The organism is Tropicimonas aquimaris, assembly GCF_042676185.1.
GTDB lineage: Bacteria > Pseudomonadota > Alphaproteobacteria > Rhodobacterales > Rhodobacteraceae > Tropicimonas > Tropicimonas aquimaris.
This window is the reverse complement of sequence record NZ_JBHTJT010000007.1, coordinates 1-110310: the sequence shown is the minus strand read 5'-3', so window position 1 is coordinate 110310 and position 110310 is coordinate 1. Positions and strand designations below refer to the sequence as shown.

The window sequence follows — 110310 nt, the reverse complement described above, 5'->3', positions numbered from 1 at the left end:
GCAGATGTTCCCGGAGCTGTTCAGCAAGATCCGAGTGCGCCCGGTGCAAGATTATCCGACGCGCCTGTCGCGCTCGCTCTCGGCTTGCGCGCCGCCGGCGACGAGCGGACGGCCGGTGCTCGCCGTGCTTACGCCCGGCATCCACAACTCGGCCTATTTCGAGCATTCCTTCCTGGCCGACAACATGGGCGCCGAACTGGTCGACGGCACCGACCTGCGGGTCGTGGATGGCCGGATCGCCATGCGCACGACCGAAGGGTACAAGGCAATCGACGTGCTCTATCGCCGCGTCGACGACGATTTCCTCGATCCGCTGAACTTCCGTCCGGATTCGATGCTCGGCGTGCCTGGCATCATGGATGTCTATCGCGCCGGCGGCATCACCATCGCCAACGCTCCCGGCACCGGCATCGCCGACGACAAGGCGATCTATTCCTACATGCCGGACATCGTCGAGTTCTACACCGGCGAGAAGGCGCTGCTCGAGAACGTGCCCACCTGGCGCTGCTCGGACCCCGACAGCCTCGCCTACGTGCTCGACAACCTGAAGGAACTGGTGGTCAAGGAAGTGCACGGCTCGGGCGGCTACGGGATGCTGGTCGGCCCCGCTGCCAGCAAGAAGGAACTGGCCGCCTTCCGCGACAAGCTGGAAGCCCGGCCCGCGAACTACATCGCCCAGCCCACGCTGGCACTCTCCACCGTCCCGATCCTCACCAAGGCCGGCCTCGCGCCGCGCCACGTCGACCTGCGCCCCTTTGCGCTGGTCTCGCCGCAGGGAATCGACCTGACGCCCGGAGGGCTGACGCGGGTTGCATTGAAGAAGGGATCGCTGGTGGTGAACTCGAGCCAGGGCGGCGGCACCAAGGACACCTGGGTGCTGGAGGAATAGCGGAATGCTCGGCAAGACAGCAGGCGGTCTCTACTGGATGTACCGCTATCTCGAACGCAGCGAAAACACGTCGCGCCTCATCGAGGCCGGCTTGCGCAACGCGCTCACACGACCGGCGAGTTCGACTGACGAATGGTCGAGCATTCTCGACGCCACCGGCGTCCGCCAGACCTATCTCGAGAGCAACGAGTCCTTCGATCAGCAGAAGGTTGTCAACTTCCTGCTGCGCGACACCGCAAACAGCTCCAGCGTGCTGTCGATGATCGAGGCCGCGCGCAACAACGCCCGCATGGTCCGCACGGCGCTCTCCCGCGAGGTCTGGGAATCCGTGAACGAACTATGGATGAACATCCGCACCGCCCTGTCTCGGCAGGTGAGCGACCGCGATCTGCCGGCCGTTCTCAGCCTGATCCGTCAGCAGAACGCCCAGGTCCGCGGCGCCACCCATGGCACCATGCTGCGCAACGACGTGTTCAACTTCGCCCGCGCCGGCACCTTTCTGGAGCGCGCCGACAGCACGGCGCGGATCCTCGATGTGAAATACTACGTGCTGCTGCCATCGGTCAGCCACATCGGCTCCGTGCTCGACAACGTGCAATGGGAGAACATCCTGCGCGCCGTCGGAGGGCAGAGCTCCTATCGCTGGCTGAACGGGCCGGACATCAGCGCCATGGGCATCGCGGACTTCCTGATCCTCGACAGCCGGATGCCGCGGTCTCTGGCCTTCTGCGCCGCCAAGGCGCGTGCCAACCTGTCCTACATCGAGAAAGAATACGACACGCGCCACGCCTGCCACGAACAAGTGGAAGCGCTCGTCGGACGCCTCGCCTCGACCACGACCGAGGAGATCTTCGACGCCGGCCTGCACGAGTTCATCCAGGATTTCCTGTCCGACCTTGCGCGGCTGGGCTCCACCATCGAATCCGATTACCGCTTCTATGGATAAGCCATGCGCCTGACGATCCAGCACCGGACCACCTACACCTACTCCGAGCCCGTCCCCTTCGCGCTGCAGCAACTCCGGCTGACACCGAAACAGGGCATCGGCCAGAACGTCGTGACCTGGCAGACCCAGGTCTCGGGCGGCAAGAAGGAGCTGGAGTTCGTCGACCACAACGCCAACGACGTGATGCTCATGTCCTTTGGCGGCGAAGGGCACGAGATCGTGGTCACCAGCCAGGGCGAGGTGGAGACCTCCGACACCAACGGCGTGATCGGCCGGCACAGCGGCTACGCCCCGCTGTGGTATTTCCAGCGCCAGACGCCACTGACCAAGCAGGGCATGGCGATCCGCTCGCTGGTCAAGGGTTTGTCCGGGGACTATGACGACGACATCGCGCGCTGCCATGCGCTCTCGGCCCGCGTGATGGAAGCGGTCAAGTACGAGACCGGCACCACAACCACCGCGACCACCGCGGAAGAGGTGCTCCAGGCCGGTTCCGGTGTTTGCCAGGATCACGCCCATGTGTTCATCGCCGCGGCCCGGCAACTCGGCTTCCCGGCGCGTTACGTCTCCGGCTACCTGCTCCTGAACGATCAGGTGTCGCAGGAAGCGAGCCACGCCTGGGCCGAAGTCCACATCGACGCCCTCGGCTGGGTCGGTTTCGACGTGCCGAACGAAGTCTGCCCCGACGAGCGCTACGTGCGCGTCGCCACCGGGCTGGATTATTCCGAGGCCGCCCCGATCTCCGGCCTGCACTCCGGCCATGCCGGAAGCGAGACGTTGGGCGTTGACATACAGGTCCAACAATAGGCTCTTGCCATTGCGGCAACCCGGAGCACGCCCATGACCTATTGCGTCGGCCTGCGCATGAAGCGCGGCCTTGTTTTCATGTCCGACACGCGAACCAACGCGGGCGTGGACAACATCTCGACCTTCCGCAAGATGCACAGCTGGTGCGTGCCGGGTGAACGCCTCATCACCCTGATGACCGCGGGCAACCTCGCAACCACGCAGGCCGTCGTGAGCGTTCTGGAGGAACGCAGCAAGGCCATCGGCGAACGCAATCCCTCAATCCTCGAGCAGCCCTCGATGTTTCAGGTTGCCCGGCTGGTCGGCGCTACCCTGCGCGAGGTCATTTCCGAGCATTCCCAGCAGGGTCAGGCCGCCGATTCGGCTTTCGGGGCTACGATCATCGTCGGCGGGCAGATCGATCCGGGCCCACCGCGGCTCTTCATGATCTACTCCGAGGGAAATTTCATCGAGGCCTCGGAGGACACGCCCTTCTTCCAGATCGGCGAGACGAAATACGGCCGGCCGATGCTGCTGCGCGGCTTCTCCGAGGATCTCACCTTTCCGGACGCGATCAAGCTGCTGCTGGTAAGCTTCGATTCCACGCTCAAGGCGAACCTCTCGGTCGGCATGCCTTTCGACCTGCAAACCTATGTCGCGGACAGCTACCAGATCGGTCACGAAGACAGGATCACCCGGGACAACCCCTACTACAACGAGATCTCCGAAGGTTGGGGGCGCGCCCTGCGCGACGCACTCGGCCAACTCCCTCCTTACGACATGGACTGACGTCTCGGAGGAACAGGCATGCGCTGATTCCCGTCCGGTCTCCGGAGCGGGGCCCGTCCGCATGGGGAATGCTCGACGCCCATGCATTTCCGATTAAATTAATCGGAATTGACAAACCAAAGTGTTTTAGTAAGCTATCCGCATTCAAGGAGAGCCCGATGCCAGGTGCCACGCCCCACAGGTCCCAGACGGTCGCCCTGTCGCCGAACGCCCCGGGCCTTTGCCACGGGCTCGAGCTCCATGCCTCCCCCATCCAGACCAAGAGCGAGTCGCACCGATGACCATGATGAACACGATCAGCCTCACCGATTCCGCCGCCCTTCCCGGCCGCCCGACCTTCGACGCCCGCGCCATGACCGGCGAGAACGGCCTCGCCCAGATCGTCCTGAACGAAAAGGTCTACACGCTGCGCATCACCAAGGCCGGCAAGCTCATCCTGACCAAGTAGCGCCCGCTTCAGCTTCTTCTGTCCGAAAATATCCCGGGGGGCTCCGGGGGGCTGCCCCCCCGGCGCCGACCACGGTGTTCAGGCCGCCGGCAGAACCGGCGCCGCCGCCAGCAGCGTTCGCGTATACTCATGCTCCGGCGCGGAAAACACCGCCTCGGTGGGCCCCGCTTCCACGATCCTGCCCGCCCGCATCACCAGAACCCGGTCGGTGATCGCCCGCACCACCGTCAGGTCGTGCGAGATGAACAGGTAGCTCAGCCCAAAGCGCGCCTGCAGGTCGGCCAGCAGATCGAGGATCTGCGCCCGGATCGAAACATCGAGCGCCGAGACCGCCTCGTCCAGCACGATCAGCTCCGGCCGAGTGATCAGCGCCCGCGCTATCGCGATCCGCTGCCGCTGCCCACCGGAGAACTCGTGCGGAAACTTCTCCGAGTCTTCCACACGCAACCCTACGTCCCGCAGCACCTCGGCGATCCGCGCCTCCGCATCCTCCGGCCGCCCGGTCAGGTGAAACGGCTCCGACAGGATCCGCCCGACCCGGTGCCGCGGGTTGAAGCTGCCGTAGGGGTCCTGGAACACCACCTGCATCCGCCGCCGCAGCTCCGCCGGCATCCCCGGAGAGACCTCGGCCCCGTCGAGCCGGATCTCGCCCCCCTGCAGGGCCTCGAGCCCGAGGATCGCGCGGGTCAGAGTCGACTTCCCGCAACCGGATTCGCCCACCAGTCCCAGGCTCTCGCCCTGCGCAAGGGTGAAGTTCACCCCGTCCACCGCGCGAAAGGAAGGCCTCGGCCCGAAGAGTCGCGTCCGACTCAATGGATAGTCCCGCACCGCCTTTCGCACCTCGAGCAGCGGCGCGCCGGTATCCCGCACGGCCCGCTCCGGCCGGTGCCGCGAGGCCTCGAAGAGCGCGCGGGTGTAGGGATGGCGCATCTCGCGTAGCAGGCGTGCGGCGGCGCCGTGCTCCACCACTTCGCCCGCCTTCATCACCGCCACCTCGTCGGCCATCTCCGCGACCACGGCGAGGTCATGGGTGATGAACAGGCAGGCCATCCCCTCCTCGCGCACCAGTTCGCGTATCAGCGACAGGATCTGTGCCTGCGTGGTCACGTCGAGCGCGGTTGTCGGCTCGTCGGCGATCAGCAATTTCGGCCGGAGCGCGACGGCCAGCGCAATGCAGACCCGCTGCCTCTGCCCGCCGGACAATTCGTGCGGATATCGCCCGAGCGGGAACCTGTCCGGCGAGAGCCCGACGCGGGCCAGCCGCTCCCGGGCGATCGACGCCGCTTCCGACCGGCCGGCGGCGCCATGCACCAGCAGAGTCTCGGCCACCTGGTCGCCGATGCATTGCACCGGGTTCAGCGCCGTCATCGGCTCCTGGAAAATCATCCCGACCTCGGCGCCGCGCACCGCGCACATCTGCCGCTCCGAAAGCGCCGTCAGCTCGCGCCCGTCGAGCAGCACCCTGCCCCCGAGCGCGGCTCCCTGCGGCAGCAACCGCATCACCGAGAGTGCCGTCATCGACTTGCCCGAACCGCTCTCGCCGACCAGCCCGAGGATCCGCCCGGCCTCCAGAGCGAGCGAGACATCGCGCAGGATCGGCGCGCCGCCAATCCCGACAGAGACCCCCTCCAGTGCGATCACCGGACGTTCCTCCGAAGCCGCGGGTCGAGCAGGTCGCGCAGCCCGTCCCCCATCAGGTTCAGCCCCAGCACTGTCAGCACGATGCAGAGTCCCGGCAGGATCGCGAGCCGCGGGTAGCTGTAGAAAAAGGTCTGCGCATCGGCCAGCATCCGCCCCCAGGAGGGAGTCGGTGGCTGCGCGCCAAGACCGACATAGGAGAGCCCGGCCTCGGCGAGAACGCCCATCGAAAACTGGATCGTTCCCTGCACCACCAGCAGATTGGCGATGTTGGGCAGGATATGCTCGGCCGAGATCAGCGCCGCGCCCTTGCCCGCCACCCTTGCCGCCAGGATGAACTCCCGCGGCCAGACAGTCAGCGCCGCTCCCCGCGCCACGCGGGCGAAGACGGGGATGTTGAAGATCCCTATGGCCAAGATCGCGTTGAGCGCCGAGGGGCCGAAGACCGCGGTGATCAGGATCGCGATCACCAGCGAGGGAAAGGCGAAGATCAGGTCGTTGCCGCGCATGATCACCTCGTCGAGCAGCGAACCGCGCCGCGCCGCAGCCGCCAGCCCAAGCGGCACGCCGAGCAGGATGCCGATGCCGACGGCCACTAGCGCCACGGCGATCGAGGTGCGCGCGCCGGCCATCAGCATCGAGAGCATGTCGCGCCCGAGGTGATCGGTGCCGAGCAGGTGCCCGCCCCCCGGAGGAGCCAGCTTGGCCGCGATGTCGAGATCGGTCACCGGGAAGGGTGTCCAGACCAGCGACAGGAGCGCCGCGCCGAGGAACAGCGCGAAGAGCGTCGCCCCGAGAACCAGCTGCACCGGCACCCTCATCGCCCGTGCCTCAGCCGCGGGTCGACCGCCGCGTAGGCGAGATCGACGAGGAAGGTCACCACGATCACCGCGAAGACCAGCAGCATCACCACTGATTCCACCACCACCAGGTCACGCTGCGTGATCCCCTGGAAGATCAGCAGCCCGAGCCCGGGCAGGAAGAAGACCTTTTCGATGATGATCGCCCCGGCCAGCAGGAAGGAAAACTGCAGCCCGATGATCGTAAGAACGGGGATCAGCGCGTTGCGCACCCCGTGGTTGCGGATCGCCTGCCCTTCCGACAGCCCCTTGGCCCGCGCCGTCCGGATATAGTCCTGCCCCAGCGTGTCGATCAGCGCCGAGCGCATCACGCGGGCGAGGATCGAGGCCTGCGGCAGCGCCAGCGCCACCGCCGGCAGGGTGAGCGCCCGAAGCGCCGGCCCGACCCCGGCGTCCCAGCCGGGAAAGCCGCCGGCGGGAAAGACCTGCCATGTGATCGCCAGCAGCACGACCAGCAGCATCGCGAACCAGAAGTTCGGCACTGCGATGCCAAGCTGCGTCACCCCCATGATGCCGTAGTCGACAGCCCGCCCCCGCCGCGCTGCCGCCAGCATCCCGATTGGCAGGGCAATCAGGGTCGAGAGCGCGAGCGCGTAAAGCGCCAGCGGCAGCGAGACGCCGAGCCGCTGTACCACCAGTTCGGCCACCGGCACACGATAGGTGTAGGAGGTGCCGAAATCACCGCGCAGCATCCCCCCCGCCCAGGAGAGATAGCGCTCGACCAGCCCCCCGGTCAGCCCGAGATCCCGCCGAAGCGCCTCAACCGCCTCGGGCGAAGCATTGAGCCCCAGCATGTAGGCGGCGGGATCGCCGGGAATGACTTCCACCACCGCAAAGATCACCAGGCTCGCCGCGATCAGCGACAGGGCGAGCGAGACAAGACGCGTGGCGGCATAATGGACCATGCGGCGGAGCCTAAGGATTTCGGAGCATCATTCAAACGCCGCGTGAGCCGGCACGGTCGGATTTGGGTATTTTCGCCAAGAAGATAAAGCCGCGCCCTCTTCTTGGATCAAATACCCACACCCCGCGCCGCAAGCCCGCGCGGGCCACCCCGAACAGGCGCGACCGCCCCGCAGGCGCCTCATGCGCCCGCGTCCGGCAGGAGCAGTTCGGCCAGGGTCAGCGCCATCACCGTGGCGCTGTCCACCATGTCCTGCACGCCGACCCACTCGTCGGGCTGGTGCGCAAGGTCGAGAATTCCCGGGCCGTAGGCGATGCAGTTCTTGAGCCGGCCGATGCGGTCGATGTGTTTCTGGTCGTAGGTGCCGGGGCTGACAACGTATTCGGGGCGCGTCGCGAGCACCTTCTCGATCGCCCGGGCCACCGTTCGAACCACCGGGGCGTCCTCTGCGGTCATGCTGGGCTGGACCTCGAAGAGATCCCGGATCTCGTAGTCGAAACTCGGCCGTTCCGCCTTGACCCGTTCCAGCATTGCGCTCACCTCGGCCTTCACCTCGGCAATGTCCTCCTCGATCAGGAAGCGCCGGTCGATGGTGATCCGGCAGCGGTCGGGAACACAGGGCGCCGGCAGGCCCGTGTAATCAGGGTCCTGCTCCGGTTCGCCGCCATGGATGGCGTTGATGTTCAGCGTGGATTGTTTGGCCCCATCGGGCACGACCGGCATCGCCGTCCGCTTGCTGGCGAGCAGCGGGAAGAGCGTCGCCTCCATCTCGGCGAGGACCGCCCCCATGTGGCGCACGGCGCAGTCGCCGAGGAACGGCATCGAGCCGTGAGCGATCCGCCCCTTGGTCTCGATCTCCGCCCACCAGACACCGCGATGGCCGAGGCAGATCCGGTCCTTGTTGAGCGGCTCGGGGATGATGACGTGCTGCACGCGCGACGGGTGGAACCAGCCCTTCTCCGCCAGGTAGGCGACGCCGCCGTAGCCCCCGGATTCCTCGTCGGCGGTGGCGGAGATCTCCACTGCACCGGCGAAATCCGGGCAGGTCGAGATGAAGGCTTCGGCAGCTATGATTGACGCCGCCAGCCCCCCCTTCATGTCGCAGGCCCCGCGGCCATAGACGCGCCCGTCGATCAGGTCGCCGCCGAACGGGTCGACCGACCAGCCGTTGCCGACCTCCACCACGTCGTGGTGGGAGTTGAAATGGACCGTCTCGCCCGCCCGCCGACCCTCGCGCCGGGCGATGATGTTCCAGCGCGGATGCGCGTCGCTGTCGGCCAGCGCGCCCTCGGCCCGGATCAGTTCGACCGTGAACCCAGATCCCGAAAGTCGCCCGTCGAGATAGTCGCAGATTTCCCGGTAGTTACGCCCTGGCGGGTTGAGCGTCGGGATGCGGATCAGGTCCTGCGTTAGGGCGATCAGGGAGTCCCTGCGCGCGGCGATTGCAGCGACCAGTCTGGTTTCGATGTCTTGAGCCATGGGCGGAGGCTAGTCCCGGCCCGCGCCGTCGACAATGGGGCATGTGGGGCGACGCGCCCCTGCAGAGTCCCTGCCGCGGGGACAGCCCAGATCGCCGATGACCTTCCCCGGGGCGCAGGATATGGTGCCGGCCGGAACTGCCCCCTGCGAGGACAGATGAACTGGAAGCAGAAGGCCCTGAGCGGGCTCATGGCCGGGGGATTTGGCCTGCGCTGGCTCGCCGGGCACCATGTCGGCGCGGACGACCCGGCCCTCGCCGCGGCGCTCCATGCCGTCGACGTGGCCCTGGGCTGGATACTGGCGGTGAGCCTTGTGCTGGCGTTGCGCTGGCTCTTGCTCACGCTGCGACGGTTGCTCGCCCGCGGACGGCGTTCTGAAGGCTAAGACAGCCTGCCTTTTGGGAAATCCGGTATCGCGCAACGGCCACAAGCGCGGTATCAGGGAAGAAACGGGGCCCGATGCGCCCCCGGGATCGACCACGACGGGAAGGTGGGACAAGAACCGAATGGCTGCGCTGGCAAAACTCCTGCTGATCCTCTTCGTGGCGCTGACCGTGGTTTATGTCAGCCTTTCGCTCTACTCGCGCTCCGTCCGGCGCGAGAAGCTGGAGCGGGAATGGGACGAGGAGATCGGCGAGGGCGACCGGGAGGCCTTCGTGCGGGACGGGCTGGAGGCCTACGACTCGTCGCTGCGCCGCAAGCTCATTCTGGGCGTCTACATCGTGCCGATCCTGCTCATCGGCACCATCATCTACTTCACGAATTACAGATGAGGCTACCCCATGTGGTACTACATCAAATGGACCTTCTGGCTGGTGATCCTCGCCATTGTCGGCTCCTTCCTGCATTACACCCTGCCGCGCAATGACGTCGTGCGGATCGTCGATACCGAGGTGCGCCGGATCGACTACGGCGAGAACTCGATCTTCTGGGCGGATTCCAACACCGGCGACGCCACCGGCATTCCGAGCCGCGATGTCCATTTCATCAATGCAAAGAAGCCGAGCGGCAAGGACATGGTCTATCGCAACGAGGACACCGGCTGGGGCTGGCCGCCCTATTTCAAGTTCAACACCTCGAACCTGCACACAAGGGCAACCGACCTGCGCTCGACGCAGGAGACCCCGAAGTGGGTGGCGATCAAGCGATACGGCTGGCGCAACCAGTATTTCTCGATCTACCCCAACGCGATCAGCGTGAAGCCGGTCGAGGGGCCCGATGTCCGGATCATTCCCTGGGTGTCGATCTCCATCCTCGTCGTGCTGGGCTGCCTGTGGCTCGCGATCTGGTCGCGCTGGCGCAAGTTCAGGGCCAACCGGATCGACCCGCTGCTCGACGGCGAGTGACCCTTCCGGCCGGCGGCGAGAAATCGTGGCCGGCCTCCCAAGGATCGGCGTCCGGGCCGCGTCATACCTGGTGACATGCGCATGATGACCGATGACGAAGCCTTGGCCCGGGCCGCCGCAGGAGGCGACCGCGATGCCTTTTCCGCCCTGCTCGGGCGGTATTACGACCGGCTTTTCGCGTTTTCGATGCGCCTGACCGGGCATCGGGCCGAGGCCGAAGACCTGACCCAGGACATTTGCCTTGCGCTGCCCGCCAAGTTGCGCGGCTTTCGCGGCGAGGCTCGGTTCACCACCTGGCTCTACCGGGTCGCGGTGAACGCCGCCCACGACCGCCGCCGACGCTCCGCAAGCCACGCCCGCGCCGCCGACGGCTGGGGCGACTGGGAAGTCGCCCGCCGCGCTGCCGACAGCGAGAGCCGCGCCGCCACCGACTGGCTGGCCGAGGCCATGGCCACGTTGAAACCCGACCTGCGCGACACCGCCGTTCTGATCCTTGCCGAGGAGTTGACCCAGGCCGAGGCCGCCAGCGTGCTCGGCCTCTCCGAGGGCACTGTCGCCTGGCGCATGTCGGAGGTGAAGAAGGCTCTGCGCGCCCGCGCCGCGGAGGATATGGAATGACCGACGATCTCGACCGCCTGCGCAAGGCCCTCAAATCCACGCCCGCCCCCGAATCGGCCCGCAAGGCCGCCGATCTCGGTGCGGCGATGGCCCGTTTCGACGCGGAATTCGACACCGGGTTTGAAACCAGCCGCCAAGAAAACGCCGCCTCTGCCCGTCCCACCTCCGAGCGCGGATGGATCGCGCGACTGATCGACGGAGGTGAGACGATGTTCCATGCAATGACCACGCGCGCCGGGCTGGCCGCGACGACCGGACTGGTAACGGCCGGGCTCGCGCTGTTCCTCGTGCTGCCGCCGGAAACGCTCAGGCAGCCGGTGCAGCTCGGCCAGCCCGAACAGGAGAGCGAAGCCCTTGCGGAGAGCGACGCCCTCGCGCGCCGCGGCGCCGCACCCGAACCCGCGCCCCCTGCCGACACGATCGGGCTCGCCCCGCTCGCGGACGAGGCCATGCCCGCGCCGATGGCCGAAGTCGCCGCGCCGATGGCCGCGACCACCGCCTTGCGGGCGGAAGCCCCCGCCGCGGCCAAGATGGCGGCGGATATGGACGCAACCTTACGGCTCGCGCCGGCGACGGACACGGAAGCCTTCGCGAATGCCGAGGCGAACCCGGTCAAGGTCACGACGGAGGAGCCCGTCTCGACCTTCTCGGTCGACGTGGACACCGCCTCCTTGTCGATCGTTCGCTCCTCGCTGATGAACGGCCAGTTGCCACCGCCCGACGCCGTCCGGATCGAGGAGATGGTGAACTACTTCCCCTATGCCTACCCCGCCCCGTCGCCCGGCGGCGCTCCGTTCTCCGTCTCGACGTCGCTCAGCCCGACACCCTGGAACCCGGACACGCGGATCCTGCAGATCGGCCTGCAGGGCGTGATGCCCGAGACCGAGGCCCGGCCGCCGCTGAACCTGGTGTTCCTGATCGACACCTCCGGCTCGATGCAGGGCCCGGACCGGCTGGGGCTGCTCGCGCAATCCTTCCGGCTGATGCTGGGCCAGCTCCACCCCGAGGACCAGGTGGCGATCGTGACCTATGCCGGCAGCGCGGGCGAGGTGCTGGCGCCCACGCCAGCAAGCGACCGCGCCGCCATCCTCGGCGCGCTGGACCGGCTCGAGGCCGGCGGCTCGACCGCCGGGCAGGCTGGGCTCGACCAGGCCTACGAGGTCGCGCGCGGCATGGCGGGCGAGGGCGAGGTGACGCGGGTGATCCTTGCGACGGACGGCGACTTCAACGTTGGTCCCTCGGACCCGGAGTCGCTCAAGGCCGACGTGGCGCGCAAGCGTGAGGACGGAATCTACCTCTCCGTCCTCGGGTTCGGGCGCGGCAACCTGAACGACGCGCTGATGCAGGCGCTGGCGCAGAACGGCAACGGGCAGGCCGCCTATATCGACACCATCGCCGAAGCCCAGAAGGTGCTGGTGGACCAGCTGACGGGCCAGCTCTTCCCGATCGCCGAGGACGTCAAGATCCAGCTCGAGTTCAACCCCGCCGAGGTCGCCGAATACCGGCTGATCGGATACGAAACCCGCGCGCTGCGGCGCGAGGATTTCAACAACGACCGCGTCGATGCCGGAGAAATCGGTGCAGGTCACCAGGTAACCGCGCTCTACGAGGTCACACCCGTGGGGTCGCCTGCCGTGCTCAACGATCCGCTGCGCTATGGCGCGGAGACGCCAGTGGAGGCAGCCGACGGCGAGCTGGGCTTCCTGCGGCTACGCTACAAGGCCCCGGGCGAGGCCGCGAGCCAGCTCATCGAGACCCCGATTGCGGCAGAGGCGCAGGAGGCCGACGCCGAGGCCCGTTTCGCCATCGCCATCGCCGGCTTCGGCCAGCTCCTGCGCGACGGGCTCTATACCGGCGATTGGTCCTGGGGCGACGCCATCGCCCTGGCCGAGAGCGCCCGCGGCGAGGACCGGTTCGGCTACCGCAGCGAGGCGCTCCGGCTGATGCGGCTGGCCGAGACGCTGGACGCGGCGCGGTAGCCCCCAGCGGGCCGCTTGCATCCCCAGCGGCCCGCTCGTTTAAAGGAGCGACGCCGACACAGGATTCGCCGCCATGGTCATTCCCGCCCTGCTCCAGCAGAACTCTCTTCCGACGCGCCTGCGGCGCCAGCGCATCGAGGCGGCCGGCAAGGCGGCGAACGCCAAGCCCTGGCAGCGGCTCGCACGTTTGGAACTGCTGGCCGAGACCGACCCCGAGGCCGCGATAGCGGGGCTCGAGCGCGAGCTGGAGGACAGCCCCGCGAAGGCCGGCATCCTCCAGGCGCTGCTGCGCCTGCAGGTCGAGCGGGGCGATGCCGCCGGGATCGACGCCATCTGCGACCAACTCGAAGCGGCCGGTGTCGCCTCGAACGGGCCGATCTGGATCGAGCGCTTCCTGGAAGCCTGGAAGGGCGGCAGGATCGCCATGGATGGCGTGACCCTCGCCGTGCCGCGTGCGGCCGTCGAACCGCGGGTGCTGCGCGGACTGGCCGGCGGCAGCTACGAATCCCACGAGGTCGCGATGGCCCGCCACGCGCTGCGCCCGGGCGACCGAGTGCTGGAACTCGGTGCAGGGCTTGGCTACGTCGCCTGCGCGACGCTCTCGGGGCAACAGGGCATCCAGTGGCGCTCGGCAGAGGCAAACCCGCGCCTGATCCCGGTGATCGAGCAGAACCGCGCACTCAACGGTATCTCCTTCGAGCTCGAACATGCCGCCTACGGGGCAAGCGACGGGCCGGTGCGGCTCGCCCTCAGCCAGCGCGGTTTCTGGGCCGCCTCACTGCTAGACGAAGGCGACGCCGGCAGCGTCGAAGTGCCGGGGGTCGATGGCGCGCGGGCCATCGCCGCTTTTGCGCCGAGCTTCCTGATCATGGATATCGAAGGCGCGGAATACGACATCCTCGCCCGGCTCGACCTCGCGGGGATCGACCGGCTGCTGGTCGAGTTCCACCCGTCGTTGGTCGACAAGGCCACCCATACCGCGATCCTCGGGCGGCTGATCTCCGAAGGCTTCGTGATCGACACCGATTGCGGCATGGGCCAGGTGCTGCTCTTCGATCGCAGCGCCTGACAGGCCCGAACAGAAAGGGCGCGCCGCCCGCTGGCGACGCGCCCCGAAGGTCGTTCTGTCTGATTCGGAGGGATCAGACCTCGACGGTCTCGGCCTCGATGGCCTTCTTGCCGTTGGTGATCTCGATCCGGCGCGGTTTCAACGCCTCAGGCACTTCGCGCACCAGGTCAATGTGCAGCATGCCGTCCACATGGCTGGCACCAGAGACACGGACGTGGTCGGCCAGCTGGAAGCGGCGCTCGAAGGCGCGGGTGGCGATGCCGCGATGCAGGAACGTCCGCTCCTTGTCGTCCTCGGCCTTGCGGGCAGAGACGATCAGGGCGCCTTCCTTCACCTCGACGTTGAGTTCGGATTCAGCGAAGCCCGCCACGGCAACCGAGATGCGATAGGCATTCTCGTCGATCTTCTCGATGTTGTAGGGCGGATAGGTCGGGGCGGAAACCTCGGTTTCCATGACCCGGTCCATCATGTCGGCGATACGGTCGAAGCCGACGGTGGCACGGTAAAGCGGTGCAAAATCAAGTGTACGCATCTGGTCATCCTCTCTTGAGCGATGTCTGTGTGGTGCGCCCTCCGGTGTGTCGGACGGACGCCGATTGGAGTGTCCGGACCCGACGTCGGCATCCGGACGAGAGAAATGTGTGCACCCTCCCGCGGCATTTCAAGACCTCGGGCCGCCGGGAATTATCTCAGGGTTTCAGGAACCTGGCGCCGGTGTCGTGGTTGCGCTGGAGCGTCCCGCCGGTCGGCGCCGTGAGCCGGCGCGCCACGAAACCCGTCTCCGGCCAGACCCCGCGCCCCTCGCGCAGGGCCCGGCGCACTTCGGCCAGCGGCGCCGCGATCTCCGGACCGAAGACCCGGATCTCTCCGTTCTCCCGGGAGCCGCGCGAGACCACCGACACGATCCGCGCGCGTCCCGAGGAGGTCTCGAAGACCGGAGCTCCCGACGAGCCGAAATTCGCGTCGCAGGTGAAGAGCAGCGCGCCCTGCCCGCGCCCCAGAACCGCGCAGGCGCGCTGCCAGCTCAGCGCCTCCTCCCGCCCTGTGGCAAAGGAGACGAGGCTCACAGTACCGCCCGCGCCGACCGTGGAACCCGTCACGAAGGGCGCCGCGGTGGCGGCCGGGATCGGGCGTTCCAGCTCGAGCAGCGCCACGTCGGCAAGGAGCTGCCGCAGCCCGTCGCGATCCTGCGGATCGTATCCGGGATGCAGCACCGCGCGGGCCCCGGCCCGCACGGCGATGGCCTCGCCGTCGCGCAACCCGGCCCGAAAGGTCAGCTGCCGCGGATCGCGCCGCGCGCCGGTGGCCCCATCGACAAGGCAATGGGCCGCCGTCAGCACCAGATCGGTTTCGATCAGCACCCCGGTACAGAAGCCGCTGCCGCCGAGGTCGAGCCGGCCGACCGCCTCCCAGCCGAGGCTGTCCTGCCGCAGGGTGAGGCGCTTCAGCCCGGTATCGGCCACCGCGACACCGCCCGCGGCGGCCAGCGCGGCCGCCACCAGCAGGGTGCGGAGCCCGCCCCGCATCACGGCTTGACGAACTTCGCGCCGAGCCGCCCGTCATCGCGCCCCGTACCCAGCGCATTTCCGCGATTCATCACGTTGTCGGGCGAATCCTGCAGGGCCTCGCGCAGTTCCTGGATGGAGGGGCGCAGCTCGCCAGCCAGCGCCACCGGTTCGCCCTTGGCCTCGGCCTTGGACGAGACCACCGAGACGATCTGCGGTTCGCCGTCGACATCCGCGAAGATCGGCGCGCCGGAGGAGCCGAAATCGACCGAGCAGGACAGCATCACCACCCCGCCGAACCGTTCCAGCACGTGGCAGACCTGCTGCAGCGACGGCGCCTCGGAGCGGTGCTCCGCGTAGGAGACGATGCCGACCTCCGCGCCCTTCTCCAGTTCGAAACTGGTGGCAAAGGGTTTGATGCGCGCGCTGCGGATCGGCCGGTCGAGCTGCACCAGCGCCAGATCCCGAGCCACCCGCGCCACGTTGCGCGGCTCGCCGAAATCGTAGTCCGGATGCACCGCCGTCCGCCGCACCCCGCGATAGGCCTCCGCCCGGCCGTTGCGCCAGCCGGCAAGGAACTCGATGCGCTCCTCGGGAATGCGCCGGCCGGTGTCGGCGTCGAACAGGCAATGCGCGGCGGTGAGTACGAGGTCGGGCGAAATCAGCGCCCCGGTGCAGAAGGTCCCCGGCCCCATGTCGAGCCGCCCCACGGCCTCCCATCCGCGAGTCGCATCCGCGGTGGAAAGCTCGGTCAGCCGACTCGCGCGCTGAAAGGCGTCCTGCGCCTGCAATGGCGCGGAAAGGGTCAGGAATGTCAGGGCAATCAGGCAAAACAGCGAACGCAAAACCATCTCTCCAGTAACCTGCGGCGACGCTACCCATCGGGTCTGGCGAGAATATGGCACGGTTCGCGCCCGCGTTTCAGCCCCCGATCTGTGTCAATGCCGGAGGCCGCGGCCCGCCGGTTGCCCAGTCGAGCAGCTCGACCGTATGCACCACCGGAATCCCGGTGCCCGACCCGATCTGCATCATGCAGCCGATGTTCCCGGCCGCGATCACGTCCGGCGCCTTTGCCTCCAGCGTGCGGACCTTGCGCGCCTTGAGTTCTGCCGAGATCTCCGGTTGCAGCAGGTTGTAGGTGCCCGCCGAACCGCAGCAGAGATGCGAATCCGCGGGCTCCACCACCTCGAAGCCCGCCGCCTTCAGCAGCGTCTTGGGATGGGTCTTGATCTGCTGGCCATGCTGCAGCGAACAGGCGGCGTGATAGGCGACCCGCAGCGGCGCCGGCGGTTCGGCCTCGACCCCAAGCTCCACCAGCAGCTCCGATACGTCGCGCGCCAGCGCGCTCACCCTGGCAGCCGGCTCCGCCATCGGGTCGTTTCGGAACAAGTGGCCGTAGTCCTTGACCGTCGTGCCGCAGCCCGAGGTGTTGATGACGATCGCATCGAGCCCGCCGTGCTGGATCTCCGCCATCCAGGCGTCGATGTTCTTGGCCGCCGCATCCATCGCCGCGTCGGCCTTGCCCATGTGATGGGTCACCGCCCCGCAGCAGCCCTGCCCGCGCGCTACCACGACCTCGCAGCCCAGCCGCGTCAGCAGCCGGATCGTGGCGTCGTTGATGTCGGTGTTGAGCGCCCGCTGCGCACAGCCGGTCATCAGCGCCACCCGCTTGCGCCGCTCGCCCTTCGCCGCAAAGACCTGCGGATCGTCGTTGCGGCTCACCGGCGGGATGCGCTTCGGCGCCATCGCCAGCATCGCCTTGAGCCGGGCATCCGGCATCAGGAAGGAGAACGGCCGCCCGATCTTGGCTCCCAGCAGCGCCAGCCGGAACCGCCCCGGATATGGGATCACCCGCGCCAGCACCGCGCGCAGCATCCGGTCCATGAAGGGCCGGCGATAGGTCTTTTCGACATGCTCTCGCGCATGGTCGATCAGGTGCATGTAATGCACGCCCGAGGGACAAGTGGTCATGCAGGCAAGGCAGCTCAGGCAGCGGTCGAGATGCTTGACCGTATGCGCATCCGCGGGCCGGTCGTTCTCCAGCATGTCCTTGATCAGGTAGATCCGCCCCCGGGGCGAATCGAGCTCGTCGCCCAGCACCTGGTAGCTGGGGCAGGTCGCCGTGCAGAACCCGCAATGCACACAGGCGCGCAGGATCTCGTTAGCCCGGGCAATGCCGGGATCGCTCAGTTGCTCGGCCGTGAAGTTTGTCTGCATTCCGCCTGTCCTGTCCCGTCGCGCCCGCGCGCTGTCATCCCATCAAGCCGGGGTTGAGCACCCCGCGCGGATCGAACTTCGCGCGCAGCCCGGCCGCGAGCGCCGCCACCGGCGCGGACTCCGGATGAAACACTGTCAACCGCGCGCGGGTGTCCTCCGACGCCCGTACCAACGTGGCATGGCCGCCGATCCCGGCCAGTGCCGCCCGCGCGTCCGTTCCCTCCGGGGTCAGCGCCCAGACCAGCCCGCCGCCCCAGTCATAGATCACCTCGGCCCCGTCCAGCGCCTCGGCCACGGCCGGCCCGTCCGAGGGCTTAACCGAGACGCGCCAGACGTCCCCGGGCCGTTCGGCAAAGGCTTCCACATCCCGGATGGCGCGCCATGCGGCCGCCACGCTTTCCGCGTCCCTGTCGATCTCGCCGTCCCCGAACGACCCCAGCAGGGCCTGCAGCCCGCCCATCCGGTACGCAACCGACTCGGCGAACCCCTCCAGCCGCAGCATCGTCACTGGTCGCCCGTCCGCGCCCCTGGGCAGATGCGCGGCTCCCGATACCTCGCAGGGCGAGCCCAGCGCCGCTGACATCGCCGCGACCGCATGCCGATCGTCCAGACCATAAAGCCGCAACGTCCCGAACGCCTCAGACGCCGGCAGCACCTTGAAACTGACCTCGGTCAACACGCCGAGCGTGCCGTAGCTCCCAGCCATCAGCTTCACCAGGTCATAGCCGGTCACGTTCTTCATCACCCGTCCGCCGTTGCGCAGCACCCGCCCGGCGCCGTCGACGAACCGCACTCCCAGCAGGCTGTCCCGGCAGGCGCCGACCTGGATACGGCGCGGTCCGGAGACATTCGCCGCCACGACACCGCCGATGGTCGGCGTTCCCGTCGTGCCGAGCAGGCCACGATGATCCATCGGCTCGAAGGCCAGCCGCTGCCCTTCCGCCGCCAGAGCGGCCTCGATCTCGGCCACCGGCGTTCCGGCCTGCGCCACCAGCGTCAGCGCGCCCGGCTCGTGAAGCGTGATCCCGGAGATCTCCGCCACCGACAGGGTCTGCCCCGGCAGGGCCCGCCCGATCGGCCGCGTACCGCCGCCACGCACCGTCACCGGTGCGTCGGTCCCGGCGATTGCCTCTGCCAGTTCCTGCTCGCTTTTCGGGGTCATCATCCGCGCAGCACCTCGTGCGTCTTCTGTCCAGAAGTATCCTTGGGGGTGAATTTGCCGTCAGGCAAAGAGGGGGCAAACGGCCCCCTCACGCCGCGCGCCGCCCTTGCGACGCCTGCAGCGGAAAGACCTTGGCCGGGTTCAGCAGCCAGTGCGGGTCGAACACGTCCTTCACCGCCATCTGGATCTCCAGATCCTCGGCCCCGTACTGGTGAACCATCAGGTCCCGCTTCTCGATCCCCACGCCGTGCTCGCCGGTCAGGCAGCCGCCCACCTCGACGCAGAGCTTCAGGATCTCCGCCCCGAAACGCTCGCACAGCTCGAGGTCGCCGGGCTTGTTGGCATCGTAAAGGATCAGGGGGTGCATGTTGCCGTCGCCGGCATGGAACACGTTGCCCACGTCCAGCCCGAACTCGCGGCTCATCTCCCCGATCCGGCGCAGCACCATCGGCAGCGCGCTGACCGGGATCGTGCCATCGAGGCACATGTAGTCGTTGATCTGCCCCATCGCACCAAAGGCCGACTTCCGCCCCAGCCAGATCCGCGCGGACTCCTCCTCCGAGCCGCTCTCGCGCAGTTCCACCGGGTCGTGCTTGCGGGCGATCTGCGAGATCATCCCGAGCTGCGCGTCGATCTCGGCCTCCGATCCCTCGACCTCGACGATGAGCAGCGCCTCGCAATCCGGGTAGCCCGCATGGGCGAAGGCCTCGGTGGCGCGAATGCAGGGCCGGTCCATGAACTCGATCGCCACCGGCAGCACCCCGGCCTTGATGATGTCGGACACGCAATGGCCGGCCACCTCGTTGCTGTCGAAGCCGATCAGCACCGGCCGGGCGCCCTCCGGCTTGTGCAGGATCCGCAGCGTGGCCTCGGTCACGACGCCAAGCTGCCCCTCGGAGCCGCAGACCAGCCCGAGCAGGTCGTAGCCCGCCGCGTCGAGATGCGCCCCGCCCAGTTCGACCACCGTGCCGTCCATCAGCACCATGGTCACCCCGAGCAGGTTGTTGGTGGTCACCCCGTATTTCAGGCAATGCGCCCCGCCCGAGTTCATCGCGACGTTGCCGGCGATGGCGCAAGCGAGCTGGCTCGACGGGTCGGGCGCATAGAAAAATCCCTCCTCCTCGACCGCGCCCGACACGCTCAGGTTGGTGCGGCCGGTCTGCACCCGGATGAACCGGTTGGCATAGTCGGTCTCGAGCACCTCGGTCATCCGCGCCACGCCGAGAATCACGCAATCGGCCGTCGGCAGCGCCCCGCCTGCAAGCGAGGTCCCCGCGCCGCGCGGCACCACCGGAACTCCCTCCTCGTGACAGATCCGCAGCACCGCCGCGACTTCCTCGGTCGAGGCGGGCAGAACCGCTGCCAACGGCGGGCAGCGATAGGCCGTCAGCGCGTCGCACTCGTAGGCGCGGGTCTCTGCGGGGTCGTGAATGACTGCATCCGGCGGCAGGACCGCCTGCAGGCGGCGCACCACGGCATCCTTTCTGGACAGGATCCTCGGATCCGGCGCGGGCATTTCCATGATGCGTCCTCCCTGGCGCAATTGGTCAGTTTTTAGAACCAATTTTACCGTATTGCAAGCGCCCATCAGAACGCTAGGGTCCGCCTATGTTGCTCCAAGAAACCTTGAGCCTGTTTACCTGGCTCGACGCTGCGGCGCTGGCGCTGCTCTTCGTCGCCTGGATCGGTATTGGCTGGCGGATCGAGCATCCGATGCGCGATCGAGAGTCCATTTCCAACATGATGGGTTCCTACCGCGAGGACTGGATGCGCGAGATGGTGACCCGCCAGCCGCGGATCTTCGACAGCGCGATCCTCGACTCGCTGCGGCAGGGCACGATCTTCTTCGCCTCCTCCTCGATGATCGCCATCGGCGGCGGACTGGCGCTGATCGGCAACCCGGAGCCGCTGCGCGACGTCGCCACCGACCTGACCCTCGGCCAGGCCCCGGAACTGGTGTGGGAAATCAAGATCCTGCTGATCCTGTTCTTCCTCACGAGCGCCTTTCTCAAGTTCGTCTGGTCGCACCGGCAGTTCGGCTATTGCGCGGTGCTGATGGCCTCGGTTCCCAACGACCCCGAGGACCCGCGCACCTATCCGCGCGCTCAGAAGGCCGCCGAGATCAACATCCTCGCCTCCCGCAGCTTCAATCGCGGCATGCGCTCGATCTACTTCTCGCTGAGCGCGGTCGGCTGGCTGGCGGGTCCAATTGGCCTGATGATAGGCGCACTCGCCGTGCTGTTCGTGATCTGGCGCCGCGAGTTCGCCTCACACAGCCGTGACGTGATCCGCCGCGATGATCTCGACCCCGCCTCGCCCGAGCCGCGGGCAAAGCTCACGGAGTGACGTGATCGTGACCCGTCAAATGCCGCCGACATGGCAGGATGACCCAATGCATTCCATCCTCCCCCTCTCCCGCGCCGCCGCGCTCTTCCTCGGCCTAGCCGCCGGCCCCGCCCTCGCCGACCCCGCCGTGATCGAAGCCGTCGAAGCCCGCCGCTCCGGCCCCGCCTGGACCTTCTCGGTCACCCTCCGCCATGCCGATACCGGCTGGGACGATTATGCCGACGGCTGGCGCGTCCGGGCGCCGGACGGGCGCATCCTCGGCACCCGCGTCTTGGTCCACCCGCATGTGGAAGAGCAGCCCTTCACCCGCAGCCTGTCCAACGTCACGATCCCCGACGGCATCACCGAGGTCGCGATCGAGGCCAGCACCCTCACCGGAGGCTGGGAAGGCACGCTGTTTCCGGTGAGTCTCGCCGACTGAGCGACTGGCCCCTTCCCCGGACGGCACGCCACGGCTATATGCGCCAGCATGTCCAGCAACCCGCCCGACCTCCGCCCCGACCTGGCACGCGCCCAGGTGACCCAAACCGCCCGTCCGGGCCAGCCGACCATCGGCATGGTCTCGCTCGGCTGCCCGAAGGCGCTGGTCGACAGCGAGCGCATCCTGACGCGCCTGCGCGCCGAGGGCTACGGCATCTCGCCCGACTACGCGGGCGCCGACGCGGTGATCGTGAACACCTGCGGCTTCCTCGACAGCGCCAAGGCCGAAAGCCTCGAGGCGATCGGCGAGGCGCTGAAGGAGAACGGCAAGGTGCTGGTGACCGGCTGCCTCGGCGCGGAGCCCGAATACATCACCGGCGTGCATCCCAAGGTGCTCGCGGTGACCGGCCCGCATCAGTACGAACAGGTGCTGGACGCGGTGCATGCCGCCGTGCCGCCCGATCCGCACCCCTTCATCGACCTGATGCCGGCCAGCGGGGTGAAGCTGACGCCACGCCACTACAGTTACCTCAAGATCTCCGAGGGCTGTAACCACAAGTGCAAGTTCTGCATCATCCCCGACATGCGCGGCCGCCTTGCCAGCCGCCCCGCCCACGCGGTGCTGCGCGAAGCCGAGAAGCTGGTGGAGAACGGGGTCAAGGAGCTGCTGGTCATCAGCCAGGACACCTCCGCCTACGGCGTCGACCGCAAGCACGACAGCCATCCCTGGAAGGGCGGCGAGGTGCGCAGCCACATCACCGACCTCGCCCGCGAGCTGGGGCAGTTCGGCGCCTGGGTGCGGCTGCACTACGTCTACCCCTACCCCCATGTCCGTGACCTGATCCCGCTGATGGCCGACGGTCTCGTGCTGCCCTACCTGGACATCCCGTTCCAGCACGCCCACCCCGACACGCTGAAGCGCATGGCCCGGCCCGCCGCGGCGGCCAGGACGCTGGACGAGATCGCCGCCTGGCGCGCGATCTGCCCGGAGCTGACGCTGCGCTCCACCTTCATCGTGGGCTACCCAGGCGAGACGGAGGCCGAGTTCGAGACCCTGCTCGACTGGCTCGACGAGGCTCAGCTGGATCGCGTGGGCTGCTTCCAGTACGAGAATGTCGACGGCGCGCGCTCCAACGACCTGCCCGACCATGTGCCAGCAGAGCTCAAGCAGGAGCGGTGGGAGCGCTTCATGGAGAAATCGCAGGCGATCTCGGAAGCCAAGCTCGCCGCCAAGGTCGGACAGCGCATGGAGGTGATCGTCGACCTCGTGGAGGACGACGCTGCCACCTGCCGCACCCGGGCGGACGCGCCGGAGATCGACGGCAACCTCTTCATCGACGAAGACCATGCAGCGCTGTCTCCGGGCGACATCGTCACCGTCGAGGTCGACGAGGCCAGCGAATACGACCTCTGGGGCCGGCTGGTGCCGTAGCGCTCCGGAAGGGCGCGTGCTCTACCGCACCGGCACCGAATACAAGACATAGCCGCCCACCCGGTCGACCTCGACCCCACCGGTGTCTATGGCGAACACACCGAGGTTCTCCATGTCTTCCGGACAGGCGACCAGATCGGCCGCGTCATCGAGGAACTGGTTGGTGTAGGCGCTCTCCCCGACACGGCGGCATTGATCGCCGTCGGCGCGGTATCCATCGCCGAAGAGGGGAAGTTCGATGGTGGTCGTCTCGGGCTCGGATGTGCAGGCAAGAAGAAGCGGGCTCAGGGCGAGCAGCAGAATCGGTCGCATCGGGTCCTCCGGGTGGCTGATTCCGCCAGCCTAGCACGGAAAGCGCCGCTGTCCGCGCTCAGCCCCGATGTTCCAGGTAGTAGCGCACCGCGTCCTGCACCCGGCGGAACCTGTCGCCGCCGAGCTTCACCCCGCCGTACCAGCGCGTCACCACCACGATGTGCCGCTGCAATCCCTCGCGCTCGAGCATCCGCAGGATCACCATCCCCGCGCCGCTCTCGCCGTCGTCGTTCTTGAGCGGCCCGCTGTCGAGCAGCACACCCCAGCTGTTGTGGGTGGCCTTTGCGAACTTGCGGTTGCGGCAGAGCTCCGAGACAAAGGCCAGCGCGTCCTCCCGGCTCGCCACCGGTCCGCCGGAGACCGCGTATTTCGACCCGCGGTCGCTCAGGATTCCCACGAAGACCTCCAAACCGGCACTCCCGACTGACAGGCCGGCACCCCATCACATCCGGACAGCAGGCGCCACCCTTCGACAGTCCGGATCAATGCGGCCGCAGCGCCTCGAGATTCCGGGCGTTGCGGCAGAACGCCGGCGGTTTCGACCGCCCCTGGGCACCGCGCTGACAGCCCAGCCAGGTCTGGCAGTTCTCAACCTTGTCGCAGCCGCGGCAGGCGCGGACGAGCCCCATGTAGTCGTCGAGACTGAGGCGTCCCTCGTCCATCGCGGCACTGAAGTTGAGCCCGATACACCGACCGACGCTGCGTGTGAGCCAGAAGTGAAGGTCGGTGTCGCCCGGCATGCTCATCTCGCCCTCCGCTGGCTGGTGTCACTCGGCGCCGTCGAGGCGCCCTGCGTCCTCTTCCTGCGCGGCCTTGAGGGCGGCAAACAGGCGCGCGTTCACGCAGGCCTGCGGCGCCTCGTCGATCGTTCCATGCTCGCGCAGCCAGCTCGGGCAATCCTCGCCCCAGTCACAACCACGGCACTTCTGAACCGTGCTTGCCCATTTCTCCTGGCTAAAACGTCCGGCCTCGATGGCCGCCTGCAGGTCGACGCCTGCGGCCTTGGCCATGCCAAGCGCCATCCAGTAGTGATCGCGTTCCGGGCCCAGAGGTTTCATGGCATTGGTCCTGTTCTGACATACTGCCGTCAGGTTGCATGCCGTCGGGGCCGCGACATTGACCCATGTCAATCCGCACCGGCCTCGCCGGAGCTGCAAGGCGACCATTCCAGATCTGCAGCGATGTTGCCGTATTTTTGTGCAGATCGCGAACGCGCTCGCCGATGCGTCGTCCCCGCGGCCGGCGCGATTCCATCTTCGATCCGCGAGGGTTTCGGCTGACAGCGTGATCGGCAACCGCTACGCTCGCCCCATGTTTACCATCGAGCATGACTTCGACGCGACCGTGATCACCCTCGTTGACGAGGGCCCCGCCCCGCACAGCGAGGATATCACCATCAACGCCTTCGAGGATTGCGTGACCGTCGAACAACTCGACGCGCGCACCGACCAGGTCCAGAAGATCACCCTGTCGATCCAGCAGCTGATGGATCTGACAGCGGCCCTCGACCTGCCGGAAGGGATCTACCGGATCAGTCCGCAGGAGGGGTAACGCCGGTCCAGCCGCCCGCGATCGCCTGCGCAAGCGCATCCGACCACCGCATCTCGTGATCGAAGCGACCGGTCTCCAGGAACGTCAGCGTCTGCGCGATGACCAGCGGGTTGTTCATCATGAAGGTGTGAGAGGCCGTCACCACAACATGGTCCGCCATACCCGTCAACGCCGTCGCCGCGACCGAGACCTTGCCGTCATCCGTACCCGGGATGATCGAGGAATAGATCGGGTTGAGCGAGGCCTTGCCGGCGATCACGCCCACCTCGAATCCCACAGGCCCGAGCGCGCGCGGCACGCTCCCTGCCCCGGTGCCGAGCTGCGCCCCGGCGGGGCCGTTCACCCAGTCGAACGGAGCCAGCCCCGAAAGCGCATCGACCAGCTCGCTGCCCGCGTTCGGCGGCCCTAGCATCACCGCGCGCCCGATCCGCCCGGGATCGCCGGTCTCGCTCCAGGCCCGCAGCAAGATGCCGCCCATCGAATGGGTGACGAAATCGACCGGACCCTCCTCGGGGCAGAGCGCCAGCGCGGCGTCGACCTCGGGCAGCAGCGCCTCGATTTGGGCCTCGGTCGAAGGGTAACCGCGGTTGATCACGCGGTATCCGGCCTGTTCCAGCGCCAGTCCCATCAGCATCATCGAGGCCTCGCCCCGCGCCAGCCCGTGCAACAGCACAACGCAGCGCGCCTCGGCCGCGCCCGCGCCCGCCGCCAGGGCCAGAAGTGTCAGCAATGCCATGCGCATGGCCGACAGATAGGCGTTGCAGGCGCGAGTTGCGAGGCTCTTGTTGCACGCCGCCGCATCGCAGGTCAGGAATGACCCCATGACACTTCGCCCCGGTTCCTCCCCGCGCCTCGCCGTCCGCGCCGTCCTGCTACACGAGGACCGCCTGCTGCTGGTCAACGCCTGGCCAGGCGGGGTCAGCGACCTGTGGTGCGCACCGGGCGGAGGGGTCGAGCTCGGGCAATCGCTTCCCGACAACCTCGCCCGCGAGGTCCATGAGGAGACCGGCCTTGCGATCGAGGTCGGCCTGCCCTGCCTCGTCAACGAGTTCCACGAGCCCTCCCGCAGCTTTCACCAGGTGGAGATCTTCTTCCGCTGTCACCTCACTGGCGGCGCGTTGGACGACGGCTGGCAGGATCCGGAGGGCGTCGTCACCCGCCGCCGCTGGGTCGCCCGCGACGAGATTGGCGGCTTACGCCTGAAGCCTGGCAAGCTCGCCGAGATCGCCTGGGGCGGCGGGCCGGCCTACGATCCGCTCGAACTGCTGGTGCGCTGAGCCGCGCGCCGCGGCACCAGCACTCCGACGGCGATCCCGCCCAGCACCAGCGTCGCCGCCAGCACGAAACGCAGCGTCAGCGCCTCGCCGAGAAAGATCATGCCGCCCGCCATCGCGATCACCGGCACCGAGAGCTGCGCCAGCGCCGCCACCGTGGGGGCGAGGCGCGGCAACAGCATGTACCACAGCGCGTAACCCAGCCCCGAGGTGACCACGCCCGAAACCACGGCCAGCCCGACGCCGGCCGCGGTCAGCTCCACCGCCGGATCGCTCCCCGCTTCGAAGAGAGGGGCCGCCAGCATCAACGCCAGCGCAATCGGTGTGGCTAGCGCAAAATTCGCCGCCGTCGCGGGCAGCGGCGCGCCGGCCTTTGCGCCCGCCAGCGAATAGATCCCCCAGCCGAGCGCGGCCGCCAGCATCAGCGCCGCATGCACCGTTGACGGGGCCGCGCCGCCCGTGGGCCAGAGCAGCCAGCACAGCCCGCCAAAGGCGAGCGCCGCGCCCAGCCATTGCGCCGGGGGGATCGTCTTGCCCGCCAATATTGCGCCGCCGAACATCGTCACCTGCACGCCGCCGAACAGGATCAGCGCGCCGACACCGGCCTCGATCCCAACATAGGCCACCGAGAAGCCGGTCATGTAGAGCGTGAGCGACGCAACCCCGATCCAGCGCCTTTGCGCGCGGAACGGCACCTCCTTGCGCTGGAGCATCACCAGCGCACAAAGCACCACGGCGCCGGACGTCAGCCTCAGCGCCGAGAAAGGCAAGGCCCCGATCAGCCCGTCGGCCAGCGCCAGGCGGTTCAGGATCGAATTGGCAGCGAAGGCCACCATGGTCAGGACGACGAGAAGAAACATCTGCATCGGGCCTGACTACTCCGATCCGCGCCGGCCGTCAGCGGCAATTGCGCAGCATCAACCACGCGTGAGCGACCCGCCGGCGCGCTTCGCCGTCGCGCCGGGAGCGCCCGCAGCGCGCGCCCGCGCGCTGCCCGGCCCAAGCGGGGAGTCGGCATCTTTGATGCCGGCGCCCCGCGCGGGAGCCCCCCGCGCCCCGGACCCGCGCAAAAAGAAAGGGGCCGCGAGAGGCGACCCCTTCCCGATGTCTGCAGGCAGACGGCTGATTACATCATGCCGCCCATGCCGCCCATGCCGCCCATGTCGGGCATGCCGCCGGCCGCACCTTTCGGCTCCGGCTTGTCGGCAACCATGGCCTCGGTGGTGATCAGCAGCGAGGCAACCGAGGCGGCGTCTTCCAGCGCGGTGCGGACGACCTTCGCCGGGTCGATCACGCCGAACTTGAACATGTCGCCATATTCCTCGGTCTGGGCGTTGAAGCCGAAGTTCGGATCTTCGCTTTCGCGGATCTTTCCAGCGACGACCGAACCGTCAACGCCCGAGTTCTCGGCGATCTGACGGAGCGGAGCTTCCAGCGCCTTGCGGACGATGGCGATACCGGCGTTCTGGTCGGAGTTCGCACCTTCGAGACCGGCCAGCGATTTGGCGCCGTGCAGCAGGGCGACACCGCCACCAACGACGACACCTTCCTGAACCGCGGCGCGGGTCGCGTTCAGCGCGTCATCGACACGGTCCTTGCGCTCCTTCACTTCCACTTCGGTCATGCCGCCGACGCGGATGACGGCAACGCCGCCGGCCAGCTTGGCAACACGCTCCTGGAGCTTCTCACGGTCGTAGTCCGAGGTGGTTTCCTCGATCTGCTGACGGATCTGGGCAACGCGGGCCTCGATCTCGGCCTTCTCGCCATGACCATCGACGATGGTGGTTTCGTCCTTGGTGATGGAGATCTTCTTGGCCGAGCCGAGCATGTCGATGGTGACGTTCTCGAGCTTCATGCCGAGGTCTTCCGAGATCACCTGGCCGCCAGTCAGGATCGCGATGTCCTGCAGCATGGCCTTGCGGCGGTCGCCGAAGCCCGGAGCCTTGACGGCAGCGATCTTCAGGCCGCCACGCAGCTTGTTGACCACCAGCGTGGCCAGCGCTTCGCCTTCCACGTCCTCGGCGATGATGAGGAGCGGCTTGGACGACTGGATGACCGACTCGAGGAGCGGCACCATCGGCTGCAGCGAGGAAAGCTTCTTCTCGTGCAGCAGGACCATGCAGTCTTCCAGGTCCGCGATCATCTTGTCGGGGTTGGTGACGAAGTAGGGGCTCAGGTAGCCGCGGTCGAACTGCATACCTTCGACAACCTCGGTCTCGGTCTCCAGGCCCTTGTTCTCCTCGACGGTGATGACACCCTCGTTGCCGACCTTCTGCATCGCGTCGGCGATCTGACGGCCGATTTCGGCCTCGCCGTTGGCGGAGATGGTGCCGACCTGGGCGACTTCGTCGCTGTCGGTCACGTCACGGGCGGAGGCCTTGATCGACTCGATGACCTTGGAGACGGCGAGGTCGATGCCGCGCTTCAGATCCATCGGGTTCATGCCGGCGGCAACCGACTTGAGGCCTTCGCGGATGATCGCCTGGGCAAGCACGGTGGCGGTGGTGGTGCCGTCGCCGGCCTCGTCGTTGGTGCGGGAAGCAACTTCCTTCACCATCTGGGCGCCCATGTTCTCGAACTTGTCTTCCAGTTCGATTTCCTTGGCGACCGAAACACCGTCCTTGGTGATGCGCGGGGCACCGAACGACTTCTCGATGACCACGTTGCGGCCTTTCGGGCCGAGGGTCACCTTGACCGCGTCGGCCAGGATGTTGACGCCCTTGAGCATCTTGTTGCGGGCATCGGAATTGAACTTGACGTCCTTAGCAGCCATGTCTTGCTACTCCTGAATTTGTGTGTGTCGTGAACGGGAAGCGATGGGCGATCAGGAAATGATGCCCAGGATGTCGCTTTCCTTCATGATCAGCAGTTCCTTGCCGTCGAGCTTGATCTCGGTGCCCGACCACTTGCCAAAGAGGATCTTGTCGCCTTCCTTGACGTCCATCGCGATGCGATCGCCATCTTCGTCCTTGGCGCCGGCGCCGACAGCAACAACGAGACCTTCGGCAGGCTTTTCCTTGGCGCTGTCAGGGATGATCAGGCCGCCAGCGGTTTTCTCTTCGCTCTCGACTCGCTCGACCAGAACCCGGTCATGCAGCGGGGTAAATGCCATATCGGAACGCTCCTACGTTCTTGGTGTTTCGACTTTTATCACTCACGCTAGGCGAGTGCTAACGAACGGTGAGATAGGCAACAGCCCGAGTCGTGTCAACCGCTCTTGCGGCATGAAAGTCGCACCGGGCGGCATCAGGAAGATAAGGGCTGAAACCAGCGATTGAACGGCTGGTCATTTGGGGCGAACCGTGCTAGGTGCGCGCCACCGCGTGAACCCCATGTGGAGGATCCTGAATGATGAGCCACCTTACCCGCGCCTGCTGAACAGGCTCCAGCTCTCCGGCCATGCGCCCGTCGCAGGCTGACCTCCGCCCTTTTCATTCGCTTCATCGGTGAACTGCCTCCGCCATACCGCGGATCGCGTCCTGTGTGCCTCTGAAAATCCGTCGCGAGTCCGGCCCACCGGAGACCCATCCCCTTTCAACCGGCGTTCCGTTCGCGGCAGCGCCCCTTTCCTGCCGACCAAACCTTTCGAAAGGAGTCTTTCATGACTGCCAATTGCCTCTCGCTCCGAAGCGCATCGCTTCTGCCCATTGCCACCGGCGCCACCGCCGGCCCCAGACCCATTTCCATTCCATGCGAGGCCGACAATGCCCCATCCCTTCATCGACAGCGCCCACCTGCGCGACATCCACGCTGATCGTTTCCGGCAGGACGCCTTCCTGCTGCACGGCAGCGTCAACCTGCCCGACAACCCGGCCGTCCGCGCCGAGATCGCGGCGATGCTGCGCGAGATCGCCGCGGACCCTCCGCCTCAGCGCCCCCCGGCCCGACCGGTGATCGCGCGGCTGCAGAACTGGGGTCCACGCTGGTTCGGCTGGCTCCGCGCCATGCCGCTGCCGTGACCGGCGCAGGCGACAGAACGGAAAAGGCCCGGGCAGTCCTCTGCCCGGGCCGTGTTGGGAAAGCACCTGTTCCCTAAAAGAAGAAGCCGAAATCGTCGAAGCTCAGGCCGGTGAGCGGGCCGAGGTCGTTAGCGTCGAGATCCTCGACGAAATCGTCGCGGCTCAGGCTCTTCGGCGCGATGTTCTTCACCACGGCGATCTCCTGCGTCGCCGTCGAGATCAGCGTGTTCTTCCCCTGCTTGCTGAAAATCAGGTCGTCTACCCCGAAGGACGAGTCGAGCGGCGAGACCAGCCCGATGAAATCGGTGCCGTTCTTGAAGTCGGTGATGATCAAGGGCGCTTCCATGCCGGTCGGAAAGGCGAATGCCGGCGGAATCTCGATGGCGAACAGGTCCTTGCCGGACCCTCCGGTCAGCACGTCCGCCACCTGGCCGGAATAGCCATAGGCCGTGCCGGCGAACAGGATGTCGTTGCCTGCGCCGCCGACGACCTTGTCCTTGCCGGTCCCGCCGACAAGGATGTCGTGCCCATCGCCGCCAAGGACGGTGTCATTGCCCTCCCCTCCGTCGAGCATGTCATTGCCGCCACGCCCTCCGACGATGTCGTTGCCGCCGCCGGCATAGATGAAGCTGTCGCCGTTGCTCAGGCCCGGCTTCAGCTTGTCCGCCTTCTGGGTGCCGTAAATGCCGTCCACATTCGTCAGCGTGTCGGTGCCCAGGTCGCCTTTCTCGATCAGCACAGCCCCCTTGTTCCCCTTGGTCAGGGTCAGGCCGACCTTGATGTCGCTGTATTCCACCCAGTCGACCCCGCTCTTGCCGCGGATCTCGTCATCCCCGGAGGACGCCTTTACCCAACTGCCGCCCTTGTTGAGCACAAAGGTGTCATCATGGCGCGTCCCGGCGAAGTAGGAGCCGACATCGTTGGGCCAGGGATAGTCGGCCATGTCCTTGCCCACGAAGGTCGGCACGAAGGCATCGAGCGAGCGCGTCGCATCACCGGAGTCGCCGCTGGTCCGGTAATGCGCGTCGAAGCCGTTCTTGAGCGCCTTCAGCCCCGGCTTCGTGCTGTTGAACTCCACCGTCAGAACGTCGGCGTATTTGTGCGCGCCGTCGATGTTGGTCCAGGAGGACACGGTCAGCTTCGAGACCTTGCCGCCGCCGGCCGTGATCTCGACCTTGGCTTCCGACCATATGTCCTCGTAGGTCCAGTTCGACCCGTCCCTGGTGACCTTCACCGCGCCGCGCAGGATGTCGTTCACCACGTCGATCCAGGTTTCAAAGAAACTGTGGACCGCAAAATATCCCTTTTGCGCTGTCACCGTCATGGTTTTGGGCATTGAAATCGCTCCCTGCAAAATTCTTGAAAGGATGAGCTTGCGGCTCATCCGTTCCGGAAGCTTGTCGGCCAGCCTCTCGTAAGGTCAAGGATTCTGTTGCAGAGCTGCAGGCGTGCGTAATCGCCTCATGACAGCCCCGCCGCGGCCCCCTATAAGGGCCGCGATTTTCAGACTCTCAAGGACGGACCGCTTCCATGACCATCAAGGTTTTCGGCCACAAGGCCCCCGACACCGATTCCACCGGCTCGCCGATCATCTGGGCCTGGTACCTCTCGGAGATCAAAGGCACCCCGGCCGAGGCCAAGCTGCTGGGCGAGCCCAACACCGAGGCCGCCTTCGTGCTGGAGCGCTGGAACCTCGACAAGCCCGAGATCATCGCGCAAGCCGGCGCCGGTGCGCCCTGCGTCGTGGTCGACACCAACAACCCCGACGAGCTGCCGGCCGACATCAACGAGGCCGACCTGCTCCAGATCATCGACCACCACAAGCTCACCGGTGGCATCGAGACCAAGTCGCCGATCGACATTACCATGCGCCCGCTCGCCTGCACCGCCACCATCATGTACGACCTGATGGGAGACGACGCGGCCAGGATGCCCGAGGCGATCAAGGGCGCGATGCTGTCGTGCATCCTGTCCGACACGCTGGAATACCGCTCGCCGACCACGACCGAGACCGACAAGGCGCTGGCAGAGAAGCTGGCCGCCGAGCTGGGCCTGAACGTCGCCGACTATGCCGCCGATCTCTTCGCCGCCAAGTCCGACGTCTCGGCCTTCTCGGATGCCGACCTGATCCGGATGGACAGCAAGATCAACGAGGTCGACGGCGTGAAATTCCGCGTCTCCGTGCTCGAGACCACCGCGCCGCAGATCCCGCTCGACCGCAAGGCGAGCCTGATGGAGACCATGAAGACCGTCTGCGCCGAGGATGGCGTCGATCACGTGCTGCTCTTCGTCGTCGACATCCTCAAGGAAGAGGCGACGCTGCTGGTGCCGAACGACGTGGTCAAGGGCGTGGCCGAGAAGAGCTTCGGCGCCTCGGTCTCCGGCGACGCGGTCGTCCTGCCCGGCATCATGAGCCGAAAAAAGCAGATCATCCCGAACCTCAAGGTCTGATCCGGCCGCACGGCCCCGACCGTCGAAATGCCCGGCCATTCGCGCCGGGCATTTTGCGTTCTGCCCCCACGTCACACCGCGACCGGCGTTGACCGGTCCCATGCGGCTCTCCACCTTCTCGGGCAGGTTCAGACGGAGGAACGGACCATGCCCGACGGCGCTCCCAGCACCGATCCGACCGGCGGAGCGGCCGAGTTGCTGGCCCGCCAGCGCGACGCCTTTCTCGCCCACGGCACGCCCGACCTCGCCCACCGCCGCGATGCGCTCAAGCGCCTGCGCGACGCGATCGTGGCCAGCCGGGAGACCTTCGAACAGGCCGCGATGGCCGATTTCGGCAACCGCCCTGCCACCGAGACCGCGCTGATCGATCTCGGCCCCACCGTTCAGGCAATCGACCACATGCGGCGCCACCTGCGCGGATGGATGCGGCCCGAACGGCGGCGCGTCGGGCTTCTGATGCAGCCCGGCCGGGCGGAGCTGCGTTACCAGCCGCTCGGCGTGGTGGGAATCCTGTCGGCCTGGAACTACCCCGCGGGCCTCGCGCTGGTGCCGCTGGCCACCGCGCTCGCCGCCGGCAACCGGGCCATCGTCAAGGCCTCCGAACTTGCCCCCGCCACGGCCGAGGTGCTCAAGGCGATGCTGGGCGGGATCTTCGAACCGACCGAGGTCGCCGTGGTGATCGGGGACGCGGAGCTTGCCGCCGCCTTCACCGCCCTGCCCTTCGACCACCTGTTCTTCACCGGCTCCACCGCCGTCGGCCGCCACGTCATGCGCGCCGCCGCCGACACCCTCACCCCGGTGACGCTGGAGCTCGGTGGCAAGTCCCCGGTGATCCTGCAGGACGACGCGGATATCGACCTCGCCGCCGGTGACATCGCCTTCGGCAAGGCCGCGAACGCCGGCCAAACCTGCATTGCGCCGGATTACCTGCTCGCTCCCACGAAACTCATCCCGGCCTTCAGGGAGGCCTTCACCGGCGCCGTCCGCGCCTCCTATCCCGGCGGGCTGGCCGATCCGAACCTGACGACCATCGTCAGCGACCGCCACCATGCCCGCCTGCTCGGCCTGCTGGAGGACGCCCGCGCCCGCGGCGCCGAGATCGTCCCGGCGCTCACCGAGGGCGGCAACAGCGCCCATCCGCGCGCGGTCTCTCCGACGCTGGTGCTGAACGCCACGCCCGACATGGCGATCATGCAGGAAGAGATCTTCGGGCCCTACCTGCCGGTCGTCGCCGCCGAGACCCGGGCCGAGGCCATCCGCTTCGTCAACGTCCGCCCGCGGCCGCTGGCGCTCTATGTCTATGGGCGGGACCGCGACGGCATCGCCGAGGTGCTGGACCGCACCACCAGCGGCAATGTCACCGTGAACGGCATGATGCTGCATTACGCGATCGAGGGGCTGCCCTTCGGCGGCGTCGGCGACAGCGGGATCGGCGCCTATCACGGGGTCGAGGGCTTTCGCCGCCTCAGCCACGCCAAGGGCATCTACCGCGCTGGCCGCTGGCACGGATCGCGCCTGATCCGCGCGCCCTACAACCGCGTCGCCCGCCTCGCCGCCCGGCTGTTGCTGCGCTGAGCGCCCCCTGTTCGGCCCGCCCCCGCTGCGCTATAGCGCGGGGGACCGCGTAGAGGACGCGCATCCCCAGGCTCCGGAGACCCCATGACCCGCATCATCGAGCATTTCGCCGAGATTTCCGACATGTACGACGCAGCCTTCGTCGATCTCTGGGGCTGCATGCACAACGGGATCGCGGCCTTTCCCGACGCGGTCGAGGCCTGCCGGGCGTTCCGCGCCAGGGGCGGCAAGATCGTCATGCTGACCAATGCGCCGCGCCCGCGAGCGACCGTGGCCGAGCAGATGGCCCGGCTCGGCATCCCCGACGACGCCTGGGACACCATCGCCACCTCCGGCGATAGTGCCCGGCTGGCGATGTTCACCGGCGCGGTGGGCAGCAAGGTCTACCACATCGGCGAGCCCAAGGATGAGCCGTTCTTCGAACCGCTCAAGATGCTCGACGACCCGGTCGAGATCACCCGGGTGCCGCTGGAAGAGGCCGAGGGCATCGTCTGCACCGGCCCGTTCGATCCCCATGCCGACCCGGAGGTCAACCGCCCGGCCTTTCTCTACGCCAAGACCAAGGGGATGAAGCTGCTCTGCGCCAACCCCGACATCGTGGTCGACCTCGGCGAGACCCGGCAATGGTGCGCCGGCGCGCTGGCCCAGCTCTACACCGAGATGGGTGGCGAGAGCCTCTACTTCGGCAAGCCCTACCCGTCGATCTACGACCTCGCCCGGCGGCGCCTCGCCGAGGTCGGCTTCGTCCAGGACGACCGAATCGTGTGCATCGGCGACGGGATCGGCACCGACATCAAGGGAGCGGTCGGCGAGGGGCTCGATTCGGTGTTCATCACCGGCGGCCTCGCCGCGCAGGAGACGATGACCAAACGTCACCCGGAGCAGGTCGCGCTCACCACCTACCTCGAGGCGCACGGCATATCCGCGCCCTACGCCATGGGCTTCTTCCGCTGATCCCCGCGCAGGGCGCGTTTCAGCCCTTTTTGCCGGATGTTAGCGCCGCAACGCAGCACGCAGGACGCTGCTTCGCGGCATTGCGCGATTGCTGAGAAATGCCCACTTGGCACGAAACAAAGTTGCCGTAATTGCATATCAGCTTTGCGCTTTGTTTCTTTCTGCATTGCAGCAGGACGTGATTTCCGCTAGATAGGCCGGCAAGAAACCAAAGGATTGTCATGATGCTCGACAACGATACCGGTCACACGATCTTCCTTGAAGATCTGGAAATCGGCATGAAGCGTGATCTGACGAAACTGATCACCGATGAGGATATCCAGAAGTTCGCCGAGGTCTCGACCGACCACAATCCGGTCCACCTCGACGAGGAATACGCCAAGGAAACCGTGTTCGAGGGCCGCATCGCCCACGGCATGCTGACCGCCGGCCTGATCTCCGCCGTGATCGGAGAGCAGCTGCCCGGCCACGGCACGATCTACCTCGGCCAGACACTCAAGTTCATGGCCCCGGTGCGCCCCGGCGACATCGTCCATGTCGAGGTCGAGGTGGCCGAGATCGATCACAAGAAGCGCCGGGTCCGGCTGCTGACGCAGGCCAGCATCGGCAAGACCGTGGTGCTGCGCGGCGAGGCGAACGTGCTGGCGCCGTCCAAGAAACTGGACTGATCGTCGCCCCGCTTGCGCTCTCCTGTCCTCGCGGCTAGGGGAAGCGCATGAAGCGGATCACCTCCCTGGCCGACATCACGGACTCCGACCGCGGCGCCTTTGCCGCGATCGGCAATTTCGATGGCGTGCACCGGGGGCATCTGACCGTTCTTGACCTGACCCGCGATGCTGCCGCCCGCAGCGGCGCCCCGCTCGGCGTTCTCACTTTCGAGCCGCATCCGCGCGAGGTCTTCATGCCCGACGCGCCGCCCTTTCGGCTGATGAACGCCGAGGCACGGGCGCACAGGCTGTCCAAGCTCGGGGTCGACCTGCTCTTCGAGCTGCCCTTCGACGCGCAACTCCACGGCCTGACCCATGACGCATTCTGCCGCAATGTGCTGTCCGACGGGCTAGGCCTTGCCGGCGTCACCGTCGGGGCCGACTTCTGCTACGGCAAGGGACGGGCCGGCAATGTCACCACGCTGCGCGACGCCGGTCGCGACATGGGGTTCGACGTGGTGGTGGCCGAGCTGATCGGCAACGGCTCCGGCGAGCGCGTCTCCTCCACCGCGATCCGCGAGGCGCTCTCCGCCGGCGAGCCGCGCAAGGCGGCGAGCATGCTGGGCCACTGGCACCGCCTCGAAGGCCCGGTGGAACACGGCGCCAAGCGTGGCCGCACCCTCGGCTATCATACCGCCAACATGAGCCTCTCGGGCCTGCACCAGCCGCGGTATGGTGTCTATGCCGTGCTGGTCGAGGTGGTGACAGGGCCGCACGCGGGCAATTACCGGGGCGTGGCCTCCATCGGCATGCGCCCGATGTTCGACGAAACCGTTCCCAACATCGAGACCCACCTGTTCGACTTCTCGGGCGACCTCTACGACGCCCACCTCTCGGTCGGCCTCGTCGCCTACCTGCGCCCAGAGATGAAGTTCCCCGGCGTCGATGCCCTCGTCGCCCAGATGGACGCCGACAGCGCCCGCGCCCGCGAGATCCTCTCCGAGGTGCCGCTCACCGGCTTCCCGACCGCCGCCATCCAGGCCGAATGACCGCCCGCGCCCCCAGGAAACCGCGCCGGCCCGGCGCCACGGCCAAGACCTCGACGGAGCAGTTGCGCCCGCGGTTCTGGGAGCGTGTGCCGCTCGAGAAGATGAACACGGCGGAATGGGAGGCGCTCTGCGACGGCTGCGGCAAGTGCTGCCTCAACAAGCTCGAGGACGAGGATACCGGCGAGGTCGCCTTCACCCGCATCGCCTGCCGCCTGCTCGACGACGACACCTGCCGCTGCACCCATTACGAGATCCGCCACCAGTTCGTGCCCGATTGCGTGACCCTGAGCCCGCAGAACATCGGCAGCCACGCCTATTGGATGCCCCGCACCTGCGCCTACCGGCTGCTGGCCGAGGGCAAGCCGCTCTATTCCTGGCACTATCTGATTTCCGGCGACCGCGAGAGCGTGCACCGCGCCGGCGTCTCGATGCAGGGCATGACCCTGTCGGAATTCGACGTGCCCGAGGAAGACTGGGAAGACCACCTGCTCGACGGCGATCTCTGACGCGCGGGCGCGAAATCGGCCATTAAGCCGACGTTATTCCCTGTCGTCTAGGAAGAGCGGGACTTCAGGGGAATTGGACTTCCCGATGCTACGCTCCCTCCTCTCCCGTCTTTCCACCCGTATCTACGGAATCGTCGCGCTCGCGGCCCTGCTGATCTTCGTTCTCGCCGAAGTGCTGCTATCGATGGCGGTCGACAGCGCCTTCGAGATGCGCCAGCAGCACCTGAGCGACGTGGTCGAAACCGCAACCAACCTGCTCGACAATTACGCCGCCCATTTCGAACGCGGCGAACTGACGCTGGAGGAGGCGCAGGCGGAAGCCCGGGAAGCCTTGAGCCTGGCGACCTATGGCACGGACGGCTATTTCTTCGCCTTCACGCCGGACACCGAGATTCTGGTCCTGCCCGCCAAACCCGAGTGGGTCGGCACCAACCAGGCCGATTACGAGGACGCCAAGGGCCTGAAGCTCTACCAGGCGCTGCGCGACGTGGCGCTGAAGGAAGGCGCGGGCTCCGTGACCTATCACTTCATCAGGCCGGATACGACGGTGCCGGAGGAAAAGATCGGCTTCGTCGTCCATTACGACACCTGGAACTGGATTGTCGGCACCGGCTCCTACGTCTCCGACATCCACACCACTTTGTCTGGCCTGCGGACCTTCAGCCTGATCGCGATGGCGGTCAGCATCGTCGCCATGGTCGGTGTCTCGACCCTGCTCGTGCGCAGCGTGACCCGCCCGCTCGCCGCCCTGATCGGCCGGATGCGCGGGCTCAAGGAAGGCGATGTCGAAACGCCGGTTCCGCTGATCGACGCGCGGAGCGAGGTCGGCGACATGGCCCGCTCGATCGACGTCTTCCGCACCGCCCTGGTCGAACGGACCCGGCTCGAGGCCGAGCAGGCCGCCAAGGACAAGGAACTCGCCCGGCAGCGCGAGGCCGCGCTGGAGCAGGAGAGCCTGATGCAAAAACGCGAGGCCGAGGCCGCCACGCATCGCCAGCAGGAGGAGGCCCGGCAGGCCGCCGAACGCGAGGCCCAGCGGGCCGAGGCAGAGGCGGAGCGGGAGCGCGTGCGCGCCGAACAGGAGCTGGTCGTCAGCAGCCTCGCGCAATCGCTCAACGCGATGTCCCAGGGCGACCTGTCCACCCGCCTGACCCAGACCTTCCCGCCCGCCTACGAGGCGCTGCGGAAGGATTTCAACAACGCGGTGGAACGGGTCTCCGAGCTTGTCGGCTCGATCGTCGAGGGCGCAGGCCACATCAAGTCCGAGACAAGCAGCCTCAACGCCGCCGCGGTCGAACTTGGCCGGCGCACCGAGTCGCAGGCCGCCTCGCTGGAGCAGACCGCCGCCGCGGTGACCGAGCTGACCTCTTCGCTGGAAAGCTCCACCCACGGCGCCCGCGAAGCCGCCGGCACGGTCTCGCGCACCCGCGACCGCTCGCGCGCCGGCAAGGAGGTCGTACACCGCACCATCGACGCCATGACCGAGATCTCCGAGAGCTCGGGGCGGATCTCCAAGATCACCGGCGTGATCGACGACATCGCCTTCCAGACCAACCTTCTCGCGCTCAACGCGGGCGTCGAGGCCGCCCGGGCAGGCGATGCCGGCCGCGGCTTCGCCGTCGTCGCCTCCGAGGTGCGTGCGCTGGCGCAGCGCTCCTCTGAAGCCGCGCGGGAGATCGCCCAGCTGATCGCGACCTCGGGCCACCAGGTGGAGACCGGCGTGCAGCTCGTCAACGAATCCGGCACCTCGCTCGAGGAGATCGAGAAGCTGGTGGCCCAGCTCGACGAGTTGGTCAGCGACATCGCGGAATCCTCCGCCCAGCAGGCCACCGGGCTGAACGAGATCTCCTCGGCGATGAACCAGCTAGATCAGGTCACGCAGCAGAACGCCGCCATGTTCGAGGAAACGAACGCCGCCGTCTCCGCCCTGCAGGCCCAGGCCACCGCCCTCGAACGGGACAGCGCCAGCTTCACCCTCGCCCGGCAGGAGACCGACGCCCTCCGGATCGCCTCCTGACCGCATGAGCCGCCGCGCACCGCTCCTGCCGGTGCGCGGCCCCTTCCCTTGCCCGGGCTGCGGGACTAGACCGGGGCCATGTATTTTGCCTCCGACAACACCGGCCCGATTCACCCCAGGATCCTCGACGCGCTCGCCCGGGCGAACACCGGCTACGCGCCGGCCTATGGCGCGGACCCGCTGACCGTCGAGGTCGTTCAGACGCTCCGCGAGATCTTTGAAGCGCCCGAAGCCGCGGTGCATCTGGTGGCGACCGGAACCGCGGCGAACTCGCTCCTGCTCTCCACCGGCACCGCCCCCTGGCAGACGATCTTCTGCTCCCGCGTCGCCCATATCCACGAGGACGAGTGCAACGCGCCCGAGTTCTTCTCCGGCGGCGCCAAGCTGACCCTGGTTGAGACGGTCGATGGCAAGATGACCCCGGAGGGCCTCGTGGCGGCCATCGAGGCCGAGGAGACCCGCGGCGTCCATGGGCCGCAGCGTGGGCCGGTCTCGCTGACCCAGGCCACCGAGAAGGGCACGCTCTATACGCTGGAGGAACTCCGAGCGCTTTCCGAGGTCGCCCACCGCTTCGGCCTGCCCGTCCATATGGACGGCGCGCGCTTCGCCAATGCGCTGGCAAGCCTCGGATGCAGCCCCGCCGGGATGACCTGGAAGGCCGGCATCGACATGCTGAGCTTCGGCGGCACCAAGAACGGCCTGATGGGCGTCGAGGCCGCGATCCTCTTCGACCCGGCCCGCTCGATGGAATTCGAACTGCGCCGCAAGCGCGGGGCGCATCTGTTCTCCAAGCACCGCTACCTCGCCGCGCAGATGCAGGGCTACCTGGAAGGCGGGCTCTGGCTCGAGATGGCCGGCGCCGCGAATACCGCCTGCCAGCGCCTCGCCGACGGGCTGCGCAACGCGCCCGGCGCCAACCTGATGTTCCGCCCCGAGGCCAACATCGTCTTTGCCCGCCTGCCCCGCGCCACCCATCGCAGGCTGTTCGAGGCAGGGGCGCAGTATCACTTGTCGGACGACACACTGGACGGCGGCCCGGAGGACGCCCCGCTCGCGGCGCGCTTCGTCACCGACTGGTCGGCCGAGCCCGCAGAGACCGACCGCTTCCTGTCCCTGCTCTGAGGCCGACCGGCAGCACACGGCGCCTGGCCGGCTGGAGCCGGGGCGCCACCAACCCAGGCGGGGCACCCCGCCAAGCGACGAGGAAGCCATGGGCAAACGAAGCCGTTTCTGGGACCTGATCGCGCGGCGCTACGCCCGGATGCCGGTGCGCGACGAGGAGAGCTACCGGGAGAAACTGGCGATCACGCGCTCCTACCTGCAGCCGGACTGGGATGTGCTGGAGATCGGCTGCGGCACCGGCACCACCGCGCTGGGGCACGCGCCCCATGTGCGCCGCTTCCGCGCCGTCGATTCCTCGCCGAAGATGATCGAGATATGCCGCGAGAAGGCCGCCGCGGCCCCGACCGAAAACATCGCCTTCGACTGCGCCGATTTCGACGAGATCGACCAGCCCGTCGGTAGCCTCGACGCGGTGCTGGCGATGAGCATCCTGCACCTGCTCGAGGACCCAGACGCGGCATTGGCCCGGATCCACGCCATGCTGCGCCCCGGCGGCATGTTCTTCAGCAGCACCACCTGCATCGCCGATATCGACAATGCCATCGCCCGCTACCTGCTGCCTGCCGCCGCGGCGCTCCGGCTGGTGCCACGAATGACGCAGCTCGGCCGCGCGGAACTGCACCGGCGTATCGAGGCCGCGGGCTTCGAGGTCCTGCGAGACTGGCAACCGGGCGACGATCCGGCCAAGGCCGTCTTCATCGTCGCCCGCAAGCCTGCGCCGTAAGGCGCGCGCTAAAGACGCCCGGCCAGATGGGCGTCGAGATCTTCGAGCCGGTCATGGCCCCAGAACCGCTGGTCCTCGCCGGTGATGTAGAAAGGCGCGCCGAAGACGCCCCGGTTCACCGCTTCCTCGAGGTTGGCGGCATAGGTCTCGGCCCCGGTCAGGAGACCGGAATCCGCGAGGCTCGGATCGAAACCGCAATTGCCGAGGCACTCGCGCACCACCGCGTCGTCGGCGATGTCCTTTTCCTCGGCCCAGACGGCCCGCAGGAAGGCCTGGGCCAGCGGCCCCACGTCGCCACCGGACTTCTGGGCCGCGATGATCGCGTAGGACGAGGGCGCGGCGTTGGTCGGGAAATGCGCCGGCTTGAAATTCATCGGCATCCCGGCCTTCTTCGCGCCGCGTTGCAGCTCCTGCATCCGGTATTCGAGCCGCGCGGGATGCCGGTCCTTCACCGGAATGCCGCCGGTGCGGGGAAACAGCGCGATGATGTCCAGGGGCTTGTAGGCGATGGCCGCGCCGTGCCTGGCGGCGATTTCCTCGAGCCGGTTTCCGGCGAGATAGGTGAAGGGCGAGATGGTCGAGAAGAAATAGTCGATCTGGGTCATGTGGGCCTCCTGGGGTGCGTGGCGGAGCCTAGCCTCCGGAATGTGGCGGGCAAGCCCTAATCGGGTGTCGAAAACCGCACTCGGGGGCCTGTCGGGCCGACACGGTGTTTTCAAGCCGCGCCCCATGCGTTACGGCGATCACGTCACATCCCTGTCACGATTCCGTTCACTCCGGAGCCTGCTGCCATGCCAAACCACACCCAGCCGAAGCTGATCTCCGGCAATGCCAACCTGCCATTGGCGCAGGCGATCTCGCGCCGCGTCTCGATGAGCCGCGGCATGTCCGTCGGGCTCGTCGACGCCCGCGTCGAGCGGTTCAACGACCAGGAAATCTTCGTCGAGGTTTACGAGAACGTCCGCGGCGAGGACATGTTCATCATCCAGCCGACATCGAACCCGGCCAACGACAACCTGATGGAGCTGCTGATCATGTCGGACGCGCTGCGGCGCTCCTCGGCCGCCCGCATCACAGCAGTGATCCCGTATTTCGGCTATGCCCGCCAGGACCGGCGCACCAAGGCACGCACCCCGATCTCGGCCAAGCTCGTGGCCAACATGATCGACGTGAGCGGGATCGACCGGGTCCTCACGATGGACCTGCACGCAACCCAGATCCAGGGCTTCTTCGACATCCCGGTGGACAACCTCTACGCCGCGCCGGTCTTCGCGCTCGATATCCGCCACAAGTTCAAGAAGAAGCTCGACAAGCTCACCGTGATCAGCCCCGACGTCGGAGGCGTGGCCCGCGCCCGGGAACTGGCGAAACGCACCGGCAGCGCGCTGGCCATCGTGGACAAGCGCCGCGAGAAGGCCGGCGAGGTCGCCGAGATGACCGTGATCGGCGACGTGAAGGGCCAGACCTGCATCATCGTCGACGACATCTGCGACACCGCCGGGACACTCTGCAAGGCGGCGGACGTGTTGATGGATGCCGGCGCCAAGGAAGTCCATTCCTACATCACCCACGGCGTGCTGAGCGGCCCGGCGGTGGAGCGGATCACCAAGTCGTCGATGAAATCCCTCGTCATCACCGATTCCATCGAGCCCACGGAAGCCGTGCAGAAGGCGGAGAACATCCGGATCGTGCCCACCGCGCCGATGTTCGCCCAGGCGATCCTCAACATCTGGAACGGCACCTCGGTGTCGTCGCTGTTCGACCACGAGGCGCTGGCGGCGATCTACGAAGGCACCTACTGACCGCCCCGCAGCGTACCCGGTCCCAAGGGGCCCGCGCTGACGCGCGGGTGCCTCCGGCGGGGATATTTCAGGACAGAAGAAGCAGAGCCGGCGCGCCCCTGCGCTAGAGCTTCCAGTCGTCCTCGTGGGGCAGCTCGCCAATGGCGAGCCACGTGGCGCGGACGCGGGCCACCTGCGTGTCGCCCCAGGTGCGGAACACCAGATCGAAGCCGGTTTCGCTGACATTCTCGGCCGAGATGTCGGCGCGCTGGTTGGAATCGCGGTCGATGTCCCACATGGCGAGACCGGCGTGCACCACCGGTGGCTGGCGGAAGGGTTCGGAAAACCGCACCACCTCGCGAACCTCGCGGGGTCCGGTTCCGGCCCACATCGGGCCGCCATCCTGGAAATCGGAAAACAGGACGCTCTGTCCCTGATCGACCCCGATGAGATAATTGCGCATCCGTTCCATCAGGTTGCGATAGCAGCATATTCCGGCATGAATTGGAACGCCTTGCGAGGCCGTGTACGCCCAGAGACGAAAAGGGCCCCGCGTCCGGAGACGCGGGGCCCTGGAATTTCCGAATGGCGCGGGATTACTCCATCGCTTCCATCAGGTGCACCAGGTCGGCAACGAATTTCTCCGCCACGTCCCGCGTGTCGCCGGTGGCCTCGGCGGCGCGCTTGCGCGCGTCCTCGAGGAAGCCTTCCAGCGCCGCACGGGAGTCCGCCGCGCCGACATAGGCCCGCTCGGCCAGGACCGACATGGATCCGGCGTTGATCTCGGCGAAGCCGCCGGTCACCGCGAAGCTGGTCTCGGAGCCGTCGGCGCCGGTGACCTTCACCAGGCCGGGGCGCAGGGTGGTGATGACGGGAGCATGCTCCGCCATCACCGTCATGTCGCCCTCGGAGCCCGGGATCTGGACCTGGGTGGCCTCAAGCGACGCCAGCCGCTTTTCCGGGCTTACCAGATCGAACTGCATCGTGTTGGCCATGGGCCCTCCTTATGCGGCGTCCGCAGCCATCTTCTCGGCCTTGGCAACCGCTTCCTCGATATCGCCGACCATGTAGAAGGCGGCTTCGGGCAGGTGGTCGTACTCGCCGGCGACCACGGCCTTGAAGGACGCGATGGTCTTCTCGAGCGGCACCTGCACACCGGGGAAACCGGTGAAGACCTGGGCCACGTCGAAGGGCTGCGACAGGAAGCGCTGGATCTTCCGGGCGCGGGCCACGACCAGCTTGTCCTCTTCCGAGAGCTCGTCCATGCCGAGAATGGCGATGATGTCCTGCAGCGACTTGTAGCGCTGGAGGATACCCTGCACGTCACGGGCCACCTTGTAGTGCTCCTCGCCGAGGACCGCCGGGTCCATCAGGCGCGAGGTGGAGTCGAGCGGGTCCACGGCCGGGTAGATGCCCAGCTCGGAGATCGCACGCGACAGCACGGTGGTGGCGTCGAGGTGGGCGAAGGACGTGGCCGGCGCGGGGTCGGTCAGGTCGTCCGCAGGCACATAGATCGCCTGCACCGAGGTGATCGAGCCGGCCTTGGTCGAGGTGATGCGCTCCTGCAGGGCGCCCATGTCGGTGGCCAGCGTCGGCTGGTAACCCACGGCCGAAGGAATACGGCCGAGAAGCGCCGACACCTCGGAGCCCGCCTGGGTGAAGCGGAAGATGTTGTCGACGAAGAACAGCACGTCGGTCCCGGACTGGTCGCGGAACTGCTCGGCCAGGGTCAGGCCGGACAGGGCGACGCGCATCCGTGCTCCCGGCGGCTCGTTCATCTGGCCGTAGACCAGCGCCACCTTGGAGTCCTCGAGGTTGTCGGGGGTGATAACGCCCGATTCGATCATCTCGTGGTAAAGGTCGTTGCCCTCACGGGTCCGCTCACCAACACCGGCGAACACGGAAAAGCCCGAGTGCACCTTGGCGATGTTGTTGATCAGTTCCATGATGAGGACCGTCTTGCCCACGCCGGCGCCGCCGAACAGGCCGATCTTGCCGCCCTTTGCGTAGGGGGCGAGCAGGTCGACGACCTTGATGCCGGTCACGAGGATTTCAGACTCGGTGGACTGTTCCTTGAACTCCGGCGCCGGCTGGTGGATGGCGCGGTGCTCGTCGGCTACGACGGGCGCGCCTTCGTCCACCGGCTCACCGACGACGTTGAGGATCCGGCCGAGGGTCGCGTTGCCCACCGGAACCATGATCGGGCCCTCGGTGTCCTTCACCGGAGCGCCGCGCACGAGGCCCTCGGTCGCGTCCATGGCGATGGTCCGCACCGTGCTCTCGCCAAGGTGCTGGGCCACTTCCAGCACCAGGCGCTTGCCGTTGTTTTCGGTTTCCAGCGCATTGAGGATTTCGGGCAGGTCGCCGTCGAACTGAACGTCGACGACGGCACCGATGACCTGGGTCACTTTGCCGTTGCTAGCCATGTGTTATGTGTCTCCGGTTTCTCAGAGCGCCTCGGCGCCCGAAATGATTTCGATAAGCTCGTTGGTGATGACGGCCTGACGCGAACGGTTGAACTCGATCGTCAGCTTGTCGATCATCTCGCCGGCGTTGCGGGTCGCGTTGTCCATCGCGGACATGCGCGCGCCCTCTTCCGATGCGGCGTTTTCCAGCAGTGCGGTGAAGATCTGCGTCGAGATCCCCCGCGGCAGCAGGTCGGCAAGCACGCCTTCCTCGCTCGGCTCGTAATCGTAGAGCGCACCGCTGTCGGCACCCTCTTCGGGCGCGTCGAAGGTCGCGGGAATGATCTGCTTGACCTGGGGTTCCTGCGTGATCACCGAAACGAACTTGTTGAAGAAGATGGTGCAGACGTCGAACTCGCCAGCCGTGTAGCGGGCCATCAGGTCGTCGGCGATCCCGGCGGCATCGTCATAGCCAACCTTCTTGACGCCGCTCATGTCGACATGATCGACGAAGTACTGCTTGTACTCCCGCTTGAGCTGTTCGCGGCCCTTCTTGCCGACGGTGATGATCTTGACCGTCTTCCCCGCGGCCACCAGCGCGTCGATCTTGAGGCGCGCGGCCCGCACGATCGTCGAGTTGAAGCCGCCGCAGAGGCCGCGTTCGGAGGTCATCACGACCAGCATGTGCACCTGATCGGAGCCCGTCCCGGCAAGGAGCCGGGGCGCGCTGTCGCTGACGCCGACCGCGGCGGCGAGGCCGCTCATCACGGCCTGCATCCGCTCGGCATAAGGCCGTGCGTTTTCGGCTGCTTCCTGGGCCCGCCGCAGTTTTGCGGCGGCCACCATCTGCATGGCCTTCGTGATCTTTCGCGTCGACTTGACGCTATCGATCCGATTTTTGAGATCCTTGAGGCTGGGCATCTATGCGTTCCTCAGCCTCACGCGAAGCCTTTGGCGTACTCTTCCACCACGGCCTTGATACGGTCGGCGGCATCGCCCTTCACCTTCGGATCTTCCTTGGTGATCCAGTCGAGAAGATCGGCATGCTTGGTCCGGATGAAGGTCAGCAGGCCCGACTCGAAGCGGCCGACATCCCCCACCGGGATCTTGTCGAGGTAGCCGTTCACGCCGGCGAAGATCACGCAGACGATCTCGGCGTTGGTCAGCGGCGAGTACTGCGGCTGCTTCATCAGCTCGGTCAGGCGCGCACCGCGGTTCAGCAGCTGCTGGGTGGCGGCGTCGAGGTCGGAACCGAACTGGGCGAAGGCGGCCATCTCGCGGTACTGCGCGAGTTCCAGCTTCACCGGACCGGCGACCGATTTCATCGCGTTGGTCTGGGCCGAGGAGCCCACGCGCGACACCGACAGACCGGTGTTCACGGCCGGACGGATGCCCTGGTAGAACAGCTCGGTCTCGAGGAAGATCTGGCCGTCGGTGATCGAGATCACGTTGGTCGGAATAAACGCCGACACGTCGCCGCCCTGGGTTTCGATGATCGGCAGCGCGGTCAGCGAGCCGGAACCATGCTCCTCATTGAGCTTGGCCGAGCGCTCGAGAAGCCGCGAGTGCAGGTAGAAAACGTCGCCCGGGTAGGCTTCACGCCCCGGCGGACGGCGCAGCAGCAGCGACATCTGGCGGTAGGACACGGCCTGCTTGGAAAGGTCATCGTAGATGATCAGGGCGTGGCGGCCGTTGTCGCGGTAGAACTCGGCCATGGCGGTCGCGGAATACGGAGCCAGGTACTGCATCGGCGCGGGGTCCGAAGCGGTGGCCGCGACGATCGTGGTGTATTCGATCGCGCCAGTCTCTTCGAGCTTCTTCACCAGCTGCGCAACAGTCGAGCGCTTCTGGCCGATCGCGACGTAGATGCAGTAGAGCTTCTTGCTCTCGTCATCGCCGGCGGCATCGTTGTAGGACTTCTGGTTCAGGATCGTGTCGAGCGCCACGGCGGTCTTGCCGGTCTGACGGTCGCCGATGATCAGCTCGCGCTGGCCACGGCCGATCGGGATCATGGCGTCAACCGACTTGAGGCCGGTTGCCATCGGCTCGTGCACGGATTTACGCGGGATGATGCCGGGAGCCTTCACGTCCGCCACGCGGCGCTCGGAGGTCTCGATGGCGCCCTTGCCGTCGATCGGGTTGCCGAGGCCGTCGACCACGCGGCCGAGCATGGCGTCGCCCACCGGCACGTCCACGATGGCGTTGGTCCGCTTGACGACGTCGCCTTCCTTGATGTCGCGGTCGGAGCCGAAGATCACGACACCGACGTTGTCGATCTCGAGGTTCAGCGCCATGCCCCGGATGCCGCCCGGGAACTCGACCATCTCGCCGGCCTGGATGTTGTCCAGTCCGTGAACGCGGGCAATACCGTCACCGACGGACAGCACGCGGCCGACTTCGGCGACTTCGGCTTCCTGACCGAAGTTCTTGATCTGGTCCTTGAGGATTGCGGAAATTTCCGCAGCTTGCAGTGCCATTACCCGACCTCTTTCATAGCGTTCTGGAGATTGGCGAGTTTCGCGCGGACGGACGTATCGACCATCTTCGAGCCCACCTTGACGATGAGACCGCCGATGAGGCTTTCATCCACGGTCGTGTTCAGTTTGATGTCCTTGCCGAAGCGCGACTTCAGCATCTCGGCTACGGCGCCGGATTGTTCGGCAGAGAGCGGGACGGCGGAGGTCACCTCTGCGGTCACTTCGCCCTTCTCGTCGGCGATCTTTGCGCGCAGCGCCTTGAGCACCAGCGGCAGCGCGAACAGGCGGCGGTTGGACGCCATCAGGCCGAGGCCGTTGCGGGTCACGCCATCGAGGCCCATCTTGTCGGCGACCGCGGTGATCGCGGCGGCCTGTTGTGCGCGGCTGTAGACCGGGGAACCGATCATCGCCTTCAGGTCGTCCGAGGTCTCGAGCGCTTCCGACAGGGAGTCGGTATCGGCTTCAAGAGTGGCAAGCTTGCCCTCGTCCTTGGCCAGTTCGAACAGCGCCTGCGCGTATCGCGCGGCAATGCTGGAGGAAATCGAAGCCGTTTCTGACACGTCCACCCCTCTTGTTGTCGCGCACCGATACACGGCTGTCCGGGCGCATCCTGTTTCGGGCGGCAACCATCGTTCCCCCCATAAATCGAAGAGCGATGTAACAGACCCGTTTCGGCGTCGCAACTCTCTTGACCAAAGCAATTTACCGCTCTTCTCCGGTCGCCTCTCGGCAATTTCCGGCATCAAATTGATCCGATCACGCCCCAAAACTTGCGAAGCCCCGAGAATCCCGTTCCAATTGTGTGCAATTGCATACAGAAAATGCCGCAGCGCGGCAAACCACCCCATTCTGTGCCTCTGCGGCAGATTGCCCTCGTATCGACGCTAACATGGCCGCTGGCGCCCGCGAACAGCGCTGCACCGGCGTCAGGCACGGAGATAGGGCCCCATCGGCGGTCGGCGAGGAGAATCACCGCAGGCAGGGCGCGCTCAGGCCGGTTTCGGCCCCGACGGCGCGTTCACCGCATCCAGCACGCGCAGCGGATCGCGCACCATGTCCTTGACCGCCGCCCCGCCAGGCGTCTGCATCTGCTTGGCGGCCTCGAACAGGAACACCCCGCCCGCGAGCGACGAGGACAGCCGCCGCCCGTACTGCTCCAGCAGCCCCGATGAGCGCAGCCAGAACCGCCGCTCGGAGGGCGGGCCATAGAGCGCCGCGGCGTGGCGCTCGGTGCGGAAGGCGTGGCGCAGGAGCTGCGTCTCGAGCTGGCCCAGAGAATAGGGCCGGCCATAGCCGAAGGGCGTCGCGTCACGCCGCGCCCAGAGCCCGGAGCGGTTCGGCACCACGAAAACAACGCGCCCACCCGGCCCCAGCACCCGGTGGATCTCCTCCAGCAGGTCGGAGGGCCGGTCGGAGGTCTCCAGCCCGTGCATCAGTACCAGCCGATCGACGCTGCCGGTCTCGAGCGGCCAGAGCGTCTCTTCGCTCAGGACCGAGACATTGGGCATTCCCGAGGGCCAGGGCATCACCCCCTGCGGCGCCGGCATGAGGGCGATCACCCTCCGCGCAACGGCGAGGTAGGGACGCAGCAGCGGCACGGCAAAGCCAAAACCCACCACTGTCTGCCCGCGCACCTCGGAGGCCGGCCAGAAGGTTTCCAGCTGATCGCGCACGGCGCGCTGCGCGACACGGCCCAACCGAGTCCTGTAGTAGAATTCCCTCAGGTCCAGCACATCCAGATGCATTGCGCCCGGCCTGCTCCATCTCCATCTTGAGAGACAACCATAACGGCTCCCGAAGAAAAGGAAACGCCATGCCGCTCGAAATCGTCACCGTTCCCTGCCGGGCCGACAACTATGCCTACCTGTTGCACGACGCCGAAACCGGGGCGACCGCCGTGGTGGACGTGCCCGACGCCGCCCCGATCCGCGCCGCCCTCGCGGAGCGCGGCTGGTCGCTCACCGACATCCTGATCACCCACCACCACAACGATCACATCGACGGCGTGGCCGAGCTGAAGGCCGAGACCGGCGCCCGCGTTGTCGGCGCCGCCGCCGATGCCCACCGCCTGCCGCCGCTCGACCTCGCGGTGCGGGAAGGCGACAGCGTCGCGGTGGGAGCGGAGCAGGCGGAGGTGCTCGACGTCTCCGGGCACACCCTCGGCCATATCGCCTTTTCCTTCCCCGGCGCGGTCTTCACCGCCGACAGCCTGATGGCGCTCGGCTGCGGCCGACTCTTCGAGGGCGACGCGCGGACCATGTGGGCCTCGCTCTCCAAGCTCGCCGCCCTGCCGCCGGAGACGCTGGTCTATTCCGGCCACGAATACACCGCCGCCAACGGCGCCTTCGCGGTGACCGTCGACCCGGACAACCCGGCGTTGAAAGAGCGCGTGGCCGACGTCGCCGCCGCCCGCGCCGCCGGCCGCCCGACCGTGCCGTCGGAGCTGTCGCTGGAGCTGGCCACCAACCCGTTCCTTCGCGCCACCGACCCGCAAATGAAGGCGCGCATGGGGATGGCCGGCGCGCCGGATGCGGAGGTCTTTGGCGAGGTCCGACGCCGCAAGGACGCGTTTTGATCGCCTTCCGGGCGAGTGGCCCGCGGCGGTGCCTCGACTCATCGGGCAACGCGGGGCATGCTGGCATCCCGCGCCGCCCTGCCTCTGCGTCAGCGGCCTTCCAGTGCTGCGCCGGACTCTGCGGAGAACCGATCACATTTTGTGCATATGCAGCACGAAGCGGCGTTCGCCGAGAAAAAAGACTTGAAGCCGCGCCAACACCAACCAAACTTTAATATCAAGAGCACAGGCTGGCTGCGGTCCTTCCTCCGCGCATGGCCTACAGGAAAAGGAGCGCGCCCCGTGCCGTCATTTTCGAACACCCTCGAGCAAGCCATCCATGCCGCGCTTGGATTTGCGAATGCCCGTCGTCATGAGCTGGCAACCCTGGAGCACCTGCTCCTTGCGCTGATCGACGAGCCCGACGCAGCCAAGGTCATGCAGGCCTGCGATGTCGACCTCGAAGAACTCCGCGGGAAACTGATGGAGTATATCGAGGAGGACCTGGCGACGCTCGTCACCGAGGTGGAAGGCTCCGAAGCCGTGCCCACCGCCGCCTTCCAGCGGGTGATCCAGCGCGCCGCGATCCACGTTCAATCCTCCGGTCGCACCGAGGTGACTGGCGCCAATGTGCTGGTCGCGATCTTTGCCGAACGCGAGTCGAACGCTGCTTACTTCCTGCAGGAGCAGGACATGACGCGCTATGACGCGGTGAACTTCATCGCCCACGGCGTCGCCAAGAACCCGAGCTTCGGCGAGAGCCGCCCGATCACCGGCGCCAACGAGATGGACGAGGACAGCTCCCGCTCCGAGGACAGCGGCTCCGGCGAGACGGAGCAGAAGGAATCGGCGCTCGCCAAGTATTGCGTGAACCTGAACGCCAAGGCCGAGAAGGGCGATGTCGACCCGCTGATCGGCCGCGACCACGAGGTCGAGCGCTGCATCCAGGTGCTGTGCCGCCGCCGCAAGAACAACCCGCTTCTGGTGGGTGATCCGGGCGTCGGCAAGACCGCCATCGCCGAGGGCCTTGCCCGCAAGATCGTCGCGGGCGAGACGCCGGAAGTGCTCTCCGGCGCCACCATCTTCTCGCTCGACATGGGCGCGCTGCTGGCCGGCACACGCTACCGCGGCGATTTCGAGGAGCGGCTCAAGGCCGTGGTGACGGAGTTGGAGGACCATCCCGACGCCGTGCTCTTCATCGACGAGATCCACACCGTGATCGGAGCCGGCGCCACCTCCGGCGGCGCGATGGATGCCTCCAACCTGCTGAAGCCTGCGCTTCAGGGCGGCAAGCTGCGCTGCATGGGCTCCACCACCTACAAGGAGTTCCGCCAGCACTTCGAGAAGGACCGCGCGCTCTCCCGCCGGTTCCAGAAGATCGACGTGAACGAGCCCTCGGTCGAGGACAGCGTCAAGATCCTCAAGGGCCTCAAGCCCTATTTCGAAAAGCACCACGACATCAAGTACACCGCCGACGCGATCCGGACGGCGGTGGAGCTGTCGGCGCGGTACATGAACGACCGCAAGCTGCCCGACAAGGCGATTGACGTGATCGACGAGGCCGGCGCGGCGCAACATCTCGTGCCCGAAAGCCGGCGGCGCAAGACCATCGGCACCAAGGAGATCGAGGCCGTGGTGGCCAAGATCGCCCGCATCCCGCCCAAGAACGTCTCCAAGGACGATGCGGAGGTGCTCAAGGATCTCGAAGGCACACTCAAGCGCGTGGTGTTCGGCCAGGACAAGGCGATCGAGGCGCTCTCCGCAGCGATCAAGCTGGCGCGCGCCGGCCTGCGGGAGCCCGAGAAGCCGATCGGCAACTACCTGTTCGCCGGCCCCACCGGCGTCGGCAAGACCGAGGTCGCCAAGCAGCTTGCCGACACGCTCGGCGTGGAACTGCTGCGCTTCGACATGTCGGAATACATGGAGAAGCACGCGGTCTCCCGCCTGATCGGCGCGCCTCCGGGCTACGTCGGCTTCGACCAGGGCGGCCTGCTGACTGACGGCGTCGACCAGCACCCGCATTGCGTGCTCCTGCTCGACGAGATCGAGAAGGCGCATCCGGACGTGTTCAACATCCTGCTGCAGGTCATGGACCACGGCACCCTGACCGACCATAACGGCCGGTCGGTGGATTTCCGGAACGTGATCCTGATCATGACCTCGAACGCCGGCGCCTCGGACATGGCCAAGGCCGCTATCGGCTTCGGCCGCGACAAGCGCGAGGGCGAGGACACCGCCGCCATCGAGCGGACCTTCACGCCGGAATTCCGCAACCGCCTCGACGCGGTGGTGAGCTTCGCGCCGCTCGGCAAGGACGTGATCCTGCAGGTGGTCGAGAAGTTCGTGCTGCAGCTCGAAGCCCAGCTGATGGACCGCAACGTCACCATCGAGCTGACCAAACCGGCGGCCGAATGGCTCGCCGACAAGGGCTACGACGACAAGATGGGCGCCCGCCCGCTCGGCCGGGTGATCCAGGAGCATATCAAGAAGCCGCTGGCCGAGGAACTGCTCTTCGGCAAGCTGACCAAGGGCGGCATCGTCAAGGTCGGCGTCAAGGACGGCGAGCTGGAACTCACCGTCGAGGAACCGGGCAAGCTGCGCCTCTCGGCGCGCAAGCCCCCGCTCCTCACCGCGGATTGACCGGCTTGACCCCAGAAACACGGACAGGGCGCCTCCGGGCGCCCTTTCTGCGTGCGGCCCTCGCCTGCGCCGCCACTGCCCTGCCCGCCAGCGCCGAGCCGCCCGCGCTCGGCCTGCCGATCGACTGCACCTTCGGCGAGACCTGCTACATCCAGCAATATGTCGACCGTGATCCGGGGCCGGGCCAGCGGGATGTCGGGTGCAACGGGCTGGCCAACGACGGCCACAAGGGCACCGATTTCGGAATCCCGACGCTGGCGGACATGGCCGCTGGCGTGCCGGTGATCGCCGCCGCCCCCGGCGTCGTGCGCGGGGTGCGTGACGGTATGCCCGACATCGACACCACCGATCCCGCCGCGCCAAACGTCTCGGGCCGCGAATGCGGCAACGGCGTCGCGATCGACCACGGCGACGGCTGGGAGACCCAGTATTGCCACATGCGCAATGGCAGCCTCGCCGTGAAACAGGGCCAGCAGGTGGCGCGCGGCGAGGTGCTCGGTCTCGTCGGGATGAGCGGCGAGGCGACCTTCCCGCATGTCCATTTCTCGGTCCGCGAGGGCAACGCCGTCATCGACCCCTTCAACCCGGACATGACCCGCGACTGCGGCGCCGCCGACGACGGGCTTTGGCTCGCCGCCCCGCCCTACCGCGACGGCGGCCTGCTCGCGGCGGGCATTCTCGACCGGGTGCCGAGCTACGAGGAGGTCAAGGCCGGCCTGCCACTCCAAGCCCTGCCCGAAGGCGCGCCCGCGGCGCTCGTCGTCTGGGGCTATGCCTATGCGGGCCTCGAGGGCGACGTGGTGGAGATCGTGCTCGACGCCCCGGACGACGCCCCGCCCCGCAGCCACAGCGAGGCGCTGCCGCGCTGGCAGCCGTTCTTCTATCGCGCCTGGGGCATTCGCGCGCCCGAGGGCGGCTTCGCGCCCGGGGCCTACCGCGGCGAGGTGGTGCACAGGCGCGGCGAGAATGTGCTCGACCGCCGCGAAATCCGCTTCGAGCTTCCCGCCCCCTAGCGTTCGGTCAGCTTCAGCTCGATCCGCCGGTTCTGCGCCCGCGCCTCCGGCGTGTCGGCCGGGTTGATCGGCTGGAACTCCCCGAACCCGTTGGCCGCCAGCCGCTCCGGCGGGAAGCCGAGCCCCTGTGTCATGTAGCGCACCACCGAGAGCGCCCGCGCCTGGCTCAGCTCCCAGTTGTCGCGGTATTGCCCGCCCAGCACCGGCGTGTCGTCGGTGTGGCCGTCGACCCGGATCACCCAGTCGATGCCTTCCGGAATGTCGCCGGACACGTCGGAGAGGATGCCGGCGACGCCGGCGATCTGCTCGCGGCCCGCAGCGCTGATCTCGGCCGAACCCGGCTCGAACAGCACCTCGGAGGAAAAAACGAACCGGTCGCCCTCGATCCGCACGCCTTCGCGCCCGCCGAGAATCCGGCGCAGCTCGCCGAAGAACTCGGAGCGGTAATTGGCGAGGTCCTTCTTCTCCTCTTCCAGCCGGAGCTTCTCCTCCTCCAGCCGCTTGCGTTCCGCCTCTTCCAGCCGCACCCGCGCATCCTGTTCCAGCGCAAGCTGCGCCATGGCGCGGTTCAGCCGGGCGCCGAAATCCTGCACCTGCGCCTGCGATTCAACATCGCGGGCCTCGGCGGCGTCCAGCAGCCCCTGCAGCTGCCCAAGATCGCGGCGCAGGGCGGCGACCTGCTGGTTGAGCAGCGTGACCTTGCGCTGGCTCTCCTCCGACTGCGCCTCCTCCTGGCTGAGCTGGGTGCGGGCGGCGGCGAGCAGCGCGGCGCGGCGCTCGGCCAGGCTCTGCGCGTCCTGCGCCTCGGTCTCGGCGGCGAGCTTGGCGGCCAGCGCGGCGGCAAGGCGGTTGCGGATGTCCTCGGCATTGCCGTTGGCGTCGCGCAGGCTCTCGTTCTCGGCGGCGAGCCGGGCCAGTTCGCTGCGCAGCCCGGCAAGGTCGTCCGACAGCGTCTCGATCGTCCGCTGCGCCTCGGCCAGCGCCTGCGCACTGCCGGCGCCGTCGGCCACCGCCGTGTCGCGTTCCTCGGTCAGCCGCGCCACGGCCGCGCGCTCGGCTTCCAGCTCCTGCGTGCGGGCGGCCAGCGCCGCCTCGGCCTCGGCCAGCGCAGCGGTGTCCGCCTCGGCGGTCGAGAGCCGCGCCTCCAGCGCCGCGCCCCGCGAGCGCAGGTTGGTGAGCTCGCTTGCCAGCTGGGCTATCTGTGCCTCGGCCGCAGCCAACGCCTCCGCGTTCGAAACCTCGCCACCCCGCGCCTGTTCCAGCGCCGCGGTCAGCCGGGCGCGCTCCGCCTCTGCCGCGGCCAGCGCGTCGCGCATCCGGGCGGCTTCCGCCTGCGCCTCGGCCAGCGCGGCGGCCCGGGCCTCGCCCTCCTCGGTGCGGGCCAGGAGCTGGCTCTCGAGATCGGTCCCCGACAGTAGCGCCGCCGCCAGTTTCTCGTTCAGTTCGGCTTCCGCCGATTCCGCCGCCGCCAGCAAGGTCAGAGTCTCCTCGGCGCGCCGGCGCTGCTCCTCGAGCGCCAGCGTCATCGCGGTCAGCTCGTCTTCCGCGCCCGCCAGCTTCTCACGCAGCGCCTGCGCCGCGGCCGCCTCGGCCAGCCGCGCGGCCTCCTCGTCGCCGAGCTCGGCGCTCAGGCTGTCGCGCTCGGCCTCCAGGTCGGCCACCAAGGCCTCCAGCGCCTCGCGCCGCGCTGCCGCCAGCCGCGCCGCCTCGGCGCTCGCGTCGATCTCGCTCCGAGCGCTGGCCAGCGCCGTCTCCAGCGAGCTGCGGGTCTGTTCCAGGTCGGCCACCTCGCCGCGGGCGTCGTCGCGCTCGATCAGAAGCTGCGCCACCTGCGCCTCGAAATCGGTGATCCGCGTCGCCGCCTCGGCCAGCGCGTCCTGCTGCTCGCCCACCTGTGCTGTCAGCGAGGCGATCAGCGCCGACTGCGCATCCGCATCCTGCTGCGCCTGCGCCAGCGTGTCGTCCAGCAGGCCCACCTGCCGCTCCAGGTCGGCGCTGCGGTCCTGCTCGAAGCCGAGCGCGTCGGCGAGCTGCGCCACCTCCTCGGTCAGGATGTCGAGCTCGCTCTCCTGCCCGGTGATCGTCTCGCGCAACATGAACTGCACGATCATGAAGATCGACAGCACGAACATCAGCACGAGCAGCAACGCCGTCATGGCATCGACGAACCCGGGCCAGATCGAGGCCGAGAAGCGGTCCGTCCTGCGGCTTCGGAGGGCCATACGCTACTCCCGAGGCTCGCGCGGCTCGCGCTGGATGACCCGGGACGAGCCCTGTTCCGGCTGCGGATAGACGAGGTTGCGCAGCTTGCGTACCTCGCGGGTCAGCGTCGAGATGTCGGCGCGCAGGTCGGCCACGGTTTCCTGCCGGCCCGCCGCGATCTCCTCGAGGATGCGTAGCAGCTGCACGTCGATCGAGCGCAGGCGCATCCGGCTCTCGGCATCGGCGCCGCTGTCGATCATCTCGCCTTCCTGGGTCCGGCCGCTGGCGGTCCGGTGCAGCACCTGCTGCTGGGTCTCGACCATGCGTTCCTGCCCCTCGGCGATGCGCTCCAGCAGGTCGGTGCTGCGGTCGCCGTGCTGCATGGCGCGGGTCAGCGAGGTCACCGCGACGGCCACCTCGGACAGCCTGTCGTCCACCATCGCCCGGCTGACATCGGACTGGGTGAACATCTCGCGCATTGCCTCCATCTGCTCGGCCATGTGGTCGAGCACGGCGATCAGCGCGCCGGCCTCTCCGCTCACGTCACCCTCGGCGCCGGCAAAGCCGAGCCGGGTGATCGAGCTGAGCCATTCCTCCAGCTCGCGGTAGAACCGGTTCTGCCCGCGCGAGGCAAAGAGCTCCAGCAGCCCCACGACGAGCGAGCCTGCCAAGCCCAGCAGCGACGAGCTGAACGCGGTGCCCATGCCCCCGAGCTGCGCTTCCAGACCGCTCATCAGTTTCTCGAAGACCTCGACGCCGGTCTCGCCCTCCTGCGGGGCGAGCGAGCGGATGGTCTCCACCACCGCCGGAACGGTCGTGGCGAGGCCGTAGAAGGTGCCGAGAAGACCAAGAAAGATCAACAGGTTGACGATATAGCGGGTGATGTCCCGCCCCTCGTCGATCCGGGTCGCCACCGATTCGAGGATCGAGGAGGCGGAGGTCGAGGAGATCTGCCGGTTGACCCCGCGCGAACGCAGCAGCGCCGCCAGCGGCGCCAGCAGCCTCGGCGCCGGGCTGTCCGCTGCGGACTGGTGGTCGCGGGCGAAGGCCTCGATCCAACGGACAGAGGAGCTGAGCTGGGCCACCTGCAGGAAGCAGGCAAGGATGCCGAAGAGGAAAACCAGCCCGATCGTGCCGTTCAGCCATGGGTTGGCAAGGAACACCGGCTTGACGCTGGGAAAGATGATCCAGCCCCCCGCGCCGACGAGGCCGCAGACCACCAGCATCTGGACGATCTGGCGGACGGGCTGCGAGAAATGCGTATACGCGGAGGAATCACTCAACGTCGGTCTTCCGGGACTGTGGCAACATCGCCCGCACGATAGGAGTGCAGTCGCAGAATGCCAATGACCCGCACGCGATCAGCGGCGGGGCGATGCGGTGAGGGCACGCACCCGCGCGGCCAGCCAGTCGAGGTCCGGATCGGCAAGGCCCAGCTCGGTCAGGTGCTCGGCGGTGTTGTAGAGATAGTCGCAATTGGGCCCGCGGTCGCCGCAGGCGCGGGCGATGATCCGGGCCTGCGCCTCCAGCTCCAGCGCGCCGCAATACTGGACGTGGTCTCGGTCGACCACATAGGCCAGCGCCGTCACCACCCGCCCGTCGCGCAACCGCAGGGTGACCAGCTCCTCCAGATAGGCCGAGGAAATCAGCTCGCGCTCGCGAAGGGCGGCCAGGGTCTCGGCCTCCTGCCCTGGCACCACCCGGAACGCCAGCCCGTCGCATTGCCCGCCCTCGGCGGCGTCGAGCGCCAGCACCAGCCCCGGCGAGGCCTCGGTGCCGCGATGGTGGATCGAGGACATGCAGAACGCCCGGTGATAGCCGGTGAGCCGCGCCACCGCCTGCTCCTCCACAGCGAAGCCCGGATGCCAGATCAGGCTGCCGTAGCCGAAGACCCAGAGCGGTTTGCTGAGATCGATTTCCTGAAGCATGGCTGTTCCCTCGCGCGTCGGAGGGTGTAAACCGCAATTCGGAGCGAAGCGAAAGGGGCCGAGGCAGCACGATGAAACCGATCCGACTTCTGTGGCTGACGCTGCTGGTGGCACTTGCCTGGAGCGCCTGGTGGGGCTGGGGCGCGTGGCGGGCGAAATCCGATCTGGTGGGCTGGATGGAGGCGCGGCGGGCCGATGGCTGGCAAGCGGAATGGGCCGACGTCTCGGTCGCCGGCTACCCGACCCGGATCGACCGCACGATCACCGACATCACGCTGGCCAACACCGAGGCCGGCTGGGTCTGGAACGCGCCCTTCGTGCAGATCCTCGGGCTGAACTACGAAAAGGACCACGTGATCCTGGTCTGGCCGGACAGCATGACGCTGCAGACACCCCGGGAGCGCATCGCCATTGGCGGCGAGGAGCTGCGCGGAAGCCTGACCTTCCGGCCCGGCCCGGCGCGGGAGCTCGACGAGGCGGTGCTGGTGTTCCGCGACCTCACGCTCGCCTCCGATGCCGGCTGGACCTCTGCCGTCGCCGAGGCGCGGCTGGCGACCCGGCCGGTGGAGAGCGAGAGCGTCGCGCAGCAGATCGGCCTCGAGATCACCGGCCTGCGTCCGCGTGCGCCGATGATGCAGCGGATGGCCGAGCGCGGGCTGGTGCCCGGCACCATCGAGACGCTCTCGGCCGATCTGGTGGTGACCTTCGACGGCCCTTGGGACCGCAGCGCACTGGAACAGGCGCGCCCGCAGCCGCGCGAGATCGAGGTTCGCAACGTCGCAGCAAACTGGGGCCGGCTGGAACTGCGGGTCGCGGGCGATCTCACGGTCGGCCCGGACGGGCTGGCCAGCGGCGACCTGCTGGTGAAGGCGACCAACTGGGAAGAGATCCTCGAAGTCGCCCGCGAAAGCGGCGCCCTGCCCGACGGGATCGCCGATACCGTGGAATCGGCGCTGAGGCTGGTGAGCGGCCTCGCCGGCAGCTCCAGCACGCTCGACATTCCCGTCACCCTGTCGGACGGGCGGATGCGGATGGGGCCGGTGCCGCTGGGCGCGGCGCCGCGGCTCCGGATTCCCTGACCGGCGGGCGAACGCCCGGCGAAACGGCCTTGCAGGAGTCGCGTGGCTACTTGCAGTAGCTGCCGCTGCGGTAGCGGGCGGTGTCGAAGTGGAAATGGTCTTGGTGGTAGCGGTCGGCATTGGGGCCGAGCACCGTGCCGAACGGGCCGCAGGCTGCCTTGTGCAGCTTCTTCATGGTCTTGCCCCATTGCCGGCTGTTCCAGTTGCCGAGCAGCGGGACCTTGGTTCCATTCTCCAGCTCGAAGCCCGACACGTCCACGGCATGGCCGCGCGCATGTTCAGAGAGCTTGCCGCCGGGGATGTTGTTGCGGGTACGGCAGGCGTAGGAGGCCGCGACCGTCACCTTCTCGACGCCGCCGCCCTTGCGCCCGACGGCGGGCTTGAGCGCATCCGCCACCCAGGTGTTGAGCGCCCGCGCCGTGGTGCAATCCACGGTGATCGGGGTGGAGAGCCGGACCCCGGACATCTCGGTGATGCGCACCGGGTTCTCGATGCCGCAGCCGCTCGAGGGCCGACCGACGGTGGGAATGGCGACGCCCTTGATCGCGTTGACCTCGCAGACGGCGCCGGCGGCGGAATAGCGGTCCTTGCGCTTGAAGAGCTTGGCGAAGCCCGCGGGCCGCGCCTCCGGATGGGGGCTGTCGGGGGTCAGCGGCACCAGCAGCGTCGCCGAGGCCAGCTCGATGCCGGCCAGCGGATGCTCCGGGCGCGGCGTCGGCCGGCCCTCGGCGCCGAAATGGATCCGCGTTGTCTGCCGGCTCACCTCGACGAGGCTGTCGGCCGGGATCTCCCAGCGGGCAAACAGCCCGTCGCGCGGCTGCGGGCGGATGTCGGGGCCGGCGGCCTCGGCGGGTTCCTGCCGAGACACCGCCTTGCGGGGCGCCGGAACCGCTGCGGAGGCAAGGATCGCGGCCTCTCGCGCGGCGGTTTCCGTGGCGAGCGCCGGGCGCTGCACGGGCTGGATCGCCGCGGTTGCCTGCCGCAGATGCGGGCGCTGGCTGTCGGTGGGTGCGTTGGCCCATGTGGCCGTCGCGCAAAGAAAAATACCCAGAGTCGCGCCCAGCTTCGTTCTCATCCCTTGCTCTGTCCCTGCCCGTGACCGCGTCCGAAATCCGGCGCGGATGTGTCCTGACCAGCTTGGATAATACCACGGCGGATCGCGCGGGTTCGAGTGAAATACTCGTGGAGCAGGTCGCCGTCGCCCTTGCGGATCGCCCGCTGCAGCCGCATCAGCTCCTCGATGAACCGGCCGAGGATCTCCATCGTCGCCTCGCGGTTGTTGAGGAAGACGTCGCGCCACATCGTGGGGTCGGAGGCGGCAATCCGGGTGAAGTCCCGGAAACCGGCGGCGGAGTACTTGATGACCTCGCTGTCGGTCACCCGGCGCAGGTCGTCGGCCACGCCCACCATCGTATAGGCGATCAGGTGCGGCGCGTGCGAGGTCACCATCAGCACCAGGTCATGGTGCTCGGGCTCCATCAGCTCCACATGCGCGCCCATCCCGGCCCAGAAACGCTCCAGCCGCGCCAGCGCCTGCGGGTCGGTGTCGCCTTCGGGCACGATCAGCGTGTAGCGGTTCTCGAACAGCTCGGCGAAGCCGGAGCGCGGCCCGGAATGCTCGGTGCCCGCCAGCGGGTGCGCAGGGATGAAATGCACGCCCTCGGGCAGGTGCGGCTTCACCGCCTCGATCACCGCGCGCTTGACCGAGCCCACGTCGCTCACCGTGCAGCCGGGCTTCAGGTGCGGGCCGATCTCCTCGGCAACCGCCCCCATCGCGCCCACCGGCACGCAGAGCACCACGAGGTCCGCGTCCTTCACCGCCTCCGCCGCCGTCTCGGCGACCACGTCGCAGAGCCCGTCTTCAGCCGCTATGGCGCGGGTCTCGGCCGAGCGCGCGGTGCCCACGATCTCGCCCTGCAGCCCGGCGCGGCGCCCGGCGTGGATCATCGACGAGGCGATCAGGCCAAGCCCGATATAGGCGACGCGGTCGTAGACGCGGCTCATTGCCGGGCCTCCTGGAAGCTGCGGATGCCGTCGACCACACGCTTGCAGCCGGCCTCGTCGCCCACGGTGATGCGCAGGCAGTTCGGCAGGCCGTAGCTCGCCACCCGCCGCACAATCACACCGCGCGACTTCAGATGCGCGTCCACCGCCTCGGCCTCGGCCACGTCGGCGAAACGGGCGAGCACGAAATTGGCGAGGCTGGTGTCGGAGGGCACGCCGAGCGCCGCCAGCTCCCGCGCCAGCCACGCCCGCATCCGGGTGTTCTCGGCCCGGCAGAACTCGGCGTAGTCGCGGTCCCGCACCGCGGCGATCGCGGCGGCCATCTGGATCTCGGAGAGGTTGAACGGCTGCCGGATCCGGCTCAGCACGTCGATGATCTCCTTCGGGCCATAGCCCCAGCCGATCCGCAGCCCGCCAAGCCCGTAAAGCTTGGAGAAGGTGCGGGTCATGAAGACGTTGTCGCGCGCATCGACCAGCGACACGCCGCCGTCATAGCCCTCGACGAACTCGGCATAGGCACCGTCCAGCACCAGGATCGCCCCCTCCGGCAGGCCGTCGGCCAGCCGGGCGATCTCGTTGCCGCCGATCATCGTGCCGGTTGGGTTGTTGGGGTTGGCGATGAACACCAGTTTCGTGCGCTCCGTGCAGGCCGCCAGCAGCGCGTCCACGTCGGTCACCCGCTCGCGCTCCCTCGCCACCACCGGCGTCGCGCCGACCGCGTGGGCCAGGATCGGGTACATGGCGAAGCCGTGCTCGGTGTGCACCACCTCGTCGCCCGGCCCGGCATAGGCCTGGCAGAGGAACTGCAGCACCTCGTCGGAGCCGACGCCACAGATGATCCGCTCCGGGTCCAGCCCGTGCACCTCGCCGATCGCCTCTCGCAGCGGCGCGTGGTCGGTGTTCGGGTAACGATGCACCTCCGCCACGGCCTCCGCGATAGCCTGTTTCGCCTTCGGGCTCGGGCCGAACGGGTTCTCGTTGGACGAGAGTTTCAGAACGTCCGAAACGCCCTCGACATGGCTCTGCCCGCCCACGTAGAGCGCGATCTCCATGATGCCGGGCTGGGGTGTGATGGGTGCCATGGTCTTCTCCGTTTCCGAGCGCTTCTAGACCACAATCGCGCCCGGTGGAACAGACCCGTTGACGCTCCGCAGATGCCGCAGGAAGCAGGTCCGGCAAGGCCGGGATCGCCGCCGCGCACCCCAATTACCTTACTTATTCAATTTTTGATATATACATAATTAATTTCCAGAAAGTCCTGTGAAATTGCCACAAATCAATGAAATCCAGATAAGTCGGATATAGTATATTTCTATTCGCGGGCCGCAAGGTCCGAGGCGACACGTCGCCGGAGCGATCCGGAGATCTTCGCCGGCATGAGCGGCCCTCGGATAAACAAGGGGGAGATCGGTCATGAAAAACGCGGACAAATTCACTGAACTGATCACTGACGTCATACCCGAAGTGGTCAAGGGGCCAGGAGGCGGAATCCCCGGAGGTAGCGGCGGCGGAGGCGGCCGTGGCGGTGGTGGAGGGCCGCCGGGCGGCGGAGGCGGAGGCGGCGGGTCGCCGGGGGGCGGGCCCATGAAGGGCGAGCTCTACGGTGACCAGATCGTCGTGCTGCGGGATCTCGACCCGACGGACGGCGGTGGCGATGGTGAGCCGTTGCTCGATGTGAACGAGCAGCTAATCGCCGTGGGCTTCGACCCTGCCAACCTGCATCCGACCGACGTCGACACCCTGTTCCCGATCTTCTTCGAACTGGTCGAAGGGGAGGAGGACGATTACGAGATCCCGTCCGTGCTGCAGCCCTATGTGCAGGAAGTCGAGCTCGAGCGGGCCAACGTCGCGCGGGCTCCGTCCAGTGTCATGGAAAAGGCGCTGGATGCCGCGGTCGAAAAGCTGCTCACCGCTGACGTCGTCGACACCGACGCCGCCGGACGGCTGATCTACAGCACCGACGACGGCGCGAGCTTCCTGACCATCGACGCGCCGCTCGAGAACCTGGCGCTCTACCAGGAGCTCATGACGGCCGGGGCCGACAACACCTGGACCTCCGTGACAGAGGCCTGGCCCGAGTTCTTCCAGGAGCTGGAGAACTGGGATCCTTCGGCCCTGCTCGGCGCGGCCTGGAGCAAGGAGGGCGAGATCACGCTCGATGCGATGCTCTACGAGAACACCACGCTCGGTGTGAACGTGGTGACCGGCGGAGACTCGTTGGTGATCGACTACTTCTCGTTCAACGAGAACGGCACGGAAGCCTATGACTACGTGCGCTCCGATCGCTATGCCGACACCTGGATCCGCTGGATCGAGATCGAGGACGGCGCACCGGTCTACAAGGAGGCCACGGTGATGGAGGCCGTGTTCGACAACGAGGAGTGGGGCGTCGAGGATGACGACGGCGTGCTCGAAGCCAACGAGGACGTCTACCTCGCGCTGGCGCCGAACCCGGACGAAGACCCGCTCGATCCGTACGACGACTTCCTGTTCGTCTACGAATCCGCGGCCAACGACGGGGTCAACGACTTCGCACAGGCGGCCGACGATTCCCGCGCGGTCATCGAATTCATGCACGAGTTCATGGCCGTCGAGATCGCGCCGCCAGAGGTGCCGGAGACCATCGCATGACGCGATGCCTCGGCTCGTACCAAGGGAACCGGCGGGCAACCGCCGGTTTCGCCTTTCCGGGGCCATGGCCAGGTTTGATCGAGGTCATCGCCCGAGACCGCACTGAGTGGTAACATATTGGGAAGATGCGGCATTTCCGGAAAGGAGGCCGGCAATGACAAGGCTCAACGCTTACATCCCCGTGGACATGACAATCCTGGACCTCAACAGGATCTGGGGGGAGGCCTATCGTACCGAACTGGTGCCTGACGCAAGCGACATCCCGGAGATCCGCGACTGGTTCTCGGTCTTCTCGGAACTCGACGGCGACTATTACTGGAGCGTGATTGCCGGGCCATCGCTTGAGCTCATCAACGACAGGATCCCGACCGGGACGGCCACCGCCTATTGCGAGTTCATGTATTGGGGCGACCGCTACGTGCCGCTCTGGGAAATCTGGGACGCGGAGTTCTCCGCCCGGGCGCTCTACGAAGCGGCCGGCACCTCCTCGACCGATGACGACCTCGCCCTGATGCGGGAAGTCCTCGCCGGGGACGACCTCATGCTCTTCAGCAACGGCGACGACGTCGGGCTCGGCTACACCGGCAGCGACGAGCTGCGCGGCTTCGACGGGAACGACGTGCTGCGCGGCGGGTCCGGCTCGGACCTGCTGATCGGCAACGCCGGGGCCGACAGGCTCTTTGGCGGCGACCACAAGGACACGCTGAGCGGCAACAGGGGCGCCGACAGTCTCTTCGGCCGCGCTGGGCGCGACGTGCTGCAAGGCGGGGGCGGCAACGACGTGATGATCGGTGGCAGCCATGCCGACCGCTTCGTCTTCAACGACGGCGACGGAAGGGACGTGGTCCGGGACTTCACCGACGACGTCGACACCCTGGTGCTAGACAGCGATCTCTGGGTGGGCGACCTCTACCGGATCCAGGTGATCAACCGCTACGCCGAGGTGGTCGACGGCGCGACCCTGCTCGACTTCGGCGACGAGCAGATCAAGCTCGCCGGCTTCGACGATCTCGACGCCCTGCGCAACGACATCGAAATCGCCTGACAGCCGCCGAAACAGGCAAGGGGCCGCGCCGGTGCATCCCGACGCGGCCCCTTTGTAGTCAGCCGACCAGCACGTTGCGGAAGGCCCAGGGTTCGTCCTCGATCAGATCCTCCGGAAACTGGCTCTGGCGATCGGTCAGCGGCGTCCAGTCGGTGTAATGCGCCTCGACCGGGCCGAGATAGGGCCGCTGCACCTCGAGACACCGGGCGTGGTCCATCTCGTCGGTCTCCACGATCCCCGCACCGGGGTTTTCCAGCGCCCAGACCATGCCCGCAAGCACCGCCGAGGACACCTGCAGCGCCGTCGCGTTCTGATCCGGCGCCAGGTCCTTGGTCTCCTCGTTCGACAGCCGCGAGCCGAACCACAGCGCGTTCTTCTCGTGGCCGTAAAGCAGCACGCCCAACTCGTCGATCCCGCTGGTGATCTCGTCCACCTCGAGGATGTGATGGGTCTCCTGAATCGCGTTGGAGCCGAACATCTCGTGCAGGCTCAGCACCGCGTCGTCGCAGGGGTGATAGGCGTAATGGCAGGTCGGCCGGAACTCCGGCGCGTCCGGGGCGCCGACGGTGTAGTAATCGGCGATCGAGATCGCCTCGTTATGGGTGACCAGGAAGCCGAACTGCGGCCCCGGCGTCGGGCACCAGGTGTTGACCCGCGTGTTGGCGCCCGGCTGCTCCAGCCAGATCCCGGCGCGGCAGCCGGTCTCGTGGCGATGGCCGTTCTCGGGGAACCACGGCTCGAAGGTGCCCCAGCCCAGCTCCGCCGGCTGGAAGCCCTCGGCGATGAAGCCCTCGACCGACCAGGTGTTGACGAAGGCGCCCAGCGGCCGCGGCTCCAGCCGCACCTGGGTGTCGCGCTCGGCGATATGCACGCCCTTCACGCCCAGGTCCCGCATCAGCGCGGCCCAGCCGGCGCGGTCGGCCGGCGTGGTGGCGTCGCGGCCGGTGTCGCGCGCCAGTGTCAGCAGCGCCTCCTTTACAAACCAGCTCACCATGCCCGGGTTGGCGCCGCAGCAGCTCACCGCCGTCGTCCCGCCCGGGTTGGCGGCCTTCTCGTCGCGCACGGCCTGGCGCAGGGCATAGTTGGTGCGCGCCGCGTTGTCCTCGGTGCCGAAGTAATAGCCGGCCCAGGGCTCGACCACGGTGTCGATATAGGGAACCCCGATCTCACGGCAGAATTTCATCAAGTCGAGCGACGAGGTGTCGACGCTCAGGTTGACGCAGAAGCCCTTGCCCGGCTCCAGCAGCCGGCCCAGCACCTCGCGGTAGTTCTCCGGCGTCAGCGAGACGGCCTCATGCGCATATCCACGCGCCGCAATCGCGGCGGCATGGCTCTCCGACGGCTCGATGATGCTCAGCTTGCTCCGGTCGAAGCTGAAATGGCGCTCGATCAGCGGGAGCGTTCCACGGCCGATCGAGCCAAAGCCAATGATGACGATGCGGCCGTCGATCCGGCCATGGTTGGGGTGGTTGGTCATAGGGAACTCCTCGAAGTTTGCACGCGTGATAGGCAGCGTGCGCGGGAATGCAAGCGCCGCCTTTGCTGCCTCAGGCAATCGGCCGAAGCGGCCGCAAAGTCACGCCGGACCAGGCTTTCGGTCAGCCCTGCGAGATCGACACAGGAAAGCCATTCACCACGGAACCGGAGATCGTCGATTCGCGCTCCGCGTGTTCGAGCAGCCGCGCCTTGTCGGCCTCGCTTCCCTCGACCGCCAGCCGGACATCCACCGTGGCGCCGGCAACGCGCAGCGGATCGCCGTCGAAGTCCACGCGCACATCCACCTCGGCATCGGAAATCTCGATCCCGAGCGCCTCCGCACTGAAATGCAGCTGGTTGAAGTAACCGGCCCCGAGCGCCAGCGCCATCAGTTCGCCGCCACTGAGGCCAAGCCCAAGGCCACCGGCGCTGCCTGCGCGCCTGTCAGCGACCACCGTCCTCGATCCCGCCCACCCCAGTGCGGCCCCGGTGCCCGCAACCTTTCGAAACGAAACTTCCAACTGCATACTGGCCCCCTCCTCGCGGCTCGCCCGGGTCGACAGAACCCGTTGAGTCAGAAGATAGCAGATCGCGCCGAAGCCCGGTCCTCCCCCACGCAACGAAAAAGGCCGCGACGGTTTCCCCGTCGCGGCCCTTTCTGTCTCGGACGTCCCTGAACCTTAGTTCTGGGCGTAGAATTCGATGACGAGGTTCGGTTCCATCTGAACCGCGTAGGGCACGTCGGCGAGGCCGGGCGCGCGCACGAAGGTCGCGGTCATCTTGGAATGGTCGGCATCGATGTAATCGGGCACGTCACGCTCGGCCAGGCCAACGGCCTCAAGCACGACGGCGAGCTGCTTGGAGCGGTCGCGCACCTCGATCACGTCGCCTTCCTTGACGCGGTAGGAGGGGATGTTCACCCGCTGGCCGTTCACCAGGACGTGGCCATGGTTCACGAACTGACGCGCGGCGAAGATGGTCGGCACGAACTTGGCGCGGTAGACGACGGCGTCCAGGCGGCGCTCCAGCAGAGCGATGAGGTTCTCACCGGTGTCGCCCTTGACCCGCTCGGCATCGGCGAAGATGCGGCGGAACTGCTTCTCGGTCAGGTCGCCGTAGTAGCCTTTCAGCTTCTGCTTGGCGCGGAGCTGCAGGCCGAAGTCGGACATCTTGCCCTTGCGGCGCTGGCCGTGCTGGCCCGGGCCGTATTCGCGGCGGTTGACGGGGGATTTGGGGCGGCCCCAGATGTTCTCGCCCATGCGGCGATCGAGCTTGTACTTGGCAGAGGTGCGTTTGGTCACCGTCTGATCTCCTTCTTTCGTGCGGCGCCCCCGCATCGCTGCATCAGGGCACCTATGAAGGGCGTTGTCCTTTCCCTGAGCGGGAGACAGGCATCCCCTTGCGGGGGCCACCAACACCAATGAATTTCCTGGCCGCCGCGCAAGACGCGGTGCCGGGATGGCGCTCCTTAGAGGGTCAGGCGCAGGCTGTCAAGCAACCGCCCGGAGACTGCCACGCGCCAACAGCAACGCCGCCTCGCCCCGGCTCAGCCGCCGCCCCGCCACCGGCCCATAGCGCGACGGCTGCGCCAGCACCTTCGGATCGAGATGCTTGAGCAGGTCCGGATCGACCAGCCCCTTGCGCGGCATGACCGCCGCATCGGGGTGGAAGCTCTCGCAGCCCATGCCGTCGGCCACCACAACGCCGTGGCGATCGAGCAGGAGCTGGACATAGGTCACCTCCTGCATCACCGGATCGACGCAGACGCCCGGATGGTCCAGCAGGTCGCCCGCCCGGACCAGCACCGCGCTCCGGCCGAACAGCGCCCGCCCCGCGGGCCCGCCAAGCTCAAGCGTCTGGTCCGGCGCAAGATGCAGGTCGCGCCCGGTCCAGCGCGGGCCTAGGGCCGCCTGCGAGAACCGGATCGGCCGGTGCGCCGGCACATGGCGCAGGTCCGCGGAGGTCAGCCGCAGCTTGCCGGCGAAGCGCACCACGCAAGTGTTGCCGCCCCGCGTGAGCACCTTGTCGCCCGGCACCAGCCGCTCCACCGGCCGTGGCCCCTGCGGCGTCGCAACCCGGCTGCCCGCCACCAGCCCGGTGACCGGCGGCGGCGGCGCCAGCCGCGCCCGCGCCTCGGCGCGCCGGTTGGTGACGATCCGCGCGATCCACAGGTCGCGATCCTGCGGCGGCGGCGCGCCCACGAAGAGGACCAGCGCCGGCCGCCCGTCACCGGGCTCGATCCGGCTCGCGGCATAGCCATGCCGCCCATCCGTCACCACGAAGCCCTGGTCCAATAGGTGCTCGCCGCTCACGTCGATCCGCCCAGGCGCACCCATCGGCACCACCGTCGCGCACATCCGCCGCGCCGTCCGCGCCGCCCGCTCGTGCAACTCCGCGCTGCCAAGCGCCTGCCCCAGCAGCGCCGCGCCCGAAGGCCCGTCCACCCGCATCGCCTGCCCGGCCCAGCGCCAGCTCGCGCCCACGCGCAATTCTCCCGGCGACGGCGAGGCGTTCCCCTCGATGACCGTCTGTGCCCAGGAGATGACGAAGGCCGCATCGGTCCCGTCTGTCATCCTTGATTGCCTGCTCGATGTTTTCTCTATTTTGCCCGATGGTTTACCACATGTTCCTCATCTGGCAAAGCCTGTGATTCGCGAGCGTCTTCCGGCGCACCGACCTCCCCATCGCCCGCCGTCCGTTCGCCCGCCTTCGCACGCCCCACCCCCTGCGCCCCCTGCCGCGCGCTTGCGCGCGGCCCGGCCCAACGGGAGGAGATGCATCCCCGATGCATCGACGACGGGCGGGAGCCATACCGTCTCAGGCCGCACGCCCGGCAAACAGCCGGCTCCCCGGCGCGTGCACCCGGGTCGGCGCCAGCGGCTCGCATACAGCCCCGCTGCCGAGCTTGAAGCGCACCAGCCCCGGCGCGGCGTGGCTGTCCAGCAGGTCCAGATCGAGCGTCCGCACCCCCTGCCCCGCGAGCCACTGCATCGCCCCCCAGAGCAACAGGTTGTGCGCCCCAGCCGCCCGCCCCTCCGGCCCCGACCAGCCGACGTGGTAACTCGTCCCCGGCGGGTGCAGCAGGAACAGCATCGCCGCCACCGGCTCATCCCCGCGCAGAGCCGTGAAGAGCCGCGCCGACCCTGGCCCGCCCACAGCCACCCATGCCGCGGTAAAGGACGCCGGCAGCGCGCGGTAGCCCCGTGTCCGCGCCTGCGCCGCCTCCCTGCGCAGCAGCCAGTGGCCCGGGTCCGCCGGCATCGGCCCCGCCGCGACCACCAGCCCCGCCGCCTCCGCCCGCACCAGCCGGTTCCGCCACTTGCCATGCATCCGCCCGCGCAACGCCTCCGGCCCGCCCTCGAGCGACAGCCGGGCGAGCGAACAGGCGCTGACCGCCGGCAGCCAGCCGCTGCCCGCCATCGGATCCACCCCGCCCACGCCGGGTTCCGGGGTCACCACCACGCAGCGATGCTCCCGCCGCAGCCGCTCCAGCAACCCGCGCAGCCCCGCCACGCGCCGCGCCTCCGGCACCGACCTCGCCCAGACCGGCCCGCGCGACAGCAGCGCCGCCGTTCCCAGCAACGGCCAGCGCCGCACCAGCACCTGCGCCGCGCCTTCCACCTGCCCGTGCCGCCGCATCACGAAGCGCCGCGCGCCGGCTCCCAGGCTCCGGCAGGCTGCGCCGTAGAGCCCGTGCTGCTGCATCGGCAACGCCGCCAGCCCCCCGGGCAGGCGCATCGGCGCGGTCTCTTCCCAATCTGCGTCCAAGCGGCCTTCCTTTCGCGCCGCCATTAACGCCCCCGCAACCTAAGGCGTGGTTAACACGGGGCCATGAAACGCTCCCCGCCGCCCGTGATGGGCATCAAAGCCCCGCCGCCCCGCCCCACCTTCCGCAGCGCTCTCTGGCTCGCCTGCTCGCTCTCGCTGCCGGTGTTCGCCCTCCTCGCCCTTGCCGAGGCGGCCTGGCGCTGGCTGCTGTGATCGCGCCGCGACGGGGCGCGGGCCGCAATCGCACCGGGGGCGGTTTTGCCCTTTTCCTCCCGCCCGTCCGGCATTAGTGGCACAGGCTCCGGTCGCACCCGCCGCGCCCCTGTCACATCGCCGTGGCAGAACCCGCGGCACGGTTCCTGGGGGAGCCGCGGCCACCAGAGAAGTCTGCAGTCGGAGAGCGCACCTTGGCGCATATCATCGTCGTCGGTAACGAGAAGGGCGGGTCGGGCAAGTCGACCACCTCGATGCATGTGGCAACCGCGCTTGTGCGCATGGGCCACCGGGTCGGCACGCTGGACCTCGACCTGCGCCAGCAGAGCCTTGGGCGCTACATCGAGAACCGCCGCGCCTTCTGCGAGAACGAGGGTCACGATCTCGCCATCCCCGCCTACATGAACCTGCCCGACATCCCGCCCGAGCAGGTGCCGCAGGGCGTCAACATCAACGACCACCGCCTGTCGCTCGCGGTGCAGGAGCTGCGCCAGGACAACGACTTCGTCCTGATCGACTGCCCCGGCTCGCATACCCGGCTGAGCCAGCTGGCCCATTCGCTGGCCGACACGCTGATCACGCCGCTCAATGACAGTTTCGTCGATTTCGACCTGCTCGCCCGCACCCGCCCGAAGGACGGCGCGATCCTGGGCCCGTCGGTCTATTCGGAGATGGTCTGGGCGGCGCGGCAGACCCGGGCCGAGGCAGGGCTGAAGCCGATCGACTGGATCGTCACCCGCAACCGCCTCGGCTCGCAGCAGATGCACAACAAGCGCAAGGTCGGAGAGGCGCTGGGCAAGCTCTCGCGCCGCATCGGCTTCCGCGTGGCGCCCGGCTTCAGCGAGCGGGTGATCTTTCGCGAGCTGTTCCCCCGCGGTCTCACCCTGCTCGACCTGCGCGACATCGGCGGCGACCGCCTGAACCTGTCGAACATCGCCGCCCGGCAGGAGGTCCGCGACCTGATCAAGACCCTCGCCCTGCCCGGCGTCACCGTCCGCTTCTGATCCCGCCCTACAAAAGGAAAGGCCAGCCGCAAGGGCTGGCCATTCGCTCCGAGGTATGGCGGAAAGCCGGGGAAGCGCGACGGATCAGCTGATCCGCGCCAGCCGCTTGACGAAGGGGTCGGCCTCCAGCCGGGCCTTGGCGCGCGGCGACAGGTCCACGTCCTGCGCCCAGTTGTTGCCGAAGTGGACCGCGCAGGCCAGCGAGGCGGAGGGCGTCCGGCTGCGTGTCGCGGCAGGCTGCGGCTGGGCCTCGGCGCGATGCGGCGCCGGAGGGAACAGGCGGACATTGTTGCCATAATGGGTTTCGAGCGGGGCGTTGGAGGCACGGGCAACGGCGCGGGCGCGGGCGACATTGGCGCGGCGCGGCGGCGCGCTGTGCCGTTCGCCGGCCGGCGAAAGCACCGCGTTCAGCGCCGAAACGCCGTTCGAGCCATCGGCCATGACCGGGCGATACGGGGCAATGCGCTGGCAGCTCATGCGGCGGGCCTTGGCGGCGCGGGCCTCGCAGACCTGGCTGCGCAAAAGCATCAGCAGGCCGGCCAGCGCCAGCGCCGGACCGGCGATCAGCGGCAGGGCGGCGAATTCGGGAGCAAGCGCCTTGACGAATTCGACAGCGACACAGCTCGCTGCGCCAAGACCGAGCATCGGGATGGCCAGCATCCGGCTCAGGCTTCGCGTCGCCCGGTACGGGGCGGTGATCTGCGGTGCAGCCTGATCCGGCTGGGTCTCCTTGGTCTGCTCGATCTTCACGGCGCTACTCCATACTTTACACAACTTTGACGCTAGTGAAGGACTGGGGCCGGTTTGTGGCGGAGGTCGGGAGCTTTCGAGCCTTGTTCAAGCCGCAACGGTGCCGGTTTCCGCCCTGTCGCTATTGTCTGGAAACAACTCGATGCATTCCGCCGAAACTGTCTCCGAAGTTCGGGAACAAGTTTACAACCGGGGCGTTAACATTTTGCCTCGCGCGGCAACCTCCTCTCCCCGCGCCGCGCGGGGCCTGACACGACGCGACGCGCAGCAAGGGCCTCCGGGATCAGGCCCTTGCTGCTGCTCGCCGCATCGGGGCCTCCTGCCCCGGCACCGATGCGGCGCGGCAAGACCACATCGTCCACCGCGGGGCCAATCCCTCAAGCAAAGGATCCAGCAGATGCGTGACTTCTCCTATCAGCTTCATTCCTCGCGCAAGTTCGGCCCGCTGCCGGACACTTTCAGGATGCTCGCAGGGCTCGGCTACAAACAGGTGGAGGGCGACCCCGCCCTGTTTGCGGGCCTCGAAGACCCGGGCAAGCTTCGCGACGCGCTGGCCGCGGCCGGCCTCACCATGCCCACCGGTCATGTCTCGCTCGAGATGGTCTCCGCCCAGCCCGACCGCGTGATCGAGATCGCCCGCGCCCTCGACATGGAAGCGGTGTTCGTCCCCGCGCTCCCCGAGGACGAGCAGGAGAAGACCGCCGAAGGCTGGGCCGAGCTGGGCCGCGTGCTGGCGCTCTCCGGCGCGCGGCTGCGGGAGGCGGGCGTCGCCTTCGGCTGGCACAACCACGCCTTCGAATTCGCCGAGACCGACAGCGCCGAGACACCGCTGGACCTGATCCTCGCCGGCTCCGACGATCTCGCGCTCGAACTAGATATCGCCTGGGTCGCCCGCGCCGGCCAAGACCCGGTGCGCTGGCTCCGCAAGTACGCCGACCGGATCGTCGCCGTTCACCTCAAGGACATCGCGCCCGAGGGCGAGAACACCGGGGAGGACGGCTGGGCCGATGTCGGCGACGGCATTCTCGACTGGCGGCGGATCCTGCCCGAGGTCGAGGCGACCGGCGCGCGCTTTCTCGTCATGGAGCACGACAACCCCGCCGACGACGCCCGCTTCGCCCGCCGCTCCATCGCCGCCGCCTCCGGATTTTGAGGGGCGCACGGCGCCGCTCCGGCCGCACCAGTCGTTCCGGTCATTCACGGCGGTCGTTTCGGTCGGTTTGACCGGAATCCCGCTCACGGCGCCAACGGCGGGCGCGCGATTCCCGGCAAACGACAGCAACTCCCGCTGTTTCGGTCGTCGTTCCGATCGTTCTCGGCCCCGAAACCTGCATTCCGACCGAAACTCCCGCCCGCGCCCGCTTGAATCCTCCGCACGGATCGACTACCTGCATCCCCGAGAGGTTGGCGCGGGCAGGCGCCTCGCCAACCCGGTCAGGTCCGGAAGGAAGCAGCCGTAACGAGCCCCGCTTGGGTCGTTGTCCAGCCTCTCACCCAACCAACCTGAACGGAGGACACATGACAGAGCTTGTGACCATCCTCCGGGTGCAGGCCGCCTGACCAAGGCCTGACACCCGACCGTCGAACCCGCGGCCTGATGGCCGTTTTCCAGACGTGTTCAGGGATCAAACCATTGACATCTCTTACGCTTTCCGACCTCGGATGGTCGGCTTTCCACGCAGCCCGCGCCGCGGGCGAACCGGGCCTGCCCGCGCGTGTCTCCCTTGTCGCCCGTGACCGGCTCGAGGCGCTGGCAGAGACCGGGCCGGTGACGCTCACCCTGCCGGGCAAGCAGAGCACCGGCGAATTCGCCGTCGGCGACTGGCTGCTCCATGACCCGGAAAATCACCGCGCTCTCAACCTGTTGGAACGCAAGACCCTGCTCCACCGCCGCGCCGCCGGCACCGCCTCCCGCGACCAGCTGATCGCCGCCAACGTCGACACGCTGGGTATCGTGACCTCCTGCAACCACGATTTCAACGTGGCCCGGCTGGAGCGCTACCTCGCGCTGGCCTCTGCCGCCGGCTGCCTGCCGCTCGTGGTCATCACCAAGGCCGACGAGGCGGAGGATCCCGACGCCTACCGCCACCGCGCCGAGGCGCTCTCGCCGCTGGTCGCCGCCGTGACGCTGGACGCCCGCGACCCGGAGCAGATCGCCCGGCTGCATCCCTGGTGCGACCGGGGACAGACGCTGGCCTTGCTCGGCTCCTCCGGCGTCGGAAAGACTACGCTTTCCAACGGCTTGACCGGCCGGCACGACGGCACGCGGGACATTCGCCCCGACGATTCGAAGGGCCGGCACACCACCACCGCCCGGGCGCTCTGGCGCACGGCGGCGGGGGGCTGGCTGATCGATACGCCGGGGATGCGGGAGCTGCAGCTGACCGACGCCGCCGAGGGAATCGACAGCGTCTTCGCCGACCTCTCTGAGCTCGCCGCGCGCTGCCGGTTCTCGGATTGCGGCCATGACAGCGAGCCGGGCTGCGCAATCCGCGAGGAGATCGACGCCGGGCGGCTCGATCCGGCGCGGCTGGCGCGCTGGCGCAAGCTGCAGCGGGAGGACGCCCGCAATTCCGAGACCATCGCCGAGGCCCGCGCCCGGTCCAAGGGATTCGGGAAAATGGTGCGCTCGGTGATGGAGGAAAAGCGCCGCTGGCGTGGCGACTGAGCCCGGCCGCGAGCGGGGGGCCGTCTGCCCCCCGCGCCCCCCGAGGGTATTTTCACCAAGAAGACCTGAGGTCAGCCCGCGACCCTGTCGGCGTGCGCCTCGGCCCAGTCCTGGAGGAAGGCGGACATCGCCTCGTCGCCGGCACCGCGGATCGTGTCGCCGCGGAGGGGCGCACCGGCCGCGAGCGCCAGTTCGGCGCATCGAACATGGTCGCGGCTTGCACGGGCCGGGCAATTCTCGGAGCCGTGGACGATGGTGTCGAGCAGGCCGCCGCCGTAGCCGTTCACATGGGTCAGGTCGGGCGATTGCGCGAGGAAGAAGGCCATGACCTCCGGCAGCCCCTCCCAACCCGCGACCTGCACCGGGGTGAGGCCCTCGGCATCGGGCCGGTCCGGGTGCAGCCCGAGGGCGACGAGGCGGCGGAGATGCTCCAGCTTGCCGGGCAGGTGGAGGATCATGCGGAGGATGTCGGCATAGGCCTCGGGCAGCTCGCCGGTCGGGCCTTTGGCCGGCTGGTCATCGGCGGCTGCGGCGAGCGCTGTCTCGACCGGGGTGAGGGGCGGCTGCGGGCCGAGCGCCTCAAGCGCATCCGCGAGGGCCCGGTTGCCGAAGACGCGGGCAAAGGCATAGGGCGTGGCGCCGAGGAACCGGCGGGCCGGGTCGGCACCGGCGCGCAGCAGCAGCTCCACCATCTCGGCGTTGCACATCCGTCGGGCGGCCTGGTGCAGGGCGGGCACCACCCAGGGGCGCTCGCCACCGACATGGGTGCTGTCGAAATCATCGGCGCAGGCGCCGTGGTCCAGCAGCAGGCGAACCGCCGCGTGGTCGTTGAAATCCATCGCCCGCAGCAGGGCATTGGTGCCCTTCGGGTCCGCCCCGTGGGCGAGCAACAGCTTCAGCCCGTGATGGTGGCCGAGCTCGGTCGAATGGTAGAGAGATTCGCCATCGTTCGGGTCGGCGCCCTGCTCCAGCAGCCAGGCCGCGAGCACCATGTTGTCGGCGTGGCCTATGGCCCCGTAGAGGGCGGAGAGCCGGTGCGGGTTGCCCGGGCCGACCGGGCACGCGTCGTTCACGCTGGCGCCGTGGTCGACCAGCATCCGCGCGATCGCCAGCATGTCGTCGGCCCGATCGGGGCGGGCGTGGATCCAGCGCGAGAAGGCGAGGTGCAGCATCGGGCGGCGCGGGCCGAACTCCTGCGTGGCGCGGGCCGGGTCCTCGGCCAGCATCCGCGCGACCTCGGCGCGGTTCAGCAGCGCGACCTGAAGGGCAAAGAGCCCGTCGGCGAGGTCCGGCGTCTCCTCCAGCAGTCGTTCGGCGACCCAGGTCTGGCCATTGTGCAGCGCGATCTTGAGGCGCTGGATCCGGGCGGCGCGGTCGAGCCCCTCCGTCTCGGCGGCAAGCTTCAGCCGCGGCCAGGAGGCAAAGCCCTGTTCCTGCGCGATCACGTGCAGGTAATCGGCGTGTTGCAGGGCGCCGGCGCTTCGTGGCGGATGGGCGGCAAGCCGCAGCGCCGCCTCGGGCGCGCCGGCGAGGTGGGCCTTTTTCAGCGCCTTGGCGTCGCGGCGCAGCTGTTCCAGGGATTTCATGTCGGTTTCTCCCGTTCACGCCCGTTGGTCCGCCGGTTCGGGCAACGTGAAAAACCGGTGTGGGTTCTTCGTCGGACGAGGTGCCGATGACGGCTTTCCGCGGACCTGGACGCCGCCTCGCGAACGGCCCTGACAGGATAGCAGAGCGCCGGGCCATCGCAACGGTGGACCTCCGCCGCCAGCGCCACTAGGTTGGGCCGGTCAGCGAAGCGAGGCGAGATGAGCGAGACGGGCGAGAGCGGCTACCAGGTGCTGGCGCGGAAATACCGCCCCGCCACCTTTGCCGACCTGGTGGGCCAGCAGGCCATGGTGCGGACGCTGAAGAACGCCTTCGCCGCGGACCGGATCGCGCAGGCCTTCGTGATGACGGGCATCCGCGGCACCGGCAAGACCTCGACCGCGCGGATCATCGCCAAGGGGATGAACTGCGTCGGCCCCGACGGCAGCGGCGGACCGACGACGGAACCCTGCGGCACCTGCGAGCATTGCGTGGCGATCTCCGAAGGGCGGCACGTGGACGTGCTGGAAATGGACGCGGCCTCCAACACCGGGGTCGGCGACATCCGCAGCCAGGTACTTGACTCGGTGGCCTATGCTCCGACCTCGGCGCGCTACAAGGTCTATATCATCGACGAGGTCCACATGCTCTCGACCAGCGCCTTCAACGCGCTGCTCAAGACGCTGGAGGAGCCGCCGGCGCATGTGAAGTTCATCTTCGCCACCACCGAGATCCGCAAGGTGCCGGTGACGGTGCTGAGCCGCTGCCAGCGGTTCGACCTGCGCCGGATCGAGCCGGAGGACATGGTGGCAATGCTGCGCCGGATCGCGGATGCCGAGGGCGGCCAGATCACTTACGACGCGCTGGCGTTGCTGGTGCGGGCCTCCGAGGGCTCGGCGCGGGACGCGACTTCGCTGCTCGACCAGGCGCTGAGCCAGGGCGTGGGCGAGACCGACGCCGAGACGGTCCGCGCGATGCTGGGCCTCGCCGACCGGGGCCGCATTCTCGACCTGTTCGACATGATCCTGAAGGGCGACGCCGCGGGCGCGCTGACCGAGCTGGCGACGCAATATGCCGACGGGGCCGACCCGGTGGCGATCCTGCGCGACCTGGCGGAGGTCTGCCATTGGGTCTCGGTCACCAAGATCACGCCGGAAGCAGCCGACGACCCGACCGTGCCCCCGGACGAGCGCGACCGCGGCCGGGCAATGGCAGAGGCGCTGTCGATGCCGATCCTTGCGCGGATGTGGCAGATGCTGCTGAAGGCGCTGGAAGAGGTCTCCGCGGCGCCGAACGCGATGATGGCGGCCGAGATGGCGATCATCCGGCTGACTCATGTGGCCGACCTGCCGACGCCGGGCGACCTGGTGCGCAAGCTGAAGGATGCGACGCCGCCCCCCTCCGGGCCGGGCGGCGGTGGCGGACGGGCGCCGGCGCCCGCTCCCGGCGGCGCCCCGGTGGGCCATGTCGCCCCGCCACCCTCCGCCCCGCGCGGCACGCCGCCGGGCGCCGGGCCGATGGCCGCGCTGCAGGTGGCCCCCGAGGAGGCGCTGGCGCGTTACGCCAGCTTCGACCATGTTATCGAGCTGGTCCGGGCCAATCGCGAGGTGACGCTGCTGATCGAGATCGAGCGGACGCTGAAGCTCGCCCGTTACCGCCCAGGTCGGATCGAGTTCCAGCCCACCGAGGACGCGGCGCCGGACCTGGCCCAGAGGCTCGGGCAGCGGCTGCAGTCCTGGACCGGCAACCGCTGGGCGGTTTCGGTGGTGCGCGAGGGCGGCGGCCCGACCATCGAGGAGGCCCGCGACAGCGAGCGCCGCGCGCTGGAGGAGGCCGCCCTGGCCCATCCGATGGTGCAGGCCGCGCTCGCCGCCTTCCCCAAGGCCCGGATCGCCGAGATCCGCACCCCCGACCAGATCGCGGCCGCGGCTGCGATGGAGGCCCTGCCCGAGGTCGAGGACGAATGGGACCCGTTCGAGGACGAATAGCCCCGCGGGCAGCGTTGCCGCCGGGACCGAGACACGCCATATGATCCGCCAGAACGACAGCGGGTCGGACACCGGAACACAAGACGGAAAGGAATTCATATGCTGAAGGGACTCGGCGGGCTTGGCGACATGGCCAAGATGATGAAGGCCGCGCAGGAGATGCAGACCAAGATGGCCGCGCTCCAGTCGGAACTGGAAAACACCGTGGTGATCGGCGAGAGCGGCGCCGGGCTGGTCAAGGCTCGCTGCACCGCCAAGGGCGAGCTGACCGGGCTGGACATCGATCCCTCGATCTTCAACCCCGACGAGAAGGAAGTTGTGGAGGACCTGATCCTCGCCGCGATCAAGGACGCGCAGAGCAAGGCACAGGAGAAATCCCGCGAGGAGATGGAGAAGCTCACATCCGAGCTCGGCCTGCCCGCCGGCATGAACATTCCGGGCATGTGAGGTGAGCCAGGGCCCGCGCGACATCGAGGACCTGATCGAGCTGATGGCCCGGCTTCCCGGCCTCGGCCCGCGCTCGGCGCGTCGCGCGGTGCTGCAACTGATCAAAAAGCGCGCGCTGCTGCTGGTTCCGCTGGCCGACGCCATGCAGCAGGTGGCCGCGACCGCGCGCGAATGCGTGGTCTGCGGCAACGTGGGCACCACGGAGGTCTGCGAGATCTGCACCTCGGAGAAGCGCGCCACCGGCGAGATCTGCGTGGTGGAGGACGTGGCCGACCTGTGGGCGATGGAGCGGGGGGGCGTCTTCAAGGGGCGTTACCACGTGCTCGGCGGCACGCTCTCGGCGCTCGATGCGGTGGGGCCGGACGAGCTGCGCATCCCGCGTCTGCTCACCCGGGTCCGCGACGAGGGCATCACCGAGGTGATCCTGGCGCTCAACGCCACCGTTGACGGCCAGACCACCGCCCATTACATCGCCGAACAGCTGGAGCCGATGGGCATCGCCGTCACCTCGCTGGCCCAGGGCGTGCCGATTGGCGGCGAACTGGATTATCTCGACGACGGCACAATCTCGGCCGCGCTCCGGGCGCGCAAGGCGCTTTAGCCCGGCCGTCTCACCGGAACGTCATCGTCGGGCGCTTGCCCGTGCGGCGCGCTCCGCTAGGGTCCCGGAAACCATCCCGGAGGCCCCATGCGACTGACCCTTTCCATCGCCGCACTGATCACCGCCGCCACGTCCGCCAGCGCCCAGGTGCCCTGCGGCGGCAGTTTCGATGCGTTCCGCCAGGCGATGACGGAAGCCGCCGTCGCGGCTGGTCACGATCCGGCCCAGGCGTCGCGCTTCTTCGGCGCCGCCCGCCTGGACCCGGCGGTGCTCAGGGCCGACCAGCGCCAGGGGATCTTCCAACTCCCCTTCACCGAGTTCGCCCGCAGGGTCATCAGCAACAACCGCATCGAGAACGGCCAGGCCAATCTCGCCCGCCACCGCGACACTTTCGACCGGGTGCAGCAGACCTATGGCGTCAACCCCGGCGTCCTCCTTGCCTTCTGGGCGCTGGAGACGGACTACGGCGCCTTTCAGGGCGACTTCAACACGCTGAACGCGCTGATGACGCTCAGCCACGACTGCCGCCGGCCGGAGCTGTTCCAGCCGCAGGTGATGGCCGCGCTGACGCTCTTCGAGCAGGGCGATTTCGACCCGGCGACGACCACGGGCGCCTGGGCCGGCGAGATCGGCATGGTGCAGATGCTGCCCAAGGACATCCTGGAAAACGGCGTGGACGGAGACGGCGACGGGCATGTCTCGCTCAAGACCTCGGTGCCAGACGCGCTGATGTCGGGCGGCGCGATGCTGCAGGCGCTCGGCTGGCGGCCGAACCAGCCCTGGCTGCAGGAAATCACCGCGCCGGGCGGGTTGAACTGGGCCGAGACGGGGCTCGAGCACCGCAAGACCGTCGCCGAATGGGAGGCGCTCGGGGTGCGGGCCAGATCGGGCAACCTTGCCCGGGGCGATCTGCCGGCGGCTCTGCTGCTGCCGCAGGGAATCGGCGGCCCGGCCTTCCTCGCCTACCCGAATTTCGACGTCTATTTCGAGTGGAACCAGAGCTTCACCTACGTTCTGACCGCCGCCTATTTCGCCACCCGGCTGGAAGGGGCTCCGGTGTTCGACGCTGGCAACCCGGCGCCTGCGCTCTCCGGCGAACAGATCCAGACGTTGCAGACCCGGCTTCAGGCCCGCGGCCATGACGTGGGCGGGATCGATGGAATCCTCGGCGCGCAGACCCGTGCGGCCGTCCGGGCCGAACAGCTGCGGCTCGGGCTGCCGGCGGACGCCTGGCCGACCATCGAGCTTCTGAACGCGCTCTGAGACTGGAAGCGCCCGTTTCGGGCGCTGCCTCCGGCGGGGGTACTTGCACCAAGAAGAAGGACGGCGCGCGCCCTTGTCTTCTTCTTGGCCAAAATACCCGAATCGCGAGATCGCCGCCCGCACGGCAGCCGGGTCAGGCGACCAGCGCTTCTGCCTTCTTGAGGTCGACCGACACCAGCTGGCTGACGCCTTGCTCCTGCATCGTCACGCCGAACAGGCGGTCCATCCGGCTCATGGTCACCGCGTGGTGGGTGATGATGAGGAACCGGGTGTCGGCGCGCTGCACCATCTCGTCGAGCAGATCGCAGAAGCGGGTGACGTTCGCGTCGTCGAGCGGCGCGTCGACCTCGTCCAGCACGCAGATCGGCGCCGGGTTGGCGAGGAAGACGGCGAAGATCAGCGCCATCGCGGTCAAGGTCTGCTCGCCCCCCGACAGCAGCGAAAGGGTCGAGAGCTTCTTGCCCGGGGGCATGCACATGATCTCCAGGCCAGCGTCGAGCGGGTCCTCGCTCTCCACCAGTTCCAGCTTGGCCTCGCCACCGCCGAAGAGGTGCTTGAAGAGCATGGCGAAGTTGGAATTGACCTCTTCGAAGGCGGTCAGGAGGCGCTCGCGGCCTTCGCGGTTGAGGTTGGCGATGCCGGTGCGCAGGGTGCGGATGGCTTCCTCGAGGTCCTGTTTCTCCTCGACCAGCGTGGCGTGTTCGCCGGCGACTTCCTTGGCGTCTTCCTCGGCGCGCAGGTTGACCGCGCCGAGCGAGTCCCGGGCGCGGCGCAGACGGGCGATGTCGGCCTCGATCTGCTCGGTCGAGGGCATCTGCTCGGGGTCGGTGTCCAGCTTTTCCAGCAGCGCCTCGGGCGTGGTCTCCAGCTCCTCGCGGATCCAGCTCGCGGCGGCATCGCGTGTTTCCTGCGCGGCCTCGGCGCGGGCCTGTGCGGCGGCGCGGTGCTCGCGGGCGGCGGCGGCGGCCTTCTCGGCCTCGCGCTCGGCGCGTTCGGCGTCGCGGAAGGCGGTCTCGGCCAGCGCCAGCGCGTCGGCGGCGGCGCGGCGGCGGGCTTCGGCGGCTTCCAGCCCCTCGGCGAGCTTCTCGCGGCGGGCGATGATGTCGTCCGGAGCAGCGCGAGCCACGTCCAGCTCGGCCTCGGCGGCATCGCGGCGGGCTTCGAGATCGCGGGTGCGGGACTCGGCGTTCTCGAGCCGCTGGCGCCAGCCACCGATGTCCTTCAGGATCTCCTTGATACGGCGGTCGCGGGCCTCGCCGATCCGGCGCAACTCGTCCTGCGCGGCGCGGGCGGCCATCATGTCGCGCCGCGATCCTTCGACCTCGGTCTTGGCCCGCTCGATGCCGAGCCGGGCCTCCGAGAGGTCGGGCAGTTCCTCGCGGGCGGCGCGCGCCTCTTCCAGCCGGATGCGGGCGTCGGCGGCCTCTTCCTCGTGGCGGGCGACGGCGAGTTCGGCGGCTTCCAGCCGGGTCTCGGCCATGGCGCGGTCGTTCTCGGCGCGCGACAGGTTGCGCGAGGCGTTGGCGACCGCGATGTCGGCCTGCTTGCGCGCCTCGCGGGCGCGGCGGTCGGCGTCGGTCAGGTCCTTCAGGCGCTGGTGCAGCACCTCGTGGGCCTGCGTGGCCCCCGCGGCCCGGGCGGCGGCTTCTTCGAGGTCGCGCTTGAGTTCCACCAGCCGGTTCAGCTGCTGCAGGCGCAGCGCGGCGGCGGAGGGTGCATCCTCGGCGCCGGCGCGGAAGCCGTCCCACCGCCAGAGATCGCCTTCGAGGCTGACCAGCCGCTGGCCGGGTTTTAACGCGGCCTGGAGGCGCGGTCCGTCCTCGGCCGCAACTACGCCGACCTGCGCCATGCGGCGACCCAGCACACCGGGAACCTCCATCCGGCCTGCAAGCGATTCCACGCCCTCGGGCAGCAGCTGCGGCGTTTCGTAGGGCGGCAGCAGCGCCCAGCCAGACGCGGCGTCGGCGCCAACCTCGGGCGCGCGCAGGTCATCGGCAAGCGCGGCGCCGAGCGCCTTCTCGTAGCCGGTATCGACACGCAGGTGATCGAGCACCTGGTCGCCGGCGCCGGCATCGCGCTCTACCAGCCGGGCCAGAGCCCCGACCTCGGCGCGCAATGCCTGGGTCTCGCCCTCGGCGGCGGAACTCGCGGCGCGGGCGTCGGCCTCGCGGGCGGCGCAATCGGCGCGGGCGGCGTCGGCTTCGGCCAGCGCGACCTCGGCGGCTTCGGCGGCCTCGGCGGCGGCTTCCTGCTCGGCCTCGGCGGCTTCCGCGGCCTCGGCGGATGCGGCGAGCACGCCGCGGGCGTGATCGGCGGTCGCGGCGGCCTTTCGAGCCTCCTCCTCGTGGCGGAGCACGGCCTTGTCGGCGTCGCTCTCCAACCGCTCGGCGGATTGGTGGCGCGCGGAGAGGCGGGCGACATCCTCGGTCTGCTGGGCCAGTTCGCTCTCGCGTCCCTGCAGGTTGGAGGCGGCGATCCGGGCGGCCTCGACGGCCGCAGCCAGCTTCTCCTCGTGGCCCCGGTTCGCACCTTCCAACTCGGCCTGCTCGGCCTCGAGGCGGGCGATCGTTTCGCCCGCGTCGCGGTTCAGGCCGCTCTCACGCTCCATGTCCTTGGACATCTGGGCGATCTGGCGTTCGAGGGTCTCGATCGCGGCGGTGGCCCGCGCCTCTTCCTCGCCGATCGCGCCCAGTTCCACCTGCAGGCGCTGCAGGACCGCGGCGGCGATGGCCTCCTCCTCGCGCAGCGGCGGCAGCGCCTCGTCGGCGGCCTCGCGTGTCCGTCCGGTTTCCAAGGCAAGGCGCTCGGCCTGGGAGGCGGCGGTTGTGCGATCGCGCAATTCGGTCCGGGCGGCCTCCAGCGCGTCCATCGCCTCGCGCCAGCGCCGGTAGAGCAGCAGCCCCTCGGCATGGCGCAGTTCCGAGCCAATGGTGCGGTAGCGGGCAGCCTGCTTGGCCTGCCGGGCGAGCTGCGCCAGTTGCCCGGCGAGCTGTTCGACCACGTCGTCGACGCGCGACAGGTTCTGCTCGGCGCCGTTCAGCTTCAGCTCTGCCTCGTGGCGACGCTGGTAGAGGCCGGAAATGCCCGCGGCCTCTTCGAGGATGCGCCGTCGAGACTTGGGCTTGGCATTGATCAGCTCGCTGATCTGGCCTTGCCGGACCAGCGCCGGCGACTGGCTGCCGGTGGAGGCGTCGGCAAAGAGCATCTGGACGTCGCGCGCCCGCACGTCCTTGGTGTTGAACTTGTAGGCGGAGCCGGCGTCGCGGGTGATGCGCCGGACGATCTCCACCATGTCCTGGTCGTTGAAGCCCGAAGGCGCGAGCCGCTCGCTGTTGTCGATGGTCAGGCAGACCTCGGCAAAGTTGCGGGCCGGCCGGGTGGCGGCCCCGGCAAAGATCACGTCTTCCATTCCGCCGCCGCGCATCGCGGTTGGACGGTTTTCGCCCATCACCCAGCGGAGCGCTTCGAGCAGGTTGGACTTGCCGCACCCGTTCGGGCCGACGACGCCGGTCAGCCCGTCCGCGATCAGAAGATCGGTCGGGTCGACGAAGCTCTTGAAGCCGTTCAGGCGGAGCCTTGTGAAGCGCACGGGGCCGGATCCTGTTCGAGTCGCGGGGTGGGAGACAGTCTTGCATCCGCGACTACAAAGTCAAGACGAAGCCCCAGCATCTGGGTCACCGTCCGCAGTTTTCCACAACATATGCCGATTTCTGGGTGTTTGCCTCTCTGCCACGTCGACGCCGGTTTCCGCGATAGCCGCCGGTTTCCACCTGAGTTCAACACCTTGGGCCGCCCCTGGCGGCTGGCGCGACAAACTGAACTGATTAGTTCATTTTACTTGAAAATCGCTTCTTCTCGTGATTTCATATTCACATACTCGAATTTGACGGAGAGAATCGATGTCCTCGTCCACACGCCCTGCCGACAACTACTCACCGCTCTACTTCCTCGCCTCGCTCGGCGCTGGCGGCTTGTCCGTGTCGTTCTTCATGTATCTGTTCTTCTGGGTGCCGCACCCGGGCGTGCCGGTGCCGACCTTCGAGCACATCTGGGCCGCGCTCACCACCGGCGGCGCGATCCAGCAGGCGGCGATCCTCGTGGCCTGGATCGGGATCGCAGTTTTCGTCTTCCTCAACCTGAAATACCTGGTCTGGAACCTGCGCGCCTTCTCGGCCTTCCGCCGGACCGAGGCCTACGAGCGCCTGCGCAACTCCAACGGCGAGACCTCGATCCTCGCGATGCCCCTGGCGCTGGCGATGGCGGTGAACGGCATGTTCGTGGCCGGGCTCGCCTTGGTGCCCCAGCTCTGGAGCATCGTGGAGTATCTCTTTCCCTTCGCCATGATCGCGTTCCTGCTGATCGGCCTGCAGGCGCTTGGCTATATCGGCGATTTCCTCGGCCGGGTGCTGGCCAAGGGCGGGCTCTTCGACGTCACCGCGCACAACTCCTTCGCCCAGCTCCTGCCGGCCTTCGCGCTGGCGATGGTGGCGGTGGGCTTTGCCGCGCCGGCCGCGATGAGCCACAATACGGTGATCGCCGGGATCGCGCTGATCGGATCGACTTTCTTCGGGTTTGCCTCGATCATCTATACCGCCGTCGCCGCGATCACCGCGTTCAACTCGATGCTGCACCACGGCACCGCGCGCGAAGCCGGGCCGACGCTGATGATCGTCGTGCCGATCATGACGGTCCTGGGGATCATGTTCCTGCGCCAATCGCACGGCATGCATGTGACCTTCGACGCCCATTCGGCGCCGGTCGAGACGTTGGTCTTCCTGACCCGGCTGATGACGGTTCAGATCATCTTCCTCTCGCTCGGGCTGCTCGTGCTACGCCGCCAGCACTACTGGAACGACTTCGTCTTCGGCTCCAAGACCTCGCCGGGTTCCTACGCGCTGGTCTGCCCCGGCGTCGCGCTCTCGGTCATGCTGCACTTCTGGCTGAACAAGGGGCTCGTTGCCTCGGGGATCGTCGACAAGTACTCGCTGGCCTATCTCGCCATCTCGGCCATCGCGGTGGCCCTGCAGGTCGCGATGATCGCCCTCGTGGTCCGGCTCAACCGGCAGCATTTCGGCAAGAGCCAACCGGGCGCGGCGGTGCCGGCCGAATAACCCGCTCACTCGCGGCAAGGACAGGACGGGCGGCCTGCGGGCCGCCCGTTTTGCTGCCCGCGCCCTTTCGATCTTCTATCCTGCACTTTCCGGGCCTTGGGGGTCGCATCCTGCAGCGGCCTCCGTTAGCTTCTGCCGGACCGGCAGCGAGAGGAGCGTGCGATGGAACCGATCCCCGACCGTATGAGAGCCGTGTGCCTGACGGGCCACGGCGGCCCCGAGGCGCTCTCCTTTCGGACCGACTTTCCGGTGCCGAAGCCGGTCCGGGGCGAAGTGCTGATCCGGGTCCACGCCGCCGGCGTCAACGACACCGATATCAACACCCGCGTCGGCTGGTACTCCAAGCGAGACAACGATGCGGCGGATTCAGGCTGGACCGGCAAGGCGCTCCAGTTCCCGCGCATCCAGGGCGCGGATGTCTGCGGCGAGATCGTCGCCGTCGGCACCGGCGTGCCGCACAGCCGCATCGGCGAGCGCGTTCTTGTCGAACCGAGCCTCCGCGAGGCCTGCGGGCGGATGCTGGAGCAGCCGTGGTACTTCGGCTCCGAGGTCGACGGGGGCTTTGCGGAGTTCACCGTGGTCGCCTCCCGCCATGCCCATGCCGTGCGCAGCCCGCTGAGCAGCGTCGAGCTCGGCTCCTTTCCCTGCTCCTATTCCACCGCCGAGAACATGCTCACCCGCGCAAGCGTCTGCGAAGGCGACCGAGTGCTGGTAACCGGCGCCTCGGGCGGCGTGGGGTCGGCAGCCGTGCAGCTCGCCAAGGCACGGGGCGCGCATGTGATCGCGGCGACCAGTTCCAGCAAGGCGGCCGCGCTGAGCGAGATCGGGGCCGACGAGACGGTGGCCCGCGATGCCGACAGCCTGAAGGCGCTCGGCGAGAACTGCGTGGACGTGGTGATCGACCTCGTCGCCGGTCCGGACTGGCCGCTGATGCTGGACGTGCTGCGGCCGGGAGGGCGCTATGCCGTTTCGGGCGCGATCGCGGGCCCGATGGTGACGCTGGACGTGCGCACGCTCTACCTGAAGGATCTGAGCCTGTTCGGCTGCACGGTGCTCGACCCGGATGTGTTTCCCAACCTGATGGACCACATCGAAGCTAGCCGGATCGCCCCCCTCGTGGCGCGGGTCTTTCCGCTGGAGGAGATCGGTGCGGCGCAGGAGGCCTTCGAGGCCAAGGCGCATATCGGCAAGATCGTTCTGGCCGTGAACGAGGAGACGTGAGCCGGAGGCGTCCGGCGCACGTCGTTGTTCCGAGCTAAGGCTCTCAGAGATAGAGACCGGGGTTCTGCGCCCGCTTCTTTTCCTTCTCGGCGTTGAGGCGGCGCAGCGTGTGCTCCATGTTCTCGGCGGCTTCGGGGACCTTCTCGAGACGGTCCGTTCCCGCCTTTGCGGCCTTGTCCGCGCCCTTCTTCGCCTTTTTCGCACCCTTGTTTGGCTTGCTCGTCATGGCCTCCTCTCCACCAGCATGACAATCCGAGTCGGGTCTTGCGCGATGCACGGGATCCGATGGCTCACAGGCTGCCCCTTCACGACGGCTATCCCAATGATCTGGATCAAGGCTTCGCCCGGACGGGCCGCGCAGCGCGCCGACTGGGGCAATGATAGCAAGCAGATCAGCGCTCGGGAACGGATTTCGGAGGTGGCAGCGGCGCCCTGCGGCCCGGGGTCAGCCGCGACCGCAGCAGCGCCAGCGGGTGGGCCCGCAGGGTGAGCCGCATGGAGACGTAATCCTCCACCACCTGCTCGCCGAGCGTCATCTCCGGCAGGTGGGCCGCGGGCTCCACGATCCCCTCGCCCTCCAGCCCGCCGGCGAAGAGCGGCAGCGGCCGTGCCGCACGGAGCGCCCGCGCCTCCCACAGCGCCTCGCGTCGGCTCAGGCCGATATCGGCAAAGGCATCAGCCTCGGCCAGCACTTCCAGCAGGTTGGGCGGGGTGCCGGCGCGGCGCCAGACCTCCTCCAGCGCGAGGTAGCCGTTGCCGCGGGCGGCGGCGATCCAGCCCGCCTCTTCCTCCCGCATCGCCTTGATCTGCCGGAACCCGAGCCTGAGCGCCAGCCCGCCGCGCCCGTCGGGTTCCAACACGTTGTCCCAGTAGGAGGCGTTGATCGAGACCGGCAGCACCGTCACCCCGTGCTCGCGCGCATCGCGGACGATCTGCGCCGGGGCGTAAAATCCCATGGGCTGCGAATTCAGCAGGGCGCAGGCAAAGACGCCGGGATGGTGCCGCTTGAGCCAGGCCGAAGCATAGACCAGCAAGGCAAAGCTCGCGGCGTGGCTTTCGGGGAAGCCGTAGGAGCCGAAGCCTTCGATCTGGCTGAAGCAACGGGCGGCGAAGTCCTCGTCGTAGCCGTTGGCGCGCATGCCGGCCATGAAGCGATCATGGAATTCGCTGACGTTGCCGTGCTTCTTGAAGGTCGCGAGCGAGCGGCGCAGCCGGTCCGCCTCTTCCGGCGTGAAGCCCGCCCCGACGATGGCGATCTGCATGGCCTGCTCCTGGAAGAGCGGCACGCCGAGGGTCTTGGCCAGCACCGCGCCGAGGGCGTCGGAGGGGAAGCGCACCTCCTCCTCGCCGTTGCGGCGCCGGATGTAGGGGTGAACCATGTCGCCCTGGATCGGGCCGGGGCGGATGATCGCCACCTCGATCACCAGGTCGTAGAAGCAGCGCGGCCGCATCCGGGGCAGGAAGTTCATCTGCGCCCGACTCTCGACCTGGAAGACGCCGAGACTGTCGGCCTTGCAGAGCATGTCGTAGGTCGCCGGGTCCTCGGGCGGCAGGGTGGCGAGCGTGTAATCGAGCCCATGATGCTGCTCCAGCAGGTCGAAGGCCTTGCGGATGCAGGTCAGCATGCCGAGCGCGAGGATATCGACCTTGAGAATGCCGAGGGTGTCGATGTCGTCCTTGTCCCAGGGGATGACCGTACGGTCCTCCATCGTGGCGTTCTCCACCGGGCAGAGCTCGTCCAGCCGGCCCTCGGTGACGATGAAGCCGCCGACATGCTGGCTGAGGTGGCGCGGGAAGCCCTGGATCTCGGCAATCAGGCGCATGGTCTGGCGCAGACGGCGGTCGGTCGGGTCGAGCCCGATCTCGCGCATCCGCGCATCCTCCATCCCCTTCATGTTGCCCCAGCCCCAGATTTGGCTGGAGAGCGCGGCGACGGTGTCCTGGCTGAGTCCCATCGCCGCCCCCACCTCCCGCACCGCCCGCTTGCCCCGGTAGTGGATCACGGTGGCGCAGAGCCCGGCCCGGTGGCGGCCGTAGCGCTCGTAAATGTGCTGGATCACCTCCTCGCGGCGCTCGTGCTCGAAGTCGACGTCGATGTCGGGCGGCTCGCCGCGGGCCTCGGAGACGAAACGCTCGAAGACCATGGTGCCGATCTCCGGGCTGACGGAGGTGACGCCGAGGGCGTAGCAGACCACCGAATTGGCGGCCGAGCCCCGTCCCTGGCAGAGGATGTTGCGCGAACAGGCAAAGGCCACGATGTCGTGCACGGTCAGGAAATAGGGCGCGAAGCCGAGCTTTGCGATCAGCGCGAGCTCGTGCTCGAGCTGCGCCTTGACCTTGGGCAGCGCACCGGAGGGGTAGCGCCAGCGCAGCCCTTCGCGGGACAGCCGCTCCAGCCGGCCATCCGCGCTCTCGCCGCCCGTGACCTCGGACGGGTACTCGTAGCGCAGGGCGTCGAGGCTGAAGCGGCAACGCGCGGCGACCTGACCGGCCCGGTCCACCGCCGCCGCGTGGGCCCCGAGCATCTGCCGCATCTCGGCCTCCGTGCGCAGGCGGCACTCGCCATTGGCCAGCGCCGCACGGCCCAGCTGCTCGATCCGGCAGCCGGTGCGGATCGCGGTGAGCACATCGGCCATCTGGCGGCGACGCCCGTGGTGCATGCGCGGCTCGGCAGAGGCGATTGTGTCGACCCCGAGCCGCTCGGCCAGCCGCGCCTGCCGGTCGAACCGCGCGGCATCCTGGCCGTCGTAGCGCGGCGCCATCACCAGGTGCACGGACCCGCCGAAGCGGCGCGTCAAACGCTGCGCCCGTGACAGCCACGCGCCCGCGCCGCCCGGATCCGGCAGCGCGCCTGGAGAGGTCTCGGGGTGGAGAAGCAGCTCCATCCCCTCCCCCCATTCGAGCAGGTCCTCCAGCCGCAACAGGCATCCCCCCTTCTCGGCCCGGAGCCGGCCCAGCGAGATCAGTCGGCACAGCCGCCCCCAGGCCGCCCGGTCGCGCGGCAGCGCGGTGACGGAAACCCCGTCCTCCAGCACGATCCGCGCGCCGGGGATCAGCCGCGGGACATTGCGGATGGCGAGCGAGGGCGGGGCCGGCAGATGCGCGGGCCGTGGCGGCCCGATCGGGCCATCCGCCGCCTCCGCCGCCTGTCGCTCCGCCACGATGCGCGCGATCTCCCGCGCCTGCGCATGGGCCCGCACGATCCCGGCCACCGAGTTCTCGTCCGCGATCACCAGCGCCGCCAGCCCGGTCAGGGCCGCGCGTTCCATGTATTCCTCCGGGTGCGAGGCGCCGGTCAGGAAGCTGAAGTTGGAGGTGGCCGAGAGTTCCGCGAAGCCCGCACCGAGATCGCCCTCGGGCGGGGATGGATCAGAACCAGAGATATGGGGCGGCGAGTCAGGCATCCCCTCATTTTATTCCCGTTTTGTTCTCTTTCGAAGCGGGAATCTCGGCGCGCCGCGCAGACGGCATCAGAGATGTTCGGAGAAGGCCTCGACCACGGCCTCGTAGACCGCGCGCTTGAAGGGGACGATGTTCTCGACCAGCTCGCCGGCGGGGAGCCAGCACCATTCGGAGAACTCGGGATGGTCTGTCTCGATCTGGATCTGGTCGTCGCTGCCAAGGAAGCGGCACAGAATCCATTTCTGCTCCTGGCCGCGGTACTTCCCCTTCCAGACCTTGCCGACCAGTTCAGCGGGCAAGTCATAGCGGACCCAGTCCTCGGTTTCGGAGACGCATTCGACGAGGTCGGCGGTCACCCCGGTTTCTTCCCAGAGCTCGCGCAGGGCCGCCTCGCGGGGGCTCTCGCCCTTGTCGATGCCGCCCTGGGGCATTTGCCAGGCGGGAACGTCGCTGTCCTTGCGCTGGCCGACGAACACATGCCCCTCGGCGTTGACGAGCATCACGCCGACGCAGGGGCGGTAGGGGAGATTTGCGGGATCCTTGGTCATGCCGTCTTATCCGAGGCCATTTGGCCGAGCGCAAGGGGCTGCGGAGGGGGCCGAAAAGCAAAGGGCGGCCGAAGCCGCCCCTCGTCCGGGTTGCCTCCCCGTCACTCCGACGGATCGAAGGCCGAGAGGCCCTTGAGGATGTCGATGGCGTAGGCCAGCTGGTAATCCTCCTCGCGCAGGGCGGCGGCGTCCTCGACCTTCTGGCGCTCTTCCTCGATCTGGCGGCGCTCGTCCTCGGTCAGGCTGTCGTTGTCCAGCCGTCCGCGCAGATCCGCTTCGGAGCGGGAGAACCGGTTCACGGCCTCGTTCTCCTCCTCCTCTTCGGCTGCGGGGCGGCTCGGTGGCTGCTGCACGACAATGTCGGGCGAGACGCCGAGCGCCTGGATCGAGCGGCCGGAGGGCGTGTAGTAGCGGGCCGTGGTGAGCCGCATCGCGCCGTCGCCCTTCAGCGGCATGACCGTCTGCACCGAGCCCTTGCCGAAGCTCTTGGTACCGACGACGATGGCGCGGCGGTGATCCTGCAGCGCGCCGGCGACGATCTCGGATGCGGAGGCGGAGCCGCCGTTGATCAGCACCACCACCGGCTTGCCCTCTGCGAGGTCGCCCTCGGTGGCGTTGTAGCGGTCGCCGTCCTGCGGGTCGCGGCCGCGGGTGGAGACGATCTCGCCCTTGTCGAGGAAGCCGTCGGACACCTTGATCGCCTGGGTGAGCAGGCCGCCCGGGTTGTTGCGCAGGTCGAGCACGAAGCCGTTGACGTTGTCCATGCCGCCCAGCTCTTCGACCGCTTCCTTCAGCCCTTCCTCGAGGTTGGGGTAGGTCTGGTCGTTGAAGGTGGTGATCCGCAGGACCACGGTGTCGCCTTGGGTGCGGGTGCGCACGGCGGTGAGCTTGATCGTGTCGCGGATGATGGTCACGTCGAAGGGCTCGTCGACGCCCTCGCGGACCACGGTGATGAGAATCTCGGAGCCGACCGGGCCGCGCATCATGTCCACGGCCTCGTCAAGCGTCAGGCCGAGCACGCTCTCGCCATCGACATGGGTGATGAAATCGCCGGCCTCGATCCCGGCCTCGTCGGCGGGCGTGTCGTCGATCGGGGAGACGACCTTCACGAAACCTTCTTCCTGGGTCACCTCGATGCCGAGACCGCCGAATTCGCCGCGGGTTTGCACGCGCATGTCGTCGGCGTCGTCGGGGGAGAGGTAGCTGGAATGCGGGTCGAGCGAGATCAGCATACCATTGATCGCGGCCTCGATCAGGTCGCGCTCGTCGACTTCCTCGACATATTGCGCGCGAATCCGCTCGAAGATGTCGCCGAACAGGTCGAGCTGTTCGTAGATGGAACTGTTCCTGTCGGCTTCCTGGGCGATCAGCGGACCGGCTACCTGGGTGGTCACGACCGTGCCTGCCACTATGCCGCCCACCGCGGCCATCACGAACTTCTTCATGCGGTCCTCATTGTCCTTGTGTCGGGGTGAACCACTCCGAAGGGTCCACCGGGGCCTCGCCCAGTCTCAGCTCCATATAAAGCGTCTCGCTGCGCCCGACGCCACCACTCTCTTGCATCTCCTGCGGTTCTTCCGCAACCGCCGGAACATTCGGCGGCGCTTCGCCCATCAGGCCGAGGGGGGCACCGGCGACCACAAGCTCGCCCGCCTCACCATAGACCGTTCCCATGCCGGCAAGCACCACCAGAGTGTCGTTGGCGGGCTCAAGGATCATCACGTTTCCGTAGTCCAGCAGCGGGCCGACATAGCGGATGGTGGCCTCGGCCGGGGCGGTGACGAGTGCGCCAGGGCGGGTTGCAATCACGACGCCGGGCCGGGTGATGCCGGCTGCATCGGTCGCGCCGAAGCCATGCAGCACCACGCCCTGCACCGGATAGGGCAGAAGACCCTTGAGCGCGGAGAAGTCGGGATTCTCGGACGGGCCGAGCGCCAGAGTGCCGAGGCCAGCGGCGAAGGCGTCGATGGTCTCGGCCGTGGCGAGCAGGCGGCGCATCCGCTCGGGATCGGCGGAAAAACGCCGCGGCAGGTCGGTGCGGTCGGCCATCGCTTGCGACAGGGCGGTGCGGGCCTCCTGCGCGCCCTTCAGCCCGGCTGTCACGGCCTCCTCCGCCTCCTCCCGAAGCGCCTGCAGGACCGCGATCTCGGTCAGCGAGGCGCGCAGGCTCTCGACCTGGCCCTGGATCTCCGGGGTGAGGTCGCGCAGCATCATGCCCGAGCGGGCCATGCCGACCGGGCCGGTGGGGTGGAGCAGCAGCAAGGGGGCGGGCGAACGCTCGATGGAGGTCAGCGCTCCGAGCAGCTGGGAGATCTCCGCGTCGCGGGCATCGAGCTGTTCGGTCAGCAGACGCTCCTGGCGCGCCGCCTGGCGCATCCCCGCGCGCAGGGCGGCAAGCCCCTCCTCGTAGGCCTGGACGGTCTGGGTCAGGGCGCGCACCCGGTCGCGGGCGCCGCCCGCGGCCTCCAGCGACCGCGCCGCCGCCTCGAGTTGCTCCGCCGCCTGGCGGGCAATGACGGCGGGATCGGTCTCGGCCGTGACCGCACCGGCAAAGCAGGCAAGCGATGCGGCCAGCAGCAGGCGCCGGATCATGCGTCGATCAGGCTTTCGCCGGTCATTTCCCCGGGCTGCGGCAGGCCCATCAGCGCGAGGATCGAGGGCGCAACGTCGGCCAGCTTGCCGTCGTGCAGCTTGGCGCCCTCGGGACCGTTGAACAGGATCACCGGCACGAGGTTGGTGGTGTGGGCGGTGTGCGGCCCGCCATCCTCGGCGATCATGGTCTCGCAATTGCCGTGGTCGGCGATCACGATCATCGCGCCGCCCACCTTCTCCAGCGCCGCGACAACCTTTCCCAGCCCCTCGTCCACCGCCTCGACGGCCTTCTCCGCGGCTTCGAGGATGCCGGTGTGGCCGACCATGTCGGGGTTGGCGTAGTTGGTGACGATCAGGTCGTAGCCCTTCTCGATGGCCTCGACGAATTTCTCCGTCACCTCCGGGGCCGACATCTCCGGCTGCAGGTCGTAGGTCGCCACCTTGGGCGACTTGGGCATGAAGCGGTCCTCGCCGGGATAGGGCGTCTCCACCCCGCCGTTCAGGAAGAAGGTGACATGCGGGTATTTCTCGGTCTCGGCCAGGCGGAACTGCGTCTTGCCCTGCTTGGAGACCCACTCGCCAAGGGTGTTCACGATATCCTGGGCGGGGAAAATCACCTCCATGAACTCGTTGTGGCGGTCGGAATACTCGACCATGCCGCAGATCGCGCCCCACTGGGGCCGCGCGGAGGCGTCGAAGGCGTCGAACTCGGGATCGGCCAGCGCGGAGAGGATCTCGCGGGCGCGGTCGGCGCGGAAGTTGAGGAACAGCAGGCCGTCGCCGTCCCTGGGCTGGGTGTAGCCCTTGATCTTCGTGGCCTTGACGAATTCGTCGGTCTCGCCGCGGGCATAGGCGGCCTCGCAGGCGGCGCGGCCGCTCTCGGCTTCGTTCTCGGCCTTGCCGGAGACGATCAGGTCGAAGCCCTGCTGCACGCGCTCCCAGCGGTTGTCGCGGTCCATCGCGAAGTAGCGCCCGATCAGCGAGCCCACATACGCCCCCTCGGGCAGCGCCTCCTCGAAGCTGCCGACCTGCCCCGCGCCCGATTTCGGCGCCACGTCGCGACCGTCGGTCAGGGCATGGATCTGCACCGGAACACCGGCGCTGGTGATGACGCGCGCGGCCTCGAGGATGTGATCCTGGTGCGAATGCACCCCGCCGGGCGAAATCAGCCCCGACAGATGCGCAGTGCCGCCGGTCTCCTTGAGTTTCGCGATGAAGCCCTGCAGAGCCTCGCGTTTGGCGAAGCTGCCATCCTCGATCGCCAAGTCGATCTGGCCGAGGTCCATCGCCACGACGCGGCCGGCGCCGATGTTTGTGTGCCCGACCTCGGAATTGCCCATCTGCCCTTCCGGCAGACCGACCGCATTGCCAAAGGTCACCAGCGTGGCGTTCGGGCAGGTCGCCATCAGCCGGTCGAAGGTGGGCGTCTTGCCAAGCACCGGGGCGTTGCCCTCTTCCTCGGGCGGGCGCGTGCCGATGCCCCAGCCATCGAGAATGCACAGAACGACAGGTTTGGGAATGCTCATGCGGAGGTCTCCTTGGTTGCGCCTTTCGTAGTGCTGTTAGCGCCGGAATGGAACCGATAGAGCGCCGCAGGCAGGGCAATCCGCGCGCCCGCGCAACGCATGGCTCAGCGGCCGGTCACGCCATAGGCGAAGAGACCGATGTATTCGCGGAGACCAACCCCGAGCAGATCCAGATTCTGCGTGAGGTCCCAGTCGAGCGGCGGCCCCTTGCGCCCCCTGAAATCTGCCGGCCAGGGCACGATCCCGGTCCAGCCGGCCCGTTCGAAACTGCGCAGCGCGCGCGGCATGTGGAAGGCGGAAGTGACCAGCACCCAGCTCTGCCCCGGTTGCGGCTGCACCATCTCGAGGCTCAGCACGGCATTCTCCGCGGTGTTGCGCGAGGCGGTCTCGAAGGTCAAGCGTTCCGGGTCGAGTCCCGTGCGCTCGAAGAAGAGCCGTGCGGACCGCGCGTGGACGCGGGGCGCGTCCAGAGCATCCTTCAACGCGCCGCTGCCACCGACATAGATCACCCGCGCCTCGGGGTGGCGCAGCGCGAGCGACAACGTCTCGATATAACGTTCGCCCCCCTCGCCGACCTGCGGCTGGCCGAACCGCGGTGGCCTCTCGCCACCGCCCAGGACGATGATCCCGTCGACCTGCCCCAGCGGCGGGTTCGCCGGATAACGCTGCTCCAGCGACATCACCATCCGGCCGCCAATCGGAATTACGCCGATGGCGAGCACCAGCCCCAGCGTCAAGGCGGACCAGAGCCGCGCGGCACGGAGCCGCCCGAACCAGGCCGCCAGACAGGTCAGTCCGACACCGATCAGGATCCAGGTTTCGGGCTTGAGCAGGGCCCATGCGAGCTTGGAGAGAATGAAGAAAACCGTATCCACCGGCAAACCGTCCTGACCCTTCGTGATGGCGCGAAGAAATGCCTAGCCGGTGTAACACCGTCGATACGGCATGCGCCACGGCCGCGACGCCAAAGCATCACGCCCCTAGACGCGGTGATAGGGCGCGCCGGCCAGGATCGACACCGCGCGGTAGATCTGCTCTGACAGCATCACCCGCACCAGCATGTGCGGCCAAACCATCTTGCCGAAGGAAAGGGTGAAATCGGCCTCGGCGACCAGCGCCGGGTCGATTCCGTCTGCGCCGCCGATGACAAAAGCGATGTCCTGCGTGCCGGTGTCGCGCCACTCGGCGATCCGCTGCGCGAAGTCGGGCGAGCCGATCACCTTGCCGCGCTCGTCGAGGCAGACAAGACGGGCGCCCTTTGGCAGCGCCTTGCGGATCAGCGCGGCCTCCCCGGCCTTGCCGCCGCCCTTGCGGTCGTCGACCTCGATCACCGAGGCGGAGCTTATCCCCAGCGGCCGACCGCTACGCTCGGCACGCTGGAGGTAATCGGACACGAGCGACAGCTCGGGCCCCGGTCGGAGCCGTCCGACCGCAACGATCGACAGACGCATCAGGACGTGGGCGTCGCCGTTCCGGCCTTGCCCGCGGGCATCCACATCTTCTCGAGCTGGTAGAACTCGCGCACCTCGGGCCGGAAGACGTGGACGATCACATCGCCGGCGTCGATCAGCACCCAGTCTCCGGCATCCTTGCCCTCGACCTTCGACGAGATCCCGAAGTCGGCCTTGAGCCGCTCCACGAGCTTGTCCGAGATCGACGCGACCTGACGCGAGGAACGGCCGGAGCACACGACCATGTGATCGGCCATCTCCGTCTTGCCGCGCAGGTCGATGACGACCACGTCCTCGGCCTTGTCTTCGTCGAGAGAGAAAAGGATGCGTTCAAGCAGTGCGTCGCTCGTGGCGAGGGTCCGGTTGAACTCGTTCGGCACGCTCATGGGTGCCACTTCTGCCGCCGTTTGCGTGGCGACCTCCGCTTGGTGAGACAGTACATTGCCCTCCGTAAATCGCGCCGACTGCGTCCCGACGCTGGACATGATACCACGATAGCATCCAATCGGCCATGGCTCAACGATGCCGCGCCCGACACCGAAACCCGGCATCCGCAGCGGCTTCAACGCCTGCCGCACCGGCGAAATCAGTTGACGAGACCGCTTTGGATATCTGGCGGGAAGTCGATCCACACGGGTTGCATGTGATCCTCCGCCGTGGCCTCGAAGGCGACGGCGAGCAGGACAAGCGCTGCGATCAGCGCGATATGAACGTTCATGTAAACCCGGGACATGGGCATAACTCTCGATGTGACGGCGGTTCTGTTCGGCGAAACCGTTAAGAAAGCTCTCCGACAAAAAGAATCAAGCCCTGCGACAATCTGTCGGCGGAATTGCTCCGGCGGCTCAGGCGGAGGGTGGCGCATCCGCAACAGGAGGCTGGCCAAGCAGCCGGACCTCGCGCTGCGGGAAGGGAATTTCGATGCCCTCGGCCTCGAACGCGTCCCAGAGCGCGAGGTAGACGTCGCCCCGCACGTTGGTCAGCCCCTTCGTCGGGTCGGTGATCCAGAATCGCAGCACGTAGTCGATGGAGCTCTCGCCAAAATTGGTGATGTGGCAGACCGGGTTGCGGGTCTGGACGACGCGCCCGACCGAGAGCGCCGCCTCGATCGCGGCGGCACGGACCTTGCGGGGATTGCTGCCGTAGGCGGCGCCGAAAGTGATGTCGAGCCGGACGAACTCGTCGGAATGGGTCCAGTTGACCACCTGCCCGGTGATCAGATCCTCGTTCGGGATCAGGTATTCCCGCCCGTCCCGGGTCACCACCGAGACATAGCGCGCGCCGAGCGACTGGATCCATCCGAAGGTCTCGCCCAGAGAGATCACGTCGCCGGGCTTCACCGACTTGTCCATCAGGATGATGATGCCCGACACGATGTTGGAGACGATCTTCTGGAGCCCGAAGCCGATGCCGACGCCGATCGCACCGGAGAGCACCGTAAGCCCCGTGGGATCGAAGCCCACCGCCCGCAGCCCGAGGAAGATCGCCGAGACATAGAGCAGCGCCTGCAGGATCTTGGTCAGCAGCACGCCGAGCGTGGGTGAGATGTCCTGGCTTTCGCGGATCCGGCGGCTCAGGGCGTTGGAGAGCAGCCGCGCCAGGAAGACCAGCGTGCCCACGATCACCAGCGCCTTCAGAATGCTCAGAAGCGACAGCCGGAACGACTGGATCTCCAGCCCGATCGAGTCGAGCAGCGAGAACGTGTCGTCGAGCAGGCCGGTGAAATAGAGGGTTGCATAGATCCACGCGGCCCAGGAGACGATCCGCCGGGTCAGCGGATTGCCGATGAACGGGGTCGCGATCCCGATCAGCAGCCAGGCCAGCGAGATGGTCCCGACCACCACGAGGATGTAGCTCCGGGAGGGGAAGAGCCCCATGATCTCGCGCATCACGAAGATCGCCGCCCAGCAAAGCGCCACGAAGGTGATGAGTGCGATACGCCGCTGCAGGATGACGAGGAATCGCAACTGGCCCTTGCTGAGCCCTTCCATCTCGCGAATCCGCTCCCGAACCCGTTCCGCAAACAGCCATCGGGCCAGCAGCGAGAGCAGGATCAGGACGACGATCAGGCCGATCTGGAAGAGTCGCGAGGGCAGCAGCATCAGGCGGGCCGAAAGCCCCAACTGCCGCGCCAGCGCCTGCAACTCGAGGAGAAATGCCTGGATATCCTGCTCCATGAGGCAGGATTGCATGTGAATTTGGCGCGGCGCAATGCCCAAGCCCTTGCGGCGAAGGGCGAGTGATTGTACCGGAAGGCGCATGGCAAAGACTGTCGACATGGATGACCACGCGCGCCTGCCCTGGCGTTTCCACGGCCTCGAAGGCCGCGCCACCGCGCACCTATGATTGCCGGCCGCCTCGACTGCGGCGCCGCAATCCCCATGTCTTCATCACATACCCCGAACGGGAGATTCCCAAATGACCGCCCCCAAGACCCTCTATGACAAGATCTGGGACGCCCACGTTGCCCACGAGGCCGACGACGGCACCTGCCTGCTCTACATCGACCGCCACCTCGTGCACGAGGTGACGAGCCCGCAGGCCTTCGAGGGGCTGCGCATGGCGGGCCGCAAGGTGCACGCGCCGGACAAGACCATCGCCGTGCCGGACCACAACGTGCCGACCACGCCGGACCGCGAGCAGGGCATCAAGAACGAGGAGAGCCGCATCCAGGTCGATGCGCTCGACAAGAACGCGCGGGATTTCGGGATCAACTATTACCCGGTCAACGACATCCGCCAGGGTATCGTGCACATCGTCGGCCCCGAGCAGGGCTGGACGCTGCCCGGCATGACCGTCGTCTGCGGCGACAGCCACACCGCGACCCACGGCGCCTTTGGCGCGCTGGCGCACGGGATCGGCACGTCGGAGGTGGAGCACGTGCTGGCCACCCAGACGCTGATCCAGAAGAAGTCCAAGAACATGAAGGTGGAGATCACCGGCCAGCTGCGGCCGGGCGTCACCGCCAAGGACATCACCCTCGCCGTGATCGGCAAGACCGGCACCGCCGGCGGCACCGGCCACGTGATCGAGTATTGCGGCGAGGCGATCCGCTCGCTGTCGATGGAAGGCCGGATGACCGTCTGCAACATGGCGATCGAGGGCGGCGCCCGCGCCGGCCTGATCGCGCCGGACGAGACCACCTTCGAGTACATCAAGGGCCGCCCGCACGCACCCAAGGGCGGGCAATGGGAACTGGCGCTCGAATGGTGGAAGACGCTCTTCACCGACGAGGGCGCGCATTTCGACAAGGTGGTGACGATCCGCGGCGAGGACATCGCCCCCGTCGTGACCTGGGGCACCTCGCCCGAGGACGTGCTGCCGATCACCGACAAGGTGCCCGCCCCCGAGGATTTCACCGGCGGCAAGGTCGAGGCCGCGCGCCGTTCTTTGGAATACATGGGTCTGAAGCCGGGCACCCCGCTGTCGGAGATCGCCATCGACGCCGTGTTCATCGGCTCCTGCACAAACGGCCGGATCGAGGACCTGCGCGCCGCCGCCGCCATCGTGAAGGGCAAGAAGATCGCCGAGGGCGTCCGGGGCATGGTCGTGCCGGGCTCCGGCCTCGTGCGCGCCCAGGCCGAAGAGGAAGGCCTGGCCGAGATCTTCCAGGAGGCCGGCTTCGAATGGCGCATGGCGGGCTGCTCGATGTGCCTGGCCATGAACCCCGACCAGCTCGCGCCCGAAGAGCGCTGCGCCTCGACCTCGAACCGAAACTTCGAGGGGCGCCAGGGCTTCAAGGGTCGCACCCATCTGATGAGCCCCGCGATGGCCGCTGCAGCGGCCGTCACGGGAAGGCTGACAGACGTCCGCGACCTGATGTAAGAAGGGATCATTAGCACATGAATTGAGCCGGACATATCAAGGGGAAGCAGCATGAGTGAATGGGCCAGGTGGCTTCTCCTTGGATGTCTATCGGTTCTGTTCGGCGTGCTGGCGCTGGCCAACGCGATGGCGGTCTCCTTCGGAATCACCATCGTGACGGGCTCGCTGCTGATCCTCGCAGGCCTCATCCAGGTCGGCATCGGCTTCAAGGACGAGGGCGGCATGAACAAGGTCGTCTCGATCATGCTCGGCCTGCTGGTGGCCGTCCTGGGCCTGTCCTTCCTGCGCAACCCGTTCGAGGGCATGATGTCGCTCACGCTGGTCATCACGCTGTTCATCGGCGCGGCCGGCGTGTTGCGGCTGTTCTGGGCGTTTCAGATGCGCCAGACGCGGTTCTTCTGGATGATGCTGCTGTCGGGAGCTCTGTCGATCCTGCTAGCGGGGTTCATCTTCGCCAATTTCGAGCAGGCCTCGGCGCGCCTGCTCGGCGTACTTCTCGGGATAGAGCTGCTGTTCAACGGGCTGGCGCTGGTGGTGCTGGCGCTGTTCCTGCGAACCCGGCTCGATAACCTCTGATGCCCGGCCGACCCGCGCCTTAGAGCCCCAGCACGCGCTGCAGCGTCCACCAGGCGCCCACCAGGGCGATGGCGGCGGAAGCCGGGATCGCGATCACGGCGCGATACCAGCTTTGACGTCCAAACGGCAGGCCGACCAGCAGGAAGGCCACGAGGATCACCGCAAGCTGGCCGAACTCCACGCCGACATTGAAGCCGATCAGCCCGGTTACGAAGCGTCCCGCCTCCATGCCCACGTCGCCAAGCACCGAGGCGAACCCGAGCCCGTGCAGCAGGCCAAAGCCGAACACCACCGCGATCCGGGCCCAGCCGATCCGCCCGCCGACGATGTTTTCCACCGCGATGTAGACGATGGACGCCGCGATGAGCGGTTCGACCACCGAGGCGGGGACCGAGACGATCCCGAGGCTGGCGAGCGCCAGAGTCGTCGTATGGGCCAGGGTGAAGGCCGAAACCTGGAACAGAAGCGGCCGGAGGTGGAGCGAGAAGAAGAACAGCCCGAGTACGAAGAGGATATGGTCGAGCCCCTTCGGCACGATATGCTCGAACCCCGAGACGACGTAGCGAGAGAAGACCGGCCAGACGCCCTCGTTCACGAGGTCCTCGCGCGGCAGCGGGGCGCTGACGTCGCCGCCCTGCAGGATCGCCGAATAGGCAGTCTCGCCGCCGCCAACCTGCCGGATCACGAGCGGCCCGTTGCCCGCGGCCCAGCCCACGGTGACCGGCGTGCCGTCATCGGGCAGAGCTGCCTCGATCTCGAGCGTGGAGTCGCGCGGCAGGGCGGTGTCGCCGATCTCCGGTATCCGGACCGAGACCAGCACAGGGGAGAGCGGCGTCTCTCCCGCTGCCATCAGGAAGCTCTCCGACAAAACCGGCCAGGCCTCCCGGAAGGCCGCGTCCAGATCCTCGGGCGGCATTTCGCGCAGCCGGTCATGGTAGCCCGAGAGCGGGGAGTCGTTGGTGTCCTCGAGGCCCGCGAGGCTCATGCCCGCGACCAGTGGCTCCACGGTCAGGCGGATGACGATGTTCACCCGGTCCGCCCCCACCTCCACATCCGCCACCGCAGGCCGCACCTCGTGTGCCTGTGCAGGATGCAGCAGTCCCATTGACAGTGCGCAGATCAGCAACAGGTTCCGTGTGATAGCGGCGAAGGATCGAATAGACATGCGCACCCTGACCTTCCTCTTCACCTGCTGCCTCGGCCTCGCCGCAGCGCCATCGCTCAGCCATGAATTCTGGATCGCGCCCGAGCAATATCAAGTCGATGCACGCGCGGTGATCCGCGCCGACCTTCGCGTGGGGCAGGATTTCACGGGCTCCACCATGATCTTCAATCCCGACGAGTTCGCGCGGTTCGACCTGATCCGGGACGGCGCGGCAACGCCGGCGTCCGGGCGGCTTGGCGACCTGCCCGCTCTGACGCACGCCGCCGGCGCCCCCGGGCTCGTCGTCGTGGTGCACGAAACGCAAGACCGCGTGGTCACCTACAAGGATTGGGAGCAGTTTCGCCATTTCGTCGAGGAAAAGGATCTCGGGCCGGCGCTGGAGAGCCACCGGCAGCGCGGATTGCCGGACGCCGGCTTCGGCGAGAGCTACCGGCGCTTCGCCAAATCCCTGGTGGCAGTCGGCGATGGCGCGGGGGCCGACCGACGGGTCGGGCTGAACATAGAGATCGTGGCCGAAGCGAACCCCTACACCGACCGGCTGGAAGGCGGCATGCCGCTGCGGGTCTTCCTCGACGGCGCTCCCCGCGCCGATGCGCAGCTCGAGCTGTTCGAGCGCGACGCGGAGGGCGCGGTCACGTTGACACTGCATCGGACCGATGCGGAGGGTCGGGTCACTGTTCCGGTCACGCCGGGCGCCGCGTATCTCGCCAACAGCGCCGTGCTCCGCACGCTCGACAACGACGCGGCCGACGCCGGGCCGGTCTGGCATACCGACTGGGCCTCGCTGACCTTCGCCGTTCCCGACGCGTCCCCCTGACACACGCCTCGCTTGCCCCCAAGGCCCGCCTGCGGTAAGCCCCGGCAACCCATCCCAGGAGCCTTTTGCCATGGACAAGTTCACCACGCTGACCGGAATCGCCGCCCCGCTGCCGCTGATCAACGTCGACACCGACATGATCATCCCCAAGCAGTTCCTGAAGACCATCAAGCGGTCGGGCCTCGGCGTGAACCTGTTCGACGAGATGCGCTATGATTCCGAGGGCAACGAGAACCCCGATTTCGTGCTCAACAAGCCGGCCTACCGCAACGCCGAGATCCTCGTCGCGGGCGACAATTTCGGCTGCGGCTCCTCCCGCGAGCACGCCCCCTGGGCGATCAAGGATTTCGGCATCCGCTGCGTGATCGCGCCCAGCTTCGCCGACATCTTTTACAACAACTGCTTCAAGAACGGCATCCTGCCGATCGCCCTGCCGCAGGAAGAGGTCGACAAGCTGATGGACGACGCCGAGCGCGGCTCCAACGCGATCATCACCGTCGACCTGGAAAGCCAGACGATCACCGGTCCGGACGGCGGCACGATCTCTTTCGAGGTCGACGCGTTCAAGAAGCACTGCCTGCTGAACGGTCTGGACGACATCAGCCTGACGCTCGAGAAATCGGCCTCGATCGAGGCCTTCGAGGCACAGGCACAGACTTCCCGTCCTTGGGTCTGATCCCCCTCATACCACTAGATATTGGGCCGCCTTTTCGGGCGGCCTTTTTTTTACCACATCTTTGATGCAAAGCCGCACCAGTTCCCTCGCAAAACGGCCCAATTAAATTTGTTAACCTTAACCGAGACTTGCCGGGAAGAGTCGAAGTGAGGCAAAAATTGGGCAAAGTTGAGGCAAATCGCTGTCAAAGGCGAAACAACAACGTCCGGCGAGGCTCGCGGCAAAGAATCGCGACCGGTCGAGACGAAGGAAACGGGTAGTGCTGACCAAGCTGACAAGTGCCGGAGTCCGTGCCGTTCTCGTGGCGATCGTCGTTGCCACGCCGTCGCTTCTGCTGCCCTCCGTCAGTGGGGATACCTCCCAGATCGTGGTTCTGATCGGGCTGGCCTGCGCGGTGCTCACCTTTGTCGAATACGCCTCCGTCTACCCCAGCCTCGTCGAATTCCGCGACGCCCCGCCGTTCAACCGCACCCGCTACCTTTCGCTGTTCATGACGGTGTTCTTCCTGTCGGTGCTGGCGCGCGGGCAGGTGATGCCGAACGGTCTGACGCTGTTCGTCCAGGCGGTCGGCGCGTTGATCGGCCATGCGCTGGACTTCCCCTATTCCCCGGTGCGGCTGGTGATCCTCAGCCTGCCAGACACCGCAACCGTCCAGGAGATCGCACAGGTGCGCGCGGCGGCAGGCATGGCCTACCTGATCGGACTGCTGGCCATCACGTTTTTCTACCTGATCCTGAAGCTGCACAACTGGCCCAACCGGTCCGGCGCCTTCAACGTCTGGATCAACCTGCCGACCTTCGACCCGACGGCCGGCGGCGACGTGGTGGACCGGCTGAACCGGGACGCTCGCGTTAACCTCGCCTTAGGCTTTCTCCTGCCATTCCTGATCCCGGCCATCGGCAAGGCGGCAGCGGAGCTGTTCGGCAACGCCATGGTCAACGAACCGCAGACGATGATCTGGATGGTATCCCTATGGGCCTTCCTGCCGCTGAGCCTGTTCATGCGCGGCATCGCCATGGCGCGCGTGGCCGACATGATCCTGGAGATGCGCAAGCGCACCTCCGCGGCGGAAACGCCGGGCGGCCTGCTCGTTACCTGACCAAACTCCTTCTCGTCTGGCTGCTGGCCGTGCTGCCGCTCGCTGCGGCGGCTGAGACAGTGCGCGTGGCGACCTATACGGTGGAGCTCTCGCGCAAGGGGCCGGGACTGCTGCTGCGCGACATCCTGCGCGGCGAGGACGAACAGGTCGCCGCCGTCGTTAGTGTGATCGCCCGCGTCCGTCCCGACATCCTGCTGCTCACCGGGTTCGACGTGGACCACGGCAACGCCGCGCTCTCGGCCCTCGCGGACCGCATGGCCGAGGCCGGCGCGCCCTACCCGCACCGCTTCAGCCTCCGATCCAATGCCGGAATGGCCACCGGGCTCGACCTCGACGGCAACGGCCGCGCAGGTGAGCCGCGCGATGCGCAAGGGTATGGCCGTTTCGCCGGCCAGGGAGGCATGGCCATTCTGAGCCGTTTCCCGATCCTCTCCGACGAGGTCACGGATTTCTCCGCCCTGCTCTGGAAGGATCTGCCGGGCGCACATCTGCCGGAGGCCGAGGGCGCCCCCTTCCCGTCCGAAGCCGTGCTCGCAGTGCAGCGGCTGTCGTCCACCGGGCATTGGGTCGTGCCGGTGGCCTTGCCCGGCGGAGGCAGGCTGCACCTTCTCGCCTACGCCGCCACGCCGCCCGTGTTTGACGGCCCCGAGGACCGTAACGGGTTGCGCAACGCGGACGAGGCCGCGCTGTGGCAACGTTATCTGGACGGGGCGCTTGGGCACGCGCCGCCTGAGCGCAATTTCGTCATACTGGGGAAGCTCAATCTGGACCCGCTGGACGGCGACGGGCGGCACGCGGCGGTGCGCGCGCTGCTCTCGGACCCGAGGCTGCAGGACCCCGCGCCCACCGGCGAGGGCGGCGCACTGTACCCCACGGCCGAGCACCACGGCGCTCCAGAACTCGACACCGCGGATTGGCCGGAGCCGGCAGAGGGCGGGCCCGGCAACCTTCGGGTCGATTACGTCCTGCCCGCCGCCGGAATGCGCGTGCTGGCGGCGGGCGTACACTGGCCCTCAGGCGGCCTGGCCGGGGAGGATGCTGCCGCCGCCTCGCGCCACCGCCTTGTCTGGGCCGACCTCGAGCCGGAGGGCTGAGGCGATCGCGGCGTCCAGTGGAGTGTCTGCGAAACCGGGCAGCGCGGCGCGGAAGGCAGTTCCGTCCAGGAAATGCGGCTTGCGCCAGAGATAGCTCATCTCGAGCAGCCCGCGCCCCATCGGCCAAAGCGGCGCAGCAAGCTGGAAGGGCAGCCAGTTCATCCTGCGGGCGCGCAGCGGTCGGCCCAGCACCCGCTCGAAGGCCGCGTGCATCTCCTCCCCGGTGGCTCCGAAACCCGGGAACGGCAGGTCGGTGAAACGGTCCAGCCTGTCGGCGCGCTCCGCCAGCGCGACCGCCGCCCGCGCCAGGTCGGGCAGGTAGGCCCAGGCATGACGGCGATCCATCGGGCCGGGGTATTCGAACACCCCGCGCGACAGCCGGGAGGCGAGCACCCGGTCGAACCATAGGCCGCTGGGTTCGGTGTCGATGAAGTCCCCTGCCCGCAGGATCAGCGTGCGCACGCCGGACTCCCGGAAGGCCGCGTTCATCTCCGCCCGGATCTGGCCGAGCCGGTTCCGGGCCACGTGGGGCACGTCGGCGGTCAGACGCTCTGGCGCGGTGTCGCCATAGGGGTAGACGTTGCCGGGAACGATGACGAGTGCGCCGCTGGCCCGCCCGGCCGCGATCACCTTGCGCGTGAGCCCCGGCACCTCGGACTCCCAGCGATGATAGGGCGGATGCCAGCCATGGACGATCACCTCCACCCCGCGGGCGGCGTCTTCCAGCCGGTCTCGGCGGCGGTCGAAGCGGCGGACGTCCCACCCGGCGGCAGCAAAGGCGGTTGCGGTATGGCCCCCGAAGCGTCCGCTGGGGCCGAGGATCAGGGCAGTGCGCGTCATGGCGTTTCCTTTCTGGCTGAAACCTTGCTTGGATCTGCCACAAGTCTGCTCCATGCGTTTTCTTATGAATATTGCCAAAAGTCCGACATCTGATATTCAAAATTGAATGCCTCAGGATCTTTCCTCCCTCAACTGGTCGCGCGTCCAGTCCTTCCTGGCCGTGGCCGATACCGGGTCGCTGTCGGGTGCCGCGCGCGAGCTGGGCCTGAGTCAGCCGACGCTCGGGCGCCAGATCCGGACGCTGGAGGAAGCACTCGGCGTCACGCTCTTCACCCGCCAGCCGCGCGGGCTCGCGCTGACCGAGGCCGGGCAGGCGCTGGTGCCGCCGGCGCGCGCCATGCGGGAGGCGGCGCAGGGATTCGCGCTGACCGCTGCGGGACGGGTGGACGTGATCGCAGGCACCGTGAGGGTCGCGGCGAGCGACGTGGTCGCGCTCCATGTCCTGCCGGAGATCCTCGCCGGGATCCGGCAGAGGGAGCCCGAGATCGAGATCGAGATCCTGCCGTCGGACCGCAGCGCCAACCTCCTGTTCCGGGAGGCGGATATCGCCCTGCGCATGTACCGGCCGGACCAGCTCGACATGGTCACCCGGCATCTGGGCGACGTGCCCCTCGGGCTTTACGGCGCGCGCAGCTATCTCGACCAGCGCGGACGGCCGGAGCGCCTCGACGACATCCGTTCCCATGACCTGATCGGCTATGACAGCGACGAGACGCTGATCCGCGGCATGCGGGCGCTCGGCCTGCCCGTGGACCGGCATTGGTTCGCGCTGCGCTGCGACGATCACAACGTTCTGTGGGAACTGGTCCGGGCCGGATGCGGCTTGTGCTTTGCGCAGGTGCCGCTGGCCGAGGCCGACCCGACTGTCGAGCGCCTGCTGCCGGACCTGCCGCTCCCGACCCTGCCGGTCTGGCTGACGGCCCACGAGGCGATGCGGCGGACGCCGCGAATCCGCCGGGTCTGGGAGCTGCTTGCCGAGGGTTTGGCGCGCTACCTCGCTCAAGGCGCCCTGCCCGCGCGAGACCGCCCGTGAGTGGCGCCCCAGTGGGCGGTTCTTGACCGTTCCCCGGCGCAGAGGTAACCCCGCCGGGACACATGTTGCGAGGACCCACAAACCATGAGCACCCCTTCCCTTCTCATCCTGGCCGGAGACGGCATCGGCCCCGAGGTGATGACCGAGGTTCGCAAGATCATCGACTGGTTCGGCGCCAAGCGCGATCTGGCCTTCGACGTGAGCGAAGACCTGGTGGGCGGGGCGGCCTATGACGTGCACGGGGTGCCACTGGCCGACGAGACCATGGCCAAGGCACAGGAGGTCGACGCAGTGCTGCTCGGCGCCGTCGGCGGGCCGAAATACGACGACCTCGATTTCTCGGTGAAGCCGGAACGCGGGCTGCTGCGCCTGCGCAAGGAAATGGACCTGTTTTCGAACCTGCGCCCGGCTCAATGCTTCGACGCGCTGGCGGATTTCTCCTCGCTGAAGAAGGACGTGGTCGCCGGTCTCGACATCATGATCGTACGCGAGCTGACCTCGGGCATCTACTTCGGCGAGCCGCGCGGGATCTCTGTCAACGCCAATGGCGAGCGCGAAGGGGTGAACACGCAGCGCTACACCGAGAGCGAAATCGCCCGCGTGGCCCGCTCCGCCTTCGAACTGGCGAAGCGGCGTGGCAACAAGGTCTGCTCGATGGAGAAGGCCAACGTGATGGAGTCCGGCATCCTGTGGCGCGAGGTCGTCCAGAAGGTCCATGACGAGGAATACCCCGATGTCGAGCTCAGCCACATGTACGCCGACGCCGGTGGCATGCAGCTCTGCCGCTGGCCCAAGCAGTTCGACGTGATCGTCACCGACAACCTCTTTGGAGACCTGCTTTCCGACGTGGCGGCGATGCTGACCGGCTCGCTCGGCATGCTGCCTTCGGCGAGCCTGGGCGCGCCGATGGAGAACGGCCGGCCAAAGGCCCTTTATGAGCCGGTGCACGGTTCGGCCCCGGACATCGCCGGCCAGGGCAAGGCCAACCCGATCGCCTGCATCCTGAGCTTCGCGATGGCGCTGCGCTATTCCTTCGACCAAGGCGCGGAAGCCGACCGGCTGGAAAAGGCCGTCGAAAAGGTGCTGGCCGACGGCCTGCGCACCGCCGACCTGATGGGCCCCGAGGGGGGCAGCCCGGTCTCCACCTCGGCGATGGGCGACGCCATCGTCGCGGCGCTCGACGCCTCGCTCTGAACCACATTGCGGGCGCCCGCTCCAGCGCGGGCGTCCCCGAAGACTGCCGGGCCGGTTTTTTCTTCCCACACCGGAACATTGGCAGTATCCCTGCATTATCCCTGCAGACAGCAAGCCGGGTTTGCCCTCATGACGAACAACACGAAAGGCGCCCTGCTGGCGCTCGTCGCCTTTGGCATCTTTTCCACCCACGACGTGCTGGTGAAGTACCTCGGCGCTTCCTATTCCACCTTCCAGATCGTGTTTTTCAGCGTCCTGCTCGGCTTCCCAATGGCGACGCTGATGCTGATGAACGACAGGAACGACGGCAACCTGCGCCCGCGCCACCCCTGGTGGACGGCGCTGCGGACCATCGCCTCCGTCGTCGTGGCTGCCTGCGCCTTCTATTCCTTTTCGGTTCTGCCGATGGCACAGGTCTATGCGATTCTGTTCACCGCACCGCTGTTGATCACGATTCTCGCCATCCCGGTTCTTGGCGAACAGGTCGGCATCCGCCGCTGGATGGCGGTCATCGTGGGCCTCAGCGGAGTGATGATCGTTCTGCAGCCGGGCTCGACCCAGCTCGAGCTCGGCCATGCCGCGGCGCTTGTCGCGGCCTTCGGCAGCGCGTTTGCCTCCATCATCGTGCGCAAGATCGGCCACGAGGAACGCAGCGTGGTGCTGCTACTCTATCCGATGATGGCCAACGTGGTGCTGATGGGCATCATCCTTGCCTTCGTCTACGAACCGATGCCGCTGATCGATTTCGGCGCCGTGGTGATGATCGCCGCCATGGCTTTCGTCGCCACTCTCACGATCATCGCGGCCTACAAGACCGGCGAGGCCGTCATAGTCGCGCCGATGCAATATTCGCAGATCCTTTGGGCGACGGCCTACGGGCTCATCTTCTTCGACGAGCGCCCGTCGCTGAACACCGTCCTCGGAGCCGCCGTCATCATTGCCAGCGGCGTCTACATCGTGCTCCGCGAGGGCCGGTCAAACGCTTCGGAAAATCGCCCGGTGCTGCGCACCCGCAGCCGCTTCGACGCCGGCACCTACCTGCGGGTCGGGGCGCTCCTGCGCCGCCAGGCGGATTCGGCAGCGGCGGAGTCTAAAAAAGCCACAACCTGACCGGAGCCCCTTGCCATTCCTCACCCGCTTCTGTAATCGCGTGCCTCACGGTCGGAGTGTAGCTCAGCCTGGTAGAGCACTGTCTTCGGGAGGCAGGGGTCGGAGGTTCGAATCCTCTCACTCCGACCAATAATCACAATATCTTAGCAGACGCGCCGCGAATCCTGGATTCGCGCGAAGCTGTGATGCCGCACAAATTCAGGGGATTCCCAACGGAAAACCCCGGCGCAGCGGCAACTGCAACCGGGGCTCAATGCTCACAAGACGCGGCGAAACGTCTAAGCGAACATAGCACGATCTGGGCTGAATCCGCAACGGTTTCGCCCTCGCAATTCGCCCGCCGGCTGCACGCCAGCACCCCCTACAAGCGTGGGTTGGTGTGATGGATATGAACATCCCAACGGCCGCGGCGTTTTGCTCCGGCTATGGCCAGCTCGACACGCACAAGAACACTGGCGAGCCATACGACAAGGTGACCTTCTCGGACATCGTGGCGATGGCTGAGAACCCGCCGCAGACCCCCAAGGCGCAAGCGC

General features: G+C 67.8%; 106 protein-coding genes, 1 tRNA gene and 1 other RNA gene (1 of these 108 only partly in view). 54 read left to right on the top strand and 54 right to left on the bottom strand.

All coding sequences use genetic code 11. The features are described from left to right. The 5 genes from ACFQ2S_RS04200 to hemP all read left to right on the top strand — a co-directional run. Nucleotides 1-889 carry the 3' portion of a circularly permuted type 2 ATP-grasp protein gene (locus tag ACFQ2S_RS04200; protein WP_386072966.1) on the top strand. 539 nt of this gene lie to the left of the window's left edge, so 889 of the gene's 1428 nt are visible here — the last part of the coding sequence; its start codon lies beyond the left edge, outside the window; it ends in the stop codon at nucleotides 887-889. A gap of 4 nt (nucleotides 890-893) precedes the next feature. Next, nucleotides 894-1835 carry an alpha-E domain-containing protein gene (locus ACFQ2S_RS04195; RefSeq protein WP_386072964.1) on the top strand — a complete coding sequence of 314 codons (942 nt, stop codon included), beginning with the start codon at nucleotides 894-896 and terminating at the stop codon, nucleotides 1833-1835. Between the two features lie 3 nt (nucleotides 1836-1838). Further along, nucleotides 1839-2642, top strand: coding sequence for a transglutaminase family protein (locus ACFQ2S_RS04190; protein WP_386072962.1), 804 nt, complete (start codon nucleotides 1839-1841; stop codon nucleotides 2640-2642). A 33-nt stretch (nucleotides 2643-2675) separates the two neighbouring features. Continuing rightward, nucleotides 2676-3410, top strand: coding sequence for a peptidase (locus tag ACFQ2S_RS04185; protein ID WP_386072961.1), 735 nt, complete (start codon nucleotides 2676-2678; stop codon nucleotides 3408-3410). 283 nt (nucleotides 3411-3693) lie between these two features. Further along, nucleotides 3694-3858 carry a hemin uptake protein HemP gene (hemP, locus tag ACFQ2S_RS04180; protein ID WP_386073628.1) on the top strand — a complete coding sequence of 55 codons (165 nt, stop codon included), beginning with the start codon at nucleotides 3694-3696 and terminating at the stop codon, nucleotides 3856-3858. A 78-nt stretch (nucleotides 3859-3936) separates the two neighbouring features. On the opposite strand, the gene ACFQ2S_RS04175 is transcribed toward hemP, so the two are convergent. From ACFQ2S_RS04175 to ACFQ2S_RS04160, 4 genes are all read right to left on the bottom strand, one after another. Next, the gene (locus ACFQ2S_RS04175) at nucleotides 3937-5499 is read right to left on the bottom strand and encodes an ABC transporter ATP-binding protein (protein WP_386072959.1); all 1563 of its coding nucleotides are present in this window, start codon (nucleotides 5497-5499) and stop codon (nucleotides 3937-3939) included. Next, the gene (locus tag ACFQ2S_RS04170; RefSeq protein ID WP_386072957.1) at nucleotides 5496-6317 is read right to left on the bottom strand and encodes an ABC transporter permease; all 822 of its coding nucleotides are present in this window, start codon (nucleotides 6315-6317) and stop codon (nucleotides 5496-5498) included. The genes ACFQ2S_RS04175 and ACFQ2S_RS04170 overlap by 4 nt, the downstream gene beginning before the upstream one ends. Further along, a complete protein-coding gene (locus tag ACFQ2S_RS04165) occupies nucleotides 6314-7261 on the bottom strand; it encodes an ABC transporter permease (protein WP_089230781.1) in 948 nt (315 codons plus the stop codon). The genes ACFQ2S_RS04170 and ACFQ2S_RS04165 overlap by 4 nt, the downstream gene beginning before the upstream one ends. 179 nt (nucleotides 7262-7440) lie before the next feature. Next, nucleotides 7441-8739 (bottom strand): acetylornithine deacetylase/succinyl-diaminopimelate desuccinylase family protein, encoded by a 1299-nt coding sequence (locus ACFQ2S_RS04160; protein WP_386072955.1) that lies wholly within the window; start codon nucleotides 8737-8739, stop codon nucleotides 7441-7443. A 156-nt stretch (nucleotides 8740-8895) separates the two neighbouring features. On the opposite strand from ACFQ2S_RS04160, the gene ACFQ2S_RS04155 reads away from it, so the two are divergent. The 6 genes from ACFQ2S_RS04155 to ACFQ2S_RS04130 all read left to right on the top strand — a co-directional run bounded on the left by ACFQ2S_RS04155 (nucleotide 8896) and on the right by ACFQ2S_RS04130 (nucleotide 13750). Further along, a complete protein-coding gene (locus ACFQ2S_RS04155; RefSeq protein WP_386072954.1) occupies nucleotides 8896-9123 on the top strand; it encodes a hypothetical protein in 228 nt (75 codons plus the stop codon). 121 nt (nucleotides 9124-9244) lie between these two features. Beyond that, entirely contained in the window at nucleotides 9245-9511 is a 267-nt protein-coding gene (locus ACFQ2S_RS04150; RefSeq protein ID WP_386072952.1) for a hypothetical protein, read from the top strand. Between the two features lie 9 nt (nucleotides 9512-9520). Further along, on the top strand, nucleotides 9521-10084 hold the full coding sequence (locus tag ACFQ2S_RS04145) for a DUF1523 family protein (protein WP_386072951.1): 564 nt from the start codon (nucleotides 9521-9523) through the stop codon (nucleotides 10082-10084). An 81-nt stretch (nucleotides 10085-10165) separates the two neighbouring features. After that, entirely contained in the window at nucleotides 10166-10702 is a 537-nt protein-coding gene (locus ACFQ2S_RS04140; protein ID WP_386072949.1) for an RNA polymerase sigma factor, read from the top strand. Then, nucleotides 10699-12681 carry a vWA domain-containing protein gene (locus ACFQ2S_RS04135; protein ID WP_386072948.1) on the top strand — a complete coding sequence of 661 codons (1983 nt, stop codon included), beginning with the start codon at nucleotides 10699-10701 and terminating at the stop codon, nucleotides 12679-12681. The genes ACFQ2S_RS04140 and ACFQ2S_RS04135 overlap by 4 nt, the downstream gene beginning before the upstream one ends. Before the next feature lie 73 nt (nucleotides 12682-12754). After that, nucleotides 12755-13750, top strand: a complete 996-nt coding sequence (locus ACFQ2S_RS04130) for an FkbM family methyltransferase (RefSeq protein WP_386072947.1) — start codon at nucleotides 12755-12757, stop codon at nucleotides 13748-13750. A 73-nt stretch (nucleotides 13751-13823) separates the two neighbouring features. Here the strand turns inward: ACFQ2S_RS04130 and ACFQ2S_RS04125 are convergent, their stop codons facing one another. The 6 genes from ACFQ2S_RS04125 to ACFQ2S_RS04100 all read right to left on the bottom strand — a co-directional run bounded on the left by ACFQ2S_RS04125 (nucleotide 13824) and on the right by ACFQ2S_RS04100 (nucleotide 20156). Then, the gene (locus ACFQ2S_RS04125; protein WP_089230773.1) at nucleotides 13824-14282 is read right to left on the bottom strand and encodes an Hsp20 family protein; all 459 of its coding nucleotides are present in this window, start codon (nucleotides 14280-14282) and stop codon (nucleotides 13824-13826) included. A gap of 157 nt (nucleotides 14283-14439) precedes the next feature. Further along, the gene (locus ACFQ2S_RS04120; RefSeq protein WP_386072945.1) at nucleotides 14440-15276 is read right to left on the bottom strand and encodes a trypsin-like serine peptidase; all 837 of its coding nucleotides are present in this window, start codon (nucleotides 15274-15276) and stop codon (nucleotides 14440-14442) included. Beyond that, nucleotides 15276-16106, bottom strand: coding sequence for a trypsin-like serine peptidase (locus ACFQ2S_RS04115; RefSeq protein WP_386072943.1), 831 nt, complete (start codon nucleotides 16104-16106; stop codon nucleotides 15276-15278). The genes ACFQ2S_RS04120 and ACFQ2S_RS04115 overlap by 1 nt, the downstream gene beginning before the upstream one ends. A gap of 70 nt (nucleotides 16107-16176) precedes the next feature. Further along, nucleotides 16177-17472, bottom strand: coding sequence for a glycolate oxidase subunit GlcF (gene glcF / locus ACFQ2S_RS04110; protein WP_386072941.1), 1296 nt, complete (start codon nucleotides 17470-17472; stop codon nucleotides 16177-16179). A 34-nt stretch (nucleotides 17473-17506) separates the two neighbouring features. Continuing rightward, nucleotides 17507-18634: an FAD-binding protein gene (locus ACFQ2S_RS04105; RefSeq protein WP_386073627.1), complete on the bottom strand. Its 1128-nt coding sequence runs from the start codon at nucleotides 18632-18634 to the stop codon at nucleotides 17507-17509. An 88-nt stretch (nucleotides 18635-18722) separates the two neighbouring features. Then, nucleotides 18723-20156: an FAD-linked oxidase C-terminal domain-containing protein gene (locus tag ACFQ2S_RS04100; protein WP_386072940.1), complete on the bottom strand. Its 1434-nt coding sequence runs from the start codon at nucleotides 20154-20156 to the stop codon at nucleotides 18723-18725. Between the two features lie 86 nt (nucleotides 20157-20242). Between ACFQ2S_RS04100 and ACFQ2S_RS04095 the strand changes: the two genes are divergently transcribed. Genes ACFQ2S_RS04095 through rimO form a run of 3 tightly spaced genes read left to right on the top strand, consistent with a single transcriptional unit; the run spans nucleotide 20243 to nucleotide 22832 of the window. Beyond that, entirely contained in the window at nucleotides 20243-20980 is a 738-nt protein-coding gene (locus ACFQ2S_RS04095; RefSeq protein WP_386072938.1) for a DUF599 domain-containing protein, read from the top strand. A gap of 46 nt (nucleotides 20981-21026) precedes the next feature. Continuing rightward, the gene (locus ACFQ2S_RS04090; protein WP_386072937.1) at nucleotides 21027-21401 is read left to right on the top strand and encodes a hypothetical protein; all 375 of its coding nucleotides are present in this window, start codon (nucleotides 21027-21029) and stop codon (nucleotides 21399-21401) included. Between the two features lie 48 nt (nucleotides 21402-21449). Continuing rightward, on the top strand, nucleotides 21450-22832 hold the full coding sequence (rimO, locus tag ACFQ2S_RS04085; protein ID WP_386072936.1) for a 30S ribosomal protein S12 methylthiotransferase RimO: 1383 nt from the start codon (nucleotides 21450-21452) through the stop codon (nucleotides 22830-22832). A 21-nt stretch (nucleotides 22833-22853) separates the two neighbouring features. Here the strand turns inward: rimO and ACFQ2S_RS04080 are convergent, their stop codons facing one another. The 4 genes from ACFQ2S_RS04080 to ACFQ2S_RS04065 form a co-directional block, all read right to left on the bottom strand. Then, nucleotides 22854-23144 carry a hypothetical protein gene (locus ACFQ2S_RS04080; protein WP_386072934.1) on the bottom strand — a complete coding sequence of 97 codons (291 nt, stop codon included), beginning with the start codon at nucleotides 23142-23144 and terminating at the stop codon, nucleotides 22854-22856. Between the two features lie 58 nt (nucleotides 23145-23202). Next, complete coding sequence (locus ACFQ2S_RS04075; protein WP_386072932.1) at nucleotides 23203-23553, bottom strand: YigZ family protein; 351 nt, start codon at nucleotides 23551-23553, stop codon at nucleotides 23203-23205. A gap of 73 nt (nucleotides 23554-23626) precedes the next feature. Beyond that, nucleotides 23627-23890 (bottom strand): DUF6455 family protein, encoded by a 264-nt coding sequence (locus tag ACFQ2S_RS04070; RefSeq protein ID WP_386072931.1) that lies wholly within the window; start codon nucleotides 23888-23890, stop codon nucleotides 23627-23629. A gap of 21 nt (nucleotides 23891-23911) precedes the next feature. After that, entirely contained in the window at nucleotides 23912-24202 is a 291-nt protein-coding gene (locus tag ACFQ2S_RS04065; protein ID WP_386072929.1) for a DUF6455 family protein, read from the bottom strand. Nucleotides 24203-24455: 253 nt separating this feature from the next. Here ACFQ2S_RS04065 and ACFQ2S_RS04060 point away from each other — a divergent pair, with 253 nt between their 5' ends. Then, nucleotides 24456-24695: a hypothetical protein gene (locus ACFQ2S_RS04060; protein ID WP_386072927.1), complete on the top strand. Its 240-nt coding sequence runs from the start codon at nucleotides 24456-24458 to the stop codon at nucleotides 24693-24695. Here ACFQ2S_RS04060 and ACFQ2S_RS04055 read toward each other — a convergent pair. Beyond that, nucleotides 24676-25518 (bottom strand): esterase/lipase family protein, encoded by an 843-nt coding sequence (locus ACFQ2S_RS04055; protein WP_386072925.1) that lies wholly within the window; start codon nucleotides 25516-25518, stop codon nucleotides 24676-24678. The genes ACFQ2S_RS04060 and ACFQ2S_RS04055 overlap by 20 nt on opposite strands. Here ACFQ2S_RS04055 and ACFQ2S_RS04050 point away from each other — a divergent pair. After that, on the top strand, nucleotides 25517-25972 hold the full coding sequence (locus ACFQ2S_RS04050) for an NUDIX domain-containing protein (protein ID WP_386072923.1): 456 nt from the start codon (nucleotides 25517-25519) through the stop codon (nucleotides 25970-25972). The genes ACFQ2S_RS04055 and ACFQ2S_RS04050 overlap by 2 nt on opposite strands. Here the strand turns inward: ACFQ2S_RS04050 and ACFQ2S_RS04045 are convergent. From ACFQ2S_RS04045 to groES, 3 genes are all read right to left on the bottom strand, one after another. Beyond that, a complete protein-coding gene (locus tag ACFQ2S_RS04045) occupies nucleotides 25942-26835 on the bottom strand; it encodes a DMT family transporter (RefSeq protein WP_386072921.1) in 894 nt (297 codons plus the stop codon). The genes ACFQ2S_RS04050 and ACFQ2S_RS04045 overlap by 31 nt on opposite strands. A gap of 260 nt (nucleotides 26836-27095) precedes the next feature. Next, nucleotides 27096-28742, bottom strand: a complete 1647-nt coding sequence (gene groL, locus ACFQ2S_RS04040) for a chaperonin GroEL (RefSeq protein WP_386072919.1) — start codon at nucleotides 28740-28742, stop codon at nucleotides 27096-27098. A 51-nt stretch (nucleotides 28743-28793) separates the two neighbouring features. Further along, entirely contained in the window at nucleotides 28794-29081 is a 288-nt protein-coding gene (gene groES, locus ACFQ2S_RS04035) for a co-chaperone GroES (protein ID WP_089230756.1), read from the bottom strand. 592 nt (nucleotides 29082-29673) lie between these two features. On the opposite strand from groES, the gene ACFQ2S_RS04030 reads away from it, so the two are divergent. Continuing rightward, nucleotides 29674-29928: a hypothetical protein gene (locus tag ACFQ2S_RS04030; RefSeq protein ID WP_386072917.1), complete on the top strand. Its 255-nt coding sequence runs from the start codon at nucleotides 29674-29676 to the stop codon at nucleotides 29926-29928. A gap of 73 nt (nucleotides 29929-30001) precedes the next feature. On the opposite strand, the gene ACFQ2S_RS04025 is transcribed toward ACFQ2S_RS04030, so the two are convergent. Continuing rightward, on the bottom strand, nucleotides 30002-31264 hold the full coding sequence (locus ACFQ2S_RS04025; RefSeq protein WP_386072916.1) for a hypothetical protein: 1263 nt from the start codon (nucleotides 31262-31264) through the stop codon (nucleotides 30002-30004). Between the two features lie 194 nt (nucleotides 31265-31458). On the opposite strand from ACFQ2S_RS04025, the gene ACFQ2S_RS04020 reads away from it, so the two are divergent. The 9 genes from ACFQ2S_RS04020 (at nucleotide 31459) to ACFQ2S_RS03980 (ending at nucleotide 40973) form a co-directional block, all read left to right on the top strand. Next, nucleotides 31459-32379, top strand: coding sequence for a manganese-dependent inorganic pyrophosphatase (locus tag ACFQ2S_RS04020; protein ID WP_386072914.1), 921 nt, complete (start codon nucleotides 31459-31461; stop codon nucleotides 32377-32379). Nucleotides 32380-32526: 147 nt separating this feature from the next. After that, nucleotides 32527-33954 carry a coniferyl aldehyde dehydrogenase gene (locus tag ACFQ2S_RS04015; RefSeq protein WP_386072913.1) on the top strand — a complete coding sequence of 476 codons (1428 nt, stop codon included), beginning with the start codon at nucleotides 32527-32529 and terminating at the stop codon, nucleotides 33952-33954. 84 nt (nucleotides 33955-34038) lie between these two features. Beyond that, entirely contained in the window at nucleotides 34039-34908 is an 870-nt protein-coding gene (locus ACFQ2S_RS04010; RefSeq protein ID WP_386072911.1) for a TIGR01459 family HAD-type hydrolase, read from the top strand. Between the two features lie 224 nt (nucleotides 34909-35132). After that, nucleotides 35133-35576 (top strand): MaoC family dehydratase, encoded by a 444-nt coding sequence (locus ACFQ2S_RS04005; RefSeq protein ID WP_386072910.1) that lies wholly within the window; start codon nucleotides 35133-35135, stop codon nucleotides 35574-35576. A gap of 47 nt (nucleotides 35577-35623) precedes the next feature. Beyond that, nucleotides 35624-36604: a bifunctional riboflavin kinase/FAD synthetase gene (locus ACFQ2S_RS04000; protein WP_386072908.1), complete on the top strand. Its 981-nt coding sequence runs from the start codon at nucleotides 35624-35626 to the stop codon at nucleotides 36602-36604. A gap of 101 nt (nucleotides 36605-36705) precedes the next feature. Continuing rightward, nucleotides 36706-37110 carry a YcgN family cysteine cluster protein gene (locus ACFQ2S_RS03995; RefSeq protein WP_386073626.1) on the top strand — a complete coding sequence of 135 codons (405 nt, stop codon included), beginning with the start codon at nucleotides 36706-36708 and terminating at the stop codon, nucleotides 37108-37110. A gap of 85 nt (nucleotides 37111-37195) precedes the next feature. Further along, complete coding sequence (locus ACFQ2S_RS03990; RefSeq protein WP_386072907.1) at nucleotides 37196-39127, top strand: methyl-accepting chemotaxis protein; 1932 nt, start codon at nucleotides 37196-37198, stop codon at nucleotides 39125-39127. Between the two features lie 78 nt (nucleotides 39128-39205). Next, nucleotides 39206-40249 (top strand): threonine aldolase family protein, encoded by a 1044-nt coding sequence (locus ACFQ2S_RS03985; protein WP_386072905.1) that lies wholly within the window; start codon nucleotides 39206-39208, stop codon nucleotides 40247-40249. Between the two features lie 88 nt (nucleotides 40250-40337). Continuing rightward, complete coding sequence (locus ACFQ2S_RS03980) at nucleotides 40338-40973, top strand: class I SAM-dependent methyltransferase (protein WP_386072903.1); 636 nt, start codon at nucleotides 40338-40340, stop codon at nucleotides 40971-40973. Nucleotides 40974-40981: 8 nt separating this feature from the next. On the opposite strand, the gene ACFQ2S_RS03975 is transcribed toward ACFQ2S_RS03980, so the two are convergent. Next, nucleotides 40982-41578: a 2-hydroxychromene-2-carboxylate isomerase gene (locus ACFQ2S_RS03975; protein WP_386072902.1), complete on the bottom strand. Its 597-nt coding sequence runs from the start codon at nucleotides 41576-41578 to the stop codon at nucleotides 40982-40984. Between the two features lie 186 nt (nucleotides 41579-41764). On the opposite strand from ACFQ2S_RS03975, the gene ACFQ2S_RS03970 reads away from it, so the two are divergent. After that, the gene (locus tag ACFQ2S_RS03970) at nucleotides 41765-42775 is read left to right on the top strand and encodes a ribose-phosphate pyrophosphokinase (protein WP_386072900.1); all 1011 of its coding nucleotides are present in this window, start codon (nucleotides 41765-41767) and stop codon (nucleotides 42773-42775) included. 103 nt (nucleotides 42776-42878) lie between these two features. Here the strand turns inward: ACFQ2S_RS03970 and ACFQ2S_RS03965 are convergent, their stop codons facing one another. From ACFQ2S_RS03965 to ACFQ2S_RS03935, 7 genes are all read right to left on the bottom strand, one after another. Then, entirely contained in the window at nucleotides 42879-43226 is a 348-nt protein-coding gene (locus tag ACFQ2S_RS03965; RefSeq protein ID WP_386072898.1) for an H-type lectin domain-containing protein, read from the bottom strand. Between the two features lie 124 nt (nucleotides 43227-43350). Beyond that, nucleotides 43351-43749: a F0F1 ATP synthase subunit epsilon gene (locus ACFQ2S_RS03960; RefSeq protein ID WP_386072896.1), complete on the bottom strand. Its 399-nt coding sequence runs from the start codon at nucleotides 43747-43749 to the stop codon at nucleotides 43351-43353. Between the two features lie 9 nt (nucleotides 43750-43758). After that, nucleotides 43759-45180: a F0F1 ATP synthase subunit beta gene (gene atpD, locus ACFQ2S_RS03955; RefSeq protein ID WP_386072894.1), complete on the bottom strand. Its 1422-nt coding sequence runs from the start codon at nucleotides 45178-45180 to the stop codon at nucleotides 43759-43761. A gap of 21 nt (nucleotides 45181-45201) precedes the next feature. After that, the gene (locus ACFQ2S_RS03950) at nucleotides 45202-46080 is read right to left on the bottom strand and encodes a F0F1 ATP synthase subunit gamma (RefSeq protein WP_386072893.1); all 879 of its coding nucleotides are present in this window, start codon (nucleotides 46078-46080) and stop codon (nucleotides 45202-45204) included. Nucleotides 46081-46097: 17 nt separating this feature from the next. Next, nucleotides 46098-47636, bottom strand: a complete 1539-nt coding sequence (gene atpA, locus ACFQ2S_RS03945; protein ID WP_386072891.1) for a F0F1 ATP synthase subunit alpha — start codon at nucleotides 47634-47636, stop codon at nucleotides 46098-46100. Beyond that, entirely contained in the window at nucleotides 47636-48196 is a 561-nt protein-coding gene (locus ACFQ2S_RS03940; RefSeq protein WP_386073625.1) for a F0F1 ATP synthase subunit delta, read from the bottom strand. Before ACFQ2S_RS03940 ends, atpA begins: the two co-directional genes overlap by 1 nt. Nucleotides 48197-48625: 429 nt before the next feature. Continuing rightward, entirely contained in the window at nucleotides 48626-49381 is a 756-nt protein-coding gene (locus ACFQ2S_RS03935; RefSeq protein ID WP_386072889.1) for a methyltransferase domain-containing protein, read from the bottom strand. Nucleotides 49382-49449: 68 nt separating this feature from the next. On the opposite strand from ACFQ2S_RS03935, the gene gloB reads away from it, so the two are divergent. The 3 genes from gloB (at nucleotide 49450) to ACFQ2S_RS03920 (ending at nucleotide 53843) form a co-directional block, all read left to right on the top strand. Beyond that, nucleotides 49450-50211 carry a hydroxyacylglutathione hydrolase gene (gene gloB, locus ACFQ2S_RS03930; RefSeq protein ID WP_386072887.1) on the top strand — a complete coding sequence of 254 codons (762 nt, stop codon included), beginning with the start codon at nucleotides 49450-49452 and terminating at the stop codon, nucleotides 50209-50211. Between the two features lie 282 nt (nucleotides 50212-50493). Further along, nucleotides 50494-52830: an ATP-dependent Clp protease ATP-binding subunit ClpA gene (gene clpA / locus ACFQ2S_RS03925; RefSeq protein WP_386072885.1), complete on the top strand. Its 2337-nt coding sequence runs from the start codon at nucleotides 50494-50496 to the stop codon at nucleotides 52828-52830. A 5-nt stretch (nucleotides 52831-52835) separates the two neighbouring features. Further along, nucleotides 52836-53843, top strand: coding sequence for a M23 family metallopeptidase (locus ACFQ2S_RS03920; RefSeq protein WP_386072883.1), 1008 nt, complete (start codon nucleotides 52836-52838; stop codon nucleotides 53841-53843). Here ACFQ2S_RS03920 and ACFQ2S_RS03915 read toward each other — a convergent pair. The 3 genes from ACFQ2S_RS03915 to ACFQ2S_RS03905 all read right to left on the bottom strand — a co-directional run bounded on the left by ACFQ2S_RS03915 (nucleotide 53840) and on the right by ACFQ2S_RS03905 (nucleotide 57973). After that, the gene (locus tag ACFQ2S_RS03915; RefSeq protein WP_386072881.1) at nucleotides 53840-56065 is read right to left on the bottom strand and encodes a peptidoglycan -binding protein; all 2226 of its coding nucleotides are present in this window, start codon (nucleotides 56063-56065) and stop codon (nucleotides 53840-53842) included. The two genes, ACFQ2S_RS03920 and ACFQ2S_RS03915, sit on opposite strands and share 4 nt — an antisense overlap. Nucleotides 56066-56068: 3 nt before the next feature. After that, the gene (locus tag ACFQ2S_RS03910; protein WP_386073624.1) at nucleotides 56069-57271 is read right to left on the bottom strand and encodes a biopolymer transporter ExbB; all 1203 of its coding nucleotides are present in this window, start codon (nucleotides 57269-57271) and stop codon (nucleotides 56069-56071) included. 135 nt (nucleotides 57272-57406) lie between these two features. Then, nucleotides 57407-57973, bottom strand: coding sequence for a gamma-glutamylcyclotransferase (locus ACFQ2S_RS03905; RefSeq protein ID WP_386072879.1), 567 nt, complete (start codon nucleotides 57971-57973; stop codon nucleotides 57407-57409). A gap of 71 nt (nucleotides 57974-58044) precedes the next feature. Here ACFQ2S_RS03905 and ACFQ2S_RS03900 point away from each other — a divergent pair, with 71 nt between their 5' ends. Then, on the top strand, nucleotides 58045-59052 hold the full coding sequence (locus tag ACFQ2S_RS03900; RefSeq protein WP_386072877.1) for a DUF2125 domain-containing protein: 1008 nt from the start codon (nucleotides 58045-58047) through the stop codon (nucleotides 59050-59052). Nucleotides 59053-59098: 46 nt separating this feature from the next. Here the strand turns inward: ACFQ2S_RS03900 and ACFQ2S_RS03895 are convergent, their stop codons facing one another. Genes ACFQ2S_RS03895 through hisC form a run of 3 tightly spaced genes read right to left on the bottom strand, consistent with a single transcriptional unit; the run spans nucleotide 59099 to nucleotide 62138 of the window. Then, complete coding sequence (locus ACFQ2S_RS03895) at nucleotides 59099-60127, bottom strand: extensin-like domain-containing protein (RefSeq protein WP_386072875.1); 1029 nt, start codon at nucleotides 60125-60127, stop codon at nucleotides 59099-59101. Further along, entirely contained in the window at nucleotides 60124-61056 is a 933-nt protein-coding gene (locus ACFQ2S_RS03890) for a prephenate/arogenate dehydrogenase family protein (RefSeq protein ID WP_386072873.1), read from the bottom strand. Before ACFQ2S_RS03890 ends, ACFQ2S_RS03895 begins: the two co-directional genes overlap by 4 nt. Then, nucleotides 61053-62138: a histidinol-phosphate transaminase gene (gene hisC / locus ACFQ2S_RS03885; protein WP_386072872.1), complete on the bottom strand. Its 1086-nt coding sequence runs from the start codon at nucleotides 62136-62138 to the stop codon at nucleotides 61053-61055. Before hisC ends, ACFQ2S_RS03890 begins: the two co-directional genes overlap by 4 nt. Nucleotides 62139-62640: 502 nt before the next feature. Between hisC and ACFQ2S_RS03880 the strand changes: the two genes are divergently transcribed. Next, nucleotides 62641-63687: a hypothetical protein gene (locus ACFQ2S_RS03880; RefSeq protein WP_386072871.1), complete on the top strand. Its 1047-nt coding sequence runs from the start codon at nucleotides 62641-62643 to the stop codon at nucleotides 63685-63687. 154 nt (nucleotides 63688-63841) lie between these two features. Continuing rightward, on the top strand, nucleotides 63842-64732 hold the full coding sequence (locus tag ACFQ2S_RS03875) for a calcium-binding protein (protein WP_386072869.1): 891 nt from the start codon (nucleotides 63842-63844) through the stop codon (nucleotides 64730-64732). A gap of 58 nt (nucleotides 64733-64790) precedes the next feature. On the opposite strand, the gene ACFQ2S_RS03870 is transcribed toward ACFQ2S_RS03875, so the two are convergent. The 5 genes from ACFQ2S_RS03870 to ACFQ2S_RS03850 form a co-directional block, all read right to left on the bottom strand. Beyond that, nucleotides 64791-66209: a homospermidine synthase gene (locus ACFQ2S_RS03870; protein WP_386072867.1), complete on the bottom strand. Its 1419-nt coding sequence runs from the start codon at nucleotides 66207-66209 to the stop codon at nucleotides 64791-64793. Between the two features lie 121 nt (nucleotides 66210-66330). Further along, a complete protein-coding gene (locus ACFQ2S_RS03865; protein ID WP_386072865.1) occupies nucleotides 66331-66735 on the bottom strand; it encodes an OsmC family protein in 405 nt (134 codons plus the stop codon). A gap of 153 nt (nucleotides 66736-66888) precedes the next feature. After that, on the bottom strand, nucleotides 66889-67509 hold the full coding sequence (gene rpsD / locus ACFQ2S_RS03860; protein ID WP_386072864.1) for a 30S ribosomal protein S4: 621 nt from the start codon (nucleotides 67507-67509) through the stop codon (nucleotides 66889-66891). A 189-nt stretch (nucleotides 67510-67698) separates the two neighbouring features. Continuing rightward, nucleotides 67699-68781: a Hint domain-containing protein gene (locus ACFQ2S_RS03855; protein ID WP_386072862.1), complete on the bottom strand. Its 1083-nt coding sequence runs from the start codon at nucleotides 68779-68781 to the stop codon at nucleotides 67699-67701. Between the two features lie 244 nt (nucleotides 68782-69025). Next, nucleotides 69026-69976, bottom strand: coding sequence for a GNAT family N-acetyltransferase (locus ACFQ2S_RS03850; protein ID WP_386072860.1), 951 nt, complete (start codon nucleotides 69974-69976; stop codon nucleotides 69026-69028). A gap of 63 nt (nucleotides 69977-70039) precedes the next feature. On the opposite strand from ACFQ2S_RS03850, the gene ACFQ2S_RS03845 reads away from it, so the two are divergent. Continuing rightward, complete coding sequence (locus ACFQ2S_RS03845; protein WP_386072858.1) at nucleotides 70040-70189, top strand: hypothetical protein; 150 nt, start codon at nucleotides 70040-70042, stop codon at nucleotides 70187-70189. Between the two features lie 194 nt (nucleotides 70190-70383). Then, complete coding sequence (locus tag ACFQ2S_RS03840; RefSeq protein WP_089230723.1) at nucleotides 70384-71193, top strand: division plane positioning ATPase MipZ; 810 nt, start codon at nucleotides 70384-70386, stop codon at nucleotides 71191-71193. Nucleotides 71194-71277: 84 nt separating this feature from the next. Here ACFQ2S_RS03840 and ACFQ2S_RS03835 read toward each other — a convergent pair whose 3' ends face one another. After that, the gene (locus ACFQ2S_RS03835) at nucleotides 71278-71943 is read right to left on the bottom strand and encodes a hypothetical protein (protein WP_386072856.1); all 666 of its coding nucleotides are present in this window, start codon (nucleotides 71941-71943) and stop codon (nucleotides 71278-71280) included. A gap of 397 nt (nucleotides 71944-72340) precedes the next feature. Here ACFQ2S_RS03835 and ACFQ2S_RS03830 point away from each other — a divergent pair, with 397 nt between their 5' ends. From ACFQ2S_RS03830 to rsgA, 3 genes are all read left to right on the top strand, one after another. Next, nucleotides 72341-73096, top strand: coding sequence for a sugar phosphate isomerase/epimerase family protein (locus tag ACFQ2S_RS03830; protein WP_386072854.1), 756 nt, complete (start codon nucleotides 72341-72343; stop codon nucleotides 73094-73096). A 245-nt stretch (nucleotides 73097-73341) separates the two neighbouring features. Then, nucleotides 73342-73438: signal recognition particle sRNA small type (gene ffs, locus ACFQ2S_RS03825), an RNA gene on the top strand. A gap of 138 nt (nucleotides 73439-73576) precedes the next feature. Continuing rightward, on the top strand, nucleotides 73577-74611 hold the full coding sequence (rsgA, locus tag ACFQ2S_RS03820) for a ribosome small subunit-dependent GTPase A (protein WP_386072852.1): 1035 nt from the start codon (nucleotides 73577-73579) through the stop codon (nucleotides 74609-74611). 71 nt (nucleotides 74612-74682) lie between these two features. Here the strand turns inward: rsgA and ACFQ2S_RS03815 are convergent, their stop codons facing one another. Then, entirely contained in the window at nucleotides 74683-76197 is a 1515-nt protein-coding gene (locus tag ACFQ2S_RS03815) for an ankyrin repeat domain-containing protein (protein ID WP_386072850.1), read from the bottom strand. A 219-nt stretch (nucleotides 76198-76416) separates the two neighbouring features. On the opposite strand from ACFQ2S_RS03815, the gene ACFQ2S_RS03810 reads away from it, so the two are divergent. The 4 genes from ACFQ2S_RS03810 (at nucleotide 76417) to ACFQ2S_RS03795 (ending at nucleotide 80494) form a co-directional block, all read left to right on the top strand. Further along, the gene (locus ACFQ2S_RS03810; RefSeq protein WP_386072848.1) at nucleotides 76417-78183 is read left to right on the top strand and encodes a DNA polymerase III subunit gamma/tau; all 1767 of its coding nucleotides are present in this window, start codon (nucleotides 76417-76419) and stop codon (nucleotides 78181-78183) included. A 99-nt stretch (nucleotides 78184-78282) separates the two neighbouring features. Beyond that, nucleotides 78283-78630, top strand: coding sequence for a YbaB/EbfC family nucleoid-associated protein (locus ACFQ2S_RS03805; RefSeq protein WP_089230717.1), 348 nt, complete (start codon nucleotides 78283-78285; stop codon nucleotides 78628-78630). A 1-nt stretch (nucleotide 78631) separates the two neighbouring features. Then, nucleotides 78632-79231: a recombination mediator RecR gene (recR, locus tag ACFQ2S_RS03800; RefSeq protein ID WP_386072847.1), complete on the top strand. Its 600-nt coding sequence runs from the start codon at nucleotides 78632-78634 to the stop codon at nucleotides 79229-79231. Nucleotides 79232-79318: 87 nt separating this feature from the next. Beyond that, on the top strand, nucleotides 79319-80494 hold the full coding sequence (locus ACFQ2S_RS03795; RefSeq protein ID WP_386072845.1) for a lytic murein transglycosylase: 1176 nt from the start codon (nucleotides 79319-79321) through the stop codon (nucleotides 80492-80494). A 133-nt stretch (nucleotides 80495-80627) separates the two neighbouring features. On the opposite strand, the gene smc is transcribed toward ACFQ2S_RS03795, so the two are convergent. Beyond that, on the bottom strand, nucleotides 80628-84083 hold the full coding sequence (smc, locus tag ACFQ2S_RS03790; RefSeq protein ID WP_386072843.1) for a chromosome segregation protein SMC: 3456 nt from the start codon (nucleotides 84081-84083) through the stop codon (nucleotides 80628-80630). A gap of 310 nt (nucleotides 84084-84393) precedes the next feature. On the opposite strand from smc, the gene ACFQ2S_RS03785 reads away from it, so the two are divergent. Both ACFQ2S_RS03785 and ACFQ2S_RS03780 read left to right on the top strand, forming a co-directional pair. Continuing rightward, entirely contained in the window at nucleotides 84394-85605 is a 1212-nt protein-coding gene (locus ACFQ2S_RS03785) for a TsoY family (seleno)protein (protein WP_386072841.1), read from the top strand. A 162-nt stretch (nucleotides 85606-85767) separates the two neighbouring features. Then, a complete protein-coding gene (locus ACFQ2S_RS03780) occupies nucleotides 85768-86826 on the top strand; it encodes an alcohol dehydrogenase family protein (protein ID WP_386072840.1) in 1059 nt (352 codons plus the stop codon). A gap of 43 nt (nucleotides 86827-86869) precedes the next feature. Here ACFQ2S_RS03780 and ACFQ2S_RS03775 read toward each other — a convergent pair whose 3' ends face one another. The 11 genes from ACFQ2S_RS03775 to ACFQ2S_RS03725 form a co-directional block, all read right to left on the bottom strand. Beyond that, the gene (locus ACFQ2S_RS03775; RefSeq protein WP_386072838.1) at nucleotides 86870-87052 is read right to left on the bottom strand and encodes a hypothetical protein; all 183 of its coding nucleotides are present in this window, start codon (nucleotides 87050-87052) and stop codon (nucleotides 86870-86872) included. Between the two features lie 166 nt (nucleotides 87053-87218). Then, nucleotides 87219-90230, bottom strand: coding sequence for an error-prone DNA polymerase (locus ACFQ2S_RS03770; protein ID WP_386072836.1), 3012 nt, complete (start codon nucleotides 90228-90230; stop codon nucleotides 87219-87221). A 66-nt stretch (nucleotides 90231-90296) separates the two neighbouring features. After that, nucleotides 90297-90776 (bottom strand): RNA pyrophosphohydrolase, encoded by a 480-nt coding sequence (locus ACFQ2S_RS03765; RefSeq protein WP_386072834.1) that lies wholly within the window; start codon nucleotides 90774-90776, stop codon nucleotides 90297-90299. Between the two features lie 101 nt (nucleotides 90777-90877). Continuing rightward, nucleotides 90878-92221: a S41 family peptidase gene (locus ACFQ2S_RS03760; RefSeq protein WP_386072832.1), complete on the bottom strand. Its 1344-nt coding sequence runs from the start codon at nucleotides 92219-92221 to the stop codon at nucleotides 90878-90880. Between the two features lie 7 nt (nucleotides 92222-92228). Then, on the bottom strand, nucleotides 92229-93368 hold the full coding sequence (locus ACFQ2S_RS03755) for a murein hydrolase activator EnvC family protein (RefSeq protein WP_386072830.1): 1140 nt from the start codon (nucleotides 93366-93368) through the stop codon (nucleotides 92229-92231). Next, nucleotides 93365-94894, bottom strand: a complete 1530-nt coding sequence (gpmI, locus tag ACFQ2S_RS03750; protein WP_386072829.1) for a 2,3-bisphosphoglycerate-independent phosphoglycerate mutase — start codon at nucleotides 94892-94894, stop codon at nucleotides 93365-93367. Before gpmI ends, ACFQ2S_RS03755 begins: the two co-directional genes overlap by 4 nt. A gap of 104 nt (nucleotides 94895-94998) precedes the next feature. Continuing rightward, nucleotides 94999-95769 (bottom strand): YdcF family protein, encoded by a 771-nt coding sequence (locus ACFQ2S_RS03745; protein WP_386072827.1) that lies wholly within the window; start codon nucleotides 95767-95769, stop codon nucleotides 94999-95001. A 105-nt stretch (nucleotides 95770-95874) separates the two neighbouring features. Next, entirely contained in the window at nucleotides 95875-96345 is a 471-nt protein-coding gene (rlmH, locus tag ACFQ2S_RS03740; RefSeq protein WP_386072826.1) for a 23S rRNA (pseudouridine(1915)-N(3))-methyltransferase RlmH, read from the bottom strand. Next, entirely contained in the window at nucleotides 96345-96731 is a 387-nt protein-coding gene (rsfS, locus tag ACFQ2S_RS03735) for a ribosome silencing factor (protein ID WP_386072824.1), read from the bottom strand. The genes rlmH and rsfS overlap by 1 nt, the downstream gene beginning before the upstream one ends. 200 nt (nucleotides 96732-96931) lie before the next feature. After that, nucleotides 96932-97078: a hypothetical protein gene (locus ACFQ2S_RS03730; RefSeq protein WP_386072822.1), complete on the bottom strand. Its 147-nt coding sequence runs from the start codon at nucleotides 97076-97078 to the stop codon at nucleotides 96932-96934. Nucleotides 97079-97190: 112 nt separating this feature from the next. Beyond that, on the bottom strand, nucleotides 97191-98537 hold the full coding sequence (locus tag ACFQ2S_RS03725) for a mechanosensitive ion channel family protein (protein WP_386072821.1): 1347 nt from the start codon (nucleotides 98535-98537) through the stop codon (nucleotides 97191-97193). A 226-nt stretch (nucleotides 98538-98763) separates the two neighbouring features. Between ACFQ2S_RS03725 and leuC the strand changes: the two genes are divergently transcribed. Beyond that, entirely contained in the window at nucleotides 98764-100170 is a 1407-nt protein-coding gene (leuC, locus tag ACFQ2S_RS03720) for a 3-isopropylmalate dehydratase large subunit (RefSeq protein WP_386072820.1), read from the top strand. A 51-nt stretch (nucleotides 100171-100221) separates the two neighbouring features. Beyond that, complete coding sequence (locus ACFQ2S_RS03715; RefSeq protein WP_386072818.1) at nucleotides 100222-100746, top strand: HdeD family acid-resistance protein; 525 nt, start codon at nucleotides 100222-100224, stop codon at nucleotides 100744-100746. A gap of 19 nt (nucleotides 100747-100765) precedes the next feature. Here the strand turns inward: ACFQ2S_RS03715 and ACFQ2S_RS03710 are convergent, their stop codons facing one another. Then, nucleotides 100766-101911 (bottom strand): HupE/UreJ family protein, encoded by a 1146-nt coding sequence (locus ACFQ2S_RS03710; RefSeq protein WP_386072816.1) that lies wholly within the window; start codon nucleotides 101909-101911, stop codon nucleotides 100766-100768. Between ACFQ2S_RS03710 and ACFQ2S_RS03705 the strand changes: the two genes are divergently transcribed. The 4 genes from ACFQ2S_RS03705 (at nucleotide 101910) to ACFQ2S_RS03690 (ending at nucleotide 105597) form a co-directional block, all read left to right on the top strand. Continuing rightward, the gene (locus tag ACFQ2S_RS03705) at nucleotides 101910-102728 is read left to right on the top strand and encodes a DUF4198 domain-containing protein (protein ID WP_386072815.1); all 819 of its coding nucleotides are present in this window, start codon (nucleotides 101910-101912) and stop codon (nucleotides 102726-102728) included. The genes ACFQ2S_RS03710 and ACFQ2S_RS03705 overlap by 2 nt on opposite strands. Before the next feature lie 70 nt (nucleotides 102729-102798). Then, nucleotides 102799-103404 carry a 3-isopropylmalate dehydratase small subunit gene (gene leuD, locus ACFQ2S_RS03700; RefSeq protein WP_386072813.1) on the top strand — a complete coding sequence of 202 codons (606 nt, stop codon included), beginning with the start codon at nucleotides 102799-102801 and terminating at the stop codon, nucleotides 103402-103404. Between the two features lie 259 nt (nucleotides 103405-103663). Beyond that, entirely contained in the window at nucleotides 103664-104503 is an 840-nt protein-coding gene (locus ACFQ2S_RS03695) for a hypothetical protein (protein WP_386072812.1), read from the top strand. A gap of 65 nt (nucleotides 104504-104568) precedes the next feature. Next, nucleotides 104569-105597, top strand: coding sequence for an endonuclease/exonuclease/phosphatase family protein (locus ACFQ2S_RS03690; protein ID WP_386072810.1), 1029 nt, complete (start codon nucleotides 104569-104571; stop codon nucleotides 105595-105597). Here ACFQ2S_RS03690 and ACFQ2S_RS03685 read toward each other — a convergent pair. Continuing rightward, nucleotides 105517-106437, bottom strand: a complete 921-nt coding sequence (locus ACFQ2S_RS03685) for an epimerase (protein ID WP_386072808.1) — start codon at nucleotides 106435-106437, stop codon at nucleotides 105517-105519. The genes ACFQ2S_RS03690 and ACFQ2S_RS03685 overlap by 81 nt on opposite strands. A gap of 106 nt (nucleotides 106438-106543) precedes the next feature. Between ACFQ2S_RS03685 and ACFQ2S_RS03680 the strand changes: the two genes are divergently transcribed. The 4 genes from ACFQ2S_RS03680 (at nucleotide 106544) to ACFQ2S_RS03665 (ending at nucleotide 109903) form a co-directional block, all read left to right on the top strand. Next, nucleotides 106544-107470 (top strand): LysR family transcriptional regulator, encoded by a 927-nt coding sequence (locus ACFQ2S_RS03680; RefSeq protein WP_386072807.1) that lies wholly within the window; start codon nucleotides 106544-106546, stop codon nucleotides 107468-107470. An 84-nt stretch (nucleotides 107471-107554) separates the two neighbouring features. After that, entirely contained in the window at nucleotides 107555-108664 is a 1110-nt protein-coding gene (gene leuB / locus ACFQ2S_RS03675; protein WP_386072805.1) for a 3-isopropylmalate dehydrogenase, read from the top strand. Between the two features lie 129 nt (nucleotides 108665-108793). Then, nucleotides 108794-109774, top strand: coding sequence for a DMT family transporter (locus ACFQ2S_RS03670; protein ID WP_386072804.1), 981 nt, complete (start codon nucleotides 108794-108796; stop codon nucleotides 109772-109774). 52 nt (nucleotides 109775-109826) lie between these two features. After that, nucleotides 109827-109903, top strand: a tRNA-Pro gene (locus tag ACFQ2S_RS03665). Nucleotides 109904-110310 lie beyond the last annotated feature (407 nt).

Excerpts from the sequence above, each read along its gene's own strand:
- ACFQ2S_RS04195 (WP_386072964.1), top strand. The coding sequence starts at position 894 with ATGCTCGGCAAGACAGCAGGCGGTCTCTACTGGATGTACCGCTATCTC.
- ACFQ2S_RS04190 (WP_386072962.1), top strand. The coding sequence starts at position 1,839 with ATGCGCCTGACGATCCAGCACCGGACCACCTACACCTACTCCGAGCCC.
- ACFQ2S_RS04185 (WP_386072961.1), top strand. The coding sequence starts at position 2,676 with ATGACCTATTGCGTCGGCCTGCGCATGAAGCGCGGCCTTGTTTTCATG.
- hemP (WP_386073628.1), top strand. The coding sequence starts at position 3,694 with ATGATGAACACGATCAGCCTCACCGATTCCGCCGCCCTTCCCGGCCGC.
- ACFQ2S_RS04170 (WP_386072957.1), bottom strand. The coding sequence starts at position 6,317 with ATGAGGGTGCCGGTGCAGCTGGTTCTCGGGGCGACGCTCTTCGCGCTG.
- ACFQ2S_RS04165 (WP_089230781.1), bottom strand. The coding sequence starts at position 7,261 with ATGGTCCATTATGCCGCCACGCGTCTTGTCTCGCTCGCCCTGTCGCTG.
- ACFQ2S_RS04160 (WP_386072955.1), bottom strand. The coding sequence starts at position 8,739 with ATGGCTCAAGACATCGAAACCAGACTGGTCGCTGCAATCGCCGCGCGC.
- ACFQ2S_RS04155 (WP_386072954.1), top strand. The coding sequence starts at position 8,896 with ATGAACTGGAAGCAGAAGGCCCTGAGCGGGCTCATGGCCGGGGGATTT.
- ACFQ2S_RS04150 (WP_386072952.1), top strand. The coding sequence starts at position 9,245 with ATGGCTGCGCTGGCAAAACTCCTGCTGATCCTCTTCGTGGCGCTGACC.
- ACFQ2S_RS04145 (WP_386072951.1), top strand. The coding sequence starts at position 9,521 with ATGTGGTACTACATCAAATGGACCTTCTGGCTGGTGATCCTCGCCATT.
- ACFQ2S_RS04140 (WP_386072949.1), top strand. The coding sequence starts at position 10,166 with ATGATGACCGATGACGAAGCCTTGGCCCGGGCCGCCGCAGGAGGCGAC.
- ACFQ2S_RS04135 (WP_386072948.1), top strand. The coding sequence starts at position 10,699 with ATGACCGACGATCTCGACCGCCTGCGCAAGGCCCTCAAATCCACGCCC.
- ACFQ2S_RS04130 (WP_386072947.1), top strand. The coding sequence starts at position 12,755 with ATGGTCATTCCCGCCCTGCTCCAGCAGAACTCTCTTCCGACGCGCCTG.
- ACFQ2S_RS04125 (WP_089230773.1), bottom strand. The coding sequence starts at position 14,282 with ATGCGTACACTTGATTTTGCACCGCTTTACCGTGCCACCGTCGGCTTC.
- ACFQ2S_RS04120 (WP_386072945.1), bottom strand. The coding sequence starts at position 15,276 with ATGCGGGGCGGGCTCCGCACCCTGCTGGTGGCGGCCGCGCTGGCCGCC.
- ACFQ2S_RS04115 (WP_386072943.1), bottom strand. The coding sequence starts at position 16,106 with ATGGTTTTGCGTTCGCTGTTTTGCCTGATTGCCCTGACATTCCTGACC.
- glcF (WP_386072941.1), bottom strand. The coding sequence starts at position 17,472 with ATGCAGACAAACTTCACGGCCGAGCAACTGAGCGATCCCGGCATTGCC.
- ACFQ2S_RS04105 (WP_386073627.1), bottom strand. The coding sequence starts at position 18,634 with ATGACCCCGAAAAGCGAGCAGGAACTGGCAGAGGCAATCGCCGGGACC.
- ACFQ2S_RS04100 (WP_386072940.1), bottom strand. The coding sequence starts at position 20,156 with ATGGAAATGCCCGCGCCGGATCCGAGGATCCTGTCCAGAAAGGATGCC.
- ACFQ2S_RS04095 (WP_386072938.1), top strand. The coding sequence starts at position 20,243 with ATGTTGCTCCAAGAAACCTTGAGCCTGTTTACCTGGCTCGACGCTGCG.
- ACFQ2S_RS04090 (WP_386072937.1), top strand. The coding sequence starts at position 21,027 with ATGCATTCCATCCTCCCCCTCTCCCGCGCCGCCGCGCTCTTCCTCGGC.
- rimO (WP_386072936.1), top strand. The coding sequence starts at position 21,450 with ATGTCCAGCAACCCGCCCGACCTCCGCCCCGACCTGGCACGCGCCCAG.
- ACFQ2S_RS04080 (WP_386072934.1), bottom strand. The coding sequence starts at position 23,144 with ATGCGACCGATTCTGCTGCTCGCCCTGAGCCCGCTTCTTCTTGCCTGC.
- ACFQ2S_RS04070 (WP_386072931.1), bottom strand. The coding sequence starts at position 23,890 with ATGAGCATGCCGGGCGACACCGACCTTCACTTCTGGCTCACACGCAGC.
- ACFQ2S_RS04065 (WP_386072929.1), bottom strand. The coding sequence starts at position 24,202 with ATGAAACCTCTGGGCCCGGAACGCGATCACTACTGGATGGCGCTTGGC.
- ACFQ2S_RS04060 (WP_386072927.1), top strand. The coding sequence starts at position 24,456 with ATGTTTACCATCGAGCATGACTTCGACGCGACCGTGATCACCCTCGTT.
- ACFQ2S_RS04050 (WP_386072923.1), top strand. The coding sequence starts at position 25,517 with ATGACACTTCGCCCCGGTTCCTCCCCGCGCCTCGCCGTCCGCGCCGTC.
- ACFQ2S_RS04055 (WP_386072925.1), bottom strand. The coding sequence starts at position 25,518 with ATGGGGTCATTCCTGACCTGCGATGCGGCGGCGTGCAACAAGAGCCTC.
- ACFQ2S_RS04045 (WP_386072921.1), bottom strand. The coding sequence starts at position 26,835 with ATGCAGATGTTTCTTCTCGTCGTCCTGACCATGGTGGCCTTCGCTGCC.
- groL (WP_386072919.1), bottom strand. The coding sequence starts at position 28,742 with ATGGCTGCTAAGGACGTCAAGTTCAATTCCGATGCCCGCAACAAGATG.
- groES (WP_089230756.1), bottom strand. The coding sequence starts at position 29,081 with ATGGCATTTACCCCGCTGCATGACCGGGTTCTGGTCGAGCGAGTCGAG.
- ACFQ2S_RS04030 (WP_386072917.1), top strand. The coding sequence starts at position 29,674 with ATGCCCCATCCCTTCATCGACAGCGCCCACCTGCGCGACATCCACGCT.
- ACFQ2S_RS04025 (WP_386072916.1), bottom strand. The coding sequence starts at position 31,264 with ATGCCCAAAACCATGACGGTGACAGCGCAAAAGGGATATTTTGCGGTC.
- ACFQ2S_RS04020 (WP_386072914.1), top strand. The coding sequence starts at position 31,459 with ATGACCATCAAGGTTTTCGGCCACAAGGCCCCCGACACCGATTCCACC.
- ACFQ2S_RS04015 (WP_386072913.1), top strand. The coding sequence starts at position 32,527 with ATGCCCGACGGCGCTCCCAGCACCGATCCGACCGGCGGAGCGGCCGAG.
- ACFQ2S_RS04010 (WP_386072911.1), top strand. The coding sequence starts at position 34,039 with ATGACCCGCATCATCGAGCATTTCGCCGAGATTTCCGACATGTACGAC.
- ACFQ2S_RS04005 (WP_386072910.1), top strand. The coding sequence starts at position 35,133 with ATGCTCGACAACGATACCGGTCACACGATCTTCCTTGAAGATCTGGAA.
- ACFQ2S_RS04000 (WP_386072908.1), top strand. The coding sequence starts at position 35,624 with ATGAAGCGGATCACCTCCCTGGCCGACATCACGGACTCCGACCGCGGC.
- ACFQ2S_RS03995 (WP_386073626.1), top strand. The coding sequence starts at position 36,706 with ATGAACACGGCGGAATGGGAGGCGCTCTGCGACGGCTGCGGCAAGTGC.
- ACFQ2S_RS03990 (WP_386072907.1), top strand. The coding sequence starts at position 37,196 with ATGCTACGCTCCCTCCTCTCCCGTCTTTCCACCCGTATCTACGGAATC.
- ACFQ2S_RS03985 (WP_386072905.1), top strand. The coding sequence starts at position 39,206 with ATGTATTTTGCCTCCGACAACACCGGCCCGATTCACCCCAGGATCCTC.
- ACFQ2S_RS03980 (WP_386072903.1), top strand. The coding sequence starts at position 40,338 with ATGGGCAAACGAAGCCGTTTCTGGGACCTGATCGCGCGGCGCTACGCC.
- ACFQ2S_RS03975 (WP_386072902.1), bottom strand. The coding sequence starts at position 41,578 with ATGACCCAGATCGACTATTTCTTCTCGACCATCTCGCCCTTCACCTAT.
- ACFQ2S_RS03970 (WP_386072900.1), top strand. The coding sequence starts at position 41,765 with ATGCCAAACCACACCCAGCCGAAGCTGATCTCCGGCAATGCCAACCTG.
- ACFQ2S_RS03965 (WP_386072898.1), bottom strand. The coding sequence starts at position 43,226 with ATGGAACGGATGCGCAATTATCTCATCGGGGTCGATCAGGGACAGAGC.
- ACFQ2S_RS03960 (WP_386072896.1), bottom strand. The coding sequence starts at position 43,749 with ATGGCCAACACGATGCAGTTCGATCTGGTAAGCCCGGAAAAGCGGCTG.
- atpD (WP_386072894.1), bottom strand. The coding sequence starts at position 45,180 with ATGGCTAGCAACGGCAAAGTGACCCAGGTCATCGGTGCCGTCGTCGAC.
- ACFQ2S_RS03950 (WP_386072893.1), bottom strand. The coding sequence starts at position 46,080 with ATGCCCAGCCTCAAGGATCTCAAAAATCGGATCGATAGCGTCAAGTCG.
- atpA (WP_386072891.1), bottom strand. The coding sequence starts at position 47,636 with ATGGCACTGCAAGCTGCGGAAATTTCCGCAATCCTCAAGGACCAGATC.
- ACFQ2S_RS03935 (WP_386072889.1), bottom strand. The coding sequence starts at position 49,381 with ATGCATCTGGATGTGCTGGACCTGAGGGAATTCTACTACAGGACTCGG.
- gloB (WP_386072887.1), top strand. The coding sequence starts at position 49,450 with ATGCCGCTCGAAATCGTCACCGTTCCCTGCCGGGCCGACAACTATGCC.
- ACFQ2S_RS03915 (WP_386072881.1), bottom strand. The coding sequence starts at position 56,065 with ATGGCCCTCCGAAGCCGCAGGACGGACCGCTTCTCGGCCTCGATCTGG.
- ACFQ2S_RS03910 (WP_386073624.1), bottom strand. The coding sequence starts at position 57,271 with ATGCTGGTGGTCTGCGGCCTCGTCGGCGCGGGGGGCTGGATCATCTTT.
- ACFQ2S_RS03905 (WP_386072879.1), bottom strand. The coding sequence starts at position 57,973 with ATGCTTCAGGAAATCGATCTCAGCAAACCGCTCTGGGTCTTCGGCTAC.
- ACFQ2S_RS03900 (WP_386072877.1), top strand. The coding sequence starts at position 58,045 with ATGAAACCGATCCGACTTCTGTGGCTGACGCTGCTGGTGGCACTTGCC.
- ACFQ2S_RS03895 (WP_386072875.1), bottom strand. The coding sequence starts at position 60,127 with ATGAGAACGAAGCTGGGCGCGACTCTGGGTATTTTTCTTTGCGCGACG.
- ACFQ2S_RS03890 (WP_386072873.1), bottom strand. The coding sequence starts at position 61,056 with ATGAGCCGCGTCTACGACCGCGTCGCCTATATCGGGCTTGGCCTGATC.
- hisC (WP_386072872.1), bottom strand. The coding sequence starts at position 62,138 with ATGGCACCCATCACACCCCAGCCCGGCATCATGGAGATCGCGCTCTAC.
- ACFQ2S_RS03880 (WP_386072871.1), top strand. The coding sequence starts at position 62,641 with ATGAAGGGCGAGCTCTACGGTGACCAGATCGTCGTGCTGCGGGATCTC.
- ACFQ2S_RS03875 (WP_386072869.1), top strand. The coding sequence starts at position 63,842 with ATGACAAGGCTCAACGCTTACATCCCCGTGGACATGACAATCCTGGAC.
- ACFQ2S_RS03870 (WP_386072867.1), bottom strand. The coding sequence starts at position 66,209 with ATGACCAACCACCCCAACCATGGCCGGATCGACGGCCGCATCGTCATC.
- ACFQ2S_RS03865 (WP_386072865.1), bottom strand. The coding sequence starts at position 66,735 with ATGCAGTTGGAAGTTTCGTTTCGAAAGGTTGCGGGCACCGGGGCCGCA.
- ACFQ2S_RS03855 (WP_386072862.1), bottom strand. The coding sequence starts at position 68,781 with ATGACAGACGGGACCGATGCGGCCTTCGTCATCTCCTGGGCACAGACG.
- ACFQ2S_RS03845 (WP_386072858.1), top strand. The coding sequence starts at position 70,040 with ATGAAACGCTCCCCGCCGCCCGTGATGGGCATCAAAGCCCCGCCGCCC.
- ACFQ2S_RS03830 (WP_386072854.1), top strand. The coding sequence starts at position 72,341 with ATGCGTGACTTCTCCTATCAGCTTCATTCCTCGCGCAAGTTCGGCCCG.
- ACFQ2S_RS03815 (WP_386072850.1), bottom strand. The coding sequence starts at position 76,197 with ATGAAATCCCTGGAACAGCTGCGCCGCGACGCCAAGGCGCTGAAAAAG.
- ACFQ2S_RS03810 (WP_386072848.1), top strand. The coding sequence starts at position 76,417 with ATGAGCGAGACGGGCGAGAGCGGCTACCAGGTGCTGGCGCGGAAATAC.
- ACFQ2S_RS03805 (WP_089230717.1), top strand. The coding sequence starts at position 78,283 with ATGCTGAAGGGACTCGGCGGGCTTGGCGACATGGCCAAGATGATGAAG.
- ACFQ2S_RS03795 (WP_386072845.1), top strand. The coding sequence starts at position 79,319 with ATGCGACTGACCCTTTCCATCGCCGCACTGATCACCGCCGCCACGTCC.
- ACFQ2S_RS03785 (WP_386072841.1), top strand. The coding sequence starts at position 84,394 with ATGTCCTCGTCCACACGCCCTGCCGACAACTACTCACCGCTCTACTTC.
- ACFQ2S_RS03780 (WP_386072840.1), top strand. The coding sequence starts at position 85,768 with ATGGAACCGATCCCCGACCGTATGAGAGCCGTGTGCCTGACGGGCCAC.
- ACFQ2S_RS03775 (WP_386072838.1), bottom strand. The coding sequence starts at position 87,052 with ATGACGAGCAAGCCAAACAAGGGTGCGAAAAAGGCGAAGAAGGGCGCG.
- ACFQ2S_RS03770 (WP_386072836.1), bottom strand. The coding sequence starts at position 90,230 with ATGCCTGACTCGCCGCCCCATATCTCTGGTTCTGATCCATCCCCGCCC.
- ACFQ2S_RS03765 (WP_386072834.1), bottom strand. The coding sequence starts at position 90,776 with ATGACCAAGGATCCCGCAAATCTCCCCTACCGCCCCTGCGTCGGCGTG.
- ACFQ2S_RS03760 (WP_386072832.1), bottom strand. The coding sequence starts at position 92,221 with ATGAAGAAGTTCGTGATGGCCGCGGTGGGCGGCATAGTGGCAGGCACG.
- ACFQ2S_RS03755 (WP_386072830.1), bottom strand. The coding sequence starts at position 93,368 with ATGATCCGGCGCCTGCTGCTGGCCGCATCGCTTGCCTGCTTTGCCGGT.
- gpmI (WP_386072829.1), bottom strand. The coding sequence starts at position 94,894 with ATGAGCATTCCCAAACCTGTCGTTCTGTGCATTCTCGATGGCTGGGGC.
- rlmH (WP_386072826.1), bottom strand. The coding sequence starts at position 96,345 with ATGCGTCTGTCGATCGTTGCGGTCGGACGGCTCCGACCGGGGCCCGAG.
- rsfS (WP_386072824.1), bottom strand. The coding sequence starts at position 96,731 with ATGAGCGTGCCGAACGAGTTCAACCGGACCCTCGCCACGAGCGACGCA.
- ACFQ2S_RS03730 (WP_386072822.1), bottom strand. The coding sequence starts at position 97,078 with ATGTCCCGGGTTTACATGAACGTTCATATCGCGCTGATCGCAGCGCTT.
- ACFQ2S_RS03725 (WP_386072821.1), bottom strand. The coding sequence starts at position 98,537 with ATGCAATCCTGCCTCATGGAGCAGGATATCCAGGCATTTCTCCTCGAG.
- leuC (WP_386072820.1), top strand. The coding sequence starts at position 98,764 with ATGACCGCCCCCAAGACCCTCTATGACAAGATCTGGGACGCCCACGTT.
- ACFQ2S_RS03715 (WP_386072818.1), top strand. The coding sequence starts at position 100,222 with ATGAGTGAATGGGCCAGGTGGCTTCTCCTTGGATGTCTATCGGTTCTG.
- ACFQ2S_RS03705 (WP_386072815.1), top strand. The coding sequence starts at position 101,910 with ATGCGCACCCTGACCTTCCTCTTCACCTGCTGCCTCGGCCTCGCCGCA.
- ACFQ2S_RS03710 (WP_386072816.1), bottom strand. The coding sequence starts at position 101,911 with ATGTCTATTCGATCCTTCGCCGCTATCACACGGAACCTGTTGCTGATC.
- leuD (WP_386072813.1), top strand. The coding sequence starts at position 102,799 with ATGGACAAGTTCACCACGCTGACCGGAATCGCCGCCCCGCTGCCGCTG.
- ACFQ2S_RS03685 (WP_386072808.1), bottom strand. The coding sequence starts at position 106,437 with ATGACGCGCACTGCCCTGATCCTCGGCCCCAGCGGACGCTTCGGGGGC.
- ACFQ2S_RS03680 (WP_386072807.1), top strand. The coding sequence starts at position 106,544 with ATGCCTCAGGATCTTTCCTCCCTCAACTGGTCGCGCGTCCAGTCCTTC.
- leuB (WP_386072805.1), top strand. The coding sequence starts at position 107,555 with ATGAGCACCCCTTCCCTTCTCATCCTGGCCGGAGACGGCATCGGCCCC.
- ACFQ2S_RS03670 (WP_386072804.1), top strand. The coding sequence starts at position 108,794 with ATGACGAACAACACGAAAGGCGCCCTGCTGGCGCTCGTCGCCTTTGGC.